102 protein-coding genes and 1 pseudogene (2 of these 103 only partly in view) are annotated in these 111,063 nt (G+C 70.7%); 55 read left to right on the forward strand and 48 right to left on the reverse strand.

The annotated features are described in order from the left end of the window. Positions 1-598 carry the beginning of a M16 family metallopeptidase gene (locus tag LPC04_RS01825; protein ID WP_275680473.1) on the reverse strand. The gene continues 2,141 nt to the left of window position 1, outside the view, so 598 of the gene's 2,739 nt are visible here — the first part of the coding sequence; the start codon lies at positions 596-598; its stop codon lies beyond the left edge, outside the window. 142 nt (positions 599-740) lie between these two features. On the opposite strand from LPC04_RS01825, the gene LPC04_RS01830 reads away from it, so the two are divergent. Then, the gene (locus tag LPC04_RS01830) at positions 741-1,997 is read left to right on the forward strand and encodes a D-amino acid dehydrogenase (RefSeq protein ID WP_275680474.1); all 1,257 of its coding nucleotides are present in this window, start codon (positions 741-743) and stop codon (positions 1,995-1,997) included. A 17-nt stretch (positions 1,998-2,014) separates the two neighbouring features. Here the strand turns inward: LPC04_RS01830 and LPC04_RS01835 are convergent, their stop codons facing one another. Further along, positions 2,015-3,988 (reverse strand): WD40/YVTN/BNR-like repeat-containing protein, encoded by a 1,974-nt coding sequence (locus LPC04_RS01835; RefSeq protein ID WP_275680475.1) that lies wholly within the window; start codon positions 3,986-3,988, stop codon positions 2,015-2,017. 338 nt (positions 3,989-4,326) lie between these two features. Between LPC04_RS01835 and LPC04_RS01840 the strand changes: the two genes are divergently transcribed. The 9 genes from LPC04_RS01840 to LPC04_RS01880 all read left to right on the forward strand — a co-directional run bounded on the left by LPC04_RS01840 (position 4,327) and on the right by LPC04_RS01880 (position 14,468). Next, entirely contained in the window at positions 4,327-4,563 is a 237-nt protein-coding gene (locus LPC04_RS01840) for a hypothetical protein (RefSeq protein WP_275680476.1), read from the forward strand. Positions 4,564-4,792: 229 nt separating this feature from the next. Next, positions 4,793-5,827, forward strand: coding sequence for an SPFH domain-containing protein (locus tag LPC04_RS01845; RefSeq protein WP_275680477.1), 1,035 nt, complete (start codon positions 4,793-4,795; stop codon positions 5,825-5,827). 46 nt (positions 5,828-5,873) lie between these two features. Further along, complete coding sequence (locus LPC04_RS01850; protein ID WP_275680478.1) at positions 5,874-7,487, forward strand: DUF4178 domain-containing protein; 1,614 nt, start codon at positions 5,874-5,876, stop codon at positions 7,485-7,487. A 43-nt stretch (positions 7,488-7,530) separates the two neighbouring features. After that, positions 7,531-7,755 (forward strand): DUF350 domain-containing protein, encoded by a 225-nt coding sequence (locus LPC04_RS01855; protein ID WP_275680479.1) that lies wholly within the window; start codon positions 7,531-7,533, stop codon positions 7,753-7,755. After that, the gene (locus tag LPC04_RS01860; protein ID WP_275680480.1) at positions 7,755-9,332 is read left to right on the forward strand and encodes a polyamine aminopropyltransferase; all 1,578 of its coding nucleotides are present in this window, start codon (positions 7,755-7,757) and stop codon (positions 9,330-9,332) included. The genes LPC04_RS01855 and LPC04_RS01860 overlap by 1 nt, the downstream gene beginning before the upstream one ends. Further along, complete coding sequence (locus LPC04_RS01865) at positions 9,325-10,926, forward strand: FAD-dependent oxidoreductase (RefSeq protein WP_275680481.1); 1,602 nt, start codon at positions 9,325-9,327, stop codon at positions 10,924-10,926. Before LPC04_RS01860 ends, LPC04_RS01865 begins: the two co-directional genes overlap by 8 nt. Positions 10,927-11,322: 396 nt before the next feature. Beyond that, positions 11,323-12,390, forward strand: coding sequence for an OmpA family protein (locus LPC04_RS01870; RefSeq protein WP_275680482.1), 1,068 nt, complete (start codon positions 11,323-11,325; stop codon positions 12,388-12,390). Positions 12,391-12,529: 139 nt separating this feature from the next. Continuing rightward, the gene (locus tag LPC04_RS01875; RefSeq protein WP_275680483.1) at positions 12,530-13,840 is read left to right on the forward strand and encodes an MFS transporter; all 1,311 of its coding nucleotides are present in this window, start codon (positions 12,530-12,532) and stop codon (positions 13,838-13,840) included. Positions 13,841-13,934: 94 nt separating this feature from the next. After that, complete coding sequence (locus tag LPC04_RS01880) at positions 13,935-14,468, forward strand: GrpB family protein (protein ID WP_275680484.1); 534 nt, start codon at positions 13,935-13,937, stop codon at positions 14,466-14,468. Here LPC04_RS01880 and speD read toward each other — a convergent pair whose 3' ends face one another. Beyond that, positions 14,469-14,834 (reverse strand): adenosylmethionine decarboxylase, encoded by a 366-nt coding sequence (speD, locus tag LPC04_RS01885; RefSeq protein WP_275680485.1) that lies wholly within the window; start codon positions 14,832-14,834, stop codon positions 14,469-14,471. Between the two features lie 101 nt (positions 14,835-14,935). Here speD and LPC04_RS01890 point away from each other — a divergent pair, with 101 nt between their 5' ends. From LPC04_RS01890 to LPC04_RS01900, 3 genes are read left to right on the forward strand one after another with little or no spacing between them, the layout of a single operon-like run. Continuing rightward, complete coding sequence (locus LPC04_RS01890) at positions 14,936-15,817, forward strand: 3',5'-nucleoside bisphosphate phosphatase (protein ID WP_420854694.1); 882 nt, start codon at positions 14,936-14,938, stop codon at positions 15,815-15,817. After that, a complete protein-coding gene (locus LPC04_RS01895) occupies positions 15,814-16,779 on the forward strand; it encodes a DMT family transporter (RefSeq protein WP_275680486.1) in 966 nt (321 codons plus the stop codon). Before LPC04_RS01890 ends, LPC04_RS01895 begins: the two co-directional genes overlap by 4 nt. 44 nt (positions 16,780-16,823) lie before the next feature. After that, positions 16,824-17,459 carry an L-threonylcarbamoyladenylate synthase gene (locus tag LPC04_RS01900; RefSeq protein WP_275680487.1) on the forward strand — a complete coding sequence of 212 codons (636 nt, stop codon included), beginning with the start codon at positions 16,824-16,826 and terminating at the stop codon, positions 17,457-17,459. On the opposite strand, the gene LPC04_RS01905 is transcribed toward LPC04_RS01900, so the two are convergent. Genes LPC04_RS01905 through LPC04_RS01915 form a run of 3 tightly spaced genes read right to left on the reverse strand, consistent with a single transcriptional unit; the run spans position 17,456 to position 20,810 of the window. Then, complete coding sequence (locus tag LPC04_RS01905) at positions 17,456-17,806, reverse strand: RidA family protein (RefSeq protein ID WP_275680488.1); 351 nt, start codon at positions 17,804-17,806, stop codon at positions 17,456-17,458. The genes LPC04_RS01900 and LPC04_RS01905 overlap by 4 nt on opposite strands. Positions 17,807-17,827: 21 nt before the next feature. Next, on the reverse strand, positions 17,828-18,433 hold the full coding sequence (plsY, locus tag LPC04_RS01910) for a glycerol-3-phosphate 1-O-acyltransferase PlsY (protein ID WP_275681905.1): 606 nt from the start codon (positions 18,431-18,433) through the stop codon (positions 17,828-17,830). Positions 18,434-18,491: 58 nt separating this feature from the next. Continuing rightward, entirely contained in the window at positions 18,492-20,810 is a 2,319-nt protein-coding gene (locus tag LPC04_RS01915) for a putative bifunctional diguanylate cyclase/phosphodiesterase (RefSeq protein WP_275680489.1), read from the reverse strand. Positions 20,811-21,189: 379 nt separating this feature from the next. Between LPC04_RS01915 and LPC04_RS01920 the strand changes: the two genes are divergently transcribed. Further along, a complete protein-coding gene (locus LPC04_RS01920) occupies positions 21,190-21,756 on the forward strand; it encodes a DUF427 domain-containing protein (RefSeq protein ID WP_275680490.1) in 567 nt (188 codons plus the stop codon). A gap of 51 nt (positions 21,757-21,807) precedes the next feature. Here LPC04_RS01920 and LPC04_RS01925 read toward each other — a convergent pair whose 3' ends face one another. Further along, positions 21,808-22,719 (reverse strand): tetratricopeptide repeat protein, encoded by a 912-nt coding sequence (locus LPC04_RS01925; RefSeq protein WP_275680491.1) that lies wholly within the window; start codon positions 22,717-22,719, stop codon positions 21,808-21,810. A 274-nt stretch (positions 22,720-22,993) separates the two neighbouring features. Between LPC04_RS01925 and LPC04_RS01930 the strand changes: the two genes are divergently transcribed. Beyond that, entirely contained in the window at positions 22,994-24,577 is a 1,584-nt protein-coding gene (locus LPC04_RS01930; RefSeq protein ID WP_275680492.1) for a S53 family peptidase, read from the forward strand. Between the two features lie 104 nt (positions 24,578-24,681). Here LPC04_RS01930 and LPC04_RS01935 read toward each other — a convergent pair whose 3' ends face one another. Both LPC04_RS01935 and LPC04_RS01940 read right to left on the reverse strand, forming a co-directional pair. Further along, positions 24,682-27,525, reverse strand: coding sequence for a TonB-dependent receptor domain-containing protein (locus tag LPC04_RS01935; protein WP_275680493.1), 2,844 nt, complete (start codon positions 27,523-27,525; stop codon positions 24,682-24,684). Between the two features lie 228 nt (positions 27,526-27,753). Continuing rightward, positions 27,754-28,239 carry an aminoacyl-tRNA deacylase gene (locus LPC04_RS01940; protein WP_275680494.1) on the reverse strand — a complete coding sequence of 162 codons (486 nt, stop codon included), beginning with the start codon at positions 28,237-28,239 and terminating at the stop codon, positions 27,754-27,756. Between the two features lie 231 nt (positions 28,240-28,470). On the opposite strand from LPC04_RS01940, the gene LPC04_RS01945 reads away from it, so the two are divergent. Genes LPC04_RS01945 through LPC04_RS01960 form a run of 4 tightly spaced genes read left to right on the forward strand, consistent with a single transcriptional unit; the run spans position 28,471 to position 30,850 of the window. Beyond that, positions 28,471-29,034, forward strand: coding sequence for a DUF2975 domain-containing protein (locus tag LPC04_RS01945; protein ID WP_275680495.1), 564 nt, complete (start codon positions 28,471-28,473; stop codon positions 29,032-29,034). Beyond that, on the forward strand, positions 29,034-29,261 hold the full coding sequence (locus LPC04_RS01950; RefSeq protein ID WP_275680496.1) for a helix-turn-helix domain-containing protein: 228 nt from the start codon (positions 29,034-29,036) through the stop codon (positions 29,259-29,261). Before LPC04_RS01945 ends, LPC04_RS01950 begins: the two co-directional genes overlap by 1 nt. Continuing rightward, positions 29,254-29,850 (forward strand): hypothetical protein, encoded by a 597-nt coding sequence (locus tag LPC04_RS01955; RefSeq protein ID WP_275680497.1) that lies wholly within the window; start codon positions 29,254-29,256, stop codon positions 29,848-29,850. The genes LPC04_RS01950 and LPC04_RS01955 overlap by 8 nt, the downstream gene beginning before the upstream one ends. A 16-nt stretch (positions 29,851-29,866) precedes the next feature. Next, entirely contained in the window at positions 29,867-30,850 is a 984-nt protein-coding gene (locus LPC04_RS01960) for an alpha/beta fold hydrolase (RefSeq protein ID WP_275680498.1), read from the forward strand. Here LPC04_RS01960 and LPC04_RS01965 read toward each other — a convergent pair. The 3 genes and pseudogenes from LPC04_RS01965 to LPC04_RS01975 all read right to left on the reverse strand — a co-directional run. Beyond that, entirely contained in the window at positions 30,840-32,546 is a 1,707-nt protein-coding gene (locus LPC04_RS01965) for an acetate--CoA ligase (protein ID WP_275680499.1), read from the reverse strand. The genes LPC04_RS01960 and LPC04_RS01965 overlap by 11 nt on opposite strands. Before the next feature lie 9 nt (positions 32,547-32,555). After that, positions 32,556-33,065 carry a GNAT family N-acetyltransferase gene (locus LPC04_RS01970; RefSeq protein WP_420854705.1) on the reverse strand — a complete coding sequence of 170 codons (510 nt, stop codon included), beginning with the start codon at positions 33,063-33,065 and terminating at the stop codon, positions 32,556-32,558. Between the two features lie 60 nt (positions 33,066-33,125). Then, positions 33,126-33,539 (reverse strand): annotated as a pseudogene (locus LPC04_RS01975) (N-acetyltransferase family protein); the annotation flags it as partial. A gap of 57 nt (positions 33,540-33,596) precedes the next feature. Between LPC04_RS01975 and LPC04_RS01980 the strand changes: the two are divergent. Together LPC04_RS01980 and LPC04_RS01985 are read left to right on the forward strand one after the other, a co-directional pair. After that, on the forward strand, positions 33,597-34,520 hold the full coding sequence (locus LPC04_RS01980; RefSeq protein ID WP_275680500.1) for an alpha/beta fold hydrolase: 924 nt from the start codon (positions 33,597-33,599) through the stop codon (positions 34,518-34,520). A gap of 74 nt (positions 34,521-34,594) precedes the next feature. Further along, the gene (locus tag LPC04_RS01985; protein ID WP_275680501.1) at positions 34,595-35,116 is read left to right on the forward strand and encodes a hypothetical protein; all 522 of its coding nucleotides are present in this window, start codon (positions 34,595-34,597) and stop codon (positions 35,114-35,116) included. A gap of 51 nt (positions 35,117-35,167) precedes the next feature. Here the strand turns inward: LPC04_RS01985 and LPC04_RS01990 are convergent, their stop codons facing one another. Beyond that, positions 35,168-37,279 carry a sodium:solute symporter family protein gene (locus tag LPC04_RS01990; protein ID WP_275680502.1) on the reverse strand — a complete coding sequence of 704 codons (2,112 nt, stop codon included), beginning with the start codon at positions 37,277-37,279 and terminating at the stop codon, positions 35,168-35,170. Then, the gene (locus LPC04_RS01995; protein WP_275680503.1) at positions 37,279-37,596 is read right to left on the reverse strand and encodes a DUF4212 domain-containing protein; all 318 of its coding nucleotides are present in this window, start codon (positions 37,594-37,596) and stop codon (positions 37,279-37,281) included. Before LPC04_RS01995 ends, LPC04_RS01990 begins: the two co-directional genes overlap by 1 nt. 83 nt (positions 37,597-37,679) lie before the next feature. Here LPC04_RS01995 and LPC04_RS02000 point away from each other — a divergent pair, with 83 nt between their 5' ends. The 5 genes from LPC04_RS02000 to LPC04_RS02020 all read left to right on the forward strand — a co-directional run bounded on the left by LPC04_RS02000 (position 37,680) and on the right by LPC04_RS02020 (position 44,384). After that, positions 37,680-38,504, forward strand: a complete 825-nt coding sequence (locus LPC04_RS02000) for a rhomboid family intramembrane serine protease (RefSeq protein ID WP_275680504.1) — start codon at positions 37,680-37,682, stop codon at positions 38,502-38,504. A gap of 121 nt (positions 38,505-38,625) precedes the next feature. Beyond that, positions 38,626-39,730 (forward strand): peptide chain release factor 2 gene (prfB, locus tag LPC04_RS02005; RefSeq protein WP_275680505.1). Its coding sequence is split into 2 segments (ribosomal slippage): positions 38,626-38,706 and positions 38,708-39,730, totalling 1,104 coding nucleotides; the frame shifts between segments, so codons are not numbered across the junction. Between the two features lie 73 nt (positions 39,731-39,803). Then, positions 39,804-42,482, forward strand: coding sequence for an aminopeptidase N (gene pepN, locus LPC04_RS02010; protein WP_275680506.1), 2,679 nt, complete (start codon positions 39,804-39,806; stop codon positions 42,480-42,482). 115 nt (positions 42,483-42,597) lie between these two features. Next, positions 42,598-43,611: a class 1 fructose-bisphosphatase gene (locus LPC04_RS02015; protein WP_275680507.1), complete on the forward strand. Its 1,014-nt coding sequence runs from the start codon at positions 42,598-42,600 to the stop codon at positions 43,609-43,611. Next, the gene (locus LPC04_RS02020; RefSeq protein WP_275680508.1) at positions 43,611-44,384 is read left to right on the forward strand and encodes a hypothetical protein; all 774 of its coding nucleotides are present in this window, start codon (positions 43,611-43,613) and stop codon (positions 44,382-44,384) included. The genes LPC04_RS02015 and LPC04_RS02020 overlap by 1 nt, the downstream gene beginning before the upstream one ends. A 26-nt stretch (positions 44,385-44,410) precedes the next feature. On the opposite strand, the gene LPC04_RS02025 is transcribed toward LPC04_RS02020, so the two are convergent. Further along, a complete protein-coding gene (locus tag LPC04_RS02025) occupies positions 44,411-45,289 on the reverse strand; it encodes a dihydrodipicolinate synthase family protein (RefSeq protein WP_275680509.1) in 879 nt (292 codons plus the stop codon). A gap of 245 nt (positions 45,290-45,534) precedes the next feature. Then, positions 45,535-46,560, reverse strand: a complete 1,026-nt coding sequence (locus LPC04_RS02030) for an aldo/keto reductase (protein ID WP_275680510.1) — start codon at positions 46,558-46,560, stop codon at positions 45,535-45,537. A 140-nt stretch (positions 46,561-46,700) separates the two neighbouring features. Between LPC04_RS02030 and LPC04_RS02035 the strand changes: the two genes are divergently transcribed. The 6 genes from LPC04_RS02035 to LPC04_RS02060 all read left to right on the forward strand — a co-directional run bounded on the left by LPC04_RS02035 (position 46,701) and on the right by LPC04_RS02060 (position 53,362). Then, positions 46,701-47,591 (forward strand): DMT family transporter, encoded by an 891-nt coding sequence (locus tag LPC04_RS02035; RefSeq protein ID WP_275680511.1) that lies wholly within the window; start codon positions 46,701-46,703, stop codon positions 47,589-47,591. A 75-nt stretch (positions 47,592-47,666) separates the two neighbouring features. Continuing rightward, complete coding sequence (locus tag LPC04_RS02040) at positions 47,667-48,548, forward strand: alpha/beta hydrolase family protein (protein WP_275680512.1); 882 nt, start codon at positions 47,667-47,669, stop codon at positions 48,546-48,548. Next, positions 48,545-48,901: a VOC family protein gene (locus LPC04_RS02045; protein ID WP_275680513.1), complete on the forward strand. Its 357-nt coding sequence runs from the start codon at positions 48,545-48,547 to the stop codon at positions 48,899-48,901. Before LPC04_RS02040 ends, LPC04_RS02045 begins: the two co-directional genes overlap by 4 nt. After that, on the forward strand, positions 48,898-49,683 hold the full coding sequence (locus tag LPC04_RS02050) for a crotonase/enoyl-CoA hydratase family protein (RefSeq protein WP_275680514.1): 786 nt from the start codon (positions 48,898-48,900) through the stop codon (positions 49,681-49,683). The genes LPC04_RS02045 and LPC04_RS02050 overlap by 4 nt, the downstream gene beginning before the upstream one ends. A 99-nt stretch (positions 49,684-49,782) precedes the next feature. Continuing rightward, a complete protein-coding gene (locus LPC04_RS02055; protein WP_275680515.1) occupies positions 49,783-51,921 on the forward strand; it encodes a hypothetical protein in 2,139 nt (712 codons plus the stop codon). 97 nt (positions 51,922-52,018) lie between these two features. Continuing rightward, entirely contained in the window at positions 52,019-53,362 is a 1,344-nt protein-coding gene (locus tag LPC04_RS02060; protein WP_275680516.1) for a toll/interleukin-1 receptor domain-containing protein, read from the forward strand. Between the two features lie 9 nt (positions 53,363-53,371). Here LPC04_RS02060 and LPC04_RS02065 read toward each other — a convergent pair whose 3' ends face one another. Genes LPC04_RS02065 through LPC04_RS02080 form a run of 4 tightly spaced genes read right to left on the reverse strand, consistent with a single transcriptional unit; the run spans position 53,372 to position 56,713 of the window. After that, the gene (locus tag LPC04_RS02065) at positions 53,372-53,938 is read right to left on the reverse strand and encodes a hypothetical protein (RefSeq protein ID WP_275680517.1); all 567 of its coding nucleotides are present in this window, start codon (positions 53,936-53,938) and stop codon (positions 53,372-53,374) included. A gap of 14 nt (positions 53,939-53,952) precedes the next feature. After that, positions 53,953-54,729, reverse strand: a complete 777-nt coding sequence (locus tag LPC04_RS02070; protein WP_275680518.1) for a DUF899 domain-containing protein — start codon at positions 54,727-54,729, stop codon at positions 53,953-53,955. 53 nt (positions 54,730-54,782) lie between these two features. Beyond that, complete coding sequence (locus LPC04_RS02075; protein WP_275680519.1) at positions 54,783-55,448, reverse strand: NHL repeat-containing protein; 666 nt, start codon at positions 55,446-55,448, stop codon at positions 54,783-54,785. 44 nt (positions 55,449-55,492) lie between these two features. Continuing rightward, a complete protein-coding gene (locus LPC04_RS02080; protein WP_275680520.1) occupies positions 55,493-56,713 on the reverse strand; it encodes a helix-turn-helix domain-containing protein in 1,221 nt (406 codons plus the stop codon). A gap of 199 nt (positions 56,714-56,912) precedes the next feature. Here LPC04_RS02080 and LPC04_RS02085 point away from each other — a divergent pair, with 199 nt between their 5' ends. Next, positions 56,913-57,329, forward strand: a complete 417-nt coding sequence (locus LPC04_RS02085) for a hypothetical protein (protein WP_275680521.1) — start codon at positions 56,913-56,915, stop codon at positions 57,327-57,329. Between the two features lie 59 nt (positions 57,330-57,388). On the opposite strand, the gene otsB is transcribed toward LPC04_RS02085, so the two are convergent. Beyond that, entirely contained in the window at positions 57,389-58,168 is a 780-nt protein-coding gene (otsB, locus tag LPC04_RS02090) for a trehalose-phosphatase (RefSeq protein ID WP_275680522.1), read from the reverse strand. Beyond that, the gene (locus tag LPC04_RS02095; RefSeq protein WP_275680523.1) at positions 58,168-60,576 is read right to left on the reverse strand and encodes an alpha,alpha-trehalose-phosphate synthase (UDP-forming); all 2,409 of its coding nucleotides are present in this window, start codon (positions 60,574-60,576) and stop codon (positions 58,168-58,170) included. The genes otsB and LPC04_RS02095 overlap by 1 nt, the downstream gene beginning before the upstream one ends. A gap of 116 nt (positions 60,577-60,692) precedes the next feature. Here LPC04_RS02095 and LPC04_RS02100 point away from each other — a divergent pair, with 116 nt between their 5' ends. Beyond that, positions 60,693-62,516: a glycoside hydrolase family 15 protein gene (locus LPC04_RS02100; protein WP_275680524.1), complete on the forward strand. Its 1,824-nt coding sequence runs from the start codon at positions 60,693-60,695 to the stop codon at positions 62,514-62,516. A 6-nt stretch (positions 62,517-62,522) separates the two neighbouring features. On the opposite strand, the gene LPC04_RS02105 is transcribed toward LPC04_RS02100, so the two are convergent. Then, positions 62,523-63,008 carry a Rid family hydrolase gene (locus LPC04_RS02105; RefSeq protein ID WP_275680525.1) on the reverse strand — a complete coding sequence of 162 codons (486 nt, stop codon included), beginning with the start codon at positions 63,006-63,008 and terminating at the stop codon, positions 62,523-62,525. A 219-nt stretch (positions 63,009-63,227) separates the two neighbouring features. Here LPC04_RS02105 and LPC04_RS02110 point away from each other — a divergent pair, with 219 nt between their 5' ends. From LPC04_RS02110 to mgrA, 3 genes are all read left to right on the forward strand, one after another. Next, the gene (locus LPC04_RS02110; protein WP_275680526.1) at positions 63,228-64,370 is read left to right on the forward strand and encodes a hypothetical protein; all 1,143 of its coding nucleotides are present in this window, start codon (positions 63,228-63,230) and stop codon (positions 64,368-64,370) included. A gap of 127 nt (positions 64,371-64,497) precedes the next feature. Beyond that, a complete protein-coding gene (locus LPC04_RS02115) occupies positions 64,498-65,088 on the forward strand; it encodes a BPSL1445 family SYLF domain-containing lipoprotein (protein ID WP_275680527.1) in 591 nt (196 codons plus the stop codon). Between the two features lie 99 nt (positions 65,089-65,187). After that, positions 65,188-66,237: an L-glyceraldehyde 3-phosphate reductase gene (gene mgrA, locus LPC04_RS02120; protein ID WP_275680528.1), complete on the forward strand. Its 1,050-nt coding sequence runs from the start codon at positions 65,188-65,190 to the stop codon at positions 66,235-66,237. On the opposite strand, the gene LPC04_RS02125 is transcribed toward mgrA, so the two are convergent. Continuing rightward, on the reverse strand, positions 66,234-66,953 hold the full coding sequence (locus LPC04_RS02125) for a TetR/AcrR family transcriptional regulator (protein WP_275680529.1): 720 nt from the start codon (positions 66,951-66,953) through the stop codon (positions 66,234-66,236). The two genes, mgrA and LPC04_RS02125, sit on opposite strands and share 4 nt — an antisense overlap. A gap of 121 nt (positions 66,954-67,074) precedes the next feature. Between LPC04_RS02125 and LPC04_RS02130 the strand changes: the two genes are divergently transcribed. From LPC04_RS02130 to LPC04_RS02145, 4 genes are all read left to right on the forward strand, one after another. Beyond that, a complete protein-coding gene (locus tag LPC04_RS02130; RefSeq protein ID WP_275680530.1) occupies positions 67,075-68,613 on the forward strand; it encodes a methyl-accepting chemotaxis protein in 1,539 nt (512 codons plus the stop codon). Further along, positions 68,613-69,140, forward strand: a complete 528-nt coding sequence (locus LPC04_RS02135) for a hypothetical protein (RefSeq protein WP_275680531.1) — start codon at positions 68,613-68,615, stop codon at positions 69,138-69,140. Before LPC04_RS02130 ends, LPC04_RS02135 begins: the two co-directional genes overlap by 1 nt. 103 nt (positions 69,141-69,243) lie before the next feature. Beyond that, on the forward strand, positions 69,244-69,999 hold the full coding sequence (locus LPC04_RS02140) for a class II aldolase/adducin family protein (RefSeq protein ID WP_275680532.1): 756 nt from the start codon (positions 69,244-69,246) through the stop codon (positions 69,997-69,999). A gap of 173 nt (positions 70,000-70,172) precedes the next feature. Further along, positions 70,173-71,246 (forward strand): pilin, encoded by a 1,074-nt coding sequence (locus tag LPC04_RS02145; RefSeq protein ID WP_275680533.1) that lies wholly within the window; start codon positions 70,173-70,175, stop codon positions 71,244-71,246. Between the two features lie 18 nt (positions 71,247-71,264). On the opposite strand, the gene LPC04_RS02150 is transcribed toward LPC04_RS02145, so the two are convergent. Beyond that, the gene (locus LPC04_RS02150; protein WP_275680534.1) at positions 71,265-73,931 is read right to left on the reverse strand and encodes an ATP-binding protein; all 2,667 of its coding nucleotides are present in this window, start codon (positions 73,929-73,931) and stop codon (positions 71,265-71,267) included. Positions 73,932-74,060: 129 nt separating this feature from the next. Here LPC04_RS02150 and LPC04_RS02155 point away from each other — a divergent pair, with 129 nt between their 5' ends. Continuing rightward, positions 74,061-74,453, forward strand: coding sequence for a hypothetical protein (locus LPC04_RS02155; RefSeq protein WP_275680535.1), 393 nt, complete (start codon positions 74,061-74,063; stop codon positions 74,451-74,453). Between the two features lie 31 nt (positions 74,454-74,484). On the opposite strand, the gene LPC04_RS02160 is transcribed toward LPC04_RS02155, so the two are convergent. Continuing rightward, the gene (locus LPC04_RS02160; protein ID WP_275680536.1) at positions 74,485-75,039 is read right to left on the reverse strand and encodes a hypothetical protein; all 555 of its coding nucleotides are present in this window, start codon (positions 75,037-75,039) and stop codon (positions 74,485-74,487) included. 210 nt (positions 75,040-75,249) lie between these two features. Here LPC04_RS02160 and LPC04_RS02165 point away from each other — a divergent pair, with 210 nt between their 5' ends. Further along, positions 75,250-79,143: a PAS domain S-box protein gene (locus tag LPC04_RS02165; protein WP_275680537.1), complete on the forward strand. Its 3,894-nt coding sequence runs from the start codon at positions 75,250-75,252 to the stop codon at positions 79,141-79,143. Positions 79,144-79,162: 19 nt separating this feature from the next. On the opposite strand, the gene LPC04_RS02170 is transcribed toward LPC04_RS02165, so the two are convergent. Next, a complete protein-coding gene (locus tag LPC04_RS02170) occupies positions 79,163-79,540 on the reverse strand; it encodes a hypothetical protein (RefSeq protein ID WP_275680538.1) in 378 nt (125 codons plus the stop codon). A gap of 143 nt (positions 79,541-79,683) precedes the next feature. Between LPC04_RS02170 and LPC04_RS02175 the strand changes: the two genes are divergently transcribed. Both LPC04_RS02175 and LPC04_RS02180 read left to right on the forward strand, forming a co-directional pair. After that, positions 79,684-82,278 (forward strand): ATP-binding protein, encoded by a 2,595-nt coding sequence (locus LPC04_RS02175; RefSeq protein WP_275680539.1) that lies wholly within the window; start codon positions 79,684-79,686, stop codon positions 82,276-82,278. Between the two features lie 123 nt (positions 82,279-82,401). Beyond that, on the forward strand, positions 82,402-83,016 hold the full coding sequence (locus tag LPC04_RS02180) for a putative quinol monooxygenase (RefSeq protein ID WP_275680540.1): 615 nt from the start codon (positions 82,402-82,404) through the stop codon (positions 83,014-83,016). A gap of 38 nt (positions 83,017-83,054) precedes the next feature. Here the strand turns inward: LPC04_RS02180 and LPC04_RS02185 are convergent, their stop codons facing one another. Further along, positions 83,055-83,357 (reverse strand): 4a-hydroxytetrahydrobiopterin dehydratase, encoded by a 303-nt coding sequence (locus LPC04_RS02185; protein ID WP_275680541.1) that lies wholly within the window; start codon positions 83,355-83,357, stop codon positions 83,055-83,057. A gap of 115 nt (positions 83,358-83,472) precedes the next feature. After that, positions 83,473-84,423 carry a LysR family transcriptional regulator gene (locus tag LPC04_RS02190; RefSeq protein WP_275680542.1) on the reverse strand — a complete coding sequence of 317 codons (951 nt, stop codon included), beginning with the start codon at positions 84,421-84,423 and terminating at the stop codon, positions 83,473-83,475. A 79-nt stretch (positions 84,424-84,502) separates the two neighbouring features. Here LPC04_RS02190 and lysA point away from each other — a divergent pair, with 79 nt between their 5' ends. The 3 genes from lysA to LPC04_RS02205 all read left to right on the forward strand — a co-directional run bounded on the left by lysA (position 84,503) and on the right by LPC04_RS02205 (position 88,861). After that, positions 84,503-85,798, forward strand: a complete 1,296-nt coding sequence (lysA, locus tag LPC04_RS02195; protein WP_275680543.1) for a diaminopimelate decarboxylase — start codon at positions 84,503-84,505, stop codon at positions 85,796-85,798. A 538-nt stretch (positions 85,799-86,336) separates the two neighbouring features. Next, positions 86,337-88,037 carry a S53 family peptidase gene (locus tag LPC04_RS02200; RefSeq protein ID WP_275680544.1) on the forward strand — a complete coding sequence of 567 codons (1,701 nt, stop codon included), beginning with the start codon at positions 86,337-86,339 and terminating at the stop codon, positions 88,035-88,037. A gap of 236 nt (positions 88,038-88,273) precedes the next feature. Then, a complete protein-coding gene (locus LPC04_RS02205) occupies positions 88,274-88,861 on the forward strand; it encodes an ATP-dependent Clp protease proteolytic subunit (protein WP_275680545.1) in 588 nt (195 codons plus the stop codon). On the opposite strand, the gene LPC04_RS02210 is transcribed toward LPC04_RS02205, so the two are convergent. Then, entirely contained in the window at positions 88,858-89,547 is a 690-nt protein-coding gene (locus LPC04_RS02210; RefSeq protein WP_275680546.1) for a hypothetical protein, read from the reverse strand. The genes LPC04_RS02205 and LPC04_RS02210 overlap by 4 nt on opposite strands. Positions 89,548-89,649: 102 nt before the next feature. Here LPC04_RS02210 and LPC04_RS02215 point away from each other — a divergent pair, with 102 nt between their 5' ends. The 3 genes from LPC04_RS02215 (at position 89,650) to LPC04_RS02225 (ending at position 90,937) form a co-directional block, all read left to right on the forward strand. Continuing rightward, positions 89,650-90,072, forward strand: coding sequence for a hypothetical protein (locus LPC04_RS02215; protein WP_275680547.1), 423 nt, complete (start codon positions 89,650-89,652; stop codon positions 90,070-90,072). Positions 90,073-90,149: 77 nt separating this feature from the next. Further along, the gene (locus tag LPC04_RS02220; protein WP_275680548.1) at positions 90,150-90,341 is read left to right on the forward strand and encodes a hypothetical protein; all 192 of its coding nucleotides are present in this window, start codon (positions 90,150-90,152) and stop codon (positions 90,339-90,341) included. Further along, on the forward strand, positions 90,338-90,937 hold the full coding sequence (locus LPC04_RS02225) for a class I SAM-dependent methyltransferase (protein WP_275680549.1): 600 nt from the start codon (positions 90,338-90,340) through the stop codon (positions 90,935-90,937). Before LPC04_RS02220 ends, LPC04_RS02225 begins: the two co-directional genes overlap by 4 nt. On the opposite strand, the gene LPC04_RS02230 is transcribed toward LPC04_RS02225, so the two are convergent. The 15 genes from LPC04_RS02230 to LPC04_RS02300 all read right to left on the reverse strand — a co-directional run bounded on the left by LPC04_RS02230 (position 90,934) and on the right by LPC04_RS02300 (position 104,162). Further along, a complete protein-coding gene (locus LPC04_RS02230; protein ID WP_275680550.1) occupies positions 90,934-92,097 on the reverse strand; it encodes an MFS transporter in 1,164 nt (387 codons plus the stop codon). The two genes, LPC04_RS02225 and LPC04_RS02230, sit on opposite strands and share 4 nt — an antisense overlap. A 12-nt stretch (positions 92,098-92,109) precedes the next feature. Continuing rightward, entirely contained in the window at positions 92,110-92,415 is a 306-nt protein-coding gene (locus LPC04_RS02235) for a ferredoxin family protein (RefSeq protein WP_275680551.1), read from the reverse strand. Further along, positions 92,402-93,097, reverse strand: coding sequence for a DUF4303 domain-containing protein (locus LPC04_RS02240; RefSeq protein ID WP_275680552.1), 696 nt, complete (start codon positions 93,095-93,097; stop codon positions 92,402-92,404). The genes LPC04_RS02235 and LPC04_RS02240 overlap by 14 nt, the downstream gene beginning before the upstream one ends. A 189-nt stretch (positions 93,098-93,286) precedes the next feature. Continuing rightward, positions 93,287-93,517 (reverse strand): hypothetical protein, encoded by a 231-nt coding sequence (locus LPC04_RS02245; protein WP_275680553.1) that lies wholly within the window; start codon positions 93,515-93,517, stop codon positions 93,287-93,289. Positions 93,518-93,706: 189 nt separating this feature from the next. Next, entirely contained in the window at positions 93,707-95,776 is a 2,070-nt protein-coding gene (gene paaZ, locus LPC04_RS02250) for a phenylacetic acid degradation bifunctional protein PaaZ (RefSeq protein WP_275680554.1), read from the reverse strand. A 4-nt stretch (positions 95,777-95,780) separates the two neighbouring features. Continuing rightward, positions 95,781-96,905 (reverse strand): ABC transporter substrate-binding protein, encoded by a 1,125-nt coding sequence (locus LPC04_RS02255; RefSeq protein WP_275681907.1) that lies wholly within the window; start codon positions 96,903-96,905, stop codon positions 95,781-95,783. A gap of 61 nt (positions 96,906-96,966) precedes the next feature. After that, on the reverse strand, positions 96,967-97,617 hold the full coding sequence (locus LPC04_RS02260) for a TetR/AcrR family transcriptional regulator (RefSeq protein WP_275680555.1): 651 nt from the start codon (positions 97,615-97,617) through the stop codon (positions 96,967-96,969). After that, a complete protein-coding gene (gene paaE, locus LPC04_RS02265; protein ID WP_275680556.1) occupies positions 97,617-98,717 on the reverse strand; it encodes a 1,2-phenylacetyl-CoA epoxidase subunit PaaE in 1,101 nt (366 codons plus the stop codon). The genes LPC04_RS02260 and paaE overlap by 1 nt, the downstream gene beginning before the upstream one ends. Positions 98,718-98,731: 14 nt before the next feature. Beyond that, positions 98,732-99,256: a 1,2-phenylacetyl-CoA epoxidase subunit PaaD gene (gene paaD, locus LPC04_RS02270; protein WP_275680557.1), complete on the reverse strand. Its 525-nt coding sequence runs from the start codon at positions 99,254-99,256 to the stop codon at positions 98,732-98,734. A 5-nt stretch (positions 99,257-99,261) separates the two neighbouring features. Continuing rightward, a complete protein-coding gene (gene paaC / locus LPC04_RS02275; protein ID WP_275680558.1) occupies positions 99,262-100,107 on the reverse strand; it encodes a 1,2-phenylacetyl-CoA epoxidase subunit PaaC in 846 nt (281 codons plus the stop codon). A 10-nt stretch (positions 100,108-100,117) separates the two neighbouring features. Beyond that, complete coding sequence (gene paaB, locus LPC04_RS02280; protein ID WP_275680559.1) at positions 100,118-100,441, reverse strand: 1,2-phenylacetyl-CoA epoxidase subunit PaaB; 324 nt, start codon at positions 100,439-100,441, stop codon at positions 100,118-100,120. 21 nt (positions 100,442-100,462) lie between these two features. Continuing rightward, the gene (paaA, locus tag LPC04_RS02285; protein ID WP_275680560.1) at positions 100,463-101,470 is read right to left on the reverse strand and encodes a 1,2-phenylacetyl-CoA epoxidase subunit PaaA; all 1,008 of its coding nucleotides are present in this window, start codon (positions 101,468-101,470) and stop codon (positions 100,463-100,465) included. A 115-nt stretch (positions 101,471-101,585) separates the two neighbouring features. Further along, positions 101,586-102,896 carry a phenylacetate--CoA ligase PaaK gene (paaK, locus tag LPC04_RS02290; protein ID WP_275680561.1) on the reverse strand — a complete coding sequence of 437 codons (1,311 nt, stop codon included), beginning with the start codon at positions 102,894-102,896 and terminating at the stop codon, positions 101,586-101,588. A gap of 1 nt (position 102,897) precedes the next feature. Continuing rightward, positions 102,898-103,335, reverse strand: coding sequence for a hydroxyphenylacetyl-CoA thioesterase PaaI (gene paaI, locus LPC04_RS02295; RefSeq protein WP_275680562.1), 438 nt, complete (start codon positions 103,333-103,335; stop codon positions 102,898-102,900). Continuing rightward, positions 103,335-104,162 (reverse strand): enoyl-CoA hydratase-related protein, encoded by an 828-nt coding sequence (locus tag LPC04_RS02300; RefSeq protein ID WP_275680563.1) that lies wholly within the window; start codon positions 104,160-104,162, stop codon positions 103,335-103,337. The genes paaI and LPC04_RS02300 overlap by 1 nt, the downstream gene beginning before the upstream one ends. A gap of 178 nt (positions 104,163-104,340) precedes the next feature. On the opposite strand from LPC04_RS02300, the gene LPC04_RS02305 reads away from it, so the two are divergent. Then, positions 104,341-104,949 carry a phenylacetic acid degradation protein PaaY gene (locus tag LPC04_RS02305; RefSeq protein ID WP_275680564.1) on the forward strand — a complete coding sequence of 203 codons (609 nt, stop codon included), beginning with the start codon at positions 104,341-104,343 and terminating at the stop codon, positions 104,947-104,949. 1 nt (position 104,950) lies between these two features. Here LPC04_RS02305 and LPC04_RS02310 read toward each other — a convergent pair whose 3' ends face one another. Next, positions 104,951-107,152 (reverse strand): hypothetical protein, encoded by a 2,202-nt coding sequence (locus LPC04_RS02310; RefSeq protein WP_275680565.1) that lies wholly within the window; start codon positions 107,150-107,152, stop codon positions 104,951-104,953. A gap of 138 nt (positions 107,153-107,290) precedes the next feature. Between LPC04_RS02310 and LPC04_RS02315 the strand changes: the two genes are divergently transcribed. From LPC04_RS02315 to LPC04_RS02325, 3 genes are read left to right on the forward strand one after another with little or no spacing between them, the layout of a single operon-like run. Beyond that, positions 107,291-107,662 (forward strand): hypothetical protein, encoded by a 372-nt coding sequence (locus LPC04_RS02315; protein ID WP_275680566.1) that lies wholly within the window; start codon positions 107,291-107,293, stop codon positions 107,660-107,662. 19 nt (positions 107,663-107,681) lie between these two features. Further along, on the forward strand, positions 107,682-108,194 hold the full coding sequence (locus LPC04_RS02320; RefSeq protein WP_275680567.1) for an endonuclease V: 513 nt from the start codon (positions 107,682-107,684) through the stop codon (positions 108,192-108,194). 12 nt (positions 108,195-108,206) lie between these two features. Further along, positions 108,207-108,797 carry a class I SAM-dependent methyltransferase gene (locus tag LPC04_RS02325; protein ID WP_275680568.1) on the forward strand — a complete coding sequence of 197 codons (591 nt, stop codon included), beginning with the start codon at positions 108,207-108,209 and terminating at the stop codon, positions 108,795-108,797. 3 nt (positions 108,798-108,800) lie between these two features. On the opposite strand, the gene LPC04_RS02330 is transcribed toward LPC04_RS02325, so the two are convergent. Together LPC04_RS02330 and LPC04_RS02335 are read right to left on the reverse strand one after the other, a co-directional pair. After that, positions 108,801-109,733 carry an alpha/beta hydrolase gene (locus LPC04_RS02330; RefSeq protein WP_275680569.1) on the reverse strand — a complete coding sequence of 311 codons (933 nt, stop codon included), beginning with the start codon at positions 109,731-109,733 and terminating at the stop codon, positions 108,801-108,803. A 132-nt stretch (positions 109,734-109,865) separates the two neighbouring features. After that, on the reverse strand, positions 109,866-111,063 hold the 3' end of the coding sequence (locus LPC04_RS02335; RefSeq protein WP_275680570.1) for a M1 family metallopeptidase. 1,406 nt of this gene lie beyond the right edge of the window; the window shows 1,198 of its 2,604 coding nt (coding positions 1,407-2,604); the start codon falls outside the window, past its right edge; its stop codon occupies positions 109,866-109,868.

Genomic DNA, 111,063 nt, shown 5'->3' on the forward strand with positions numbered 1-111,063 from the left:
AGCGCGCGCCGATGGTGTCCTTGCCATACGCGTGCCACTGGAAGGCGGCCGCGTTCGTCTTCTCCATCAGGATGCGGAACGGGTTGTTCTCGCCCGACTCCATCTCGTTGCGCACGACGGTCATCTCGGAGTCGAGATCCTTCCTGATGACGTTGGCGTGCACCATGCGCTCGGCCTCGGTCTTCAACGCCCACGACAGTTGCGCCGGGTCGGACGGGAAGGTCTCGAAGTAGTTGGTGCGGTCGGCGGTGGTGCTGCCGTTGAAGTTCATGCCGCGCTTCGAGAGCTCCGTCGACACCTGCGCGATGTTCCTCGTGCTCTTGAACATCAGGTGCTCGAGCAGGTGGGCCATGCCCGTCTCGCCGTAGCCCTCCATGCGGCTGCCGACGCGGTAGGTCACGTTGACGGTGACCGTCGGCTTGGACTCGTCGGGGATCAGCAGCACCTGCAGCCCGTTGGGCAGCCGGTACTCGTGCACGCCTTCGACCTCGCGCACCTGCGCGGGCAGCCCCGCGGCCTGCGCGGGAATGGCAACCGCGGCGGCGGCGGCGAGGGCGGCGCTCAGCGCCAGCAAGCGGAAGGAGGGGTTCTTTTGCATGGGGCGCATCTTGGCATGGCTGTCGGGCGGAACGCATCTGAGCTTGCGCGAGGCTGGATGGTTCCGTCGGACTCGACGGTTCGTGCGGTCCCGCGTCGGCCATGCGATAGTTGGCTCACTCCTTCGAAGCGAGCGTCCGACCATGACCATCCTCGTCCTCGGCAGCGGCGTGATCGGCACCACGATCGCCTACTACCTGGCCAAGGCGGGCCACGACGTCACCGTCGTCGACCGCCAGGGCGCGCCCGCGCTGGAAACGAGCTTCGCCAACGCGGGCGAGGTCTCGCCGGGCTACGCGTCGCCGTGGGCCGGGCCGGGCGTGCCGGTCAAGGCGATCAAGTGGATCCTGATGAACCACAGCCCGCTGATCATCAAGCCGATGATGGAGGCCTCGATGTGGCGCTGGGGCTTCGCGATGCTGCGCAACTGCACCGAGGCGCGCTACCGGGTCAACAAGGCGCGCATGGTGCGCGTGGCCGAATACAGCCGCGATTGCCTGAAGGCGCTGCGCGCCGAGACGGGCATCGCCTACGACGACCGCGCGCAGGGCACGCTGCAGCTGTTCCGCACGCACAAGCAGCTCGATGGCGTGCACAAGGACACCGAGATCCTCGACCAGTACGGCGTGCCCTACCAGGTGCTCGACACCGCCGGCTACCTGCAATACGAGCCGGCCCTGGCCGGCGTCAAGGACAAGTTCGTCGGCGCGCTGCGCCTGCCCGGCGACGAGACGGGCGACTGCTTCCTGTTCACGCAGCGTCTCGCGAAGATGGCCGAGGCCCTCGGCGCGAAGTTCCGCTTCGGCGTCGAGATCACCGGCATCGCCAGCGACGGCAAGCGCGTCACGGGCGTCGACACGAACAGCGGTCGCCTCACGGCCGATCACGTCGTGCTCGCGCTGGGCAGCTACTCGCCCAAGTGGCTCAAGCCGCTCGGGATCGACATCCCGGTCTATCCGGTCAAGGGCTTCTCGATCACGGTGCCGATCAAGGACGCGGGCGCCGCGCCCGAGTCGACCATCATGGACGAGACGCACAAGGTGGCCGTCACGCGCCTGGGCGACCGCATCCGCGTCGGCGGCATGGCGCAGCTCTCGGGCTACGACCTGCAGCTGAACGACGCCCGCCGCAAGACGCTCGAGTTCGTGCTGACCGACCTGTTCCCCGACGCCGGCGACCTCGCCCGCACGACCTTCTGGACCGGCCTGCGCCCGATGACGCCCGACGGCACGCCCGTGATGGGCGCGACCCGGCTCGAGAACCTCACGCTGGCCACCGGCCACGGCACGCTGGGCTGGACGATGGCCGCGGGCACGGGGCGCGCGATCGCGGACTTGTTGTCCGGCAAGAAGCCGGAGATCGACTTCGACGGGCTGACGGCCGCGCGCTACGGCACCTGAGCGCGCCGCGAGTCGACTCAGTTCACGACAAGCGCGCCGACGTAGCTCAGCACCGAGAACGCGCTGGCGCCGTCGTACTGCAATTCGATCGCCTCGGCCTGCGCGCCGCTGATGGACCCCGCGCTGCCCGGCGACGTGCTGGCCGACGAGCGGTAAAGCGTATTGTTCTGCGGCGACGCGAACAGCTTCGTGCCGTCGCTCGAGGCGGCCAGCGAGCCCCAGAAGCCGAAGGGGCCGTGCGCGATCCAGGTCAGTCCGTCGTCCGTCGACACGTAGATGTGGTCGCCCGACGCGATCGCCACGAGCCGCCGGCCGTCGGCCGACGACGTGACGACCTGCCAGAACAGTGTCGGGCCGCGCGGCCGCCACGTCGCGCCGGAATCCTGCGAGACATACAGCTGGCCGTTGTTCTCCGCGGCGACGAGGCGCGTGCCGTCGGCGGACGAGGCGACCGCGGTCCAGCGGCGTGACGCGTCGCGCGGCGTCCAGGTCGCGCCGGCATCGGACGACGTGTAGATGTTGCCGCCGAACTCCACCGCGACCAGCCGCGTGCCGTCCGTCGAGGACGCCACGCTGTACCAGTTGCGGTTGGATTCCTGCGGCGTCCATGTGACGCCGCTGTCGACGGACGTGTAGATCTGGCCGCCTTCGACGACCGCCACGAGCTCGACGCCGTCGTCCGAGGACGCGACGGATTTCCAGGCGCGTGCGGCATCCTGCGGCGTCCACGTGACGCCCGAGTCCGTGGACGTGTAGACGTGCTCGCCGAACCCGACCGCGACCAGGTGCGTGCCATCGCTGGACGACGCGACCGCCGACCAGCCGCGATTCGCATCGCGGGCCGTCCAGGTCGCGCCGGAATCGGTCGACGTGTACAGCTGGCCGCCGCCGGACGCCGCGAGGAGCTTCCGGCCGTCGGACGACGACGCCAATGCATCCCAGGAATGCGTGTCCGTGGCCGATGTCCAGGCCGCGCCGATCGTCGTCGTCGCGATGCCCGCGGTGGCGATCGTCTGGCCGGCCTGTTGCGCCACCTTCCAGCCACCACCGCCGATGCCCGAGACCCGGACGACATCGCCCACGGCGAGCGTGGTCGGCAAGGTCACGGTGACCAGGCTCGCGCTGTCGGCGAGGTAGCCCGTGTTGGCCTGCGCCGTCACCGCCGAGGCGCCGACGTCGACCCAGGCCACGCCCGGGCCCGCGGGCCCGGGCGCGCCCGTTGCACCCGTGGCCCCTGTCGCGCCCGTTGCGCCAGTGGCACCCGCGGCGCCGCTCGCTCCCGGCGCGCCGTTGCACAGGAACGTGGTGGTGGTGATCTCGCCGGCGTCCAGCACGCCGCTGCGGTTGCTGTCGACGCCGGAGGCGACCTTGGAGCCGCCGTACGTGCAGTTGGCGCCCGCGGGCTCCGCCGTCACCGAGATGAGGCTGTCCAGGCCCGTGGCACCCGTGGCGCCGGCGGCACCCGTCGAGCCTGCGGCTCCGGTCGCACCGGTCGCGCCCGTGGCGCCGTTGCAGACATAGCTGGTCGACGTCACCTCGGGCGGCTGCAGCACGCCGTCGGCGTTCACGTCCTTGCCGGCGTCCAGGCGCTTGCCGCCGTTCGCGCAGTTCGCGCCGGCCGGCTCGTCGCTCATCGCGACCAGCGTCGACAGGCCATCGCTGCCCGTCGCCCCGGTCGCGCCCGCGGCGCCGACCAGCCCTGGCGCGGCGTTGCAGACGTATTGCGTGCTGGTGATCTCGTTGGACTCCAGCGCGCCGTCGTTGTCGACATCGAGGCCGGCGACGATCTTGCTGCCGCCGGCCGTGCAGTTGGATCCCGGCGCTTCAGCCAGGACCTGCACGCGGGCGTCCAGCCCCTCCAGCCCGCTCGTGCCCGCAGGCCCCGTCGCACCCGCCGGCCCGGTGGCGCCGCCACAGGCCGCGAGAAACGCCGCGAGGCCCAGCACGCCGCTGATTGAGAAGGCCCTGGCGGCCTGCCGGAAGATCGTCATGGGGCTACCGCGCTATCGACAAGTTGGTGAGGCCCTCACGCTACCGTCGAGAGGACGCACCTCATCGGCGGAGTAGCGTTGGTTTCTCGGCCATCTCGCCGGCGCGGGGCGGCGTATCGGCAGCGCGTCCGGCGTCTTGAGTGCGGCCATGTCGCTGAAACATCTTGTAACCGTGACCTATTCGACATCGCGCGGGCTTGCGACGCGTCGCGAACTGATCCGCTGAGGGGACAGCCGCCCTACGATGAAGTCGCGCTGATCAAGGGCTTCCGCCGGAGGCACGGCGCAACGAACGCCGCGGCCTCGCACCGTCGGCACCATTGTTCTGGAGGGAATTCATGTCCAAGAATCACGTTGCCGCCCCGATCATGCAGATCTCCTCGCGCGTCGTCGCGCTGGGCCTGTTCCTCGTCGTGGCCCTCGAGATGGGCGGCGTGTATGCGCTGTCGCAAGGGCCGGCCGCATCGGCCGTCGTCGCGACCGAGGACGGCGCCGCCGCCGGTGCACCCGCGAAGCCGCGCGTCGCGCGCGTCGAGATCAGCATCGTCGCCCAGGCCGACACGCCCGCCCATTGATTCAGATTCAGAGAGCGCGCGTGCCGGCCTGACGGCGCGCGCTTGCAGGGGCCGACCCGCGACGCGGGCCGGCCCTTTTTTCCTTGTGAACCGCAATCCCCGGTTGTCGGGCCGTCGAAATCGTCGCTTCGTCGCCCGGACGGCGCCAGCCGCCGGAACGCGCCTTCCCGCGCCGCCCATGCGTCTATGATCCGCCCTGAAAGCAACTCGCAGCCAAGTGGAGGCAGCCATGTCATTGATGGGATTCATCAAGAAGCAGTTCATCGACGTCATCGAGTGGCAGGAGCCCGGCGACGGCATCCTGGCATGGCGCTATCCGATGCAGGACAACGAGATCCAGAACGGCGCGCGCCTGACGGTGCGCGAGTCGCAGGCCGCGTTGTTCGTCAACGAAGGCCGCGCGGCCGACGCGTTCGGGCCCGGCCTGTACACGCTCAACACGCACACGCTGCCGCTGCTGACCAACCTGATGAACTGGGACAAGCTGTTCGCGTCCCCGTTCAAGAGCGACGTCTACTTCTTCAGCACGCGCCTGCAGGTCGACCAGCGCTGGGGCACCCCGCAGCCCGTCACGCTGCGCGACAAGGACTTCGGCGCGATCCGCATCCGCGCGTTCGGCAACTACTCGTGGCGCGTCGCCGATCCGAAGCTGTTCCAGCAGCAGGTCTCGGGCACGCGCGGCACCTACACCGTCGAGGAGATCGACGGCCAGCTGCGCGGGTTGATGCTGCAGCACCTGTCGGACGCGGTGGCCCAGAGCGGCATTCCCTTCCTCGACCTCGCCGCCAACCAGGTCGAGTTCGCCACGCAGATCAAGACCGCCGTCGCGCCCGCGTTCGCCGCGCTGGGCCTGGCGCTGGACATGGTGACGGTGCAGAACGTCTCGCTGCCCGACGAGCTGCAGAAGATCCTCGACCAGAAGATCGGCATGGGCATGGTCGGCCAGAACATGGGCGCGTTCATGCAGTACCAGACCGCGCAGTCGATCCCGAAGCTGGCCGAGGCCGCGGGCCAGGGCGGCGGCGGCATCGCCGGCGGCGCGATGGGCCTGGGCGCGGGCGTGGCCCTCGGCCAGGTGCTCGCGGGCAACATCGCCGGCGGCCTGGGCACAGGCATCGGCACGGCCGCGGCCGCCAGCGGCGAGCCGCCGCCGGTGCAGGACATCATGGCGCTGCTCGAGAAGCTGGGCGACCTGAAGGCCAAGGGCATCCTCTCCGAGGAAGAGTTCGCGGCCAAGAAGACCGAGCTGCTGAAGAAGCTGTGATCGCGCACGCCCGCGAGCGCAAGCGCGACGCCGGGGCGGCCGCCTGATGGCCACCTCGCCGCAGCGCGCCTGGCGCGCGCCCTGCCCCAACTGCGGCGCGCCGGTCGAATTCAAGTCGGCGGCGTCGGCCAGCGCGGTCTGCGGCTTCTGCCGCAGCACGCTGGTGCGCGACGGCGCCGACCTGCGCAAGATCGGCACCAGCGCCGAGGTCTTCGACGACTTCACGCCGCTGACGATCGGCGCCAGCGGCAGCTGGCAGGGCGCGAGCTTCATGCTCGTCGGCCGGCTGCAGTTCGGCACCGACGAAGGCCCGTGGAACGAGTGGCACGCGCTGTTCGACAACGGCCGCAGCGGCTGGCTGTCGGAGGACAACGGCCGCTACGTCTTCGCGTTCGACATCCCCGTGCCCGCCGGCGCGCCGCTGCCGGAGCAGCTGCAGGCCGGCGCGCCGATCACCGTCGACGGGCGGCCCTGGCGCGTCGCCTCCATCGTCCACGCGAAGCTGCTGGCCGCGCAGGGCGAGCTGATCTCGCCGCCGCCGGCGGACCGCGCGATCGTCGTCTCCGACCTGCGCAACACGGCCGACGAGGTCGGCACGCTCGAGTCCGTCGACGGCGCGCTGACGACGTGGTCGGTCGGCAAGTCGGTGCGGCTGGCCGATCTCAAGATGTCGGGGCTGCGCGAGGACGGCATCGGCGGCGCGGGCGAGAAGACGCTCAAGGTGCAGTCGCCGCCCTGCCCCAACTGCGGCGCGCCGCTGAGGATCACGCTGGCGACGTCGCAGTCGGTCGTGTGCGACAGCTGCAAGTCGGTGGTCGACCTGTCGAAGGGCATCGGCCCCGACATGGCGCACTACGCGCAGCTCAATCGCATGGAGCCGGGCATCCCGCTCGGGCGCACCGGCACGCTGCCGATCCCTAGCGGCGCGCCGGCGCTGCCGTGGCAGGTCGTCGGCTACATGGAGCGCATGGAGCTGATGTCCGGCGCGTCCGACGAGGCCGAGGCCTGGCGCGAATACCTGCTCTACAACCGCACCGAGGGCTTCGCCTTCCTCGTCGACACCAACGAGGGCTGGAGCGTCGTGCGCGTGCTCACCGGCGTGCCCGAGGTGCGCGGCGACCAGGCGACGTGGTACGGCACCCGGTATCAGCGGCGCTGGACGTACACGTCAGAGAACACCTACGTGCTGGGCGAGTTCTACTGGAAGGTGGAAGCCAGCCAGCGCACGCAGCACGAGGACTACGAGGGCTCCGCCAGCGGCCATCGCGCCTTCCTGAGCAAGGAGAGCACGCCCAGCGAGACCACGTGGTCGGCCGGCGAGTCGATCCCCGCCGCGATGGTGGCCAGCGTCTTCGGCCTCGCGCCGGCCGAGGCGGCGCAGCTGCAGCGCAGCGGACCGACCGGGCCGCCGTCGCTGGGCTCGCTGGTCGGGCCCGGGCGCATGATCTCGTGGCCGATGCTGATCGTGCTGCTGGTCGTCGTGCTGCTGCTGCTCGCCTGGTGCAGCCGCGACCCCTGCCGCAACGAACGCCGCGCGTTCGGCGCCTACAGCCAGGAATACCAGCAGTGCAAGGCGCGCGACGCCGCGGGCACGGGCGCGTACTACGGCACCGGCGGCGCCTGGGGCGGTTACTCGTCCGGCGGCGGCGGGCACAAGTAGCCGCTTCAGGCACGATGACAACATTCATTCGAAGGAGCAAGCGATGACGACACCCGAATGGCTCAGGCCCGACCTGATCGGCGGCACCATCCTCTACGCCGTGATCGGCGTGGTGGTGCTCTGGATCGCGTTCATCGTTATCGACAAGCTCACGCCGTACCACCTGTGGCACCAGCTCGTCGAGGAGAAGAACGTGGCGCTCGCGATCGTCGTGGGCGCGATGTTCATCGCGCTGGGCATGATCATCGCCGCCGCGATCCACGGTTGATGGGCCTGCGTTCCGGAGAGGCCGACGCGGCCATCGCGCCGCGCGTCGGCCCCGGCGAGCTCGCGCTGCTCGCCTCGGTGTTCGTGGTCGCTGCCTGCGGCCTGGTCTACGAGCTGTGCGCGGGCGCGCTCGCCAGCTACCTGCTCGGCGACTCGGTGCTGCAGTTCTCCACCGTGATCGGCACCTACCTGTTCGCGATGGGCCTGGGCTCGTGGGCCTCGCGCCACGTGCGCGAACAGCTGGCGACGATGTTCGTGCGCGTCGAGCTGATCGTCGGCGTCATCGGCGGCCTGATGCCGGCCGCGCTGTTCGCCGCGCACGCCACGCTGCCCGCGGCCAGCCTGATCTCGTTCAAGGTGCTGCTGTACGGGCTCGTCACGCTCGTGGGCGTCGGCGTCGGCCTCGAGATCCCCATCGTGCTGCGCCTGCTGGACAAGCACCTGAAGGGCCGCGACAGCCTGTCGACGCTGGTCTCGCAGGTGCTCACGTTCGACTACCTCGGCTCGCTGGTCGTCTCCGTCGCGTTCCCGCTGCTGCTGGTACCGCACCTGGGTATCGTGCGGTCGGGCGTGTTCTTCGGCCTGCTCAACACGCTGGTCGCGATCTGGTCGCTGTGGCTGTTCCGCGGCGACATCCCGCGCTGGCGCTGGCTCGCCGCGCAGTGCGGCGCGATCTTCGCCCTGCTGGTCGCGGCCATGGCGATGGGCGACCTGCTCACCACCTGGTCGGAGGACAGGTTCTACGGCCCCGGCGTCGTGCTGCACGAGTCGACGCCCTACCAGCGCATCGTCGTCACCGAGCAGTCCGGCACGCTGCGGCTGTTCCTCAACGGCAACCTTCAGTTCAATTCCAAGGACGAGTATCGCTACCACGAGGCGCTCGTGCATCCGGCGATGGCGGGCTACGGCGCGCCGCGGCGCGTGCTGGTGCTGGGCGGCGGCGACGGGCTGGCGATCCGCGAGATCCTGAAATACCCGTCGGTGGAACAGGTCACGCAGGTCGAGCTCGACCCGGAGATGACGCGGCTGTTCACCGACGACCCCGTGCTCGCGGCGCTCAACGAGCACTCGCTGAAGTCGCCCAGGGTGCACATCGTCAACGCCGACGCGTTCGCGTGGCTGGAGCAGCACGACGACTCGTACGACGTCATCGTGGTCGACTTCCCCGACCCGAGCAACTACGCGCTCGGCAAGCTGTACTCGACGAGCTTCTACGAGCTGGTCGACCAGCACCTGGCCGCGAGCGGATACGCCGTCGTGCAGACGACCTCGCCGCTGGTCGCGCGGCGCAGCTTCTGGACGGTGGCCACCACGCTGGAGACGGTCGGCCTGCACGTCGTGCCGTACCACGTGCACGTGCCGAGCTTCGGCGAATGGGGCTTCATCATCGCGAGCCACCGGCCGTGGGTGCTGCCGCGCGCGCTGCCCGCGGGGATGCGCTTCCTCACGCTGCCGGGGATGCAGGCGCTGCTCGACTTCCCGCCCGACATGTCGCGCGTGCCCGCGGAGCCGAATCGGCTGTCGAACCAGACGCTGGTGCGGACATTCGAAGAGGAATGGGGCAAGGTGCATGACTAGCCCTTCGCGGCGCGGGTTCCTCGGCGCCGCGCTCGCGGCCCCGGCGATCCTCGGCGGCTGCGCGAAGCCCGACGACTGGCGCACGCGGGTCGACGGCCGCTGGATCGGCGACAACGCGGTGCTGGGCCATCGCGTTCGGGACGCGGCCGCGCACCCGCCCGCGGGCGCGCGCGCGCGCCGCTGCGACGTGCTCGTGGTGGGCAGCGGCATCGCGGGGCTGTCCGCGGCGCGCGCGCTGCAGCGTGCGGGCATCGGCGACTTCGCGGTGCTCGAGCTCGAGGACGCCCCCGGCGGCAACAGCCGCGGCCATGCGATGCACGGGCTGCGCTGCCCGCTGGGCGCGCACTACCTGCCGCTGCCCGGGCCCGCGGCGTCCGACATCCAGGCCTGGCTGGTCGAGATCGGACTCGCCAAGCCGACGGCCGGCGGCCTGAAGTGGGACGAGCGCCAGCTGTGCCACAGCCCGCAGGAGCGCCTCTACTTCAACGGCCGCTGGCAGGACGGCCTGCTGCCCAACGTGCCGCGCGACTCGACGACGCAGGTGCAATACCGCCTGCTCGCGAAGGCGATCGCCGACGCCGGCCGCATCGGATTCGCGCTGCCCACCGCGCGCGCGCCGTGGACGCCCGCGCACGCCGCGCTGGATGCCCTCACCGCCGCGCAATGGCTGCACGACCAGGGCATCACCGATCCGCTGGTGCTGGCCTACCTCGACTACTGCTGCCGCGACGACTACGGCGCCGGCATCGCCACCGTGTCCGCCTGGGCGCTGGTGCACTACTTCGCGAGCCGCCACGGCTTCAGCGCGCCCGGCGACGACAGCAACGACCGCGACCCCGTGCTGACCTGGCCCGACGGCAATGCCCCGCTGATGCAGGCCCTGCGCCGCCCCTTCGCCGATCGCGTGCTGACCGGCCGCGCCGTCTTCCGCATCGACGAGGGCCTGCAGGACATCACGGCCTGGGCGTTCGCCGGCGACGAGGTCGAGCGCTGGAGCGCGCGGCACGTGATCGTCGCGACGCCGCTGTTCATCGCGACGCACGTGCTCAGTGCGCCGCCAGCGGCGCTCGTCGCGGCCGCGAAGCTGCAGCGCCGCGCGCCGTGGATGGTGGCCAACCTGCGGCTGGACGAGTTGCCGCTGGACCGCGTCGGCGCGCCGCTGTCATGGGACAACGTGATCCACGGCAGCCCGTCTCTCGGCTATGTCGACGCGCAGCACCAGAGCCTCGCGCGCGTCGTCGGCGAGCGGCTCCTGACGGCTTACTGGGCCTTCTCGGACACCGATCGCGCGCGGCTGCTCGCGATGTCGTGGCAGGACGCGACGCAGCTGATCCTCGACGACCTGCGCGTCGTGCATCCCGACCTGGCCCAGCGCCTGGTGCAGGTCGACATCGTGCGCCACGGCCACGCGATGGCCATCCCGACGCCGGGCGTGCGCTCGAGCGCGGCGCTCGCCGCCGTGCCGGACAGCGCGACGCGCCTCAGCTTCGCGCACGCCGACCTGTCGGCCTATTCGGTCTTCGAAGAGGCATTCACGCGCGGCGACACCGCGGGCCGGCGCGCCGCGCGCGCGCTGGGGCTTGCGGCTGCCTGAACACGGCCCTGGGTGTTTACGCATCGGCAACACAAGCCGACGCGATTACGGGAATCGGAACGGCATTGCGCGGAATGACGAGCTAACGAGCCGTTACATCACATGGGGAAGAAACGCGGCGTGGCCGTCGTTCTCCAGCGGTGAGACACGACACAAACGGTCACTCGGCGTGGCGACAGGCAACGGGAACGCTGATTGCCAAAAGCCACACCATGTCCGGTCAAGCGTTGTTGCGTTGCCCCACGCCGAGGAACTCCTCCGCGCGGGACGGCAAACGGTCGACGACGCCGATACCGGACGACGTATGGTCGCGTCTCCTAACGAGAGCGCCCAGCGCACGGGGCCTCGTTGGACACCCGTGACACCCCTTCCAAAAACTTCATCAGGAGTGAGTCAATGACTCGACAGAAATCGCTCGCGATCAACGTGCTGGCAGCAGCCGCCGCGCTCGCCTGCATCGGCACCGCCTCTGCACAAGAGAACACCTACAACCCCAACGCCTACATCCTGCTCAATGGCAGCGTGATGAAGCCGGATTCGAAGTTCCCCGAGGACAAGGTCGGCTACGGCGGTGGCGTCAAGATCGGCGTGCCGCTCAACCCGAGCTGGGACATCCAGGTCGGCGGCAACTACGCCGAGTCCAAGGATCACGGCCTCAAGATGCACGAGTACCTCGGCGGCGTCGACGCGCTGTACCTGTTCACGCCGGCCGGCTTCCGTCCGTTCGTGCTGGTCGGCCTGGGCGCCTCGCGCGACAGCGGCACTACCATCGACCGCCACACGTCGCCCTATGTCAACGCCGGCGTGGGCTTCCAGTACAAGTTCACCCCGACGCTGGGCATGCAGGCCGACATCCGCGAGACCGACTCCTTCTATCGCCATCGCGACCCGTTCGACGGCATGAAGAACTCGGCCAACACCTACGTCAACGTGGGCCTGACCTGGGCCTTCGGCGCGCCGCCGGTCGCCGCGCCGGTGCCGGTCGCCACGACGACGCGCACGGAGGAGACGACCACCGTCACGACGCCGCCGCCCGCACCGGTCTACACGCCGCCGCCGCCGCCCCCGCCGGCCCCGGTGATGAAGAAGTACACGCTGTCGGCCAGCGAACTCTTCGCGTTCAACAGCGCCAAGCTGGGCCCGAACCAGCCCAAGCTCGATGAAGTCGCCACGACGATGCAGGCCAACTCGGACATCGCCAGCGTGACCATCGTCGGCTACACCGACCGCATCGGCAGCAAGGCCTACAACCAGAAGCTGTCCGAGGAGCGCGCCAACTCGGTCAAGTCCTACCTCGAGGGCAAGGGCGTCGCCGCCAATCGCCTGACCGCGGTCGGCAAGGGCGAGGCCGATCCGGTGGTCGAGTGCAAGGACGAGAAGAAGCGCCCCGCGCTGATCAAGTGCCTGGAGCCGAACCGCCGCGTCGAGATCGAGCCGGTCACGTTCACGAAGCAAGTGAACTGATCAGGCTCAAGCCCTGATCGACAGGCCCGCAGCCTCGGCTCGCGGGCCTTTTTCGTTGCGGGGATGAGTGTTTCCCCCGCTGCCGAGATCGCCCGGCGGTCGCAGGATGCGGCAAACACGACAAGACTGGAGACGAACGATGACCACCCTGGCTGCCGAACCGCTGGGCCCGCCCGCGCTCCCGGACAGCGCCGCCGACGCCGTCTATCGCAAGGTCGCGGTGCGGCTGATCCCGCTGCTGTTCCTGTGCTACATCGCGGCCTATCTCGACCGCGTCAACGTCAGCTTCGCCAAGCTGCAGATGCAGCAGCAACTGGGGCTGAGCGAATCGGTCTACGGCCTGGGCTCGGGCATCTTCTTCATCGGCTACTTCATCTTCGAGATCCCCAGCAACGTGATGCTGCACAAGGTCGGCGCCGGGCGCTGGATCGCGCGCATCATGGTCACGTGGGCGATCCTGTCGGCGGCGATGATGTTCGTCAGCTCGGCGACGAGCTTCTACATCGTGCGCTTCCTGCTGGGCGTGGCCGAGGCCGGCTTCTTCCCCGGCATCATCCTGTACCTCACGTACTGGTTCCCCGCCGCGCGGCGCGGGCGCGCGACCTCGCTGTTCCTCGCCGCGATCGCGGTGGCCGGGCTGATCGGCAATCCGATCTCGGGCTGGATCATGCATTCGCTGAGCGGGGCCGCCGGGCTGCAGGGCTGGCAATGGCTGTTCATCCTCGAGGCGCTGCCCTCGCTGGTGCTGGGCGTGCTGGCCTGGTTCTGGCTCGAGGATCGCGTCAAGAACGCGCAGTGGCTCACGCCGCAGGAGCGCGACCTGATCGCGCGCGACATCGCCGCCGAGGAGTCGCACAAGGCCGACGGCAGCCTCGGCCGGGTGCTGTCGGACGGCAAGATCTGGCTGTGCGCATTCATCTACTTCGCGATCGTCTCGGGCCTGTATGGCGTGACGTTCTGGTTGCCCACCATCATCAAGGAACTGGGCATCCCCGACCCGCTGCAGGTGGGCCTGATCGGCGCCGTGCCGTGGGCCTTCGGCATCGCCGCGATGTACCTGATGGCGCGCAGCGCCGACCGGCGCCACGAGTACCGCTGGCACACGGCGGTGTCGTGCGTGGCCAGCGCGGTGGGGCTGGTGATCAGCGTCGCCTTCCACGCCGATGCCTTGCTCGCCATGACGGGCCTGACGATCGCGGCGATGGGCATCATGTCGGCGCTGCCGATCTTCTGGAGCAACCCGACCGCGCTGCTGGGCGGTACGGCCGCGGCCATGGGCATCGCCTTCATCAACTCGGTGGGCAACCTCGCGGGCTTCGCGATCCCGCTGATCATCGGCGTCATCAAGGACAGGACGCACTCCACCGACGCCGGCCTGCACATGCTGGCCGTGCTGATGATCCTGGGCGCGATCGCGGTGCTGATCCTGCGCAAGCCCGCGGCGCGCTGACCACGCGGCTCGGGGTCGGCCCGATGTTGCCCGGCGGGATGCACGGCACAATGCCGCATCCCGACCCCCGCGCGCGAGCGCCGAAACACCGACCATGAGCCTGGCCTTCCCCGACGTGCAGGGCACGCGCCCTGAAGCCGACGCCCGCGACGCCGTCACGGTGCTCGCCCCACGCCACTACCAGGAAGTTGCCGTCGCGGCCTACGAGGATGCCGAGCTGCTGCTGTCCGCGATCCTGCCGGACGCGCGCATCGAGCATGTCGGCGCGTCGGCCGTTCCGGGCGCGTACTCGCGCGGCGGCGTCGACATCTGCGTGGCCGCGCCGCGCGACACGTTCGACGAAGCGCTGGGCGTGCTGTGCGAGGCCGGCTACCTCCAACGCTCGCAGGACGACGGCGAGCATCGCCACGCCGCGTTCGCCGCCGGCCACGGCGACGTGCCGCTGACGCTGCGGCTGATCGAGTCGGGCTCGGCGCACGAGTCGCTGATGCGCCTGCGCGACGCGCTGCGTGCCGATCCGACGCTGCTGTCACGCTGCAACGCGATCAAGATCGAGGCCGGCCCGCTGGGCGCCGCGGCCTACGCGGACGCCAAGGCCGCGTTCTTCGCCGAGATCCTCGGCCGCTGATCAGCCGCGCAGCACGCGCTGGATCTTCGGCTCCGACGGCGCGAAGGCCGCCACCAGCCGATCCATCACGGCCTCGGCGCGCGCCGAGTTGTCCGCGCCCAGGTTGCACACGTAGACATCCGCCGTGACGCCGCGCAGCTCCGGCCAGGTGTGCACCGCGAGGTGCGATTCCACCAGCAGCACGACACCGGTGACGCCCTGCGGCTGGCCGTCGTCGCCGACGAACGGATGGAACAGGCTGCCGACCGCGCGCAGGCCCGCGCGCGCGATCGCGTCCAGGCACAGCGCGCGCAGCGCGTCGGCGTCGTCGAGAGGGGTGTCGCCGCGGCAGTCCTGCAGGTCGGCGATCAGGTGGAGTCCGTGCATCGTGGCAATGGTAGGGCAGTCCGCGCCCGCTGCCGAAATGGCCGGCCATCGCTTCCCACTTGCCGCGGCACGGGCACGACGCCACCGCTAAAATCGAGGCAGTGCACGACCTCAACGCCGACCTCCACAGCCATTCGACCGCCTCCGACGGAACGCTCGGCGCAGCCGCGCTCGCTGCGCGTGCCAAGGCCAACGGCGTCGAGCTGTGGGCGCTGACCGACCATGACGAACTCGGCGGCCTGCCCGCCGCGCGTGCCGCGGCCGAGGCCGCCGGGCTGCGGTTCGTCGACGGCATCGAGATCTCGGTCACCTTCGCCGGCACCACGGTGCACATCGTGGGCCTCGGCATCGATCCCGGCAACGACGAGCTGGTCGCGGGCATCGACGAGGTGCGCGCAGGCCGCGAGCTGCGCGCCAAGCAGATGGGCGACGGCCTCGCCAAGATCGGCATCAAGGGCGCGTACGAAGGCGCGATCAAGCTGGCGCCGAATCCGAACCTCGTGTCGCGCACGCACTTCGGCCGCTTCCTCATCGCCAGCGGCGTCGCGCCCGACATGCACGCCGTCTTCCGCCGCTACCTGACCGAGGGCAAGCCGGGCTACGTCGAGCATCGCTGGGCGAAGCTGGGCGACGCCGTGCGCTGGATCCGCGGGGCTGGCGGCGTCGCGGTGATCGCGCACCCGGGTCGCTACAAGTTCACGCCGACCGAGGAGTACGCGCTGTTCACCGAGTTCCAGGCGCACGGCGGCGAGGGTGTCGAGGTCGTGACGGGCAGCCATCACGCCGGCGACATCGTCAAGTACACCGAGACGGCGCTCGAGTTCGGCCTGCTCGCCTCGCGCGGCAGCGACTTCCACGACCCCGGCGAAAGCAGGCTGGACCTCGGCCTTCTGCCCGGGCAGCTGCAGCTGTCGCCGCGCCTGACGCCGGTGTGGTCGCGCTGGACGGCCGCCGAGCTGCGCGCGCAACCCGTGCTGTCGTGAGCCCGCGCGGCGCGGTCCACGCGCACCCGCTGCAGGGCGTGCTGCTGATCCTGCTCGCGGCGGCCTGCTTCGCCTCGCTGGATTCGACCGCGCGCGGACTGAGCCAGCCGGACGGCCGCTGGGGCGTGCCGGTGCTGCTGATCATGACGCTGCGCTACACGGTGCAGGCCGTGGTGATGGCCGTCGCGCTCGCGCCGCGCGGGCGCGCGGGCTTCGCGTCGGCGCACCCGAAGTTCCAGTGGCTGCGCGGCATCCTGCTGCTGGCCACCAGCTTCTGCTCGTTCTTCGCGGTGCGCTTCATGCCGGTGCCCGAGTACACGGCCATCAACATGCTGACGCCGCTGCTGGTCACCGTGCTCGCGGCGACCGTGTTGCGCGAGTCGGTGTCGCGACTGCGCTGGGCGCTGGTGTTCGGCGGCTTCGCCGGCGCGCTGGTCGTCATCCGGCCGGGCTCGGGCACCTTCGGCTGGGTGGTCGCGCTGCCGCTGCTGGGCGCGGTCGCGTACGCGAGCTTCCAGGTGCTGACGAGCCGGCTCGCCGGTGCCGAGAGCCCGTACACGACGCACTTCTGGACCGGCTTCGTCGGCTCGGTGGTGCTGTGGCCGGTGCTGGCGGTCGCGGCCTCGACGCAGGGCATCGGCGCCAGCCTCGCGCTGGTGCGGCACCTGCCCGCCAGCGCGTGGCCGCTGATGGCCTTCTGCGGCCTGCTGGGCACCACCGGCCACCTGTTCCTCATCCTGGCGCTCGGCAAGGCGCGCACCGCCACGCTGATGCCCTTCGTCTACGTGCAGATCGGCTTCGCGGCCTTGATCGCGTGGGTCGCCTTCGACCACGTGCCCGACCACTGGGCCTGGATCGGCATGGCCGTGATCGCGGCCTGCGGCGCGAGCTCGGCGGCGCTCAACATGCGCCGGCCCGGCGCGTCGACGCCTGCGGCCGCGGTGGACGTGTTGCCCGAATAGGCGTTGTCACGGCGCGGACGCGGCGTCGCTGAGACAATGGCGCCATGGCCCAGTTCTTCGAAGTCCATCCCGACAACCCGCAGATCCGCCTGCTGCGCCAGGCGGCGCAGATCCTGCACGACGGCGGGCTCGCGGCGGTGCCCACCGACTCGAGCTACGCGTTCGTGTGCCACCTCGACGACAAGGACGCCGTCGAGAAACTGCGCCGCGTGCGCGGCGTCGACGACAAGCACCACCTCACGCTGCTGTGCCGCGACCTGTCGGAACTCGCCAACTACGCGCGCGTCGACAACCGCCAGTACCGCATGCTCAAGGCAGCGACGCCGGGGCCGTTCACGTTCATCCTCGACGCCACCAAGGAAGTGCCGCGCCGCGTGTCGCATCCGTCGCGCCGCACGATCGGCCTGCGCGTGCCCGATCACAAGGTGCTGCAGGCACTGCTCGAGGAGCTCGGCCAGCCGCTGCTCGCGACGACGCTGATCCCGCCCGGCGAGACGCAGCCGATGAACGACACCGAGGAGATCCGCAAGCGCTTCGAGAAGAGCATCCAGGCCATCGTCTGCGCGGGCGCATGCCCGATGGAGCCGACGACCGTGGTCGACCTGAGCGGCGACGAGCCGGTGCTGGTGCGCGAGGGGCGCGGCGATCCGGCGCTGCTCGGGCTCGAGACAACCGCCTAGACGGCAGCCTTCACGACGATCTCGACCTTCCACTCCGGCTTGGCGAGCTTCGCCTCGACCGTCGCGCGCGGCGGCGCGTGGCCGCCGGCGACCCAGGCGTCCCAGGCTGCGTTCATCGCGGCGAAGTCGGCGATGTCGGCCAGGAAGATCTGCGCCATCAGGATGCGCGACTTGTCCGAGCCCGCGCGTGCCAGCAGCGCGTCGACCTGGGCGAGCACGTCGGCCGTCTGGCCTCGCGCGTCGAGGCTGGCGTCGGAGGCGACCTGGCCGGCCAGGTAGGCCACGCCGTTGTGCACGGCCATGTCGGACATGCGGGGGCCGACGTCGAATCGTTGGATGTCGCTCATGAGTTCTCTCGAAAAATTGGGTTACTTGGCCTTGCTGCCCAGCTTCGACTCGGTGCCGGCGCGCAGCTTGGCGATGTTGGAGCGGTGCCGCCAGACCAGCAGCACGCTCATGACGGCCACCAGTGCGACGACTTGCGGGTCGCCGATCAGCAACCATGTGTAGAGGGGCGCGAGCACGGCCGTGACCAGCGCGGCGAGCGACGAGTAGCGCGTCGCGAACGCGACGACGAGCCAGGTGCCCAGGCTCGCGAGGCCGACCCAGCCGTTCAGCGCCAGCAGCACGCCCGCCGCGGTGGCCACGCCCTTGCCACCCTGGAAGCGGAAGAACACCGGGTACAGATGGCCCAGGAACGCGGCCACGCCGGCCAGCGCGATGGTGGTCTCGGCGAAGCCGAAGCGCGGCGCCAGCGCGCGCGCCAGCAGCACCGCGACGACGCCCTTGAGCGCGTCCAGCAGCAGCGTCAGGATCGCGGCGACCTTGTTGCCGCTGCGCAGCACGTTGGTGGCGCCCGGGTTGCCCGAGCCGTACGAACGCGGATCGTCCAGGCGCATCGCCTTCGAGACGATCACGGCGAAGCTCAGCGACCCGAGCAGGTACGCCAGCACCGCCACGCCCACCACCACCATCGAGGAACTCGCCACCACCGCCGCCCACCGTGAATTCGAAGTCGGCAAGTGTAGTGGGTCAGGCCGTCCCGAGCGCCCTCACCTGTTCGACCAGCGCGAGCGGCCGCTGCAACCAGCCCTTCCAGAACACGAGGAACTCGTCGAGCGGACAGGCCGGCGAGACGAGCCAGCCCTGGACCTCGTCGCAGCCCACCGACGAGACCGCCGCCAGCTGCGCTGCCGACTCGACGCCTTCGGCCACGGTGCGCATGTTGAGCGTCACCGCGAGCTGCGAGATCATCTGCACGATGGCGCGGGTGTCGATCGAGTTCATCAGCTCGTTGACGAACGCGCGGTCGATCTTGAGCGTGTCGAACGGGAAGCGGCGCAGGTAGGCGAGCGACGAGTAGCCGGTGCCGAAGTCGTCGAGCGCCACGCGCACGCCCAGTGCGCGCAGCGCGTGCAGGCGCTGCAGCGCGCCGTCGACGTCGTCGATGAACACCGACTCGGTGATCTCGAGCTCGAGGCGGAACGGGTCGAGCCGGCTCGCCGCCAGCGCCTCGCGCACGCAGGCGATGAAGGCGTCGTCGTGCAGTTGCGTCGGCGACACGTTGACCGAGATCCCGAGCCCCGGCATCGACGCCACCGCCACGCGGCAGGCCTCGCGCAGCACCCAGGCGCCGATCTCGCGGATCACGCCGGACTTCTCCGCGATCGGGATGAACTCGATCGGCGCGACGTGGCCCAGCTGCGGATGCTCCCAGCGCAGCAGCACCTCGACGCCCACCACGCGCGAGGACTCGATGTCCACCTTGGGCTGCCAGTGCAGCTCGAGCTGGCCGCGCTGGATCGCCTGGCGCAGCTCCTGCTCGATCATCACGCTGCGGCGGTTGCGGTCGCCGAGGTCCGACGAATAGGCCGCGTAGCGCGCGCGCCCGGCCTTCTTGGCGGCGTAGAGCGCGATGTCCGCGTGCACCAGCAGGTCGTCGGCGCTGATGTCGCCCTCGGCCCGGCGCGCGACGCCGATGCTGGCCGAGGCACGCAGCGAACGGCCGCCGAGCTCGACCGGCTCCTCGAGCACGTCGATGAGCCGTTGCGACAGCGCGTCGACGTCGACATCGACGCCCGCGTCTTCCAGCACCAGCAACGCGAACTCGTCGCCGCCCAGGCGCGCGACGAGGTCGGGCGCGCGCCGGCAGGCGAGCAGGCGCGCCGCGACCGTCTGCAGCAACTGGTCGCCGGCGGCGTGGCCCAGCGTGTCGTTGACCAGCTTGAAGTGATCGAGGTCCAGCACGAGCAGCGCGACCAGCCGCTCCTGCACGATGGCCGCGCGCAGCGCGCCGTGCAGCGTGAAACGGTTGGCCAGGCCGGTCAGCGAATCGGTGTGCGCGAGGTGCTGCAGGCGCTCCTGGGCCATCACCTGCTCGGTGACGTCGGCGACCACGCCGCGCCAGCCCGCGGTGCGGCCGTCGTCGTCGACCAGCCGCTTGCCGTTGATGGACCAATGGCGCGGGCCGTGGTGCGACGACGCGGCGGACAGGCGCAGTTCCTTGAACGGCCGCTCGGCGTCCATCGCGGCGCGAAGCCGCGCGACGTCGGCGCCGGCCTGCGCCAGCAGTTCGACGAAGGGCCGTTCGCGCAGCAGCGCCTCGTCCAGCCCGAGCAGCGTGGCCAGGCGCGGCGAATGGTGCGCGACGCAGCCGTCCAGGCCGGTCTCCCACAGCGCCTCGGCGGCGTTCTGCTCGAAGTCGTGCAGCAGCACCGCCATCATGCGTTCCTGGCGCTTGGCCTCGGCCTGCGACTGCAGCAGCGCGGTGGCCTTGCGCGAGGTCGCGAGCGTGCCCGCGATGACGACCAGCGCGTAGATCGTCTGCAGCACCGCCACGGCGGCGAAGATGCGGTCGCCGGTCAGCACGCAGGCGATCACGCCCGACGACGCGAAGATCACGACGAACCAGACCGCCGCCACCGGCAACGGGCTGAGCACGAAGGCGCCGGCCGCGAGCATGCCGGTGACCATCGCCACGACGAGCAGTTGCTGCTGCGGCGCCGCGTGCGCGAACCACAGGATCGGCAAGGCCGCCCACACGAGCGCGAGCAGGTTCGCATGCACGTTGGCGTGGCGGATCGCCGCGGGCGAGGCCATCGCGTGCACCCGATGGCGCCCGCGCCACCAGCCCAGCAGCGCGAAGACGCACAGCGCGTAGAGCAGCGCGAGCCACACGAGCATGCCCATGGGCACGTCGTCGCGGTAGGCCCAGACCACCAGCGCGCCGTTGCCGATGTTGGCCGTCATCGTGAACGGCGTCAGCCGCACCACCGAATGCAGGTGCGCCGCCCGGATCTGCGCGGAATCGCGATCGCCGGCGCTGTACACGGCCAGCATCTCCGATCGCATGAAACGATCGGAAAGACGGCGTGCAAGTGCGGCGAGCGGGTGCTCTGGCGTCATGTCCCTGGGCGGAGAGGCGAACTGTGTGGATGCCGGCGCACGAACCGGCGGTCGGGCGGACCCGTGATGCTGCATCGACACGCCGGCATCGACTGTTGAGCGATTTTGTGCCTTTGCGGCGAACTTGAGTCGCGATTCCCGCCGACAGGGTCAATTCCGCACATCCGGCACGCCGCCGGAGGTGCGCCTCCGTGCAGGGGAGATCCTGGCTGGGCGACGCGTCGGCGTACGCATGGTGGTGATCGACGACACGGTCCGATCTCTGCTGCAATGCAGCACACCCCCACGCAACACGCCGGAGACGTCTCCGTTGTACGCTGCGCGGATGAGTTCCCTTCCGACATTCGACGACGACGCCCTGGACGGCGCCCGCAGCCATTGGCACTGGCGTGGCCAGGCCCGCCCCGCCTTCGCCGTCGCCCCGAAAGCCGGGCAGGAATCGGTGTGGGACTATCCGCGCCCGCCCCGGCTGGAGATCGACCCGCGCGAGGTCGTCGTCCGCTGGGGGGACCTCGAGGTCGCGCGCAGCACGCGTGCGATCCGCGCGCTCGAGACGGCGCATCCGCCCAGCTTCTACATCCCGCTGGCCGACGTCGCGCCGGGCCTGCTGGAACTCGCCGAAGGCACGTCGCTGTGCGAGTGGAAGGGGCCGGCGCGCTACTGGTCGCTGGTGGACGGCTCGCGCCGTCTGGCCAAGGTCGCCTGGAGCTATCCGCAGCCGCTGCCCGGCTCGGAGATGCTGCGCGACGCGGTCGCCTTCTATTGCCACGAACTGGAATGCCGCGTGGGCGGCGCGCGCGTCGCGCCGCAGCCGGGCGGCTTCTACGGCGGCTGGATCACGCCGGAGCTGGTCGGGCCGTTCAAGGGCGAGCCGGGCAGCGAGGGCTGGTGATGCGGCGATGAAAAACGGGGCCCGCGGGCCCCGTTGCCGTTCGCGCGTGGCTTACCAGCCGCCGCCGTCGTCGCTGCCGCCCCCGCCGCCGCCCGAGAAGTCCGAGCCGCCACCACCGGGGTCGCCGCCCCAGTCGTTGCCGCCGGTGCCGAAGTCGATCGGGCGGTTCTCGAGATCGCTCTGCGCCTGGCTCGCGCCGTTGTCGAGGTAGCCGCTGCCGCCCTGGTAGCCGCCGTTGTTGCCATAGTTCTCGTCGTGGCGGCCTTCGAGCATCTTCTCGAGCAGCATGCCGCCGGCCACGCCCGCGCCCGCGGCCAGGCCGGTGCGCAGCAGGCCGCTGCCGGGCGACGCGCCGCCGTAGCCAGGGCCGTAGCCCGGGCCGTAACCCGGCTGCGGCATGCCAGGCTGCATGCCGCCGTAGCCGCCCTGGGGCGCGTAGCCGCCACCGGCCATGTTGTTGGCGATGGCGCGGCGCGACACCGCGCGGAAGATCAGGAACGCGACGAGCGCCAGGCCGCCGACCCAGACCCAGCCGGGAATGCCGCCGGACGACGCCTGCGGCGGGACGGCCGGCGCCATGTTCACGCGCGTCGGCGCCGCCTGCGGCACCACTTGCGTGCCGGCCGCCGGGGCGGCCTGCGCGCGCTGCAGTTCCTGCTCGAAGCTGCGGAACTTGGCCGGATCGTTGGTGAACGACAAGGCCGGATCGAGCTCGCGCGCCTTGCGGGCCTGCGCGGCGGCATCGCCGAACTTGGCGTCGTGCGCCAGGATCTCGGCGTAGAGGTAATGCGCCTTCGCGCTCTGCGGCTTGTCGGCGACGACCTCCTGCATCATCGATTCGGCCTTCGGATAGTCGCCGGTCTTGATGGCGGACTGCACGTCGTTGACCGACGGCAACGCCATCGCGGCGACCGACCACAGGGCGGCGGCACATGCGGCCGCCAACATCATCTTGCGTTTCATCGTCATGTCCTTTCAGACGGGAGAGCCACCGACATCATGCTCTCTCGGAGTCGGCGCTGTCTCGCCGCCTACATGGGGCCTGCCCGAGCAGGGATCAAGGGCGCAGGCCCGGCTTTTTGCGGCGGATCCACCGACCTCGGCAAATCGCGAGCCCGGGGTCGTTCCCCCGCGTTCCGACAACCATTTTTACTTCGTTGGGGGTGGACGCCGGCCGGCGACAGGCAGACGATCCTCGGACGCCGCTTCGGCGGGCCAACGTCGCAAAGGAAGCATCATGGCCAGCAGACATACCATCCCGGGTAGCGAACGCCACGCGCTGGAAGGCGCCCAGGCGATCGGGCCCGCACGCGCCGACGAGCGCATCGAAGTGACGCTGCGCCTGCGCGCGAAGACGCCGGTGGCGCACGCGATGGCCACCAACGGCGCCGCCGACGACACCCATCCCGGCCAGCGCAAGTACCTCACGCGCGAGCAGTTCGCCGCCGCGCACGGCGCCGATGCGCACGACCTGGCCAGCATCGCCGCGTTCGCCAAGGCGCAGAACCTCGTGGTGGTGGAGTCCGATGCGGCGCGCCGCAGCGTCGTGCTGTCCGGCACCACGCAGGCCATGAACGACGCGTTCGGGGTGCAGTTGCAGCAGTACGAGCACGCCTCGGGCAGCTACCGCGGCCGCACCGGCACGATCAGCGTGCCGGGCGATCTCGCGGGCGTGGTCGAAGGCGTCTTCGGACTCGACGACCGCCCCGCCGCCGATCCGCACTTCCAGCGCTACGAGCCGGTGCTGGGCATGCGCTCGGTCGCGGCCAAGTCGTTCACGCCGCCGGCGCTCGCCAAGCTGTACGACTTCCCCACCGACGCCGACGGCAGCGGCCAGTGCATCGGCATCATCGAGCTGGGCGGCGGCTACAAGCCGGCCGACCTCAGCACCTATTTCGCGGGCCTGGGCATCGCCAACCCGAAGGTCAAGGCCGTGCTGGTCGACCACGCGAAGAACCATCCGACCAACGCCAACAGCGCCGACGGCGAGGTGATGCTGGACATCGAGGTGGCCGGCGCGCTCGCGCCCAAGGCGAACATCGTCGTCTACTTCACGCCCAACACCACGGCCGGCTTCCTCGACGCCATCACCACGGCCGTCCACGACAACGTCAACAAGCCTTCGGTGATCTCGATCAGCTGGGGCTCGGCCGAGGCGAACTGGACGACGCAGGCGATGACGCAGTACGACCAGGCGTTCCAGGCCGCCGCGGCGATGGGCGTGACGATCTGCGTGGCCGCGGGCGACAACGGCTCGTCGGACGGCGTGGCCGACGGCAAGGTGCACGTCGACTTCCCGGCCTCCAGTCCCAACGTGCTGGCCTGCGGCGGCACCAAGCTGCTGGCCAGCAGCGCGACGAAGATCTCGTCGGAAGTCGTGTGGAACGAAGGCGCCACCACCAGCGCCACCGGCGGCGGCGTCAGCGGCTTCTTCGCGCTGCCGTCGTACCAGGCCAAGGCCGGCGTGCCGGTCAGCGCCGGCGCGGGCGGCAAGGCCGGCCGCGGCGTGCCCGACGTCGCCGGCGACGCCGATCCGGCCACCGGCTACAACGTGCGCGTCGACGGCGAGAACCTGGTCTTCGGCGGAACCAGCGCCGTCGCCCCGCTGTGGGCCGGACTCGTCGCGCTGTTGAACCAGAAGCTGGGCCACCCGGTCGGCCTGCTCAACCCGATCCTGTACGGCTCGCTGGTGGGCAAGGGCACGACGCACGACATCACCAGCGGCAACAACGGTAGCTACAGCGCCAAGGCGGGCTGGGATCCGTGCACCGGCTGGGGCTCGCCGGACGGCGCGAAACTGCTGAAGGCGCTGGGCACCTGAGCCCTGCGCCCGGACGCGTCACGCGCGGGAGCGCGCGCGCATGAAAAACGCCCCGGTCGCTCGCGCGGCCGGGGCGTCGTCATTGCAGGCTCAGGCCTGGACGATCAGAAGCGGTAGGTGGCGCCCACCGCAACGGCGCATCCCGTCGGGTCGGCGTAACGGCCGTCATACCCGACCTGGTTGCCACCGACGATCTTGAGCGAGAGCGGCGGCTTCGCATCGAAGATGTTGTTGATGCCGAACGTGAGGCGAAGTTGCTTGGTCACTTCCCAACGCGTCTGCCAGTCGGCGGTCGTGTATGCCGACACGCGGCCGTTGTAGGCCACGCCGTCGCCCAGCGAGCCGTCCGGACCGACTGCCAGCACATTGCCCGAATCCGCGGTGAACGCCTGGTCCTTGTAGCCGGACTTGTAGTTCACGCTCAACGTGTTCGTGAAGTCGCCGGTCTGCATCCCCAGCGTCAGGCGGAAGATGTCGCGGAAGACGACGTTGTTGTCGCCGCCGAAGCGCCCGAGGTCGGTCTGCCTGCCGCCAGGCAGGTTGTAGTCGGCCTTGAGCATGTGCGTGCCGCTCAGGTCGGCCGAGAGCCTGCCGATCGGGGTGACCTCGCTCACGTTGAATTCCCAGTCGAGGCCGCGGTAGTCGGCGCTGCCGGCGTTGAACGGCTTCTGGATGAGGCCGATCGTCTGCGGGCCGGACGGATCCCGGTAGGGGTTCACGAACAGGCTGCCCAGCGACGCGGCGTTCGCGAAGGCGTAGCCCTCGGGGATGCCCGCCAGGATCTGGTTCTTCAGCTTCACGCCCCAGTAGTCGAGGCCGAACGACAGGCCCTTGGCCGGCTCGAGGCGGCCGCCCAGGGTCCACTGGTGCGAGGTCTCCGCCTTCAGGCCGCCGCTGCCGCTGGCCGGATTGCCTGACGAGATCAGGTCCCATTGCTCGGGATCCGTGCCGTTGGCCACGCAGACCGGGGTGCCCGGGAACGGGCAGGCATAGGAGCCCGACGTGTTGGTGCTGAAGGCCAGCGGCGCGGCGATCTGGTTGACCGACGGCGCCTTGAAGCCGGTGCCGAAGGAGCCGCGCAGCAGCAGCATGTCCACCGGCTGCGAGCGGAAGCTGAGCTTGAAGGTCGGGTGGCTGAAGCTGTTGCCTTCCTCCTGCGAGGGCAGCGGCGTCAGGTTGTTGGGGACCTGCGTGAAGGGCTCGTCGTTCTTGACGCGGTCGTAGCGGTCGAAGCGGACGGAACCCGTGAGCTCCGTCTTCTTCGCGATCGGCATCAGCAGTTCGGCGAACGCGCCGTAGTTGCGGCGGCTGGCCGACATCGGAACGTAGCCATAGAAGCCGCCGACGGCGTAATCGGTCGCGCTGGCCTCGCCCGCGGTGCCGTTGCCGAACTCCGCCATGGCGCTCGTGTCCTGGGTCAGCTTCTGGCGCGTGACGTCGACACCCAGGGCCAGCGACGAGGTGCCGCCCGGCAGCGTGAACAGGTCGCGCGAGGCGTGCAGGCTGAACACGTCCTGCGAGATCTTGGTCTTCAGGAAGGTGCCGTGCAGTTCCGCCGAAGCGAGGCTCTGTCCCGCGATCGGCACGATGGGATCGTAGGCGCCGCTCGAGATCAGGTTCACGAACTTGGTGAAGTCGAGGTAGCCGTTGACCAGCTTGTCCTGATCCTGGTTCGACGACAGCGTGACGCTGGCCGTGTAGTCCCAGTTCATCGCGGTGCCTTCGGCGCCCAGCACGTAGTGATGGGAGATCGTCTCCCATTCGTCCGTGCGGTCACCGCCATCGAACGAGCGGTAGTGCAACGAGGCGCCCGTGCTGGTGTCGCCGGAAGCGGTCTGGTAGGGAACGACGTACTTCTGCCACAGGTTGTTGAGCGGCTGCCCCGGCAGGTCTTCCGTGCCCAGGCCCATGGGCTGGGCCGACGGTGCGAATCCGGCCGTCATGTCGAACTTGGACCACAGCGCCTCGGCGAACAGCGTGGTGTTCTCGTTGACCTTGAAATGATCGGTGATGAAGACGCTGTCGCGCTTGGAGCCCGGGATGTCCTGCACCGTCGCCGCGTAGTTGGTGAAGCATCGGGTGCCGGAGGCGAACACGACGGGATTCGGGCCGCAGTTGCCGTTCGCGGCGAGGTACGGATTGAGCTTCGTGCCGCTGTCGAGATAGATGTTGGCCGGCAGCGAATTGCTGGACGGCTGGTAGAGCTCCGCGGACTGCCCGTCGATCGTCACCGGAATCAGGCCGCCGCGGCGAGACACTTCGCGCTGGCTGGCCATCAGCTTGTTCTGCACGTCGTGGCTGTAGGACAGCAGCAGGTTGTTGCGGTCCTTGTCGAAGTCGCCGAAGCCCTTGCTGATGCCCGCGCTCCACTTGCTGCCGCCGGCCTTCGTCGGGCGGGTGCCGTTGAAGGACACCTCGGCGTCGGTCTGGTTCTTCTTGGTGATGAAGTTCACCACGCCGGCGATGGCGTCGGAGCCGTACAGCGCCGAGGCGCCGTCGGTCAGCACTTCGACGCGCTCGATCGCGTCGAGCGGCAGGCTCTCGAGGTTGACGGAACCGTCGCCGCCGGACGAGCCGAAGCCGCCGAAGGGCGCGACGCGCCGGCCGTTGAGCAGCACGAGCGTGTACTTCTGGTCCAGGCCGTGGATGGCCGCGGTGGTGGTGCCGTTGCCGTTGCCGTTGACCGAGCTCGAGGATTGCTGGAAGTTGCCGCCGGTCATCGCCGGCAGCTTCTGGATCAGCTCGGTGATCGACAGCGCGCCGGTCTTGTCGATGGCGTCGCGCGAGATGACGGTGACGGGCAGTGCGCCTTCGGATTCGACGCGGCGAATCGCGGAGCCGGTGATCTCGACGCGCTGCGTGGAGGTGTCGGTGGGAGCGTTCTGGGCCCACGCGTTGGCCGCCATGGCGGCGAGCAATGCGGTGCAGATCCTGGTTCGGCTGAACATGTGAGGTCCTTCCTCGTGGAGTGGTGTACTTTCTTTTCCACGCACCCGGTCAGCCATGTTCGTTTGTTAACAAATCATGACAGCCGGGCGCGCGTTGGCCCGATTGTGTTCACCGCGACACTGAACTTTGTTCGCGAAAACCCTGCTGTCTGTTTTTCGCAGCGCGAATTGACTAGACAAGCCTGGGCAAGCCGGCGGATCCGCACCGGATGCGGTCGCCGCGCACCCTCAGTTGGCGCACTGCACCGGCTTGGCGCGCAGCTTTTCTGTCAGCACGGACGGCGGTATCCCGACGAGGTAGCCACGGCGCCCGCCGTTGATCAGGATGCGGGGCAGCGCAAGGACGGTCTCCTGGACGTAGACGGGCACCTCCTTGCGGAACCCGAACGGCGAGGTGCCACCCACCAGGTAGCCGCTGTGGCGTTGCGCAACATCGGGTTTGCACGGTTCGACCGATTTCGCGCCGATGGCGCGCGCCAGGTTCTTCGTCGACACCGTGCGGTCGCCGTGCATCAGCACGACCAGCGGGCGCGCCGCCTCGTCCTGCATCACCAGCGTCTTGACGACCTCGTGCTCGGGCACGCCCAGCCGGGCCGACGATTCCGCCGTGCCGCCGTGGTCGACGTAGTCGTAGACATGCTCGGTGAAGTCGACGCCCTGCGCGCGCAGCCATTGCGTGGCGGGGGTCTCGCTGACGTGGTTCCTGCGGGCCATGGCGGCGATTGTCGCGCGAGCCGGGTTCAGCTTGCCGAAGGCAGAACGCCACGGGCGCAGCAATCGCCGGTCGAAGGGATTGCCGCTCGTTCGGATGCGGTGTAGCGCATCGCGGGCAAATGCGCGGACGATGGCGTCGCGGCGAAGCCTGGTGGTTGCGCCGTCGTGTTTTATCGTTTTACAATAAATTCTTGCTGATCGACAGCCAACAACGACACCGCCAACGACCCCATGACCGATCCCGTCCTCGCACCGCCCAGGCTGTCGCCGCAGGCGCGCTTCCGCCGCATCGCGCGCATCGCCCGGGCGCTCGTGCTCGCCGGCGGCGCGCTGTTCGTGCTCAATGCGCTGGCCATGTGGCTGTCCCCCGACTACGCCGCCCGCATCATCGCGAGCCAGACCCACGCCGGCATCATCGGGCCGCTCACCCCGACGACGCGCGTGATGGTCATGCTGTGGGATCTGCCGTCGCTCGTCGTGATCCTGATGGCGCTGCTGCGGCTGTGGCAGCTGTTCGGCGAATACCTGCAGGCACGCATCTTCGGCGCCCGCGCGCTCGCCAGCCTGCGCAGCTTCGCGCGCTGGCTGCTGGCGGCGGCCTTGCTGGCGCCGGTCTACCGCGCGGTGCTGTCGGTGCTGGCCACCTTGCAGAACGGGCCGGGCAAGCGCGAGCTCACGCTCGACCTGTCCTCGAACGACTACCTGATGCTGCTGATGGGCGTGGTGCTGCTGGCGATCTCGAGCGTGATGGCGGAGGCCGCGCGCATCGCCGAGGACAACGAAGGCTTCGTCTGATGACCATCGTCGTCAACCTCGACGTGATGCTGGCGCGGCGCAAGATGCGCTCGCGCGAGCTCGCGGAACGCGTGGGCATCACCGAGCAGAACATCTCGCTGCTGAAGTCGGGCAAGGTGCGCGGCGTGCGCTTCGACACGCTCGCCGCCATCTGCGAGGTGCTGCAATGCCAGCCCGGCGACATCCTCGAATACCGGCCAGACGGCGCGGAGCCGGGCGATGCGTGACTGGGCGACGACGCGGCGCCGTCGCTGGAGCGCCTCGCGCATCGCCGCGGCGATCGCGCTGCACGCACTGGTGCTGGCGGCGCTGAGGCTCGCGATCGATCGCGTCGAGATGCCGCGCGCCGTCGATCGCGCGACGACCTTGCTCACCGTCGTCCTGCATGAGGTGCCGCCGCCGCTGCACGCGCTGCCCCTGCCCGTGCCCGCGCGCCTCCAGCCGCCCGCGCGCGCGTCACGCGCGCCCCGGGCGCGTCCGCGCGAGACCGAGCCCCCCGCCATCGCGCTGCCCGCGCCGGCCGAGCCGACGGCCACCGCCGTCGCGCCGCCGGCATCGGCGCCGCAGCCCGATCTCCGGTTTCTCGACGGCGCCGCCACGCGCCAGGCCATCCGCGATGCCGCGCATGGGCAGACGCTCGCGAGCCTGGGCAACGCCATCACGAGCACTGGGCAGACGTCGAGCGAGCGTCTCGCCAAGGACGTCGAGGCCGCGCACAAGGCCGACTGCATGAAGGACGCCGGCGGCATGGGACTGCTGGCCCTGCCCGTCATCCTCGCCGCCGAGGCGATGGGCAAGTGTGCCCACAAGCTCTGACCAGCAAGGCGACGACATGAAGACGTTTCTCCTGCTCGCGCTGGCGCTGTCATGCTCGCTCGCGCTCGCCGACGCGCCCGGTGCCGAGTTCGCCGCGCCGCACCGGATCGTCGACATCGGCGGCCGCCGGCTCAACCTGTTCTGCAGCGGCACCGGCTCGCCGACCGTGGTCTTCGAATCGCCCTCCGGCGGCGCCGCGTGGGACTGGTGGGCCGTGCAGCCCAAGGTCGCGGCGAAGACGCGGGCCTGCGTGTACGACCGCGCCGGCTACGGCTTCAGCGATGCGTCGCCGCGCGCGGCCGATGCGGAAGGCGCCGTCGGCGACCTGCACGCGCTGCTGCAGGCCGCGGGCGTCTCGCCGCCGTACGTGCTGGTGGGCAACTCGTTCGGCGGCGCCGTGGCGCAGCTGTTCGCGTGGACGCATCCGGACGAGGTCGCCGGCCTCGTGCTGGTCGAGCCGATGCACGAGGACGAGAACGTGCGCGCCGACGCGATCACGCACGGCAAGCTGTCGGAGGCCGAGGGTCGGACCTTCGAATTCGGCAACGGCTGCGCGGCGCAGGCCGCCAAGGGCTGGGACGCGAAGTCCGAGGCCTACGGCGACTGCGTCGGCGGCGCCGACCCTTCGCTGCCGGCGGCCGTCGGCGAGATCGATCTGGAGCGGCGACTCGCGCCCGCCTGGTGGCGCGTGCGCCAGGCCGAGCGCATTGCGCTGGCGGCCGACCGCGACCAACTGCGCGCCGCGCGCAGGCCTTTCGGCGACCTGCCCGTCATCGTGCTGGCGCGCGGCGTCAGTCCGTACCTGTTTCCGGGCAAGCCGCTGAGCGACACGGGCAAGGCCATCGAGGCCGCCAACCGGGCGCTGCTGGCGGACGTGGCGCACTCGTCGGCGAACGGCGAGGTGCGCGTCGTCGCCGGCGCCGGCCACGTGATCCAGGAGACGCATCCCCAGGCCGTCGTCGCCGCGGTCGACGACGTGCTCGCGAAGATCAAGCGTTGATCTTGCCGGCCGCCCGATCGATCTCGAGCTGCCGCAGCACGTTGCGCTGCAGCTTGCCGGTCGCCGTCATCGGCAGCGCGTCGACGAACTCGATGTCCTTGGGCGTCTCGTACGGTGCGAGCCGGCTGCGCACGAGCTGCTGCAGTTCATCGACGAGCGCCGCATCGGGCACGACGCCGACGGCCGCGATGACGAAGGCCTTGACGACGGCCCCGCGCTCGGCATCGGGCTTGGGCACGACCGCCACTTGCGCGACCGCCGGATGGCGGGCGAGGCAGTCCTCGATCTCGGTGGGCCCGACGCGGTAGCCCGAGGTCTTGAACTGGTCGTCGCTGCGGCCCTGGTACCAGAGGTAGCCGTCGTCGTCCATCACCGCGCGGTCGCCGGTGCGGCACCACGACTCGAACGGCGCGCCGGCGAACTTCGCGTGCGTCGCGCGCTCGTTGTTCCAGTAGCCGAGGAAGAAGATCGGATCGCGATCGCCGTGCACGTCGCGCGCATGCACGGCGATGTCGCCGGCCGTGCCGCGCGGGCACTCGTTGCCGTCGTCGTCGATCACGGCGATGCGATGGCCCGGATACGGCCGGCCCATGCTGCCCGCGCGCGGCGGCCAGCCGGGCACGCGCCTGCCGGACGTCGAGCGGAACTGGCCGCAGTTGCCGACGACGTAGTTCATCTCGGTCTGGCCGAACATCTCGTTGACCACGATGCCCAGCTTGTCGCGGCAGTACGCGAACACGCCCTCGCCCACGGCCTCGCCGGCGCTCATGATGCATCTCAGCGCGAGCTTCGGATGGCTCGTCCGCGGCTCCGGCGCGACGCGCATCATGGCCTTCAGCGCGGTCGGGAAGAGGAACGTGTGCGTGACCCGGTGGCGCTCCATCAGCTTCAACGCGAGGTCGGCGTCGAAGCGTGCGCGCGACGCGACGATGGTGCGGCCGAAGTACAGCGTGGGCAGCAGCGCGTCCCACAGGCCGCCGGTCCAGGCCCAGTCGGCGGGGCTCCAGAACGGCCCGTCGCCGTCGAACCAGTTCTGGCTCGCGACGAAGCCGCTGAGGTTGCCGATCAGCGCGCGATGCGGGATCACCGCGCCCTTGGCGGCGCCCGTCGTGCCGCTCGTGTAGATCAGCAGCGCGGGGTCGTCGGCGCGGGTGTCGGTGGGCTCGAACTCGTCGCGCGCCGCGGCCAGCGAGCCGCTCCACGAGATGTCGCCCGCGCTGTCGGCGGCGCCGGCGCCCATCACCTTGAGCAGCGCGGGGCACGCCTCGCGCAAGGCCTCGATCGCGTCGGCCGAGGCCTCGTCGACGATCGCGACCTTCGCGCCGCTGTCCACCAGCCGCGACTGCAAGGCCTCGGCGCCGAACAGCACCGACAGCGGCACCGCGATCGCGCCCATCTGGAACACGGCCATCAGCGCGACGGCGGTCTGCGGGCGCTGCGGCATGACGATCGCGACGCGGTCGCCGCGCGTCACGCCCAGCGAGCCGAGCGCGTTCGACAGCCGGTGTGCGTCGCGCTGCAGGGAGGCATAGGTGAACGGCACGGCGGGTTCGTTGCCGCCGTCCTGCAGGATCGCCACGGCCGCGGGCGTGTCGCGCGCCCAGCGATGCAGGCACATCTCGGCGATGTTGAACTTCTCGGGAACCGACCAGCGGAAATCGGCGTGCAGGGTCGCGTGGTGGTCTGGTTTGCTCATCGGCGAAGCTTAATCGCTCGCGGCTCCCAGCGCTTGCAGGGCCTCGCCCGTCACGCGGCAGATGCGCAGGTCGGGCAGCATCGTCGCGCCCATGCGCCGGTAGAAGGCCTGCGCGTCGACGTTCCAGTCCAGCACCGACCATTCGAAGCGGCCGCAATCGCGCGCCACCGCAACCTGCGCCAGGCGCTGCAGCAGCAGCTTGCCCATGCCGGTGCCGCGCGCGGTCGGCCGCACGAACAGGTCTTCCAGGTACAGGCCCTTGCGGCACAGGTAGGTCGAGAAGTTGTGGAAGTAGAGCGCGAAGCCGATCGGCTCGCCGTCGCGTTCGCCGATCAGGCATTCGCAGGTCGGCCTGTCGCCGAACAGCTCGGCCTCGAGGCGCGCGGGCGTCGCGGTGGCCAGGTGCTCCAGCTTCTCGTAGACCGCCAGCTCGCGGATCAGCTCGACGATCACGGCGGCGTCCGCGCGCGTGGCCGCGCGCACGTTGGGGTTCGCCTCGCCCGCGCCCAGCGCCTGCAGCTCGTCGCCGGCGACGCGGCAGACGCGCCAGTCCGGCAGGATCGTCGCGCCCATGCGCCGGTAGAACGCCTGCGCATCGACGTTCCATTCCAGCACGCCCCACTCGAAGCGGCCGCATTCGCGTTCGACGGCCAGGCGCGCGAGCCGCTGCAGCAGCCGCCGCCCCATGCCGGTGCCGCGCGCCGCGGGCAGCACGAACAGGTCCTCGAGATACAGGCCCTTGCGGCACAGGAAGGTCGAGAAGTTGTGGAAGAAGATCGCGAAGGCGACCGGCCGGCCGTCGTGCTCGCCGATCAGGCATTCGCAGGCGGACCTGTCGTCGAACAGCTCCTGGGCCAGGCGTTCCGGCGTGGCGGTGGCCAGGTGCGCATGGCCCTCGTGGTCGGCGGCCTCGCGGATCAGCGAGACGATGACGGGAACGTCCTCGCGCGTGGCGAAGCGGACGGTGGCGCGGGGATGGGTCGTCGTGGTCATGCGGCCATTGTCGCGCGCGGGTCAGCGCGCTGCAGCGATCTCCTCTACAGTCCGCCGATGACCTTCCCGCCCTACGTCGAACAGCGCCCCGGCCGCACGCGCCTCGTCCCCGTGCGCAACGTGCAGTACCAGCTGCGCGAATGGGGCGACGCCTCGCTCGTCACGCCGGAGCGCCCGCTGCTGGTGCTCACGCACGGCTGGATGGACGTGGGGGCCTCGTTCCAGTTCATCGTCGACGAACTCGCCCGCCTGGAGGGCCCGGTGCGCCGCATCGTCGCGCTCGACTGGCGCGGCTTCGGCGGCAGCAGCACCGGCGGCGCCGACACGTTCTGGTTCCACGACTACCTCGGCGACCTCGAGACCGTGCTGGACCGGCTCGCGCCCGGCGCGGCCGTCGACCTGGCCGGCCACAGCATGGGCGGCAACGTCGTGATGAGCTATGCCGGCATCCGGCCGACGCGCATCCGGCGGCTGGTCAACCTCGAAGGCTTCGGACTGCCCGAGACCCGCGCCGAGCAGGCGCCCGCGCGCCTGGCGAAATGGCTGGACGAGCTGAAGGAGCACGCATCGCTGCGCTCGTACGACTCGGTCGACGATGTCGCCGCGCGGCTGCGCAAGAACAACGCGCGCCTGTCCGCCGACAAGGCGGCGTGGCTCGCGCCGCACTGGTCGGAACGGCGCGCCGATGGCCGCTGGCACATCCTCGGCGATCCGGCCCACAAGCTCGTCAACCCGGTGCTCTATCGCGTGGAGGAGATCCTCGCCGGCTGGCGCCGCATCGCCGCCCCGGTGCTGTGGGTCGAGGGCGCGAACACCGACGTGACGAAGTTCTGGGGCGACCGCTATCCGCGCGCCGACTTCGAGGCGCGCCTCGCGCAGGTGCCGCACGTCGAGCGCCTGCTGCTGGAGGACTGCGGCCACATGCTGCACCACGACCAGCCTGCCGCCGTCGCGGCGCGCCTGCAGACGTTCCTGAGCTGACGGACTCGCGCGACGGGAACACGGGTTGCCGCGTCTCGCCCGATGCGGCCCCTCCGGCCGCGCAGGAGTTCGTCATGACCAAGATCATTCCGCTCGACCCCGTTCCGGCGCCGCCGCGCGAGGCCGACACCGGCGCCAACCGCGACCCGCTGTCCGGCGAGGTGGGCATGCACCCGATCGGCGTGGGCGTGGGCGCCGCCGCCGGCGGCATGGCCTTCGGCGCGGCCGTCGGCACCGTTGCCGGCCCGCTGGGCATGGCGGTCGGCGCGCTGGTCGGCGCCGTCGCCGGCGGCCTGGCCGGCAAGGGCGTGGCCGAGGCCATCGATCCGACCGCCGAGGACGCCTACTGGCGCGCCAACTACGCGTCCCGCGCGTATGCGACGCCGCGCGATTCGTACGACGACTGGGGCCCGGCCTACGCGTACGGCGTGGCGCACTACAACCGCAACGTCGGCCGCAGCTTCGACGACGTCGAGAGCGAGCTCGAGCGCGGCTGGGACGAGGCGCGCGGTTCGTCGAGCATGGAGTGGACGCGCGCGCGGCTGGCGGCGTTCGACGCGTGGGAGCGCGTGCGAACCGAGGACGCCAAGCTCTGAGACCTCAGGGGGCCGCGGCTCGGCGAGTCGCGGCCGAGCGCTGCCGGCGAACTAGGGCAAGCGCACGTCGTCGACCATCTCCAGCGCGGCCCGGCTCGGCGCCGGCGTCAGCAGGCTCACGACGACCAGCACGGCGAAGCCCACCGGCACGCCGAACAGGCCGGCGGCGATCGGCTGGATGCCCCACCACAGCTGGATCGGGCTCCCGATGCCGAAGGTCTCGCGCACGCCGGGCTGGTTCACCAGCACGTAGTAGAGCGTCAGGCCCAGGCCCGCGACCATGCCGGCGGCCGCGCCCCACTTGTTGGCGCGCTTCCAGAACACGCCCAGCACCAGCGCGGGGAAGAACGCCGACGCCGCGATCGAGAACGCGGCCGACACCAGCAGCAGGATGTCGCCCGGCTTCTGCGCGGTGACGTAGGCGGCGCCGAGCGCCACCATCAGCAGCAGCACCTTCGAGACCGTCACGCGGCGCGTGGCCGGCGCGGCGGGGTCGACGATGCGGAACCACAGGTCGTGCGACAACGCGTTGGCGATCGTCAGCAGCAGGCCGTCGGCGGTCGACAGTGCCGCCGCCAGCCCGCCCGCGGCGACGAGTCCCGAGATGACGTACGGCAGCCCCGCGATCTCGGGCGTGGCGAGCACGACGATGTCGCCGCCGATCTTGATCTCGCCGAGTTGCAGGATGCCGTCGTGGTTGACGTCGGCCACCTGCAGCAACGAGCTGTCGACGTGGGCCCAGTTGTTGATCCACGCGGGCAGCTGGTCGAAACGCGTGCCCACCAGCGTGTCGAACACCTCCACCTTGATCAGCACGGCCAGCGCCGGCGCGGTGAGGTACAGCAGCAGGATGAAGAACAGCGACCACGCGACCGACACGCGCGCCTGGGCCACCGACGGCGTCGTGTAGAAGCGCGTGAGCACGTGCGGCAGCGACGCGGTGCCCACCATCAGGCAGAACACGAGCGCGATGAAGTTGTGGCGCGAGTCGTCGAACAGCTTGCGCGCCGCGGCGTCGCCTTGCGGATCGCCGGCGAACTGCTGCGCGTGCGGCGGCATGCCGCCCAGCGGACGCGCGCGCTCGAGGTTGGCGTCGCGTTCGCGCGTCCACGCGTCGCGCGCGGCGTCCGCGTCGCGCGGGACGCGCGCGAGCAGGCGCTCGGCGGCCTGGATATCGCCCTGCGGCGCGTTGACGGCCTTGAGCTCGGCGATGCGGCGCGCCGCGGCGCTGCGTTCGGCGGCGAGCGCGGACGGGATGTCGGCCAGGCGCGCATCGTCGCCGGCGGCGCGCGCCTTGAAGATCGCGATGACCTGCTGCTCGGCCGGGTCGGCCTGCAGCCGCTTCTCCGACGCGATCACCTTCTGCAGCTGGTAGCCGTAGGTCGCCTGCGGCACCGGCGTCGCATGCTGCTTGATCGACAGCCACGCCACCGGCACCAGGTAGGCCACCAGCAGCACGATGTACTGGGCCACCTGCGTCCACGTGACGGCGCGCATGCCGCCGAGGAACGAGCACACGAGGATGCCGCCCAGGCCCAGGAACACGCCCACCTCGAACGCGACGCCGGTGATGCGGCTGGTGATCAGGCCGACGCCGTAGATCTGGGCGACGACGTAGAGGAACGAGCACGCGATGGCCGCGACCACGCCGATCACGCGCGTCAGGTTGCCGTCGTAGCGCGCGGCGAGGAAGTCGGGGATCGTGTACTGGCCGAACTTGCGCAGGTACGGCGCGATCAGCAGCGCCACCAGCACGAAGCCGCCCGTCCAGCCGAGGATGTAGGCGAGCCCGCCGTAGCCGCCGAGGTACAGCGTGCCGGCCATGCCGATGAACGACGCCGCCGACATCCAGTCCGCCCCCGTGGCCATGCCGTTGTAGAGCGCCGGCACGCGGCGTCCGGCGACGTAGTACTCGGCCGGATCGGTGGTGCGGCTGAGGATGCCGATGCCCGCGTAGAACACGATCGGCCCGACCAGGAACAGGAAGCCGATCCAGCGCCGCGACAGCCCCAGGTGCTCCAGCAGCGCCATCACCGACACGAACGCCAGGAACGCGATGCCGAAGGCCAGGTAGATCCAGTGCAGGCGGCGGCTGAAGGCCGCGCCGTGCAAGGGCGTGAAGCGGCTGCGCGCCGGCGCGAACGTGCGGGTGCGGATCGCCATCAGGGCCTCGTGTCGACGGCGCCGCCGGCCGCGTCGCTCTCGCGCGCGAGCCGGCGGTCGTTGCGCGCCATGCGCCGCGCATAGACCACGAGCAGCAGCACGAAGACCACGACGCCGCCCTGCGCCGCCACCCAGAAGCTGAACGGCCAGCCGAAGAACGGGAAGTCGAGCTCGCGCGCGAACCAGGTGACGACGAAGCCCACGCCGAACCAGGCCAGCAGCAGCGCGGCGGTGAGGCGTTGCGTGCGGCGCCAGTGGCGCGCGCGGGCGGCGCCGGGCTCGGACTCGGGGACGGCGGCGGGATCGGACTCGGGCATCGCCGCGCATCATGCCTGCGCGCCCGTGCGGGCCCAAGCGGGCGAACCCGACGCGACAGCCCGCGGCGTGGAAGAATCGCCCGATGACCAGCGATCCCGCCACGATGCCCCCGCCGCCGCAGCAACCGTTGCCGCGCCATCGCCTGCCCGTGGCCACCGGCGTGCTGATCGCGATCAACGTCGCGGTCTGGCTGCTGCAGGTGGCCAACGGCGTGTCGCCCACCGACGCCAGGTCGCCGGCCCTGATCGCCTGGGGCGGCAACATGCCGCTGTTCACGCTGACCGGCGACACCTGGCGGCTGCTGACGGCCATGTTCCTGCACGGCGGCATCGTCCACCTGGGCCTCAACATGTACGTGCTGGCCTTCACCGCGCCCGTCGTCGAATACGAATTCGGCACGGCCCGCATGCTGGCGATCTACCTCGCCGGCGGGCTGCTGGCCAGTTGCGCCAGCGTCTGGTGGGCCGAGCTGCGCTGGTCGCCGGCCAACGCCGTCGTCCTTGAGACCGTCAGCGTCGGCGCCTCGGGCGCCGTGATGGCGCTGTTCGGCTCGCTGCTGGTCGGCCTGGTCACGCCCACGCCGCGCTTCGCCCACTTGCCCAAGCATCGGCAGCCCGGGCTCAACAAGGGGCTGCTCCAGGCCGTGGCGATCAACGTCGGCATGGGCTTCCTGATCCAGGGCGTGGACAACTCCGCGCACATCGGCGGCCTCGTCGGCGGCATCTTGGTGGGGCTGCTGATGGCCGTCGCGCCCGCGGCCACGGGCGGGCGTGCCGCGCTGGCGCGCTACGCCGCGACGGCGGGGCTGGTCGCCGTCTGCGTCGGCGCGCTGCTGCACACCGTCGACCCGCGCGCGCTGATGCCGTGGCGGGCGGGCGTGGAAGCGCAGCTCAAGCACAGTCGCTAGCGCAACGCCCGCGGGCCAGCGCGTCCATGCGAAAATCGCCATTCCGCGCGCCCCCCGCGCGCTGAACCCGCCACCCTGCGCCGCCCGTCTGACGGGCCGCGCCACGACCAAGATCCGGATCATGGACATCGAACGCATCAACGCCATCGGCAACCAGATTGCCGACCTCAGCGAGCGCACCACCGCGCTCAGGGGGTATCTTTGACTACGACCGCAAGTCGCATCGACTGACGGAAGTCAACGCCACGATGGAGAACCCCGCCATCTGGAACGATCCCAAGCGGGCCCAGGAACTCGGCCGCGAGAAGCGGTCCCTTGAGGAGGTCGTCAACACGATCGACCACCTGACGAGCAACCTCTCCGACAACGGCGAGCTGTTCGAGATGACCAAGGAAGAAGGCGACATGGCCGGCCTGGCCGCCATCGAGGCCGACGCCGCCAAGCTGGCGGGAATCGTCGAGGGCCTCGAGTTCCGCCGCATGTTCTCCAATCCGGCCGACCCGCTCAACTGCTTCCTCGACATCCAGGCCGGCGCCGGCGGCACCGAGGCCTGCGACTGGGCGTCGATGCTGCTGCGCCAGTACCTGAAGTACTGCGAGCGCAAGGGCTTCAAGCCCGAGGTGATGGAAGAGTCCGAGGGCGACGTTGCCGGCATCAAGAGCGCCACGATCAAGATCGAGGGCGAGTACGCGTTCGGCCACCTGCGCACCGAGACCGGGGTGCACCGCCTCGTGCGCAAGAGCCCGTTCGACTCGTCGGGCGGGCGCCACACGTCGTTCGCGTCGGTGTTCGTCTATCCGGAAGTCGACGATTCGATCGAGATCGAGATCAACCCGGCCGACGTGCGCGTCGACACGTACCGCGCGTCCGGCGCGGGCGGCCAGCACATCAACAAGACCGACTCGGCCGTGCGCCTGACGCACATCCCGACCGGCATCGTCGTGCAGTGCCAGAACGACCGCTCGCAGCACCGCAACCGCGACGAGGCCTGGCAGATGCTGCGCTCGCGCATGTACGAGCACGAGATGCGCAAGCGCATGGAACAGCAGCAGGCCCTCGAGGCCACGAAGACGGACGTCGGCTGGGGCCACCAGATCCGTTCGTACGTGCTGGACCAGAGCCGCATCAAGGATCTGCGCACCAACGTCGAGACCTCGGCCACCCAGAAGGTGCTCGACGGCGACCTCGACCAGTTCATCGCGGCCAGCCTCAAGCAGGGCCTGTGATCTTTCGCGGCGCGCGGCCACGAGCCGCGCGCCGTCCTCGAATTCGTCTCAATCCAAACAGAAGGAAGAAGCCATGCGCGAAGGCTCTCCCGCACTCGTCCGCCGTGAAGACTACACGGCGCCCGCCTGGTGGGTGCGGTCCGTCGACCTCACGTTCGACCTCGATCCCGCCAAGACCATCGTCGCCAGCAAGCTGGCCATCGAGCGCAACACCGAGCGCCCGGCCGAGCCGCTGCGGCTCGACGGCGAGGGCCTGAACCTGCTGCGCGTGCTGGTCGACGGCCAGAGCGTCTCGTTCCGCCACGAGGACGGCCAGCTGGTGATCGACGCGCCCGCGGCCGACGCGTTCGTGCTGGAGATCCGCAACACGGTCTGCCCGGAGAAGAACACCGAGCTGTCGGGGCTGTACACGTCCGGCGGCGGCTTCTTCACGCAGTGCGAGGCGCAGGGCTTCCGCCGCATCACCTACTTCTTCGATCGCCCCGACGTGATGGCGATCTACACCGTCACGCTGCGCGCCGACAAGGCGAAGTACCCGGTGCTGCTGTCCAACGGCAACCTCGCGGAGCAGGGCAGCCTGGACAACGGCCGCCACTTCGCGCGCTGGAACGACCCGTTCCCGAAGCCCTGCTACCTGTTCGCGCTGGTCGCGGCCGACCTCGTCGCGCGCGAGCAGCGCGTCACCAGCCGCGCCGGCAAGGATCACCTGCTGCAGGTGTTCGTGCGCCGTGGCGACCTCGACAAGACCGAGCACGCGATGAACTCGCTGGTCGCGTCGCTGGTGTGGGACGAGGCGCGCTTCAAGCTGCCGCTGGATCTCGAACGCTTCATGATCGTGGCGGTCGAGGACTTCAACATGGGCGCGATGGAGAACAAGGGCCTGAACCTGTTCAACACCAAGTACGTGCTCGCCAGCCCGGCCACCGCGACCGACACGGACTACTCGCTGATCGAGAGCGTCGTCGGCCACGAGTACTTCCACAACTGGACCGGCAACCGCATCACCTGCCGCGACTGGTTCCAGCTGTCGCTCAAGGAAGGCCTGACCGTCTTCCGCGACCAGGAGTTCTCGCAGGACATGGCTGGCTCCCCGTCCGCGCGGGGCGTCAAGCGCATCGACGACGTGCGCACGCTGCGCCAGATCCAGTTCCCCGAGGACGCGGGCCCGATGTCGCACCCGGTGCGCCCGGACAGCTACGTCGCCATCGACAACTTCTACACCGCCACCGTCTACGAGAAGGGCTCGGAGGTCGTGCGCATGATGCAGACGCTGGTGGGCCGCGGCGGCTTCGAGCGCGGCATCACCGAGTACTTCCGGCGCCACGACGGCCAGGCGGTGACCTGCGACGCGTTCGCGCAGTCCATCGCCGACGTCAACCCGGCGAGCCCGCTCAACGCGCAGCTCGAGGCGTTCAAGCGCTGGTATTCGCAGTCGGGCACGCCCAAGGTGACGGCACGCGGCACCGCGGCCGACGGCACCTGGACGCTGACGCTGGCGCAGGACTTCGGCGCGCCGCAGGGCGTGACGTCGCCGGTCGAGCGCCAGCCGTTCGTGATCCCGGTGCGCGTCGCGCTGTTCACGCGCGACGGCCGTCCCGTGCCGCTCAAGCTCGAAGGCGACGCCGAGGCCGCGCCCTCCGAACGCGTGCTGGTGCTCTCGCAGGCCGAGGCGACGTACCGCTTCCTGGACGTGCCGGCCGATGTCGTGCCGTCGGTGCTGCGCGATTTCTCCGCGCCCGTCCTCCTCGACGACGGCCTGACCGACGCCGACCGCCTGGTGCTGCTCGCGCACGACACCGACCCCGTCAACCGCTGGGAGGCCGGCCAGCGCCTGGCGCTGTCGCAGCTGGTCGCCGCGATCACCGGCGACGGCACGCTGGCGCTCAACGACGCCTACGTCGATGCGATGCGCGCCGTGCTGCGCGACCCATCGCTCGATCCGGCGTTCAAGGAGCTGGTGCTGACGCCGCCGTCGGAGGCCTATGTCTCCGAGCAGCTGACCGTGCCGGTCGACCCGCAGCGCGTGCACGCGGTCTGCCAGCAGATGCAGGATCAACTGGCCGCGCGGCTGCACGACGACTGGCTCGCCGCGTGGGACGCCAACCAGATCAGCGAAGGCTACAGCCCCGACGGCGCGCAGAGCGCCCGCCGCGCGCTGGCCAACCTGGCGCTGGCGATGCTGGTGCGCGACGCGGCGCGCAGCGGCGACAGCGTCTGGCCCGGCAAGGCCTACCAGCGCTTCAAGGACGCCGGCAACATGACCGACCGCCTCGGCGCGCTCGGCGCGCTGGTGGGCGCGCATTCGGAGCTGGCCACGCCGGCGCTGGCGCGCTTCCACGAGCTGTTCCAGAACGAGGCGCTGGTCGTCGACAAGTGGTTCGGCCTGCAGGCGCGCGCCTCCGAGAAGGACGGCCGCGTGTTCGCCAAGGTCAAGGCGCTGCTGCAGCATCCCGACTTCTCGATGCACAACCCGAACCGCGTGCGCAGCCTGCTGCTCGCGCTGTGCAACGGCAACCCGGCCGCGTTCCATCGCCCCGACGCGAAGGGCTACGTGTTCTGGGCCGAGAAGGTCGTCGAGCTCGACGCGATCAACCCGCAGGTCGCCTCGCGCCTCGCGCGCGCACTCGACCGCTGGCGCAACCTGGCCGAGCCGTACCGCGGCGCGGCGCGCGAGGCGATCGCGCGCGTGGCCGCGAAGACGGATCTGAGCCCCGACGTGCGCGAGGTCGTCGACCGCGCGCTGAAGGACTGACACTTGCCAACCGGGTCGCACGCGCGACCCGGTTTCGCATCGGACGACCGTTGCGCATGCGCGCGTCACGCGCGCGCATGCGCAACGACCGAATCCATCACATCCAGGAATCGACATGCCCAAGAAGATCAGCCTCACCCAGTACCTCGTCGAGCAGCAGCGCGAGCACGGGCGCATCCCGTCGCAGCTTCGCCTGCTGATCGAGGTGGTCGCGCGCGCCTGCAAGCACATCGCGATCGCCGTCAACAAGGGCGCGCTCGGCGACGTCATGGGCTCGGCCGGCTCGGAGAACGTGCAGGGCGAGGTGCAGAAGAAGCTGGACATCATCTCCAACGAGGTGCTGATCGAGGCCAACGAATGGGGCGGGCACCTGGCCGCGATGGCGTCGGAGGAGATGGACACCATCCACGTCGTGCCCAACCGCTATCCGCAGGGCGAGTACCTGCTGCTGTTCGACCCGCTGGACGGCTCCTCCAACATCGACGTCAACGTGTCGATCGGCACCATCTTCTCGGTGTTGAAGAAGGTCGGCCACCACCACGGCGTGGACGAGTCGGACTTCCTGCAGGCCGGCAAGAACCAGGTCGCCGCGGGCTACTGCATCTACGGCTCGCAGACGATGCTGGTGCTGACGGTGGGCGACGGCGTGGCGATGTTCACGCTCGACCGCGAGATGGGCTCGTGGGTGCTGACGTCCGAGAACGTGCAGATCCCGGCCGACACGAAGGAGTTCGCGATCAACATGTCCAACCAGCGCCACTGGGCGCCGCCGGTCACGCGCTACATCGACGAGTGCCTGCAGGGCAAGGACGGCCCGCGCGGCAAGGACTTCAACATGCGCTGGGTCGCCTCGATGGTGGCCGACGTGCACCGCATCCTGAGCCGCGGCGGCGTCTTCATGTACCCGTGGGACAAGCGCGAGCCCGAGAAGGCGGGCAAGCTGCGCCTGCTGTACGAGGCCAACCCGATGAGCTTCCTGGTCGAACAGGCCGGCGGCATGGCCACCAACGGCAGGCAGCGCATCATGGACCTGCAGCCGACCAGGCTGCACGAGCGCGTGGCGGTGTTCCTGGGCTCGAAGAACGAGGTGGAGCGGGCGACGGCATACCACGCCGAGTCCGACGCCTGATGCGCGGCCCGCGGAGTCGCGCCGCCGGGCTGGCGCTCGCGCTGGCGGTCGCGCTGCCTGTCTTCGCGCAGGATCCGGGCGGTCGGCCCTGGCCGCCGGCCACGGTGCGCATCTTCCCCATCGCCGGCACCGACACGGTCGGCTCGATGACGCTCGTCGAGCGCGAACATCGCCTCGCCGTCGATCTCAAGCTGACGCAGTTGCCCGCGAACCAGCCGTTCACGCTGCACTTCGCCGACGAAGGTCGCTGCTACGCGGGCCCGGACGCCGCGCCGGCTGCACACGCCTTCGTGATCGCGCTGCCCGAGCTGCGGGCCGATGCGAGCGGCGCGGCCACGGTGCACGTCGTGCTCGAAAGCCTGACGCTGGAGCCCGGCACGGGCTCGATCGCGCGCTACCCGGTGGGCATCTACACCGACGCCTCGCACGGCGGCACGGCGCTGGCCTGCGGCAACGTCAGCCTCAACCGGACGATCACGACCAACGTGATGCCCGGCCCGGCGGCCTCGCTGGACGACGCGCGCGCCTGCATGGATTCGGACGATCGCATCGTGACGCTCGACCGTCGCCGCGACGCCGACGACGTCGCCGTCGACGCGTCCCGCACGGCCGACGAGCGGCTCGCGGCGCGGCAGGTCCAGGCCACGCATGAGGCGCAGCTCCAGGCCTATCTGAAAACGCACGACCAGGTTTGCGGCAAGCTGCGCATCGGCGCGCGCGAACGCGCCGCGGTGCTCGCGGAACGCGCGGCGGCCGCGAGCGCGGCACGGTAAGAAGCGACGCGCCGACGATCCGCTCGTCAGCCGTTCGCGGGCAGGCATGCAACGAGCGTCAGCAATCGCTCCGTCAACGCCGTCGACGCCGTCGTCATCGGCGCGCGCAGCTCGTTCGCGCACTCGCCGCGTGCCGCCAGCAAGGCCTTGACCGGCCCCGGGCTCGGCTCCTCGAACAGGCCCGCGGTCAACGGCTTGAGCTGGCGCCACAAGGTGCGGCCCGTCGCGAGATCGCCGCGCGCGAGCGCCGCGTCGAAGGCGACGAACAGATCGGTGCGCACGTGCGCGCTCGCGGCGATCGCGCCGGCGCCGCCGAGGCAGCGCGTCGAGAACCACTCGTTGTCGTTGCCGCACAGCACCTGCAGCCGGCCGTCGGCGATCAGGGCTTCGGTCTGCTCGACGCGGCCGCCGCAATCCTTCAGAGCGACGACGTTGGTGTGCGCCGCCAGCGCGAGCAACGTGGCCAGCTCGATGCGCACGCCGGTGCGGGCCGGGATGTCGTAGACGACCAGCGGGGCGGGCGCGGCGTCGGCGATCGTCGTGAAGAACGCCCGCAGCGCATCCTGCGACGGCCGCAGGTACGGCGGCGCGGTCACCATGAACGCCGCGGGCGCGTGGCGCGCCGCGGCGTCGATGCGGCGCAGCACCTCGTCGGCCGTCGTGCCCGACGCGCCCATGACCAGCGGCAGCGACGTGTTCGCTTTGACGGTGCCGAGCACGGCGACGCGCTCGTCGTCGGCCAGCAGCGGCGCCTCGCCGGTCGTCGCGCAGACGACGAAGCCGGCGACGCCGTCGGCCGCCAGGCGCCTGACGAGCGCGGCGAGCGCCTCGTGGTCGACGCGACGGTCGCGGAACGGGGTGACGATGGGGATCCAGACCCCGGAGAAATCGATGGTGCGGCTCACGCAGGTTTCCTTTCTTCAACGACCGGACAGGATCGTCGTCGAAATGAGCGCGCAACGCAGGCGAAGTTCGTGAGTCTTTCTTCCGGGAGCCCTGGGTCGCCGTCGCTCATCTGAACGACGGCACCGCGGCCCCGGTCAGACGAGCAACGGCTTTTTCGCTTTGACCGAACCAGCGCACGCGCGCGTCACGCGCGAGGGCGCGTGCGATGCGGTGGCGAGGCTTCGGGTCATGGCCGGATGTTAGCTCACACCGGCGCGGGGTTGCGCTCGCCGAAGCCGCGCTGGTGCCAGTACGGATAGGGCAGCGTCACGGCGCTGGCGTCGTCGAGCTTCCTGACCTGCGCCGGCGTCAGGTTCCAGCCGACCGCGCCCAGGTTCTCGCGCAGCTGCGTCTCGTCGCGCGCGCCGACGATCACGTTGGCCACCGTCGGCCGCTGCAGCAGCCAGTTCAACGCGACCTGCGGCACCGACTTGCCGGCCTCCTCGCCGACCTCGGCCAGCGCATCGACCACCTTGAACAGATGCTCGTCGTCCACCGGCGGCCCCATGTCGGCCGTCGAATGCAGCCGGCTCTGCGCGGGGAGGCCGCTGCCGCGCCGGATCTTGCCGGTGAGCCGGCCCCAGCCGAGCGGGCTCCAGACCACCGCCGACACGCCCTGGTCGAGCGCCAGCGGCATCAGCTCCCACTCGTAGTCGCGGCCCACGAGCGAGTAGTAGGCCTGGTGCGCCACGTAGCGCTGCAGCGAATGCTTCTCGGACAGCGCGAGCGACTTCATCAGATGCCAGCCCGAGAAGTTGGACACGCCGAGGTAGCGGATCTTGCCCTCGCGCACCAGCTCGTCGAGCGTGTGCAGCGTCTCCTCGATCGGCGTCATCGCGTCGAAGGCGTGCAGCTGGAACAGGTCGATGTAGTCGGTGCCCAGGCGCTTGAGCGAGCCCTCGACCGACGCGCGCAGGTGGAAGCGCGACGAGCCGACGTCGTTCGGACCGTCGGCCATGCGGAACGTCGCCTTGGTCGACACGATCACCTTGTCGCGGCGGCCCGCGATCGCCTTGCCCAGCACCTGTTCGGCCAGTCCGCGCGAGTAGACGTCGGCCGTGTCGAACATGTTGAGGCCGGACTCGAGGCAGATGTCGACCAGGTTGCGCGCGCCGTCGCCGTCGGTCGAGCCCCAGGCCTTGAAGAATTCGTTGCCGCCGCCGAAGGTGCCGGTGCCCAGGCTGAGCGCGGGCACCATGAAGCCGGAGGCGCCGAGTCGTCGTTGTTCCATGTCCATCTCCTTGGGAAGACGGCGAGGATAGGTCGGTTCGCTAAACCCTTGTCGGCGGGGAGGTGGCGGCAGTCCAGGCTTTCGATTTCGAGGTCCGGAAATGGCCAGTCCCCGTCGTCGAGCCTCGCCACAATGCACGCATGACCCTCGCCAGCCTCGTCCGCCTGCTCGCGCTGTCCGCCATCTGGGGCGCGTCGTTCCTGTTCATGCGCATGGGCGCACCGGTGCTGGGGCCGGTGCTTCTGATCGGCCTGCGCGTGCTGCTCGCGGCGCTGTTCCTCGCCGCCGTCGGCGCCGTGCTGCGCAAGCCGCTGGACGCGCGGCGCAACGCCGGGCACTACCTCGTGCTGGGCCTGTTCAACTCCGCCCTGCCCTTCCTGCTGTTCGCGTTCGCGGCGCGCACGCTGTCGGCCTCGCTGCTGTCCATCCTCAACGCGACGGCGCCGATCTGGGGCGCGGTCATCGGCGCGGTGTGGACGCGCACGGCCCTGTCGGCGAAGTCGCTGCTGGGCCTGGCGCTCGGCGTGGCGGGCGTCGCGCTGCTGGTCGGCTTCGATCCGGGCACGCTGCGCGAGGGCGCGCCGCTCGCGATCGCGCTGGGCCTGGCGGCCACGTTCTCGTACGGCGTCGCCACCAACTACGCGAAGTCGGCGAAGAAGGTCGAGCCCTTCGCCAACGCGCACGGCAGCATGTGGGGCGCGACGCTGCTGATCGCGCCGGCCGTGCCCTTCGCGCCGCCGGCGGCGATGCCGACGCTGACGATCGCGCTCGCGGTGCTCGCGCTCGGCGTGCTGTGCAGCGGCATCGCCTACCTGCTGTACTTCCGCCTGATCGCCGACATCGGCGCCGCCTCCGCGCTGACCGTCACGTTCCTGGTGCCCGTGTTCGGCGTGCTGTGGGGACACCTGTTCCTCGGCGAACCGCTCGGCTGGAACACGCTCGCGGGCGCGGCCATCGTGATCGCCGGGACGGCCCTGGTGACGGGCTTCAGCGCGGCGTCGCTGTTCAGGCGCGCGGGCGTCGCGGCCTGACAGCCGGCGCCCCGAGGCGCACAATCCCCGCCCACGGACGGCCTTTTCGGGCCGCGTTCGACAGGACGAGCCGCCATGCCATCCACCCGTCCCGCGATCTCCCGACGCCACGTGTGCGCGAGCCTCCTGTTCGCGTCGACCTTGGCGCCTGCCGCCGCCGCGCCGCCGCCCGCGAGCTATCTCGACCGGCTGCGCCGGTTCAGGTCGAACCTGGTCCTGCACGGGCCGGCGCCGCAGGACTTCAAGCCGTCGACCCCGCCGGCCGGCGTGCGCGAGATCGTGTATCCATCCGGGTCGCTGTCGCTCAAGGCATGGGTCGCCCTGCCGCCGGGGGCGTCGCCCTCCAGCAAGGTGCCCGGCGTGGTGTTCTTCCACGGCGGCTTCGCGTTCGCGGCCGGCGATTTCGACGCCGCGCGCCCGTTCCTCGACGCCGGCTTCGCGCTGCTGTGCCCGATGCTGCGCGCGGAGAACGGCAACCCCGGCAGCTTCGAGCTGCTGCTCGGCGAGATCGACGATGCGAAGGCCGCCGTCGCCTGGCTCGCGCAGCAGCCCGAGGTCGACGCGTCGCGCCTCTACACGTTCGGCCACAGCATCGGCGGAGTGGTGTCGGCGTTGCTGTCGCTGCATCCGGTGGGCATCCGCCACGGCGGCAGCTCCGGCGGCCTGTTCGGCACGCGCATGTTCGACGCCGACTGGATGAAGCCGCGCATTCCCTTCGCCGGCAGCAACCCCGACGAACGCGAGCTGCGCGTGCTGGTCGGCAACGTGCCCTGGATGCAGCACCCGCACCACGCCTGGGTCGGCGAAGGCGATGCGCTGCAGGACGGCGACCTGGCCGCGCGCGAGCCCCAGTCCGAGCCCCGCTTGAGCGTCACGCGGATGGCGGGCGACCACTTCACGTCGTTCGGGCCGTCGCTGGCGGCCTACGTCGACATCGTCAAGGCGGACCGGTCATGATCTTCGGCGCCCACGTCATCGTCTACAGCCAGGACGCGGAAGCCGACCGCGCCTTCCTGCGCGACGTCCTCGGCTTCCAGGGCGTGGACGCCGGCCACGGCTGGTTGATCTTCGCGCTGCCGCCCGCGGAACTCGCGGTGCATCCCGCCGACGCGAACGACCGCCACGAGCTGTACCTGATGTGCGACGACCTTGCCCGCGAGATGCAGTCGCTGGCCGCCAAGGGCGTGGCGTGTTCGCCGGTGCAGGAGGCGCGCTGGGGCTCGATCACGACGCTGCGGCTGCCCGGCGGCGGCGAGGTCGGCCTCTACCAGCCGCGCCATCCGATGGCGATCGCCGGGCCGGCGGCATGACGGTCCGCCTCGACATCGACGGCCCGGTCGCCACGGTCACTCTCCATCGGCCGGACTGCCGCAACGCGGTCGACGGCCCGACCGCCGCCCGCCTGCGCGAGGCCTTCGAAGCCTTCGAGGCCGACGACGCGCTCGCGGTGCTGGTGCTGACCGGCGGCGGCGGCCAGTTCTGCGCCGGCGCCGACCTCAAGGCGATGGCCGATCCGGCGCGGCGCAACGTCGTCGAGCCCACCGGCACGGCGCCGGGGCCGATGGGGCCGACGCGCATGGCCTTCACCAAGCCCGTCATCGCCGCGATCGAGGGACACGCGGTGGCCGGCGGGCTCGAACTCGCGCTGATGTGCGACCTGCGTGTCGCGGCCCGCGGCGCGGTGTTCGGCGTGTTCTGCCGCCGCTGGGGCGTGCCGCTGATCGACGGCGGCACCGTGCGCCTGCCGCGCATCGTCGGCGAAGGCCGGGCGCTCGACATGATCCTGACCGGCCGCGCGGTGGACGCGCACGAGGCGCTGTCGTTCGGCCTCGTCAACCGCGTCGTCGAGGACGGCCTCGCGCTCGCGGCGGCGCAGGCGCTGGCCGCGGAGATCGCGGCGTTCCCCCAGGCCTGCCTGCGCGCGGATCGCGCGTCGGCGCTGTCGCAATGGGACCGCACGCTGGCCGACGCGCTGCGGGCCGAGGGCGCGCGCGGCTTCGACGTCGTGGCCTCGGAAGGACTCGCCGGCGTGCAGCGCTTCACCGAGGGCGCGGGCCGGCATGGCGAGGCGGCGGCGCGACGACGGGATTGACCTGTAAAGTCGCGCGAGCCTTCACTTCGCCATCCACGCTCGCCGATGAAGATCCTCTCGCACCCTCGCCGTCTCGTTGGCTGCATCGCCCTGGCCGCCATGGCCTCCTCCGTCTCGGCCGCCAACTGGCAGGGTTACGCGGATCGTCCGAACGCGAAGTTCGAAGTGGACGCCGACAGCGTGGAGGTCAGGAACGGCCAGGTCTTCTTCGCCTACCGGGAGCAACACTTCGGCCCCGCGTATCCCAAGCCCATCGTGTCGACGATGTACGCGATCGCCGATTGCGCCGCCCGCAAACGGGCCGACGTCAGCGGCAGCGGCAAGGGCTATGAATTGCGCGATGTCTTCGACGGCACGGACCAGGCCGCCCAGCTCGCCCTCGTCTGCCGCCTGGCCCACCTGGCCGGCGGCGAGGCGCGCGATCCCGCGCTGCGCGTCGCGCAGCAGAGGCCGGCGCCGTCCAGCGCCGAGGACTGGCGCACCTACGACCGCGGCGCCACCACCGTGCGCCAGCTCGATGCCGGGTCGGTGAAGGCGCACGACGGGCTGGTCTGGTTCAACTACCGCGAGCTGCAGTCCTACGATGCGCCCGAGGCGTTCCGCCGGCCGCTGAGCGGCGTCGTCGATTGCGGCGCGCGCCGCGGCGCGGATGTCGATCGCGGCCGCTACACCTTGCGCGACGTCCTCGAGGGCACGCAGCAGGCGTCGCAGCTCGATCTCGCCTGCCAGCTGGCCAAGGCCGCGGCGTCGCCGGAGGCTGCGGCTGCCGCGCCGGCGCCGCAGATCTCGCGCGCCGACGCCGAGATGCTCTGGGAAGAGGCCGTCTACACGTTCGACGGCCTGTCCTACGACTACACGACCTACCGCTTCATCTCGCAGGACGAAGCCACTCACTGCCTCGCCAACTGGCAGTGCCCGCTCGATGCGCATCGGCTCGACCAGCGCACCGGCGAACGCAGCAACGAGATCGCACCATGGCTGCGCGACGCGGTCGTCACCACGCTCGGCGACGAGCGCTCGAGGCCCGTGCACGACCCGAAGACCGACGCCTGGGTCGTCGTGCGCGTGACCGCCCGGCGGCCGGACAAGTTCGACCCGAAGACCCTGCAGCCGATGGCTTGGCTGACCGCGCACGCCGCCACCGCGCTGCCGTCGCCCGACGCGCTGCGCAGCGATCCGGCGCTGCGCAAGCGAAGCGCGATGAACCGCGTGTTCACCGCCGAACGGCTGCAGTCGTCGCTGGCCGCTGGCGAGTTCGGCCCCGGCGATCTCGACCGGCCGCTGTCCGGCGGCATGACCCTGCTGACGCGCGCGCTGGCCCGCCACGACGAAGCCTTCGCGGCGGCCCTCGTCGCGGCAGGCGCCTCGATCGACGCCTGCGGCACGTCGTATTGCCCGATCGAGTTCGTCATCTCGGCCCAGGACCACGCCGGACTGCGCTGGGTGCTCGCGCACGGCGCCCGCGTCGAACGCTCGCAGGCCCGCCCCGGCGCGCTGCCGCCGCTCGTTCTCGCCGCCATGGCCGGCGACAAGGAGAGCGCGCAGCTGCTGCTCGACGCCAGGGCCGACCCGCTGGTCGGCGTCGACGACAGCGTGTTCGGCCAGACGCTCCAGCGCTCGCTCGCGTACTACGTCTCCGGTGAACAGGCCGACTTCCTCGACTGGATCTACGCCCAGATGGCGCGCGCCGACGAGCGCGGCGGACACTACGCGTGGAAGGCCTGGATCGAGCAGGGCGGCCGGCGCCAGCCCATCGTCGACGGCGTGACGATCACGCTGCAGGCGCAGCCCTTCCGCATCGTGATGAAGGTGCCCGACCAGACATCCTTCCGCATCGTGTCGTCGGAAGACGCGGGCTTCCTCGCCGAGACGCGCTCCGCAGTGACGCGGCGCGAGCTGCTGTCCCCGGCGCTGGTGGGCGCCGCCGGCCCGGACAGCCGTTTCCTGGGCGTCGGCAGCTTCGTCACCCGCAAGGGCGTGCGCGAGTTCGACGGCTCCAGCCTCGAACTGTCCTGGCAGTCCGACCCGAAATTCGGCAACGGCACGAAGCGCGTGAACGACAGGCGCGGCGAGCACGAGGACGTCCACGAGATCGCGGAGTTCATCGCGCCGTCGGGCACGATCGCCGCCAAGGACTACGCGCACCACACGATCCACGTGCTCACCGGGCCGATGCCGTGGCACGGCACCGCGAGCGACCTGTACAAGCCGGCGCGGTTCGACATCGTGATCCGGTAGCTTGGGGGGCCGCGGCGCAGGCGGCTGCCGCGGCTGCGCCCCAGCTGGCATCATCGAGGATGGAACCATCCGACGCCGGCCGCTGGAGCATCCCGTCATGCGCGCAGTCTTCCTGAGCTATGCACGAACCGATCGAGCGCGAATCGACACGCTCTCGGACGACCTGCAAATGCTCGGACACCAGGTCTGGTTCGACCGTGAACTGACCGGCGGCGTGCACTGGTGGGCAGGCATCCTCAAGGCCATTGCCAGCGCCGATGTCTTCATCTTCGTCGCCTCGCGCGACGCGGCCGAATCGGTGGCCTGCCGGCGCGAGCTCGAATACGCCCTGGCCCTCGGCCTGCCTATCCTGCCGGTGGCGATGGAAGGCCTGGACGCGATCGGCGCGCTGCCGCCGTTCATCGAGAGCCTGCAGATCGTCGACTACAGCCACGCCACGAAGGCCGACGCGATCAACCTGGCGCGCGCGCTGGCCGCGCTGCCGCCGCGCGGCGCGTTGCCCGATCCGCTGCCTGAACCGCCGCCCTGGCCGGCCTCGCCCATCTCCGCGCTGCATCACGAGGCGCGCTCCGATGCGCCGATGAGCTTCGAGGCGCAGTCGGCATGGCTGCTGCGCCTGCGCGACGCGGTCGGCGCGGCGGAACCGAGCGACGGTGCGCGCGACGCGCTGGCGCAATTTCTGCGACGGCGCGATCAGTTCCGGGCAACGGGCCAGGAGGCAGATCGGCTCGCTGCGGAGTGGCAGAAACAGCCGGAGCAGCAGTCGCCCGCGGAGTCCGCGGCCAGCCGCAAGCCGCCAAGCAAGGCGAGGCCTGCGGCGAAGCCCGCGGCCGCACCGCCAGCGGCCAGACCGCCTGCGAGACCGGCCAGCAAGGCACCGACGTCGGGAGCCACGCCTGCGGCTGCGGCGAGCCCGGCGCCCGAAAGAACCGAACTCACCTCCTTGCTCGAAAGGCAGCGCGAACTGCTGCAATCGACCGGGTCCGCCCAAGCGGCGAGCGCCCCCCGGGCCGGCGTCGCGTCGGTCCGACACCACAGGTCGCGCCCCTGGTCGAAGTGGCCGGAATATTTCGCCGTCACCCTCTTGCCAGTGCTCGCCTTCGTGGCCATCGCCGAGCTCGGCGTGCACCGCGGGTTCTGGATGACCGACTGGATCGTCACGACCTGGAGGAACTCCGGCCTCGCCGGCTCCGTCTCGAACGCCGTGCTGCTGATCGCGGGGGCCATCGCCATCGTCGTCGCGACGTGGCTCATCGCCGACATCCAGATCTGCGTCAGTGCCGAGGATCGCTGGATGACCTCGCTGTTCGGCCTGCCACTGACGCTTTTCATCGGCTACACCGTCGCGGGCCTGCTGGTCGATGGCTCCGGCGTCCATGTGGCAAGCCTGGCGCTGCTCGTGCACCTGTCGACGCAGTTGTACCTGGTCGTCATGGACTAGGCTGTCTCGTCAAGCGCCCTGCCGCCTTCGCCAGACACCCCACCCGTCCCACCCCCGGCATGCCACCGCCGCCATCGCCGCGGTCACCGCCAGCATCGCCGCCATGTGCACCGCGACCGCCGCGAGCGCCAGCGCCATCGAGCCCGACGCCGTGATCTCGCGCGCCGGCGAGCCGGACAGGCACAGCGGGATCAGCGCCGGCACCAGCATCATGCCGGCGCCGTGGACGAGTCCCATCGCGGCCGACCACAGCGTCAGCCCGGCCTGGCCGGCCGCTGCGTGCAGGCATTGCGGCAGGTGCCCCGACACGTGGACGGCCGCGACGAAGACGGCCAGGCCGCCCGCGACCCACGGCAGCACGCCGCGCTGCGCGACCAGGCCCAGCGCCGCCAGCGCGGCGATCAGCGCGACCGAGGCGGCGTGGCCGATCGCGATCGGCGCCAGCGCCTGCCACGCGCGCGCATGCGCGCCCTCGCGCACGCCGCGCGCGGCCACGAAGGCCCAGCCGGTGGCGGGGTTGAGGCCGTGCAGCGCGCCGACGCCGGCGACGGCGAGCCAGGGCCAGACGCCGGTCATGCCGCGACTCCGGCTCAGGCGCGCGAGGCGCAGCAGGACGACGTCGCCACGGCCGGCGCCGACTCGTAGCGGTCGTGGTGCCGCACCCACTGCATGCCGTAGTCGTCGCCGTCTTCCCCGCGGCCCTGCGGCGCCATGTCCAGCATGTCGTAGGTCATCATCATCGCCTCCACGCCGCGGCCGAAGGTGGAGTAGGTGTGGAACACCTCGCCCGCGTCGTCCTTGTAGAAGAAGCTGATGCCCGGCGCCTCTTCCTGCGGGAAGCCGGTCATGCGGTAGTTGTAGTAGACCTCGCCGCCGATGCGGGTCTCGGGCGGGAAGCTGACGGCGAAGTCGGTGTTGAAGTCGTTGCCGCTGGCCGAGGCCCACTTGAACTGCCAGCCCATGCGTTGGCGGAAGCGCTCGATCTCGGCCAGCGGCGCGCGCGAGACGAGCAGCACGGTGAGGTCGCGCTGCTCCAGGTGCACCTGCGCGCCGACCAGGTGGTCGGCCATGAACGAGCAGCTCTTGCAGCCCTGCTCCCAGCCCGGCGCGAGCATGAAGTGCTGCACCATCAGCTGGCGGCGGCCGTCGAACAGCTCGGCCAGCGTGCGTCGGCCGGCGGGCGTGTCGAAGACGTAGGACTTGTCGATGCGCACCCACGGCAGCGCGCGGCGCTCGCGCGCGATCTGGTCGCGCTGGTGCGTCAGCGCCTTCTCGCGCTCGAGCAGCGCGCGCCGCTGGACGAGCCAGTCGTAGCGCGAGACGACGGGATGATGGGCGCCGTTGCCGGGCATCGTGATCGTGTTCATGGTCAGCTCCTTGGGTCGGTTGAAGAAACGGGGTTGTCCGCCTGAATGACGAGTCAGGCCGGCACCTTGGCGGGACGACGCACCGCGCGCACCTTGCCGCTGCGCCCGCCGCCGCAATAGAAGAGGTCGCCGCCGTCCGACTCCAGCCCGCTGACGCCCGTGCCCGCGGGCATCTCGAGGCGCTCGAGCACCGTGCCGTCGGCGGGGTCGATGTGGCGCAGCTCGCTCTCGTCGCCTTCCCAGGTGCCGTGCCACAGCTCGCCGTCGACCCAGGTCACGCCGGTGACGAAGCGGTCGGACTCGATCGTGCGCAGGATGTCGCCATTGGACGGATCGACCTGGTGGATCCGGCGATCGCGATGCTGGCCTACCCACAGGCTGCCCTCGGCCCAGGTCAGGCCCGAGTCGCCGCCCTTGCCCGGCGCCGGGATCGAGGCCAGCACTCGGCCCGTGGCCGGCTCGATCTTGTCGATACGCTGCTCGGCGATCTGCCAGAGGTGCTTGCCGTCGAATGCGGTGCCGGCGTCGGCGCTGCGCTCGATCCGGCGCGTGGGCTCGCCGCTGGCCGGGTCGATGGCGACCAGCGCGGGGCCGGTGGCCGCCCAGATGCGCTGGCCGTCGAAGCTGACGCCGCCGACGTTGTGCGCCTCGTCGAACGGGCCGTACTCGCGCAAGATCTCGGCCGGCCGCTTCGCTGCCTGGGATTTCGGGGAGGTCATCGTCGAGTCCTTCGCTGCGCCGACGTGGCGCGATGGAAGTGACTCTACTCAGACGGCAGCGCAGCGGGGAGTAGCAAGATCGTCGTGAATCCGGTCAGCGGCGGCGCGAGCCAGCGCTGCGCCCGCGCCCGGCCGAGCGCACGCACGCCGCCGTCGGCCTCCAGCTCGGCCAGTGCGCGCTGCACCGTCCGCTGGCTCGCGCCGAGCGCCAGGGCGAGCGCCGACGTCGACCACGGCGCACCGTCCGACAGCAGCGCCAGCAGCGACGCCTGCTCGCCCTCGATCGGCGGCGCGAGCACGGCGACCGCCCGCGCGGCGAGCGGCCGCAGCGCGAAGCCGCGCGCCGTCGCCTCGATGGTGGCCATGTCCCGGACCAGCGCGCGCAGCCGGCCGATCTCGACGCGCAGCCGCGCGCGGTGCGTCTCGTCCGGCTCGCGAAAGCCGAACGCGCCCGCGATCAGCGTCTCGCGGTCGACGTCGCCCGGCCAGGCCTGCGCGAGCGCGCGGGCCAGCGCGAACAGCACCGGCCGGCGCGCGAGCGGGCACCACGCTGAGCCGACGCCGACGCCGCGCCGGCACGCATCGACGACCAGCGTCGCCGACGCCAGCAGCGCCGCGACGTCGTCCAGGCGCAGCGACAGCTCGCCATCGGCATCGAGGCGGCGCGCCGCCGGCCGGTCGAACGCCTCGCGGGCGCGCGCCACCTCGGCGAGCAGCGCCGGCACCCGCGCGCGTGACGCGGCCTCGTGCGCGCGCGCGAGCGCCGCCTGCGCCTGCGCGACACGCAGCGAGCGCAGCGCCAGCTCGGCCGCGCTCAGCTCGGCCACGGCGGACAGCGCCGGCGTCAGGGCGCGCGCGTCGAGCGAATCCAGCGTGGCGGCGGCTTCGCCCAGTCGTCCCAGCAGCAGCAGGCGGCGCGCGGCGATCAGGCGCGCCTGCATCGCGTTGCCGCGGTCGGCGTGGGCCTCGAGCGTGGCCGTCGCCGCCGCCAGCGCGCGCGGCGAGCCCGCAAAGTCGCGCATCGCCAGCGCGACCTCGGCCTCCGCGACGACGCAGCGCGCCCGCGCGAGCTCCTCGTGCGAGCCGAAGGCGCGCGCCGCTCGGCGCAGCAGCTCGCGCGAGCGCGCGTAGTCGCCCAGCTGCGCCATCGCGATGCCGCGCAGCGCCAGCGCCGGCGGATCGTCGCGCAGCGCGACGCGCTTGAGCGCGCCGAGCGCGTCGCCCGCAGCGAGCGCGCGGGCGGAGGCGGCGATCAGGGAATCCATGGATGCAAGGCTAACCGGTCGCGCCGATAGCGCCGGAATGCGTGATCCCGCGTGTCGGGCGTGTCGGCGCGGAACAGCTGTGACGAGACGTCAACGGGCGCCAAACTTTACGCAGGTCCGGCCTCCAGCCCGGAGGCGCGGCGCCGATGAACGACGGCATGGAGGGAACGCATCGTTCCCGTCGTGGAAGGACAACGACATGCGCCCATTCGCCGCCCCGCTCTGCCTCGCCGCAGCGCTTCTCGCCTCCGCCGCAGGGGCCCGTGCCGAGACCCTCGAGAAGGTGCGGCACGACTTCGCCCAGCTGGTCTACGAGGACGCCGGCCCCGACATCAACCGCGACCGGCCGCAGCCGCTGCTGCGCGCGGTCGTCGTGCTGCGCGTCAAGCTCAACGAGCTCGGGCACTGGACGGCCGACGTGATCCGCGACAACGACGAGCAGCCCGAGATGACGCGCAAGGCGCTCGCGAGCGTCGCGCATCTCGCGCGCACGCTGGAGGTGTCGGCCGAGGCCTCCGAGAAGCTGCGCCGCGAGGGCTTCCTCGAGGTCTGGCTGTTCCAGAACGACGGCCGCTTCGCGCTGAAGACGCTGGCGTTGCCGCAGCGCGGGCTCTGAAGCCGGCGACAGGCAGGCGGCGGCGGCCGCACGGCCGCGCCTGATCGGCCCGGGGGCGTTCAGCCGACGAGCGCGAGGATGCGATCGAGCACGCCCGCCATCTCGTGCGGGCCGTCGATGCAGAAGCGCGCGGCCGAGGCGCGGCGCCCGCAGCCGATGCGCACCGTCACCCAGCCGTGCTGAGCGGCGGCGAACACGGGCTCGTCGTTGACGTCGTCGCCGGCGAAGAACGCGGACTGGACGCCGGCGCGCTCGATGAGGCGGCGCACGGCCACGGCCTTGTCGGGCGCGTCGGCGGCGACCGCGTTGTAGACCAGCTTGCCGCCGAACACGTGCAGCGTGGCCGTGAAGCCGGCCAGCACGTCCTCGATCATCGCGCTGGCGGCGTCGCGGTCGGGCGCGGTGCGGAAGTGCAGCGCGAGGGACTGGCCCTTGTCCTCGATGGCCACGCCGGCGCGGGCCAGGCCGTCCGCGCGCTCGCGCAGGCGCGCGCGCAGCGCGTCGAGCGCGTGATGCGCGCGCGCGGCGGCCTCGGGGTCGCCGTCGTCCTCGGCGCCGTGGTTGCCGACGATCCACGCCGGCACGAAGCCGAGGCGCTCGCGCACGTCGGCGATGCGGCGGCCGGTGACGATGGCCACGGGGCGAAGGCGCGCCAGCTTCTCCAGGCGCAGCGCGATCGTCGCGGAGACCTGGACGTCGTCGGGCCGCGCCCGGATCGGCGCCAGCGTGCCGTCGAAGTCGAACGCGAACAGCGCGGGCGAGCGCACCAGGCCGGTCAGCGCGGCCAGGCCTTGCGGCCCCAGCAGCGGCCGCAGCATCGCGGGATTCGGGCCCGCCATCACAGGCCTCGCTGGTCGGGATCGCCGGCGTGGCGATAGCGCGCCACGCGCGCGTCGACACGGGCCTTGAGCCGCCAGCGTCCGGCGTCGGTCAGCATGCGGCCGGCCCAGCGGAACACGTTGAACTCGCGCACCGTCGCGCGCAGGCTGGCCATGCGCGCGCGCTGCTCGGCCGCCGGCATCGTGGCCGCGCGGTGCAAGGCGTCGGCCGTCTCTTCCACGTGGTACGGGTTGACGATCAGCGCCTCGGTCATCTCGCGCGCCGCGCCGGCGAAGCGGCTGAGGATCAGCACGCCCTGCTCGTCGTCGCGCGCGGCGACGAACTCCTTGCTGACCAGGTTCATGCCGTCGTGCAGGCTGGTGACGATGCACATGTCCGCTGCACGCAGCAGTTCGTTGACGGCGTGGCTGTCGTGGTGCTGCGCGAGCAGGTGCACCGGCTGGTAGCCGGGACGGCCGAAGCGCTCGTTGATGCGCAGCGTCAGGCGCTCGACGCGTTCCTGGAAGTTCTTGTACTCCTCGAGCGAGCTGCGCGTTGGCGCGGCCACCTGCACGAAGACGAAGCGGCCGATCCACTCGGCGTGCTTCTCCAGCAGGCGCTCCACCGCGTTGAGGCGCTCGAGGATGCCCTTGGTGTAGTCGAAGCGGTCGATGCCGACGGCCAGCGTCGTGTCGGGTTGCAGGCCCAGGCGCTCGCGCACGATGCGGCGCGCCTCGGGTACCGAGGGCCAGCTCGCGATCGTCGCGTCGGCGGGCCACTCGATCGAGATCGGGTAGGCCTCGACCAGCGTCTCGTCCTCGCGGAACGAGATCGTCGAATGCTCGTGCTCGATGCGCGCCTCGAGGAAGCGGTCGACCGTCTCGATGAAGTTCTTGCAGTGGAAGCGCGTGTGGAAGCCGAGGATCGTCGAGCCCAGCATGCCCTGCAGGATCTCGCGCCGCCACGGGCAGATGCCGAACGACTCGGGGTTGGGCCAGGGGATGTGCCAGAACGTGAGGATGGTCGCGTTGGGCAGCTTCTCGCGCACCATCGCTGGCAGCAGCGCGAAGTGGTAGTCCTGCACCAGCACGATCGGATCCTCGCTGCGCGCCTCGGCCACGACGGCGTCGGCGAAGCGCTGGTTGACGGCCTTGTAGGCCTCCCAGTCCGACTCGCGGAACACCGGGCGCACGTGCGCCACGTGGCACAGCGGCCACAGGCCCTCGTTGGCGAAGCCGAAGTAGTAGCCCTGCTCCTCTTCGGCCGTCAGCCACAGGCGGCGCAGCTGGTAGTCGTCCTGGCCCGGCGGCACCGCGACGCGGTCGTTGGCGTCGACGACCTCGCGGTCGGCGTCGCCGCTGCCGTGCGCGATCCACGTGCCCGAGCAGGCGCGCATCACGGGCTCGACGGCGGTCACGAGTCCGCTGGCGGGGCGCTTGACGACGATCCTGCCGTCCTTGCCATGCTCGTGGATGTAGGGCTCGCGGTTGGACACGACGATCACCTGGTCGCCGCGCAGCTGCGTCATCAGCAGCGCCTGCAGCCGCTCGGCGCTCCAGTCGGCCTCGGGGCCCTGCATGCGGCGGTACTCGTCCTCGAGGTCGCGCAGGCGCTCGCGCAGGTCGGCCGCGAAGGGCTGCAGCTCCACCGAGGTGGCGGACGACGAGCCGGTCATCGGGCTGATGATGCCCTCGCCGCGCAGCAGCGCGCGCACGCCCAGCACCCAGCCGCGCCAGCTCAGCTGCGCCACCACCATCGTGATCAGCGCCATCACCAGGCCCAGCGCGGCGATCAGGCCGACGAGGTAGCGTCGCGTGTCCTGGCTGCGCTTCTCGATGAAGCTCAGGTCGTGCAGCAGCACGAGGCGGCCGACGGTCACCGGCGCGGTCTGCGCCGTGGCCTCCGACGCCGCCGCGGCCGCCGCGACGGCCACACCATTGTCTGCAGCGGACGCCCCGGCCGCCGGCGGCGCGCTCGCGACATCGCTCGCCGCGTCGGCGACGGCCACCGGATGCGGCTGGTCGATGACGTCGTGCATCGCCACGTGCACCGGGCCGCCATTGAGCATCAGCCGCGGGTCGCGCCGGGAGCTGATCTGCAGCGCGTCGAAGCAGTTCAGTTCCGTCGGGAACGCGGGCGTGCGCACGAGCATCTGGCCATCCGGGCTGCAGAGCCCGATGGCAAACAGGCGTTCGTCCTGCAGCGCGCGCTCGAACAGCTTCTCGAGCTGCTTCGGCCGGTTCGCGCGGATCGCCTCGACGACGGAGTCGGACAACGCGTTGGCGACGACGGCGCCGCGGCTGTCAAGGTCGCGCGCGAACCAGCGCAGCGTGACGCCGTCGACCAGCGGCAGTACAAGATAGGCCGTGGCGATCACCACCGCGATCAGCGGCAGCAGGAAACGAAGTTGCAGCCGGATCGTCTGCACGATCGGCCAACGGAGGAAGGCAGGCCCGGCGCTTGCCGGCGGAACCAAAGTTCCAGCGTTTCTATCTTTGTTCAATGGACGATCCAATATCTGCAACGGAAGGCGCCCGGTAGAACATGAGCAATCCCTCCGTCGTTTCGAATGCGCCGGCCGCATCGCTGGATCTGGCGATGATCGGCAACTGCGCCATCAGTGCATTGGTCGATGCCACGGCCCACGTGGTGTGGTGTTGCATGCCGCGCTTCGACAGCACGCCCGTGTTCGACGCGTTGCTGCAATCAGCAAACGGTGTACCCGAGTCCGGCGCAATGACAATAGAGATCGAGGGCATGGCGCGCCACGAGCAGTCCTACGACCACGGCACCGCCATCCTGCGTACCAGGATGTGGGATGCACAGGGACAGTGCGTGGAGGTGGTCGACTTCGCGCCGCGCTTCGTCACGCGCGACCGCGTCTTCCGGCCGGCGCAGCTCGTCCGACGCATCCGCCCGTTATCCGGCCGCCCGCGCGTGCGCGTGACGGTGCGCCCGCACGGCGGCTGGGGCGCCGAGCCGCCGCAGGTCACGCGCGGCAGCCACCACGTGCGCTTCGTGATGCCCGAGATCACGCTGCGCCTGAACACGAGCGTGCCCATCACCTACCTGATGGACGGCACGTGGTTCGCGCTCGATCGCGAGATGAGCCTGTTCCTCGGCGCCGACGAGACCATGGCCGGCGCGATCGACGACACCGCGCGCGAGTTCGAGGACCAGACCTCGCTGATGTGGCGCCACTGGACGCACCGCCTGGCCGTGCCGCTCGAATACCAGGACGCCGTCATCCGCGCGGCCATCACGCTGAAGCTGTGCCAGTACGAGGAGACCGGCGCGATCGTCGCGGCGATGACCACGAGCCTGCCGGAAGCGCCGAACAGCGGCCGCAACTGGGACTACCGTTTCTGCTGGCTGCGCGACGCCTTCTTCGTCGTGCGCGCCCTCAACGGCCTGGCCGAGGTCGGCACGATGGAGAAGTACCTCGGCTGGCTCACCAACGTGCTGCACAAGGAGGCCGGCTCCGGCCATGTGCAGCCGCTTTACGGCATCGGGCTGGAGCGCGAGCTCACCGAGTCCTTCGTCACGCAGGCGCAGGGCTATCGCGGCATGGGGCCGGTGCGCATCGGCAACCAGGCGCACGAGCACTTCCAGCACGACACCTACGGCAACATCATCCTCGCGTCGGCGCAGTCCTTCCACGACCATCGCCTGTTCCGGCGCGGCGACGCGTCCGACTTCGCGGCGCTGGAGACGATGGGCGAACAGGCCTGGCGCCTGCACGACCAGCCCGACGCCGGCATCTGGGAACTGCGCACGCGCGCACGCATCCACACGTCGTCATCGCTGATGTGCTGGGCCGCGTGCGACCGCCTCGCCCACATCGCGGCCAGTCTCGCACTCGGCGAGCGAGCCGCGTTCTGGCGCGACCGCGCCGACGTGATCCGCAGCAAGATCCTGCAGTACGCGTGGAGCGAGAAGCGCAACGCCTACGCCGAGAGCTTCGGCGGCAGCGAGCTCGACGCCAGCGTGCTGCTGATGGGCGAGGTCGGCTTCGTGCCGCCGAGCGATCCGCGCTTCATAGCCACCGTCGAGGCGATGGAGCGGACGCTTTGCGACGGCCACTTCATGCGCCGCTACGAGGCGGCCGACGACTTCGGCAAGCCGGAGACGACCTTCAACATCTGCTCGTTCTGGCGCGTCGACGCGCTTGCCCGCATCGGCCGCCGCGACGAGGCGCGCGAGGCCTTCGAGGCGCTGCTCGCGCGCCGCAACCCGCTGGGCATCCTCAGCGAGGACATGAACCCGGACACCGGCGAGCTGTGGGGCAACTTCCCGCAGACATATTCGATGGTGGGCATCATCCACGGCGCGCTGCGGCTGTCGGCACCGTGGGATTCGGTGGTCTGAGACGGCTCAGTGCGCCGCGGCCTCGCGCGGCTTGCGCGCGACGATCTTGATCTCCGTGATGCCGTTGTCCGGGATCAGCCGCGACACCTGGATTGCCGTCCACGTCGGATACGGCGGCTTGATGTACTGGCTCTTGACGGCCACGATCGCCGGCATCTGCGTCGTGAGGTCGGTGTGGAAGCTGGTGATGTCGATGACATCGTCCCACGACACGCCGGCGTCTCGCAGGATGCCGCCGAGGCGCTCGAAGGCGCGCACGTAACCGGCGCGCAGGTCGGTCTCGCCGGCGCGCACGCCCGCGACGACCCCCGACAGCGTCACCATGTCGCCGCTCACCACGGCGCTGGCGTAGCCCCACTCCTGCTGGTAGCGCAGCTCCGCCGGATCCGTCGCCATGACGACGCGGGCCTCCTGGCGCGCGCCGGCATGGGCCGAATGCGCCAACGTCAACAGCAGGGGCAACAGGCCGGCGGCCAAGGAACGAACTCTCATCGGGGCCTCCAAACGTGGTGGTGGTCGCGATGCTAGCGACGCGCGCCGTCCACGGCTCGCCGAGATCCGCGCAGGAGGTGCGAGCGGCGGTTCTGCGGCGTCGAGCGGCGGGTTCGCGCGCACGCCCCCCGCGTTCGAACGACCCGCTAGGGATACTTTCGGCCGGCATGGCGGCAAACACTGGGGCCGCCCAGAACGTCGCCTGCAAGGAGTCCCGCCATGGCCGACAACCATCCGCCCTTCGATCCCACCACGGGCACCACGCCCATCACCCTGCCGACGCAGGATCCGTGCTGCCAGAGCCCGTGCGATCCCGCGTGGCGCACGAAATCCACGTGCATCGTCTTCAACGAGACGCGCAGCGTGACGCTGCCGATCGGCGCCGACGCCGCCGGCGCGTTCGCGCCCGGCCGCATCGTCGTCACCGTCACCTACGCGCACTCGCTGTGCCTGATCGGCAAGCAGCACGGCGGCCTGGCCTACACGCTGACGCTGCTGCCCGGCGAGAAGATGAACCTGTTCCAGAGCGACCGCTATCGCCGCACCACGTCGGAGACCGAGCGCTTCTCGGTGCAGACCACCTTCTCGCAGTTCGTCTCCGCGGTGCACCAGCAGCAGAACAGCAAGGATTCGAGCGCGCTGCAGCAGGTGCTCAAGAGCCAGACCAACAGCAGCGACGTCGGCGGCGGCGGCGGCATCAACCTCGGCATCTTCAGCCTCGGCGGCAGTGGCGGCTCGAGCTCGTCGTCGAGCTCGAGCTCGCTCGACAGCCTCGCCACGCAGTCCGCCTCGAGCGATTTCGTGTCGACGGCGCAGCAGGCCTCGCAATACACGGACCTGCAGCGCTCGATCACGATCAGCAGCTACGAGGACTCGGAGACCGTCTCCACCACGCAGCGCACGCTGGTCAACAACAACCGCTGCTTCGCGGTGACCTACTTCGTGCGCAAGGTCGTCGACGTCTACCAGAGCGGCACGCGGGTGGTGGCGGTCACGTTCCAGGTGTTCGAGGGCAACTTCGTGTCGCCCGTGCTGACGCCGGCGCAGGTCGGCCAGCTTCCCCCCGCGCTGCAGCAGCAGGTGGAGGCCGCGCTCAAGGGCCTGCCGCCGGTCGGCGAGACGACGCCGCATCCGACGCTGGTCACCGTGCCGACCGACGGCGTGGTCTACGACCCGGAGCTCGCGCACTGCTGCGCGCAGGATCCCGAGCTGGAGCTCGCCGACCGCATCCGCCTCGAGCGCGAGCAGGCCGAGGCCCAGCACATCGGACTCGAGGTGCAGCTGATGGCGCTCGAGGTGCAGCGCCGGCAGGCCTTGCTGGCGGCCGGCACGCTGGATCCGTTCGAGGCGGCGCCGGCCTGAGCCCGCGGCCGAGCGTGGCCCGGGCGGCCCCGGCACCGCGATTGCCCAGGGGGTTCGTCACCTGACCATTCCGGCGGCGACCCGGCAACTCCTGCCCGGGCGCCGTTGCCCCAACAAGGACACGCTCATGCAAACCGCCCGTCTCATCTCCCTCATCGCGCTCGCCGCGTCCGCCGCGCTCGCCGGCTGCTCGACCACCGCCAGCGTCACCAAGCCGGCCGAAGGCGGCGGCCCCAGCACGGCCGAATCGCGCCACGCGGTCGACGCCAGCTACCAGGAGACGCTGGACCGCCTCTACGCCGGCACGCCCGGCAGCCGCGAGCTGGTGGCCAAGGCGCGCGGCGTGCTCGTCTTCCCGCGCGTGATCTCGGCCGGCCTCGTCGTCGGCGGCGCCTACGGCGAAGGCCAGTTGCGCGAGCACGGCCACGTCGAAGGCTACTACCGCACGACGACCGGCTCGGTGGGCTGGCAGATCGGCGCGCAGTCGCGCGCGCTGGTGTTCCTGTTCATGAGCGAGGACGCGCTGCAGCGCTTCAAGGCCGGCCACGGCTGGTCGGGCGGCGTCGACGCCTCCGTCGCGGTGCTGACCGTCGGCGCCAACGGCGCGCTTGATGCAAGTGCCTCGCAGGCGCCCACCGTGGCCTTCGTGCTGACCAACGCCGGCCTGATGGCGGGCGCGACGCTGGAAGGCACCAAGGTCACGCGCATCGACGAATAAGGCATGCCCTTTCCGGCATGGCGGGCGTTCGATTTCCGATCCCTGCCATGTCGTTCGTTGCGACAGAATCGCCGCTGCCTTCACCACAGCCAGCGCGCGATGACCTATTCCGCCGAACCCGAACGTTATGACGGCCGCATGCCTTACCGCTCCTGCGGCCGCAGCGGCCTCAAGCTGCCCGCGCTCTCGCTGGGCCTGTGGCACAACTTCGGCGACACGACGCCGATGGCGACGCAGCGCGAGATGCTGCGCGCCGCCTTCGACCTCGGCATCACGCATTTCGACCTCGCCAACAACTACGGCCCGCCCTACGGCAGCGCCGAGACCAACTTCGGCGAGCACCTGCGGCGCGACTTCCGCCCCTACCGCGACGAGCTGCTGATCTCCAGCAAGGCCGGCTGGGACATGTGGCCCGGCCCCTACGGCCAGGGCGGCGGCTCGCGCAAGTACGTGCTGGCCAGCCTCGACCAGAGCCTGAAGCGCATGGGCCTGGACTACGTCGACATCTTCTATTCGCACCGCTTCGACCCCGACACGCCGCTCGAGGAGACGATGGGCGCGCTCGCGAGCGCCGTGCAGCAGGGCAAGGCGCTGTACGTGGGCATCAGCAGCTATTCGGCCGGCAAGACGCGCGAGGCCGCGGCGATCCTCAAGACGATGGGCGTGCCGCTGCTGATCCACCAGCCTTCGTACAGCCTGCTCAATCGCTGGGTGGAGGAAGACCTGTTGAATGCCCTCGGCGACACCGGCGCCGGCGGCATCGCCTTCAGCCCGCTCGCTCAGGGCCTGCTGACCGACAAGTACCTGGACGGCGTGCCCGCCGACGCCCGCATCAACCGGCCCGGCGGCGGCTCGCTCAAGTCCGAGCATCTGAGTGCGCAGAACCTGGCGCACGTGCGCGCGCTGAACGATCTCGCGCGCTCGCGCGGCCAGTCGCTGGCGCAGATGGCCGTCGCCTGGGTGCTGCGCGACGCGCGCGTCACGTCGGCGCTGATCGGCGCGAGCCGTCCGGCGCAGATCGCCGAGCTCGCCGGCGCGGTCAAGCGGCTGGACTTCTCGCCTGAGGAACTCGCGGCCATCGACCAGCACGCCGTCGACGGCGGCATCAACCTCTGGCAGAAGCCGTCGACGGACCAGCGCCCCGGCTAGGACTTCGCCTTCGCGCGCCGGCGCGCCGCGGCCGGCGGCGTCCGCGGGCCGTCGCGCAGGCAGCTGGCCATCGCGTCCAGCATCAACTCGATGAAGGCCGGACGCAGCACGTCGGCCGACGTCCACGGGTAGCGCCGGTTGACCAGCCGCGCGTGCAGGTAGCCGCTGACCATCATGAAGCGGATGTCGCTCGCCAGCTTGGCATGCGCGGGGTCGCCGCCGGTCTGCGCGGCCAGGGCGCGGCTGGCGTCGAGCGAGGCGTCGAGCACGTCGGTGTAGATCGGCAGCGACGCCAGCGTGCGCTGCTCGTCGCCCTGCGTCGTCTGCTCGGTCATGTAGACCAGGCGGTAGTGCTGCGGATTGGCCTCCCAGTAGTCGATGAAGGCGTCGACCTGGGCGCGGATGCGCTCGCGGGCGTCGGTCACGCCGCGCGACGCCGCGAGCATCTGCTGCCAGGCGGCGCTCAGCACGTGCTGCCAGATCCCGCGCAGCAGGTGGCCCTTGTCCTCGAAATAGCGGTACGGCGTCATCGCCGAGATGCCCACCTGCGTGGCGACGGCACGCATCGTCACGGCCTCGAGGCCGCCCTCGATGAACAGCGACAACGCCGCGGAAAGGAGCTCGTCGCGCAGGCGGTCGGCGTCGGCTTCGCTGCCGCGGCGCACGCGGGGGCGCGCGGCGGCGGCGCGGGTCGGGGAAGGCTTCCTGGTTGGCATGCTGCCATCTTAACCTTGTTGTGTACGTGTAAATAGACGTGTATATTTACGCGTAAATTCAGCTTTGGGAATGGCCGGGCTGGACGATAAACACCACATCGCTCCAAACGAAAGCCTCGCCATGCCGGTCCTTGATTCGCTCACCGTCCGCGGCAAGCTCGCGCTCGCCTTCGGCAGCGTGCTGCTGCTGATGTTCGCGCTCGGCGGCCTCGCCGTAGCCAAGCTCTCGCAGTTGCATGGCGTCACCGAGCAGATCCTGGCGTACCGCGTCTCGGGCATCCGCGACAGCTCGCACATGGTCGAGGCCGCGACCCGCATCCGCGTGCGCGACTACCGCATGGGCGTCACGCCGACCGACGCCATCGAGCCGGTGCTGGCGAGCCGCCTGCAGGCGATCGCCGAATTCGAGGCGGCCCGCAAGAGCTACGCCGACTTCCTGTTCGACGCGGAGGAGCGATCGCTGTACGACCAGGCGATGCGCGACTGGCACGACTACATCGTTCTGAGCGACCAGGCCGCCGCGCTGGCGCGCACGAGCCCGCCGGAGCAGGTGCTCGCCGCGGTGATGGGCGCGGTCAAGCCCTTCGACGCCGCCGTCGCCTCGATGCGCAGGCTCACCGCCTTCAACGACGCCGGCGCGAACGCCGATGCCGCGTCCGCGCTCACCGCGTATGGCCAGAGCCGCTGGCAGATCCTGGCGATGCTGGCCGCGGCCAGCGCGCTCGCCGCAGCGCTGGGCCTGCTGATCGCCCGCGCGATCACCGTGCCGCTGCGCGAGGCCGTGGCCGTCGCGCAGGCCGTGGCCGGCGGCGACCTGACGCACGACATCGGCTCCGACAAGATCGACGAGACGGCGCAGCTCAAGCGCGCGCTCGGCGCGATGGTGCGCAACCTGCGCGCGATCGTCTCCGACGTGCGCAGCGGCGTCGAGTCGGTGGGGACGGCGTCTGCCCAGATCGCCACCGGCAACATCGACCTCAGCCAGCGCACCGAGGAACAGGCGGCCAACCTGCAGCAGACGGCCGCGTCGATGGAGCAGATCACGTCGACCGTGCGCCAGAATGCCGACAACGCGAGCGCGGCGTCGCAACTCGCGGCCGCGGCGCGCGAGGTCGCGCTGCGCGGCGGCGGCGTCGTCGGCCACGTGGTCGACACGATGGCCGGCATCACGACCAGCTCGCGGCGCATCGCCGACATCGTCGGCGTGATCGACGGCATCGCGTTCCAGACCAACCTGCTCGCGCTCAACGCCGCCGTCGAGGCGGCGCGCGCCGGCGAGCAGGGCCGCGGCTTCGCGGTGGTGGCCGGCGAGGTGCGCGCGCTGGCGCAGCGCAGCGCGCACGCCGCGCGCGAGATCAAGTCGCTGATCGCGCAGAGCGTCGGCCAGGTCGACGACGGCGCGCGCCAGGTGGCCGAGGCCGGCGAGACCATGCAGCGCATCGTCACGCAGGTGCAGCGCGTCACCGACCTGGTCAGCGAGATCAGCGCCGCCAGCCGCGAACAGACGCGCGGCATCGAGCAGGTGGGCCTGGCGGTGTCGCAGCTCGACCAGGTGACGCAGCAGAACGCCGCGCTGGTCGAGGAGTCGGCCGCCGCCGCCGACAGCATGCGCGTGCAGGCCGCGCACCTCGCGCAGTCGGTCGCGACGTTCAAGGTGTGATGAAGGACGTCGACGCCCTGCTCGCCCGCATCGACGACGGGCTCGCGCGCGGCCTGATCGACCAGCGGGCCGCGGCGCACTACCTCGGCGCGCACCTGAGCCGGCGCCTCTACTGCTCGCGCGTCGCGCTGTGGACGTTGCGCGAGTCGCCGGGCCGCGCCGACATCACCCGCGTCGGCGGCCACGACGCGCTGACGGATCGGCCGCTGGCGGACGTCGTCACCTTGCGGATCGATGCCCCCTCGGCCTGGCTGGGCGAGCTGCTGGGCGGTGGCATCTACGCCAGCAGCAACGCGGCCGGCGATCGCCGCCTCGTGATGCAGCGCGACGCCTACCTCGCGCCGCAACGCGTCGGCGCGCTGCTGCAGGCGGTGATCGGCAGCGGCGGCCGCCTCTGCGGCTTCATCAGCTGCGAGCAGGTCGCCACGGTGCGCGACTGGACATCCGCCGAAGCCGCGCTGCTGCGACGCGTCGCCGACGCCGTCTCGCAACGGCGCACCCGCCGGTTGGCACTCGCGCTGGCCTGAAGGGACTGTCTCCCCGGCGTCAGCGCGCCCGCGCACGACGGACTATGCTGCGTGCCGCAGGCCCTCATTGCCGAAGCGGCCGCCAGACACGAAGGAGACCGTCATGCACATCCCGTCCCTCAAGGAAGTGGTCAGCGCCGAGGAATGGCAGCTGCGCTGCGACCTCGCCGCCTGCTACCGCCTCGTCGCCGCCTATGGCTGGAGCGACCTCGTCTTCACGCACATCAGCGCGCGCGTGCCGGGCGACGACCACAGCTTCCTGATCAACCCGTACGGCCTGATGTTCGACGAGATCACCGCGTCGTCGCTGGTGCTGATCGACCAGGAAGGCAACAAGAAGGGCGACTCGCCGTTCCCGGTCAACCGCGCCGGCTTCGTGATCCACAGCTCGATCCACGCGGTGCGCGACGACGCGCACTGCGTGCTGCACACGCATACCCGGGCGGGTGTGGCCGTCAGCGCCCAGGCCGGCGGCGTGCTGCCGATCTCGCAGCAGTCCACCTTCGTGCTGGCCTCGCTGGCCTATCACGACTACGAAGGCGTCGCGCTGCGCGACGACGAGAAGCCGCGCCTGCAGGCCGACCTCGGCGACAAGACCTACCTGATGCTGCGCAACCACGGCCTGCTGACGGTCGGACCGTCGATCGCCGACGCGTTCCTGGCGATGTACATGTTCGAGACCACCTGCCAGATCCAGCTCGCGGCGCAGGCCGGCGGCCCGCTGACGATGGTCGACCCGCGCATCATCGACGGCGTCGGCGAATCGATGCGCAAGCAGACCGGCAGCCAGGGCGGCGCCTTCGTCTGGCCGGCGCTGCTGCGCAAGCTCGATCGCATGGACCCGAGCTATCGCACCTGACGCCTCGGTCCCGCCACCCAATCGTTCGGAGGCCGTGCGCCACGCACCGTGTGTGGCATTCGTCTCACGAATCGCGACGACAGCGCAGTCTTAGAGCCGACTCCCCCTTTTGCGTGACGCCACTGCCGTGTTTCGCGGCTATCCTGCGCGCCATCCTGAGGAGGAGTAAAAAAGTGAAATGCCAGCCCTGCGGGCAGGACAACGCGGCCACCGCCTTGTTCTGCACCGCCTGCCGCCGTCCCCTGGTGGCCCCGTCGAAGTTGCCCACCCGCATCGAACCGCTCGCGCAGCCCGCCATGGCGGCCGCCGCGCCCGCGATCGCCGCCCCGCAGGGCGCCGCCTCCGACTTCGCGCCGTCGCGCAACCGCTTCGCCCCGCCGGACGCGGGTCGCACGAGCCGCATGGGCGCCCACTCCGAGCTCCTCACCGAGGAGGAAGCCTGGGACGCCGTCGTCGGACACGCCGGCGCCCCGTACTACGGGCGTCACTTCGAACGCCTCGCGCACGGCGGCAGCGGCGGCTGGCACTGGCCGGCCCTGTTCGTCACCTGGTTCTGGATGCTCTATCGCAAGATGTGGGTGCCCGCGCTGCTCTATGTCGTGGCCTACGTCGCCGTCAGCATCTTCGTCTCCGCGCTCGTGCCCGCTTCGCCGATGTTCGCGGGCGTGGTGTCGCTGGCCTGGACGGCGTTCTGGCTGATCGGCCCGCCGCTGCTGGCCAACCGCTGGTACTACAGGCACTGCCTCGAGAAGATCCGCGTCGTGCGCGCGCGCGGCGGCTCGAAGGAGCAGACGCTCGCGCGCCTGGAGGCGGTCGGCGGCACCAGCAACATCGCGGTCATCATCATCGCGGTCGTCGTGATCGGCTTCTTCGGCATGGGCATCCTGGCCGCGATCGCGTTGCCGCAGTACCAGAGCTACGTGATGAAGGCCAGGGTGGCCGAGGCCCTGCCCCTGGCCAACGAGGTGACGGCCGCCGTCGGCCGCCAGTACGAGCAGACCGGCACGCTGCCCAGCCAGGGCGATGTCGACGCGATCGTCGCGCACTCGGCGGCGTTCCAGGCCCACGCCGTCACGGGCGTGGAGCTCGACGACGTGCACGCCACGGTGACGCTGAGGATCCCGATCGGCGCGCGCGCCAGCGGGTCGCTCCTGTACACGCTCACGGCCGACAACAACCGCCATCCGACCTGGACCTGCTCGACCGAGGACCTGAAGCGCTACGTGCCGGCGAGCTGCCAGCCCTGAGGGCCACCGCGGCCTGCCTCAGGCCCCGCGGTCGATGCACAGGGCCGCAACTTCGGCCGGGCCCAGCCGTCGGCCTTCCTCGCGCCAGCGCTCCAATGCCGCGGGCCCGATGCCGGCGTCGCCCAGCACCTGCAGCAGACGCGATCGGGCAATCGCTCTCACGGGCGACAGCGTCAGGCCGCTGCGTTCGACGTCGGCCAGGCCCGCGCCGTCGAGGCGCGCGGCGTCGGCATGACGTCCAGTCGCCGCGAGATACATCGCGAACTCGAAACAGCCAAACATCAGGAAGCCGTCGCGCTGCCAGCACGGCATCGCGCGCTGCAGGGTCTGGCATGAATCGTCCAGCCGCCCGAGCATCGTCTGCGCATGCAGCAGTTGCAGTTCCGTGTAGCCGAAGCTTGCAAGCGCCGCGGCGCTCGAGGCGTGCTTCATGGCACCCGCCAGCGCGATGACCTCGTCGTGTCGCCCCAGGCAGTTCAGCGCCGCGCACAGGTTGTCGGCCGTGCGCCGCAACAGCAGGGGCTCGCCGGCGACGTTCTTCAGCATCTCGCGTTGTTCGATGAATCTGTCGACCGCGATGTCGAAGCGGCCTTGGTGAATGCAGACGACGCCGCGCAGGTTCATCACGTCCGCGCGCAGCCAGATCGGCGCGGGCCCAGCCAGCATCTGCTCCATCTCGACCGCAGTGGCCTCCGCGTCGTCGTATCGGCCGGCGCACATCTGCGTCCAGCCGACGTGATAGAGGGCGCGGGCGGCGCGGCGCGGTTGTCCGGCGGCACGAAACATGTCCGCGGCCGTCCTGCCGGTCCGGAGCAATTCCGCAGACGTCATTCGACAAAGGTCGCCCAGCAGCCCGAGCGCCGTCAGGAAGCGCGCCCAGGCAAGATCGTCGACCGCCGCTTCCCGCCGCGCGACGAACCGGGACGCACGTTCGAAGGCCTCGCCGGTCTCGCCCAGGGCATGGAACAGGCTCACGCTGTTCGCGACCAGGTCGATGGCGAGGGCGTGTTCGTCCTGGCGCGCGAGCGCCCAGTCATGGGCGGCGCAAACGTTGTGGTACTCGGGCCGCAGGCGGCGCAGCATCGCTTCGAACGTGAGCTTGTCGGCGTCGGCGTAGCGCTCGTCGTCGGTTCGCACGAGCAGGTTCCGCACCGCCAGGGCATGCCGGCGTTCGAGCGCTGCGCGTTCGCCGGCCGCCTCCAGGCGTTCGAGCGCGTAGGCACGCGTGGATTCCAGCAACCGATAGCGCTGCACGTCGCCCGGATCGCTGACCACGAGCGATTTGTCGACCAGGGCGCCCAGCGTGTCGATGACGCCCCAGTCGGACAAGTCCTCGTCGCTCACCACCGCCTGTGCGAGTTCCAGCGTGAAGCCGCCCAGGAAGACGCCGAGGCGGCGCAAGGTGCGCCGCTCATCCTCGTCCAGCAAGTCGTGGCTCCAGGCAATCGTGGCCGCCAGCGTCTGGTGGCGCGGGACGGCGGTGTGCGTGCCGCCGGTGAGGATCCTGAAGCGGTCGTCCAGCCGTTCGAGCAGCCCGCGAACACCTAGCAGGTGCACGCGGGCCGCGGCCAGCTCGATGGCCAGGGGCAGGCCGTCGAGACGCCGGCAGATCTCGGAGACGGCGGCCGAATTGGTCGGCGTCAAGGCGAAGTCGCGCTGGTGCCGGCTGGCCCGCTCCACGAACAGGCGCACGGCGCTGAAAGACTCGGGATCCGACGCATCGCCCGCTTCGGGTGCGCGCAACGGCGCGAGCCTGAACAGCGTTTCGGCGTGGGCATGCAGCATCTCCTGGCTCGTCGCCAGCACCCGCACGCCGGCGGCTCGTTCGCAGAGGGCCTGCACCAGCAATGCCGCTTCCTGGCAGACGCGTTCGCAGTTGTCGAGCACCAGCAGCAGTTGTTGCGACGCCAGGGCCTCGGCCAGTTGCTCCTGCGCGGAAGAGGCGCCGCTCACCGGGATGCGCAGCGCGCGCGCGACCGTCTGCGCCAGAACCGAGGTGTCGAGCTCGCCCGCGAGCTCCACGATCCAGACGCCATCCCGGAACTCACCGCGCAGCGCGTTCGCCGCGGCCAGCGCCAACGAGGTCTTGCCGATCCCGCCGGCGCCGACGACGGTCACGATCGGCCGATGCAGGATCAGCGCGCGCAAGGCCTGCAGATCCTCCTCGCGCCCGATCAGCGGCGTCGGCAGCACGAGCGGCGTGCCGATCGCCGATGTCCCGCGCGAGGCGTCGTCCAAATGCGCGTGTGGCGGTGGCCAGGGCGCCTCCGTCAACGTCGCGGCGAACTGGTAGCCGCGTCCCGGATTGGTGACCACGGCGTCCGCCCCGAGAAGCTTGCGCAACGCGCTGACCTGGACCTGGAGGTTGTTCTCCTCCACCACCAGCCCGGGCCAGACGATGTCCATCAACTCGCCCTTGCTGACCATGCGGTCGCGGCGCTCGACGAGGGCGGTCAGCAAGTCCAGTGCACGCGCGCCGATGGGCAGCACGCGGCCGCCCGAAAGAAGCTGGCGCTGCACGGGCCGCAGCTCGAATTCGCCGAAGGCGTAGCAGACCGGATCGGGCGCGGATGTCGACATGCTGGGTTCCTGCTCGCCTGCGCGATCGGATGCCACACGGCGCGTCGAGGGATCGGACCTGTCCCTGGCGCCGAGGAGACAGCCGCGAGCGTAGCGCTCGTCCACATGAACCGGAATCCTGCGGGCAACCGGTTTCAGAACGCTTAAGGCCGGCGCTCAGCCGGCTTAAGGACATCTCAGCGCCGCGTTTCCACACTGGAGTCCTGTTCCAACCCCAACGACCAGGAGAGCCAGATGACTTCCCGCATTCGTGTTTCATTCTCGACCCGCACTCTGAAGCTCGCAACCGCCGGCGCTTTGGTCAACGTAGGGGTGCTCGCGCTGCTCTGCGCGGCGAGCGCCTCGTCGAGCGCGGCGCCCGTGTCGGCGCCCTGCGCACCGCTGAGCGACGCGCAGCACGCGACGCTGGAAGCGGCGGCCAACGGCGTCGATGCGCTGCGCGAACACCTGTGGACGAGGCGCGGCGTCCGCGGCTACGACATGGCCGGAACGGCGAAGTGGATCGACGCCTACCGCCTGCAGGCCGCGGCCTGCAGCGCGAGCGTGGCGCAGGCGGCTCCGGCCGCTCCCGACGCGCCGGCGCCGCCGGCGGCCGACGGGACGCAGGTCGCGCAGGCGACGCGCTGAGCCGCCGCCGCGCGGGCCGGGTGCCGACGCCTCAGACCGTCGGCACCCGCACCGCCCGCAGGAATTTTCCCGCCACCCGCATCACCGCCGTCGCCGCGGCCTCGCTGGCGTAGACGTCGGGCACGCACACGGCCATGCCGCCGGCCGTCAACGTGCCCGGATGGCGGATGCGGAAGAACGGCATCGGCGCGTCGAAGGACTTCGGGAACGCGCGGATCAGCGCGATGTCGGTACCCGGCCCCGTGTCGGCCACGCTGCCGGCGGGCAGCTCGCAGCTCGTGAGCACGTGCATCGCGTAGAACTGGCCGTAGCCGGCGACCTCGACCGGCAGGAACTCGAGCTCGGGGAACTGCGACAGCTCGTCACGCACGCCTTGCGAGACGACGTGGGCGGTCGGGTGGAACAGCACCGCCGTGGCGATCTTTTCCGAGCGGTAGAGCTCCAGCGCGGGCGCCTCCCAGCGCTCGGCCAGCGGCGCCGTCGTGCGCAACAGCGGCTCGTTCCAGGCAGAGTGTTCGTTGTCGACCCACTCGGCGGCGGCGTCGGTGCCGTCGATGAAGACGGGCTTGATCTCGAAGACGGGCATTTCCCAGTGTATGGCCTGCGGCGACGCGCCGTTGTCCTGGACAAACGATCGCGGCTTCGCAACGGACGAAGCGGGCAGTTGTTGGCACACCGGGTCAACCATGGGATCACCCGCACGCCAACCGCCGCCGGCCGCCGTAGACTGGCCCCAGGGGGTGCGCGCCCGCCCACCGGCGAAGACCGGGCCAGGCGCTTCCGGGCTACAGCGAGCATGAATCGATCGTCCGTGCGTCTCAGGCGCGCGTTTGCACTCGTCGTCGCCATCGGTGTCGCGGTCCTGGGCGGGGTGGCGTGGACGATCCATGTGCAGTCCGTCCGCCTCGACGAGACGGCCGGTTGGGCCAATCGCACGCGCATGAGCGTGGCGGCCGTGCAGGCCGTCGCGCTGGCCGCGCTCGACGCCGAGTCGGCGCAGCGCAGCATCCTGCTGGGGTCGCCGATCGGGCTGGCGCGCTACCGGGAGGCGGTCGCCAGCGCGAAGCGCAACCTCGACATCCTCACCCGCGAGATCGGCGACGACCCCGAGCAGGTGCAGCTGCTGCAGGGCCTGCGCATGGCGATGGAATCGCACTTCGCGCGGCTCGACAGGTCCATCGCGCTGATGCCCGGCCAGCCCGAGCAGGCGCGCGCCGTCGTGTTCGACGGCAGCGGGCGCCAGGTCCGGCGCGACATCCAGAGCTTCGCCCAGGCGATGATCGCCACCGAAGGGCACCGCTACGACGAGCGCATCGTGGCCGCGCGCGACGTGCGCCACGCCATCGAGACCTTGGCCACGGTGCTGCTGATGCTGCTGGTGACGGTGATGAGCGGCGGCGCCGTCTACATCCTGCGCGAGCTGCGCACGCGCGCCGCGATGACGGCCGCGCTGGTCGAGAGCCGCACGCGGCTCGAGCTCGGCGAGCGGCGCCTGCGCGCGATCGCCGACAACATGCCGGCCTACATCGCCTACGTCGACAAGACCGAGACCTACCGCTTCACCAACGCCGCGTTCAAGACGCTGTTCGGCGTGCCGCACGAAGCCTTCATCGGCCGCAGCGTCACCGAGATGATGGGCGAGGCGCGGCGCGACGAGCTGGCGCCCTACATCGCCGAGGCGCTGCGCGGCCACGCGGTTCACTTCGAGCGCCGCGGCATGGGCGAGCAGCCCGACGCGACGTTCATGGTCAGCTACGTGCCCGACTTCAACGCCGCCGGCGGCGTCGACGGCTACTACGTGATGTCGCTCGACATCAGCGCGCGCAAGCAGGCCGAGCTGGCCCTGGCCAACAGCGAGCGCCGGCTGCGCACGATCACCGACAACCTGCCGGCCACGATCGTGCGCATGGACACGAACCTGGTCTGCAGCTACGCCAACGAGCACATGCGGCGCCTCTACGGCATCGACCCGGCGCTGCTGGTGGGCATGTCGCACCGCGCCTTCCGCGGCGAAGAGGAATGGGCGCTGATCGGGCCCAACGTCGAGGCGGCGCTGCGCGGCGAGGTGCGTCGCTTCGAGGTGCCGGCGCTGATCAACGGGCGCCAGCAATGGGTGCAGCAGAACCTGATCCCGGAGACCGACACCGACGGCCGCATCGTCGGCTACCTCTCGGTGACCTTCGACATCAGCGAGCGCAAGCAGCAGGAAGAGGAACTGCGCAAGAGCGAGCTGTTCCTCGACCGCACCGGCAAGATGGCCGGCGTCGGCGGCTGGGAGGTCGATCTCGTCACCGGCCTGGTCGTCTGGTCGCGCGAGACGCGGCGCATCCATGGCGTCGGCGACGACTACGTGCCCGACCTGCAGGCGGCCCTCCAGTTCTATGCGCCCGAGGCGCGCGAGACGCTGCAGGACGCGATCCGCAGCGCGATGACCGACGGCACGCCATGGGACATGGAGTTGCCGTTCGTGCGCATCGACGGCCGCCGCCTCTGGGTGCGCGCGGTCGGCTCCGCGGAGTTCGCGAGCGGCGTGCCGGTGCGGCTGGTCGGCGCGTTCCAGGACATCAGCGACAAGGTCGCGCAGCGGCTCGAGATCAAGGAGATCAACGACCGCGTCGCGCTGGCCACCGAGAGCGGCGGCATCGGCATCTGGGAGCTGGACATCGCCACCGGCGAGCTGATCTGGGACGCGCGCATGTACCAGCTGTTCGGCGACAACAGCGGCGGCCGCGCGTCGCCCGTGCTGCTGTGGAACGAGCGCGTGCATCCGGACGACCTGCCCGGCCTGCAGGAGGCGATGCGCCAGGCCACGCTCGGCGACCGCATGCTCGACCGCGACTACCGCGTCGTGCTGGAGGACGGGCGGATCCGCCACCTGCGCGGCACCGCGCGCGCCCGGCGCGACGCCGACGGCAAGCCGCGCTGCCTGATCGGCGCGGCCTGGGACATCACCGAGCTGCGCGAGCTCGCGGCCAGCCTGGCCGAGGATCGCTCGCTGCTGAGCGTGACGCTGGAGTCCATCGGCGACGCCGTCATCACGACCAACGCGCGCGGCCAGATCACCTGGCTCAACCCGGTGGCCGAACGCCTGACCGGCTGGACCTCGCTGGAGGCCATCGGCCGCGTGCTGACGCAGGTGTTCCACATCGTCGACGAGGCCACGCGCGAGCCCGCGCCCGATCCGGTCAAGGCCTGCCTCGAGCAGGGCCGGCGCGTCGCGCAGTCCACCAACACGCTGCTGCTGTCGCGCAACGGCGACGAGTTCGGCATCCAGGATTCCATCGCGCCGATCCGCCGCGACGACGGCACGGTGCTGGGCACGGTGCTGGTGTTCCACGACGTCAGCGAGCAGCGGCGCCTGACCGGCGAGATGAGCTGGCGCGCGACGCACGATGCGCTGACAGGGCTCGTCAACCGCACGGAATTCGAGGCGCGCGTCGGCCGGCTGCTGCAGTCGGCGCAGGACAGCGGCGGCGAGCACGCGCTGCTCTACATCGACCTCGACCAGTTCAAGCTGGTCAACGACGCCTGCGGCCACACGGTCGGCGACCAGTTGCTGCAGCAGATGGCGCGCATGCTCGTCGACAGCGTGCGCACGCGCGACACCGTCGCGCGGCTGGGCGGCGACGAGTTCGCGATCCTGATGGAGCGCTGCACCGTCGACCAGGCGCAGCGCGTCGCGCAGAAGCTGTGCGACCGCATGGACGACTTCCGCTTCGTGCACGAGGAGCGGCGCTTCCGCATCGGCATGAGCATCGGCCTGGTGCCGGTCGACCGCCGCTGGCAGACGACGGCGGCGATCCAGCAGGCGGCCGACACCGCCTGCTACGCGGCCAAGGAGGCCGGCCGCAACCGCGTCCACACCTGGTTCGATACCGATGTCGCGATGCGCGAGCGCCAGTACGAGATGCAGTGGGTCACGCGCATCGAGCATGCGCTGGACGAGGACGGCTTCGTGCTCTACGCGCAGCGCCTGACGCCGCTCAGGGGCGCGCCGTCGGCCACGCCAGGCGTGCACGCCGAGGTGCTGCTGCGCATGCGCCAGGGCGACGGCCCGCTGGTGGCGCCGGGCGCCTTCCTGCCGGCCGCCGAGCGCTTCCACCTCGCCTCGCGCATCGACCGCTGGGTGCTGCGCCGCGTCGTCGACTGGATGGCGGCGCTGGAGGATCCGTCGCGCATCGAGCTGCTGAGCGTGAACCTGTCGGGCCAGTCGGTGGGCGACAAGACCTTCCATCGCTGGGCGCTGGAGGTGCTCGCCCGGGCCGGGCCGCGGATCTGCGGCGCGCTGTGCCTGGAGATCACCGAGACCGCCGCCGTCACCAACATCGCCGACGCCGCCGCCTTCATCGACCAGGTGCGCGAGCACGGCGTCAAGGTGGCGCTCGACGACTTCGGCGCCGGCGCGGCCTCGTTCGGCTACCTGAAGACGCTGCGCGTGGACACGCTCAAGATCGACGGCCAGTTCGTGCGCGACCTGGTCGACGATCCGCTCGACGAGGTGGCCGTGCGCTGCTTCGCCGACGTCGCCAAGGTGATGGGCCTGACGACGGTGGCCGAGTTCGTCGACAAGCCCGCCGTGCTCGAGCGCCTGCACGCGATGGGCGTCGATTTCGCGCAGGGCTTCCTGATGCACGAGCCTGCGCCGATCGACGAATTGATCGAGCCGGTGCCGGAACTCGCGCAGCGCTGAGCCGACGGCGCATGCGCTCTCAGCGCCGCCCGTCCGCCGGCGGCTGCGGCGGCTCGGCCTGGGCGAGCTGCCCGGCCGACAACGCGCAGCCGGCCGCGCGCGCCCGGTAGTCGTCGATCCACTTGACCGTGTCGACGAGACCGTCGTTGCGGATGCCGCGCCGGATCCACAGGTGGTTGCGCAGCGCGCCCACGCCGTCCGCGGCCGCGTCGAGGACGTGCTGCTGCGCGGCGGTCAGCGGCGCGCAGGCGGCGGACGCGGGCGCCTCGCCGTCGGCGGCGGCCGCCGGCATGCTCCCTCCGAGCAGCAGCATCGGCCCCCCTATGTTGATCGACGACATCGCGATTGCGAGCGCCAGTGCGCGGATCGAGAATGAAGAACGAATGCCGGAAGTCATCGTGCTCTCCTGCTCCTGGAGTTGAATGGGAGACTCCAGTGTGGGCAGCCGGCACCGAGATGTCCTTGAGCCGCCTGAGCCGTCCTTAAACGTCCTGAAGACGACCGGCGGAGGTGCCGCTTGCTGGCCAGACGGGAGTCCAGATGTCCACAGAGGCCGCCGACCCGGCCGGTCACCGCTTCGGGGACTTCGAGTTCCATCCGTCGCGACGGCAGCTGTTCGTGCGCGGGCAGCCGGCGACCCTCGGCGCCCGCGCGCTCGACGTGCTGACCGTGCTCGTGGAGCGGCGCGACAGGATGGTCAGCAAGGGCGAGCTGATGGACCTCGTCTGGCCGGGCCTGGTCGTGGAGGAGAACAACCTGCAGGTGCAGATCAGTGCCCTGCGCAAAGTCCTGGGTGCGGACGCCATCGCCACGAACCCCGGACGCGGCTATCGGTTCACCGCCATCCTCGAGCCCGCGGCCGGCGCTGCGAAGAGCGCCGCCCCGCAGCCGCACGAGCGGCCGCGACGGCGAGCGAGCGACGCCGCAAGCTCACTTCGGGTCTCCGGCAACCCGCACAACCTGCCGCTGCCCGACAACGAGCTGATCGGCCGCGCGAGCGACTGCGAGCTGCTGGCGGCCGAACTGGCCGGCGCGAGGCTCGTCACCGTCGTCGGACCCGCCGGCATCGGCAAGACCCGCGTCGCCCTGGCGGTCGCCCACGCCATGATCGAGCGCTACACCGACGGCGTCTGGTGGACCGACCTGGCCGCCCTGGCCTCCGCCGATCCGCTGGCCGACGCCATCGCCACCGCGACCGGCCAGCCGCTGGCGCCCGGCGATGCGGCGTCCAGCCTGGCGCGCACGCTGCGACCCTGCCGCATGCTGATCGTCCTCGACAACTGCGAGCACCTGGCCGCCGAGCTCGCGCCGCTGCTGCGCCGCGTGCTCGAGGCGGCGCCGGGCGTGCAGGTCCTGGCGACGTCGCAGGTACCGCTGCACCTGGGAAGCGAACGTTGCTACCGGATCGAACCGCTGCAGATGCCCGCGGAGGGTGCGCCGGACGACGTCGTGCGAAGCGCGCCGGCACTGGCGCTGCTGCTCGAGCGCGCGCGCACGGTCGATCGCCGCTTCGTCCTGGCCGATGCGCAGCTGCCGCTTGCCATCTCGCTGTGCCGCGATCTCGACGGCCTTCCGCTGGCGATCGAACTTGCCGCCGCGCGCCTGCCGACGCTGGGATTGGAGGCGCTGCATGGCATGCTGAGCCAGCGTTTCGACCTGCTCAATTCGGCGCGCGCCGACGTCCCCCGGCGCCAACAGGCGCTGCAGGCGGCGCTGGACTGGAGCTGCCGCCTGCTGTCGCCCGACGAACTCGACGCGCTGCAGCGCCTGTCGACCTTCACCGCATCGTTCCGGCTTGCGAACGCGCTCGACATGGTGGCCACCGACAGCACGCCGGCCGCCGCGGGCATCCTGTCTTCGCTGGTGGCCAAGTCGCTGGTGCAGCACGATCCGGGCGAGCCCGGCTGCTTTCGCCTGCTCGAGAGCACTCGCATGCATGCCGCCGGAGGATTGCTGCGCTCGGGACGCGCCGACGCGGCCCGCGCGAGCTGGCGCGCGACGATGGCGCGGCTCGCGCGAGCGTCCGAGGCCGAGTTCTGGGAGTCGGGCGACGAGGCCTGGCTCGGCGCTTTCGCCAACGTGCAGCCCGACGTCGTGGCGGCCCTGGAGGACTCCGTGGCTGCGGGCGACCTGGAACTCGCTGGCGACCTGGCGCAGACCGCGCAGTTGTGGGACTACCTCCAGAACATCGGCGGTGCCGTGCTGCGTCGCAAGACGATGGCGAGGACGCTGCTGCAGCCTCTCGCACCGCACGAGGCGAGCCATGCGCGCTGCGCGGGTCTCTGGAACGTATCGACCTTCTTCATGGAACTGCAGCCATCGCGGCCGTGGCCATCGCGCTTCGGGCTCGAAAGCCGGCTCGCCGCCTGGCGCGAACGCGGCGATGCGCGCCAGGTCTACCGCGCGCTCGGCGCGCTGGCGATGCGGCACAGCGCCGAAGGCGATGCCGCGACCACGCGACAGCTTCTCGCGGAAGCCGCGCGCCTGGCCTCGGCCTCGTGGCCGCCGCGGCTGCTGGCGTCGCACGCGTACGCCAGCGCCTTCGCGAACATGCTGCAGCGCGAGGCGCGGGCCTATCACGACGCGGCGGCGCAGATGCTCACGCTGTGCCGCCGCGCCGGCGCGACGCAGGACGAACTGCGCGCCGGCATATTCCTGGCCGACGCCATGGTGCTGTCCGGCCAGGAGGCCAAGGCCACGCCGATGCTGGAAGCGCTGTGCGAGGAATCGGCGGCCACCGGCCAGGCCTTCGGGCAGGTCGGCGCGTTGGCCTTGCTGAGCTTCGTGCATCTTCTCGCCCACGACACGGAAGGCGCCCGCGCCATCGCAGCGCGCGCGCTGCCGGTCGCCCGGGAGCAATTCTTCGCCGACACGCAGCTGGCCGGCGCGGCGCTGATAGGCGCGCGCCGCGGTCGCCTCGAAGACGCCGCGCGCCTGCTGGGAAGCTGCATCCAGCAACGGTTCCGTGGAAACGTGGGCTGGGCCAACGAGGCCCGTGTCTGCGAGCAGACCAAGGCCATGCTCGCCGCTGCATTGCAGCCGGCGCATCTCGCCGCGCTGCTCGTCGAGGGTGCGGCGCTGAGTCGCGATCAGCGCATCGGACTCATGCAGCGATCCTTCGATCCATCCTCGTGAGGAAGGGCTCGCCCTGGTGCCCAGGGACAACACCCTGAGCGGCCGTCATCGTTCCTGGGTAGGATATGTCTCAAGGATGGGCTCCGCCGGGGGCGGCGCCCGGAGACACCCGAAAGGAAATCGATGATCACCAAAGCCCTGCTGTTCCGCTTCGAATCGCAGACCGACGAAGACACGATGGACACCTTCCTCGAGGACCTGGCCACCGAGGTCTCCTGGGAAAAGACCACGCGGGCGTGGTTCGGCATCCGCTACATGCGCGGCGAGTTCGGCGTGCTCTCCAGCTTCGAGGACGAGGCCGGCCGCGAGGCCCATCTCGCCGGCACGGCGATGGCCACGCTGGTCGGCGCCGAGCACAGGCTGATGACCGCCGCTCCGCGCATCACGAAGGTCGAGATCCTGGGCAGCAAGATGCCCCAGGTGCTCGAGGGCGTCGCCAAGGGCCTGGTGCTGCGCTTCAAGGCCAAGCCCGGCAAGGAGGCCGAGGTCGCCAAGATGATGCGCGACTGCCTGCCGCTGGTCGAGAAGGAGGCGGGCACGCTCGCGTGGTTCGCCAACCAGTACGACGAGTCCCACTTCGGCACCTTCGCCGTGTTCGCCGACAACGCCAGCCGCTTCGCCCACCTCACCGGCCAGATCCCGCGCGCGCTGGGCATGACCGGCCTGTCGCTGCTGGGCGGCGCGCCCGAGGTGCACATGGTCGACATCCTGACGGGCACGTCCCGCCAACGCGACTGACCCGTCCCGCGCGGGCGCGCGTCACGCGCGCCCGCGGCTCACTTGCCTTCGACCGCGCGGTCGATGAAGCGCGCCAGCTCGATGTCCTTCATCGTCAGGCCGTGCGCGTCGTGCGTGGTCAGCGTCACGTCGACGACGTTGTACGAGTTCGACCAGTCGGGATGATGGTCGCGCCGCTCGGCGACGAGCGCGACGCGCGCCATGAAGCCGAAGGCCTCGTTGAAGTCCGCGAACTCCAGGTGGCGCGAGATCGCGGCGGCGTCGGAGTCGAGCGACCAGCCCGGGAGCTGGGACAAAAGCCCCGGCAGCAGCGCGGGGTCGAGCTTGGACGTGGCGGTCATGCGGGGCCTTTCGGACACTGCCCACGGCAGCGATGGCCCACTCTAGGGCTTGCCGCCAGCCATGGCTCCGTCGCGGGTTCTCGGCTCGCCAAGGCGTGCTTCGCTGCCGGCGAATTCAGCGCCTGCGCGCGCGGCCCCACGCGCGCGCGACCGCCTCGCCGAGCGCGCCGCACTCGGCCCGCAGCGCGGCCTCGAAGCGCGCCACCAGCGGATTGCCGGGCCGGTGCGACGGCCGCACCGAGAACACCCGGAAGGGTATCGAGAACGCGAGCGGCCGCGCCTCGATGCCCGAGCCCGGGCCGGACAGCGCGAGCGCCGTCAGCGGGTTGACGATGGCCAGCCCGAGCCCGTGCCGCACCATCGCGCAGACGGCCACCGCGCTGTCGGTCTCGACCGCGAGCTGGCGGTCGATGCCGGCCTCGGCGAACACCTTGTCGGCCGACTGCCGGTAGCGGTCGCGCGGATGGAAGCTGACGAAGGCCTGGCCGGCGAAGTCGCGCGCGGCGAGCCGCTTCTTCGCGAGCAGCGGATGGCCCGCCGGCAGCACGGCGACCTCGTCGAACTCCATCAGCAGCGTGACCTGCGCGCCGGACGGCGCGCTGTCGTGCTCGGTCAGGCCCAGGTCGTGCGCCTGCGCGGCCAGGCGCTCCTCCAGCAGCGGCGATTCGTAGGGGTTGACCGACACGCTGACCCCCGGATGGGCCGCCTGGAAGCGCGCGCACGCGCCCGGCAGCAGCGCGTGCGAGAACGCCGGCAGGCACGCGAGCGACAGCTGGCCCTCGGTGAACTGGCGCAGGCGGAGCGCGGTGTCGGCCACGCGCTCCAGGCCTGCGTACGAGCGCTGCACCTCGTCGAACAGTGCATAGGCCTGCGCGGTGGGCCGCAGCCGGCCGCGCACGCGGTCGAACAGCGACAGGCGCAGCAGCGACTCCATGCGCGACAGCTCGCGGCTGATCGTCGGCTGCGACGTGAACAGCGCCTCGGCCGCGCCGGTGACGCTGCCGGCGGTCATCACGGCGCGGAACACGTCGACGTGGCGGTGGGTCAGCAGGCTGGCTTCGGGCATCCGCCAACCATATCAAATGTGGAACGACCAGCCAAGCCAAAGCATTGGACTGATATGAGATCGCCGGGCACCATGGGGCATGACGACGCTCCAGCACCCTGCCCCCGCCACCTTCACCGACGAACGCCTGCAGTCGCTGGCCGCCGCGCACGCGACGCCGCTGTGGGTCTACGACGCCGACACCATCCGCGCCCGCGTCGAGCGCCTGCGCCAGTTCGACACCGTGCGCTTCGCGCAGAAGGCCTGCTCCAACACGCACGTGCTGCGCTTGCTGCGCTCGCTCGGCGTGCAGGTCGACGCCGTCTCGGCGGGCGAGATCCAGCGCGCGCTGCACGCGGGCTACGACGCGCGCGGCGAACACAGCGGCATCGTCTTCACCGCCGACGAGATCGACCGGGCGACGCTGGAACTCGTCGCGCAGCACGGCATTCCCGTCAACGCCGGCTCGGTGGCGATGATCGAGCAACTCGGCGAGCATCTCGGCGAACGCGCGAGCGGCCATCGCCTCTGGCTGCGCATCAACCCGGGTTTCGGTCATGGCCACAGCCGCAAGACCAACACCGGCGGCGAGCACAGCAAGCACGGCATCTGGCCGACCGACCTGCCTGCCGCGCTCGAAGCCATCGCGCGCCACGGCCTGCGGCTCGTCGGCCTGCACATGCACATCGGCTCGGGGGTCGACTACGCGCACCTGGAGCGCGTGTGCGACGCGATGGTGCAGCACGTCAGCGACGTCGTCGCGCTCGGCCACGACGTCACGGCGATCTCGGCCGGCGGCGGGCTGTCGATCCCGTACCGCGAAGGCGACGCCAGCGTCGACACCGCGCACTACTTCAGCCTCTGGGACGCCGCGCGCCGGCGCCTGGCCGCGGAACTGGGCCACGCGGTGCATCTGGAGATCGAGCCGGGCCGCTTCCTCGTCGCCGAGTCCGGCGCGCTGCTCGCCGAGGTGCGCGCGGTCAAGGAGATGGGCGGCAACCACTTCGTGCTGTGCGACGCGGGCTTCAACGACCTCGTCCGTCCGGCCATGTACGGCGGCCACCACGCGATCAGCGTCATCGCCTGCACCAACGCGGACGTCCGCGCGGAACTGGCACGCGGCGCGGAGCGCGTGCCCACGGTGGTCGCGGGCCCGCTGTGCGAATCGGGCGACGTGTTCACGCAGGACGCCGGCGGCGTCGTCGAGGCCCGCGAGATCGCCCCGGCCGAGACGGGCGACCTGCTGGTCTTCCACGACGCCGGCGCGTACGGCGCGTCCATGAGCTCCAACTACAACACGCGGCCGCTGGCGGCCGAGGTGCTGGTCGACGGTGCCACCTCGCGCGTGATCCGGCGCCGGCAGACGGTGGCGGAGCTGATCGCGCTGGAGGATTGAGGGTCGACCGACTGGTTGAGGTTTAAACTATTTCCCACTGCGCCGGAAATTGATTTCATCGCACCCCCTAACTTCGAAATCGACAATAGTTTGAAAGCCTAACGACAGGTTGGCGGGCAGTACCGGGAATCGGGTATTGCAGGTGGCACGAACATCCACATCGGCCGCCTTTTCATTTGAATAGTTCGCAATTGGCATTCGAGCTACCCGGTTTGCGGTATTCAATTGCAGCGACGCCGTTTCGTTTCTGTCGCGAGGCCGGCCGCATCGCCGAGCGCGGCCTGCCGCGCCACCCCTGCCTCGTTCGCGAGACCTGCGAACGCGGCGCCGTGCAATCGCGCGATCCCAGTATCCGCCTATGCCGATCAGGGCTATCGCCGTCGCGACATGGTTTTCATGGTTCGCAAACAACGCGCCGAATACCCACGGGAAAACGAGATGATGGTTAGCGAGCGTTCAACTCGCCGAGAAGCCGCATTTATATTTCGCGGCCCGGGGATCACCTTATCCCCATCACCTGTCCATCTCGGAGATTCAAATGTCCAAATTGGGGAATATCGGAACTCATATTGGTGCGCGCCGCAAGGTCAGCCTGGCGCTGATGGCCGCGCTCGGCACGCTGTCGCTGGGCGCGCAGGCCGAAGGCGCGCACACGAAGCACGTGCACGCCGAGATCCCGGGCGGCCAGGCCCAGATGGTCGGCACCCCCGCCGCGACCCAGGTGATGAACCTCGACATCGTGCTGCCCGTGCGTGACCGCGAAGGCCTGCAGGCGCTGGCGCGCGCGATCACCGATCCCGACAGCCCGATGTTCCGCCACTACATCACCCCGGCGCAATTCACCGAGCGCTTCGGCCCGACGCAAGCCGACTACGAGGCCGTGCGCAGCTACATGGAAGAGCGCGGCCTGAAGGTGACCGGCGGCACGCGCGACGGCATGGACCTGCAGGTGCAGGGCTCGATCGACAAGGTCGAGAAGGCCTTCCACGTGACGATGCGCAACTACAAGCATCCGACCGAGAACCGCACGTTCTTCTCGCCCGACCGAGAGCCGACGACCGACCTCGCCGTCAAGCTGTGGCACGTCTCGGGCATGGACAACTTCTCCATCCCCAAGCCCAAGTACGTCAAGCGCACCGACTACGCCGCCGCCCGCGGCATCTCCGAGGACGCGGTCGTCTCGCACGCCACCACCGGCTCGGGCCCGTCGGCCTCGTTCCTGGGCAGCGACATGCGCGCCGCCTACTATGGCAGCGGCTCGCTGACCGGCGCCGGCCAGCACGTCGCGCTGTTCGAGTACTACGGCACCGACCTGGCCGACCTGACCACGTACTACAAGAACATCGGCCAGACGAACAAGGTGCCGGTCACGCTGATCTCCACCGACGGCACCAGCACCTCGTGCACCGCCAAGAACAAGTGCGACGACGGCGAGCAGGAGCTCGACATCACCCAGGCGCTGGGCATGGCCCCGGGCCTGGCCGGCCTCGAGATGTATGTCGGCTCCACCGACACCGCCATCATCAGCGCAATGACCACGCACAGCCCGCTGGCCGGCGCGATCGGCTGCTCGTGGGGCTGGACGCCCGCCGACGCGAGCACGCTCGATCCGTACTTCGAGAAGATGGCCGTGCAGGGCCAGAGCTTCTTCGTCGCGTCGGGCGACAACTCGACGTGGACGAAGTCCGGCAACGCCGAATCCTGGCCGGCCGACGACGCGAACATCATCGCGGTCGGCGGCACGGATCTCGTCACGGCCTCGGCCGGCGGCGCCTGGAAGTCGGAGACCGCCTGGGTCGACTCGGGCGGCGGCATCTCGCCCAACAAGATCAAGATCCCGACCTGGCAGCAGACCGCGGGCGTGATCACGTCGACCAACAAGGGCTCGACGAGCTACCGCAACGGTCCGGACGTGGCGGCCAACGCCAACTTCACGTTCTACACCTGCGACAACCAGACGACCTGCCAGGCCAACGCCTACGGCGGCACGAGCTTCGCCGCCCCGATGTGGGCCGGCCTGGTCGCGCTGGCCAACCAGCAGGCCGCCTCGCAGGGCAAGGGCAACGTGGGCTTCTTCAACCCGAAGATCTACTCGCAGAACGTGACCTCGAGCTACTCGACGGGCTTCCACGACGTCACCAGCGGCAAGTCGGGCAGCTACTCCGCCGGCACCAACTTCGACCTGGTGACCGGCTGGGGCAGCCCGAAGCCGGCGATCATCACGCAGCTGCTGAAGTAAGCCGCGGCGCTTCGGCGTGATCGGGCGGGACGAGGGGCGACCCTTCGTCCCGCCTTTCATTTGCGGTCCCGCCTGCGCGCGTTCGTCGATTTCCGCGGCCGGCCGTTGAACTTGCGGCCATCGTCTCCACCTGCTCCGCATCGTCGAGCAACTCGACCGACCCGCGTGCCGCGTCGGGGCCGCGGAACGCGGTACGCTTGGCACCTGAGACAAATCCGGAGCTCACTCAAATGCACATGGAATCCCCCCCGCCCGCCGCCGCGCATGCCGACGCCCGCAGCTCCTTCCTCGAAGAAAAGGCCTTCAAGTCGCGCACGGTGCTGGTGTTCGGCGCGATCAACGACCAGTCCGCCGCCGACACGGTGCGCCGCCTGATCGCCCTCGACGCCGACTCGCCCAAGGAGCCGATCGACATGCTCGTGTCCTCGCCGGGCGGCCACCTGGAGTCGGGCGACACCGTGCACGACGTCATCCGCTTCATCTCGGCCCCGGTGCGCATGATCGGCACCGGCTGGGTCGGCAGCGCGGCGACGCACCTGTTCCTGTCCGTGCCCAAGGAACGCCGCTTCTGCCTGCCGCAGACGCGCTTCCTGATCCATCAGCCCAGCGGCGGCGCCGGCGGCCAGGCCACCGACATCGCGATCATGGCGCGCGAGATCATCAAGGCCCGCGAGCGCATCGCCAAGGTCATCGCGAAGGAAACGGGCCAGCCGCTCGAGAAGGTGCTGGTCGACATCGAGCGCGACAACTGGATGGGCCCCGAGGAAGCCATCGAGTACGGCCTCATCTCGCGCATCATCGAGAACCGCAAGGATCTCGACTAACGCACGTCCAGGTGGTATGTCGTCGACAACGGCGTGCTGTCATAGCGCGCGTTGACGACGATCGTGTGCGGTCCGGCCGACAGCGGCGCGAGCATCACGTACCAGCCGTCGGCGACCGCCGTCTTCGCACGCGACGGCGGGAACTGGCGCGCGCCGAGCGCGAAGCAGTCGCCGGTGGGGATGCGGTGGCTGGGCATGTTGTCGACCGCCACGCCGTCAATCGTCATCGTGAGCTGGCTCACGTGCGTGAGGCTGCCCGAGGCGAGGCGCGCCATCGACTCGCAGACCGGCTCCTTGTTGCCCGAGCGCTCCACCGTGGTGGCGAGCGGCACGAACAAGGTCTTGCCATTCGGAATGGTGCAGCTGCGCTCGACCGGCCCCGTGCCGTCCGACGTCGCGAGGAACCACACGTCGCCCTCCTGCTTCGCGGCGCACAGCGCACCGGTGGTGTCGGAGACCGGGCTGTTGCCGCGCGCGAACGTCGCGACCCATTGCAGGTAGGCCTCGGACCATTCGACCTGCGAGTGGTCATAGACGACGTCGTCGGTGACGATCCTTGCGGGCTGCGGCATGCCGTTGTCGGCGGCGGTCGCGGCGGTCGCAAGCAGGCCGATCGCGATGTGCACGGCGCAGACAAGCGTGCGGCGCACGGACGGATGGCGGGGGGAACTCGAAGGCAGGTGCATGTCCGCATTCTCGCGGCTCCAGGCAAAGCACGCGCGCACCGGCCGCGATGCCCTTGTCGGCCGCGGTAAGCTTCGCGTCACAACAACCGCTGAGGAGGCCTCTTGAACACGACATCGACCGGCCAGGACTGGAGTCCGAAACAAGTCCCCGCACGCCATGCCGATACGACGGCCGACATTCACCGCACGATCGCCTGGATCTACGGCGTGCTGGGTCTGCTGATCGTGGCGGTCTTCGCCTTCGCGTCGATGGGCAGCGTCCGCGAGCACGAATGGGGCGCGGCCGCTGCCGTCGCATTGTTCTTCGGCGCCGTCGTTGCGCTCCACGCGGCGCTGGCGGTCGGTGCGCGCAACCGCAACGGCATCGCGAAGACGGGCTCGGTCATCGTCGGCGTGCTGATGCTGTTCGGCTTCCCGATCGGCACCATCGTCGGCGGCTTGCTGATCTACAACAGCACGCAGAACTGGCCGCCGAAGCGCCTGCAGCAAGTCGGCGGCGCCGGCCCCGACCTGCGCGATCTCTGACCGAAGCGTTCGCCGCTCGAACGATGCCGCAGCACGAACCAGCCACGCGACGGTCACGGCTCACGCGCCGGGAATGGATGCTGATCGCGCTCGGCCTGGGCGCGTGGGTGGCGCTCGCGCTCGGCGGCGTGTGGTTCGTGCACCAGATGACGCGCTCGAAGGCGTCGTGCGGCGGCCAGATCGAGGCGCGCACGGCGATGCCCAGGGGCCAGGCGACCGGCCCGCGCAACGCGCTGCAACTGCTCACCGGCACGGGCCGCTGCCAATGACCATCGCGCCCGGCACGACGGCGTTCTACGATCGCTGGGCCGTCGCCGGCGAGGAGGCCCCGCGCAGCGCGATGTCGCGCCACTTCGAGTCCGCGTTCGCGCCCGGCGCGCGCGTGCTGGACGTGGGCTGCGGCAAGGGCCGCGACATCGTCGCGCTGCTGGACATGGGCTTCGATGCCTTTGGCGTCGAGCCCAACGACGCGATGCGCGCGCAGGCGCTCGCGCGTGACGCGCGCCTGCGCGGACGCGTCGAGGCGGCCGCGCTGCCCGCGCTGGGCCAGCCCTTCGGCGGCGGCTTCGACGGCGTCGCCTGCAGCGCGGTGCTGATGCACGTGCCCGACGACGCGCTGCCCGCGTCGCTCGCGGCACTGAGCGCCGTGCTGCGGCCGCGGGCGCGCCTGCTGATGGCCGTGCCGGAGATGCTGCCCGAGTTGCTGGCCGACGGCCGCGACCCGGACGGGCGCGCGTTCACCAACCACGCAACGCCGCGTGTCGAGCAGTTGCTGGTCGACCTCGGCTTCGCGCTCCTGCGCCACGACGAGATCCCGACGCCGCAGACCGACACGCGCTGGCGCGTGATGCTCTTCGAGCGCTAGTCCCAGCGCACGCGCCGCGACAGCGCCGCCAGCGCGATCGCCGACGCGGCGACGACGGCCATGCCCCACGACAGGTTGGTGGCCTGCGCCACCGCGCCGATCACCAGCGGGCCGACGAGGAAGCCGAGAGAGCCCAGCGTCATCACCGCCGCCAGCGCGACGCCGCCCTCGCGCGCGCCGGCCGCGTACACGCACGGCGACACCGTCGCCACGCCGATACCGAACAGCCCGAAACCCACCAGCGCGGGCCAGACGCCACCGATCAGGAGCGCTGCGGCGAGGCTCAGGCCCGCCAGCAGCGAGCCGCCGAACAGCAGCCGGCGCGCGCCCCAGCGCACGCGCGCGCGATCGCCGAACCAGCGCGTCACCAGCATCGCGCCCTGCAGGCTCGCGATGCCCAGCGGCGCCACCTGCTGCGAGGCCGCGGCGCGTTCCTTCAGGTAAAGCGTCGACCAGTCGACCATCGAGCCCTCCACGATCATGCCGAGGAAGGCCATCGCGCCGATCAGCAGGGCCGCGCCGCGCGGCAGCGCGAACGAGCGCGTGCCGCCGTCGATGGCGTTCGCGTCGGCGACGAGCCCCGCGCGCGGCAGCAGCGTCGCGGCCAGCACGACCAGCGCGGCGACCGCGAAGTGCACGGGCACCGAGGTCGTGAAGCCCACGATGCTGGACGCGAGGAACGCGCCGGCCATCGTGCCGAGGCTGAAGACCGCGTGCAGCCGCGACATCACCGGCACCGCCGTCGCGCGCTCGACCTCCACACCTTGCGCGTTCATCGCGACATCCATCGTGCTGGCGATCACGCCGTACAAGCACATCACGATGCAGGCCAGCATCCAGCTCGGTGCCAGGCCCAGCGCGACGAGCCCGGCCGCGAGCAGGCATCCCGCCAGCACGCTCGCGCCGCGCGAACCGAGCTTGTGCAACGCCGCGGCCGTCACCGGAAACGACAGGACCGAGCCGATCGCCGCGGACAGCAGCACGACGCTGACCTGCGAGGTGCTCAGGCCGAGAGAAGCCTTGATCGCCGGCAGCCGCGACGTCCACGTGCCGTAGCCGAAGCCCAGCGCGCCGAAAAGCGAGGCGACGGCCAGTTGGCTGGCGCGCACGGAGGGGACGACGCGCGTGGCGTCGGAAGCTAAGGCGGAAGACTCGGACATGCCGCAAGGCTATCAGGACTTCGTGGAACCGGTACCAACCCGCTGCAAGGTGATCGCGCTCTCGGGGCAGGCGCTGACGCACAGCCCGCAACCGTGGCACTGGTCGGCGCGCAGCACCTCGGCCTGCTGGCCGCCGTGCACCCACCACTTGAGCGTGCCCAGCATCGTCAGCTGCGGCAACTCGCCGCGTTCGCGCCGGCACACGACGAAGACGTCGTACGGACACTCGGCGACGCAGGCCGACTTGCCTTCGCAGCGGTTGGCGTCGACGACGGGCGCGAAGACACCGGCGGGATGCCTGCAGTCACTCGAAGACATCGTCCTCCGGCAGCGCCTCGTCCGGCAGGTACAGCTTGTAGAACGCCTGGTTGCCGGCGTTCATCTCCTCGCCGAAGCGCCGGGCGACCGCCGGCGGGTTCAGCATCCTGGCGAAGTCGTAGCGCTCGAGGTTGGACTGGTCGGCCTTCCACACGCACAGCACCAGGCGCTCGCGCTCGGGCCCGCTGCCGAACAGGCCTTCCTCGTCCAGGTCCTGCAGCGCCTCGACGGCGATCTCGAAGACCTCGTCGACGAGGGTGTCGAGCGTCTCGCCCTCGTCGTCGACATCGTCGAACTCGGCGCCCTCCTCGAAATCGTCGGCGTCGAAGTCGTCGTCCTCGTCGGCCTCGGCATCGAGCTCCTGGACGAGCAGGTTGGCCTCCGGCAGCAGGTCGGCGCCCTCTTCGTGCAGCGGCGAGTCGACGAGGCTCCAGCGCAGGTTCTGTCGGACGAGCGCGGGATCGCGGCCCTTGCCGCGCTTGCTGACGAGCGCCGCCGCGACGGCTGCCTCCAGGCCCGCCTCGCTGAAGGCCGTGACCGACAGCGTGCTGGCCGAGTCGGTGGTGACGACGCCGAAGCCGTATAGGCCCTCGCCCGCATGCGCGGCGTGGACGGCCTTCCACGCGGCCCGCAGCTCGGCATGCAGCGTGGACTGGAGCAGGGACGAGTGGAGTTCGGGCATGGCACGCTTCCTGTCTGAACGGACCCCGCAGCTTAGCGGCGCCAGCGCATAGCGCCAGCGGCAACCAGCCTGATGGCGGGGCTGATCGACGTCAACGGCCCGGGCAGCGCCCAAAAACAAAACGCACGCCCGAGGGCGTGCGTCCGTGAAGCATCTTGCGGAGCCGGTCGGGCGCCCCGCAGTCATGCATCAAGCCGGCTGCGCGTCGGCCTCCTTGCAGCTGGGAGCGCAGACCGACTGGGCGCGGCCCAGGAGCTTGCGGGTCTTCAGCTGGGCACGGGGACGATGCTTGCCGCAGAGAAAGCACGACATCGTGGCAGCGCCAAAGGCGCCGGTGGCGGCGAAAGGGGATCCTGCGGCCTTGGAGCGATAGCGCAGGCCGTCGGCCCCAAGGGTGGTCTTGACTTCTTGCTTCGACATCGAGTGATGATCCTTCCGGGGTAGGAACAGGGCGGAGAACGTGAAGATGTTCCGCCCCGTGCAGGCGTAACTATACCACACTTACTGTATAAACTCTCAGCCACCGACTGGGGCATTCCCTGTCGAGCAAGCCCCGTGCCACAACGCGGCCGTGGGCTGCCCGACAACAGTCCGGATACCCCGCGGGGTTCAGGCGGCGGCCGCCGGCTCCGTCCGCTTGGCGACCAGCGTCAGGATGTCGTAGCTCGCCACGACCTCGCCGTCCTGGTTCGTCACCTCGACGTCCCAGGCCACCACGCCCTGCCCTCGCCCGTCGGCGCCGACCTTGTTGCGGTCGATCTTGCGCTTGCAGGTGAGGCGCGCGCGGATCGTGTCGCCGATGCCCACCGGCTTGACGAAGCGCAGCGTGTCGAGCCCGTAGTTCGCGAGCACCGGCCCCTCGGCCGGCGAGACGAACAGGCCCGCGGCGGCCGACAGCACGAAGTAGCCGTGCGCGATCCGCTTGCCGAAGGGAGACGCCTTTGCCGCAATCTCGTCGAAGTGCATGTAAAAGAAGTCGCCCGAGATGCCGCCGAAGGCGACGATGTCGGCGTCGGTGACGGTTCGGCGGTGCGTCAGCAGCGAGTCGCCGACGGTCAGGTCCTCGAACGCGTGGCGGAACGGATGGACGCCCGACTCGTGCACCGCCGCGCCCTTGACGTGCTCGCCGGTGACCGCGGCCAGCATCGTCGGCGAACCTTGCACTGCAGCGCGCTGCAGGTAGTGCTTGACCGCGCGGATGCCGCCCAGCTCCTCGCCGCCGCCGGCGCGGCCCGGGCCGCCGTGCTTGAGCGACGGCAACGGCGAGCCGTGGCCGGTGGACTCGCCGGCGGCGTCGCGATCGAGGACGAGGATGCGGCCATGCAGCGCCGCCAGACGTCCGACCGCATGCGCCGCGCGATGCGGGTCGCGCGTGACGAGCGTGCCCACGAGGCTGCCGCGTCCGCGCTCGGCCAGCGCCAGCGCCTCGTCGAACTCGTCGTAGGGCATCAGCGTCGACACCGGGCCGAAGGCCTCGACGTCGTGCGCGGCGGAGTTCATGTCCGGGCGCTCGCACAGCAGCAGCGTCGGCGCGAAGAACGCGCCCTGGTCGGTGCCGGTGCCGCGCGGCGCGAAGCCGGCGTCGGCGCCGAACAGCACCGTGTTGCCACGCGCCAGCTGCGCGACGCGCTCGGCGACGTCGCGCTGCTGGTCGCGCGACGCGAGCGCGCCCATCGTCACGCCTTCCAGCGACGGATCGCCGACGACGATCTTCGCGAGCCGCGCCTTCAGGCGCTCGGTGACGGCCGCGAGGTGCTTGCGCGGCACGATCGCGCGCCGGATCGCGGTGCACTTCTGGCCGGCCTTGGCCGTCATCTCGCGCGCCACTTCCTTGACGAACAGGTCGAACTCGACGTCGTCGGGCGTGACGTCGTCGGCCAGCACCGCGCAGTTCAGCGAGTCGGCCTCGGCGTTGAAGGGCACGCTGTTCGCGATCAGGTTGGGCCGCACGCGCAGCTTGGCGGCGGTATCGGCCGAGCCCGTGAAGGTGACGATGTCGCGGCCGTCGACGCGATCGAGCAGGTCGCCCGTCGAGCCCACCACCAGTTGCAGCGAGCCCTCGGGCAGCAGGCCCGATTCGACGACGAGGCGCACCATCGCCTCGGTCAGATAGCTCGTCGACGTGGCCGGCTTGACGATGCTGGGCATGCCCGCGAGGAAGGTCGGCGCGAACTTCTCGAGCGCGCCCCATATCGGGAAGTTGAACGCGTTGATGTGGACGGCCACGCCGCGTCGCGGCACCAGCACGTGCGTGCCGGCGAACTGGCCCTTCTTGCCCAGCGCCATCGCCGGGCCCTCGTGGATCAGGTTGCCGGACGGCAGCTCGTTCGAGCCCATGCTGGCGTACGCGAACAGCGTGCCGGCGCCGCCCTCGACGTCGATCCAGCTGTCGGCGCGCGTCGCGCCGGTGTGGTGCGAGATTGCGTAGAGCTGCTCCTTGCGCTCCATCAGGAACTTGGCCAGCGCCTTCAGCCGCGCGGCGCGCTGCTGGAAGTCGAGCGCCAGCAGCGCGGGCACGCCGACGCGGCGCGCGTGATCGACCGCTTCGCCGAAGTCGAGTTCGTCGGCGTGGGCAAAGGCCACGGTGCGGCCGTCGATCGCGCTCGCGAGCGCGGCGCCCGCGCGCGCGCCGACGAAGCGGCCGCCGACGTAGCTCTGGAGTTGCAAGGGCTGGCTCATCGATTTACTCCTGGACCTTCCACGCGCCCTTGTCGATCTTGACCATCACGCGGGCGCGCTGGTCGAGGCCGAGGTGGTCGGTGGGCGTCATGTTGAAGATGCCGTGCGCGCCGGCGACGTTCTTCGTGCTCTCCAGCGCGTCGCGCAGCGCGGCGCGGAACTCCGGCGTGCCGGGCTGCGCCTTCTTGAGGGCGACGGGGATCGCCGCGGCCATCAGCTTGCCGGCGTCCCACGCATGGCCGCCGAAGGTCGACACCGAGTCCTTGCCGTAGGCCTTCTCGTACGTGTCGACATACTCGATCGCCGAGACGCGCACGGGGTTGCCCACCGGCAGCTGGCGCGCCACGAGCACCGGGCCTGCGGGCAGGAACGTGCCCTCGACGTTCTTGCCGCCCACGCGCAGGAAGTCGGCGTTGGCCACGCCGTGCGTCTGGTAGATCAGGCCGGCGTAGCCGCGCTCCTTGAGCGTGATCTGCGGCAGCGCGGCCGGCGTGCCGGAGCCGGCGATCAGCACCGCGTCGGGCTTGGCGGCCTGGAGCTTGAGCACCTGCGCCGTCACCGACGAATCGTTGCGCGCGAAGCGCTCGTTGGCCACGATCGTGATGCCCTTGAGCGCCGCGGCCTTGCTGAACTCGCCGTACCAGCCCTCGCCGTAGGCGTCGGCGAAGCCGATGAAGCCCACCGTCTTCACGCCGTGGTCCTTCATGTGCGACGCGATGGCCAGCGACATCTGGATGTCGTTCTGCGGCGTCTTGAAGACCCACTTGCGCTTGTCGTCCATCGGCTCGACGATCTTGGCCGACGCGGCCATCGAGATCATCGGCACCTTGGCCTCGGAGACAACGTCGATCATCGCCAGCGAGTTGGGCGTCACCGTCGAGCCCAGGATGATGTCGACCTTGTCCTCGGTGATCAGCTTGCGCGTGTTGCTGACGGCCTTGGTGGTGTCGGAGCCGTCGTCCAGCACGATGTAGTGGATCTTCTGGCCGGCGATGGTCTGCGGCATCAGCGCGATCGTGTTCTTCTCCGGGATGCCCAGCGACGCGGCGGGCCCGGTGGCGGACACGGTGACGCCGACGTTGATGTCGGCCAGCGCGGTGCCGACCGCCAGCGTCAGCACGGCGGCCATCAAGGCATGGAACGAGGAACGGATCTTGTTGCTCATCGAGGTCTCTCCATCAATCAGTCGGTCAATCGGTCAGGGAAGGGATCGCGGCATTCTGGCGTGCCGCGGCGCGCGGCTTGCGCACCGCCTCGAGGCCGCCGAAGAACAGGTCGGCGACGATCGGCGCCATCTGCTCGTGCGTCAGGCCGCCGTCGGGGCGCAGCCACGTGAACATCCAGTTGATCATGCCGAACAGCAGCATCGCGAGCGGACGATCGAGCTCGTTGCGCGCGAGGTTGGGCCGCACCGCGGCGATGGCATCGGCGAACGCGGCCACGACGCGGCGCTGCGGCTCCTGCACCTGCACGCGCTCGGCGTCCTCGAGGAAGCGCACGTCCTCGGTCAGCACGCGGTGCTCGTTCTGAGCGTTGGCGTACTCGCGCACGAAGCGCAGGATCAGCGCGCGCAGCCGCGTGTCGGCATCGGCGTCCCGCGTCTCCTCCAGCACCTCGACGACGAACTGCTCCAGCCGCGCGACGTGGCCCACGGTGATCTGGAACAGCAGCTCGCGCTTGTCGCGGTAGTAGTGATACAGCCCGGCCTTCGAGACGCCGCAGGCCGCCGCGATGTCGTTCATCGACGTCGCCGTGTAGCCCTGGTCGGCGAACAGCTCCGCGGCCCGCGCGAGGATGGTGTCGCGCTGGTCGTCGTAGGTGGCGGAGCGGGTTCGGGCCATCAGCGGTGGTCGAACGAGATGCGGACTTCGGTGGTCGTCGGATGCGCCTGGCAGGTGAGGATGAAGCCGGCGTCGAGGTCGCGCTTCTCGAGCGCGTAGTTGCGCGTCATGCGCACCTCGCCCGAGTCCAGGTGCGCGCGGCAGGTGCCGCACACGCCGGACTTGCACGAATACGGCACGTCCAGACCCGCGTGGGCGCAGGCGTCGAGCAGGTTGTTGTCGGCCTCGTGGTACTCGATCTGGTGCGTGACGCCGTCGCGGACGACCGTCAGGTGGCAGTCGGCCGCATCGCCCGGCGCGGGCGACTGCACCGGCGCGGACTGCACACCCATGCCCGTATCGGCCGGGATGGGCACGCCGAAGCGCTCGACGTGGATGCGCTCGGCCGCGACGCCCGCGGCCAGCAGCGCGGCCTCGGCTTCGTCGTTCATCATGAACGGGCCGCAGATGAACGCGTGGTCGATGTGGTCGGCGACGATCAGGTGCTGCAGGAACTCGCCCAGCTTGGCGCGATCGAGCACGCCCTGGTTCAGCGGCGAGTCGACGCGCTCCTCCGAGAACACGTGGTGCAGCGATACCCGGGTGACGTACCTGTTCTTCAGGTCCTCGAGTTCTTCCTTGAACATCGTCGAGGCCGCGCGGCGATTGCCGTAGACCAGCGTGATGCGGCTGCCCGGCTCGCTGGCCAGCACCGTCTTCATGATGGAGATCATCGGCGTGATGCCGCTGCCGCCCGCCACGCACAGGTAGTTGCGCGCTGCCGCCGGCTCGATGGGCACGAAGAAGCGGCCTTGCGGCGGCATCACGTCGATGGTGTCGCCGACGCGCAAGTTGTCGGCCAGCCAGTTGGAGAAGCGGCCGCCGCGCACGCGCCGCACGCCCACGCGCAACTCGCCGTCGGCGATGCCCGCGCAGATCGAGTACGAGCGGCGCACCTCCTCGCCGGCGATGCGCTGCCGCAGCGTCAGGTACTGGCCCTGCGTGAAGCGGAAGCGGTCGCTCAAGCTCTCGGGGATGTCGAACGAGACGACCATGGCCTCGTCGGTCTCGGGACGCACGGAGCGCACCTTCAGCGGATGGAAATGGGTGTCGACGGCCATGTTGGCTTTCTTGCTCAGATCGGCTTGAAATGTTCGAAGGGTTCGCGGCACGCGACGCAGCGGTACAGCGACTTGCAGGCGGTCGAGCCGAAGGCGGACAGGCGTTCCGTCTGCGCACTGCCGCAGCGCGGGCAGTCGACGTTGCGCGCCATCAGCCTGATCGGCGAGACGTTCGCGCCCGTCGCCTCGCTCGCGCAGGATCCCGGCGGCGCGATGCCGTAAGCGCGCAGCCGCTCGCGGCCCTGCGGCGTGATCCAGTCGGTCGTCCACGCGGGCGCGCGCCGCTGCGTCACGCGCGCGGGCCCGAGCCCGGCGGCGTTCACGGCGTCGGTGATCGCCTGCTCGATGACCTCGGTCGCGGGGCAGCCGGAGTACGTCGGCGTGACGACGACCTCGAGCCCGTCGCCGTGCTCGACGACGTCGCGCACGATGCCGAGGTCGGTGACCGAGATCGCCGGCACCTCGGGGTCGAGCACGCCGTGCAGCACGTCCCACGCACGCGTGACGCGCGTGGAGGACGACGATACCGGCGCGGTCATCGCGTTCACCACGCGCCGCCCGGGAAGCTGCGCTGCAGCGTCTGCATCTCGGCCAGCAAGTAGCCCATGTGCTCGCTGTGCACGCCGCGCGAGCCGGTGGAGCGGAACGCGCCCGTCGCGGGGATCGCGAGGCCGGCTTCGGCGAACACCGGCGCGACGAGCGCGTCCCACTCGGGCTTCAGCGAGACACGCATCGGGCCCAGGCCGGACTCGGCGGCCGCGGTGTCGACGTCGTCGGTCTCGAACAGCTCCGCCGTGTAGGGCCACAGGCGGTCGACGGCCTGGCGCGTGCGTCGCGTCGACTCGTCGGTGCCGTCGCCCAGGCGCACCAGCCAGTCGGCCGCGTGCGCCACGTGGTAGCGCGATTCCTTGACGGCCTTGCCGGCGATGGCGGCGATCTCGGCGTCGCCCGACCCTTCGAGCCTGGCCCACAGCACGTTCATCCAGGCGGCGAGCAGGAAGTTGCGGACGATCGCGTTCGCGAAGTCCTGGCCGGCGCGACGGCCCGGCAGCTCGGCGATCGTGAAGTTGCGGAAGTCGCGTTCGTTGCGCAGGAACGCGAGCTGGTCCTCGTCGAAGCCGGCCTGCTGGCCGACGTGCGTCAGCAGCGCGCGCGCCTGGCCGACGAGATCGAGCGCGAGGTTGGTCAGCGCGATGTCCTCTTCGAGGATCGGCGCGTGGCCGCTCCACTCGGCGAGGCGCTGCGCGTGGATCAGGCAGGTGTCGCCGATGCGCACGAGATACGCCTGCAGCGGCGTGGGCGCGAAGGCGATGGACTCGGTGGTCGTCGAGGCGATCGACGACGAAGGACTCGCGGTCGTCGGCAAGGGGGCGAAGGTCGTGGTGGTCATGACCGCGTCCTCACATGTGCCCGACTTCGGGCGGCAGCTCGTAGAACGTCGGATGGCGGTAGACCTTGTCCTCCATCGGATCGAACAGCATCGCCTTGTCGGCCGGATCGGACGCGACGATCTGGTCGGAACGCACGATCCACACGCTGACGCCCTCCTGGCGCCGCGTGTAGACCTCGCGCGCCAGCTGCAGCGCCATCTTGGAATCGGCGGCGTGCAGGCTGCCGCAGTGCTTGTGGTCGAGGCCGGCCTTGGGGCGCACAAACACCTCCCACAGGGGCCATTCGTGGGCCTGTGCCTGAGCGTTGGCGATGTCGGTCTTGGATGCGGTCATGGGTATTCTTCCGATGTTCGTTCAGGCGGCGCGCTGCTCTTGCCGGGCCGCGGCCTTGCGTGCATGCGCGAGGGCCGCTTCGCGCACCCACTCGCCGTCGTTCCACGCGTCCACGCGCTCGGCCAGGCGCTCCTTGTTGCACGGGCCGTCGCCGTTGACGACCTGCCAGAACTCGCTCCAGTCGATCGCGCCGAAGTCGTAGTGCTCGCGCCCGGCGTTCCACTTCAGGTCGGCGTCCGGCAGCGTCACGCCGAGGATCTTGGCCTGTTCGACGGTGGCGTCGACGAACTTCTGGCGCAGGTCGTCGTTGCTGATGCGCTTGATGCCCCAGCGCATCGACTGCGCGGTGTTGGGCGACTGGTCGTCCGGCGGGCCGAACATCATCAGGCTGGGCCACCACCAGCGGTTGGTCGCGTCCTGCACCATGGCCTTCTGCGCGTCGGTGCCGTGCTGCATCATGTGCAGCAGCGAGTCGTAGCCCTGGCGCTGGTGGAACGACTCCTCGCGGCAGATGCGCACCATCGCGCGGGCGTACGGCGCGTACGAGCAGCGGCACAGCGGCAGCTGGTTCATGATGGCCGCGCCGTCCACCAGCCAGCCGATCACGCCGACGTCGGCCCAGGTCAGCGTCGGGTAGTTGAAGATCGACGAATACTTGGCCTTGCCGGTGTGCAGCGCGTCCAGCATCTGGTCGCGCGAGGTGCCCAGCGTCTCGCCGGCCGCGTAGAGGTAGAGGCCGTGGCCCGCCTCGTCCTGCACCTTGGCCAGCAGGATCGCCTTGCGCTTCAAGGTGGGCGCGCGCGTGATCCAGTTGCCCTCGGGCAGCATGCCGACGATCTCGGAGTGCGCGTGCTGGCTGATCTGGCGCACCAGCGTCTTGCGGTAGTGCTCGGGCATCCAGTCCTTGGCCTCGATGAACTCGTCGGCGTCGAGCGCGGCCTCGAAGCGCTGCTCGGCGACGACCTCGTCGGCGTTGCGGATGACAGCGCGCTCTTCCTTCGGCGCGGTGTCCATGGCTTGCGTATACATCGAAGTTCCTTTAAAGCGAAGCTCTGATCAAAGCTCGGGCGTGCGCTCGGCCGCTCCGGAGTAGCCCGAGCGCCCCCTCGGGAGGCTGCGAACGAAGCGAGCGGGGGTTGTCATGTCATGACTTCTTGCGTTGATCGACGACGCGACGCGCCTTGCCGACAAGGGTTCGTTCGATCGAATCGGGCATGCCGACGCGCACCGCGGTGCTCACGCCGGTCAGCGTCTTGATGCGTTCCTGCAGGTCGCGGCCGACCGCGCCCGGATCGCTGCCCGCGTGCGTGGGCAGCAGCTCGCACAGCACTTCGACCTTGTCCAGCAGGCCGTCGCGCGTGACCACGAGCTGATACTGCCCGCCGAGCGCGCCATGCGCCAGCACGATCTCCTCGATCTGCGTCGGGAACAGGTTGACGCCGCGGATGATCAGCATGTCGTCCGAGCGGCCGACGATCTTGCCCATGCGGCGCATGCTGCGCGCGGTGGGCGGCAGCAGGCGCGTGAGGTCGCGCGTGCGATAGCGGATCACCGGGAAGGCCTGCTTGGTCAGCGTGGTGAAGACGAGCTCGCCCTCCTCGCCGTCGGGCAGCACGGCGCCGGTCTCGGGGTCGATGATCTCGGGATAGAAATGGTCTTCCCAGATCACCGGGCCGTCCTGCGTCTCCACGCACTCGCTCGCCACGCCCGGGCCCATCACCTCGGACAGGCCGTAGATGTCGACGGCGTCGATGTCGGCGGCCTGCTGGATGTCGCGCCGCATCGCCTCGGTCCACGGCTCGGCGCCGAAGATGCCCACGCGCACGCTCATCTCGCGCGGATCGAGGCCCTGGCGGCGGAACTCCTCGCAGATCACCTGCATGTACGACGGTGTGACCATGATCGCGTCGGGCTTGAAGTCCTGGATCAGCTGCACCTGCTTCTCGGTCTGGCCGCCGGACATCGGCACCACCGTGCAGCCCAGGCGTTCCGCGCCGTAGTGCGCGCCCAGGCCGCCGGTGAACAGGCCGTAGCCGTAGGCCACGTGCACCATGTCGCCCTTGCGCACGCCCGCGGCGCGCAGCGATCGCGCGACAAGGTTGGCCCAGTGGTCGATGTCGGACCGCGTGTAGCCGACGACGGTCGGCTTGCCCGTCGTGCCCGACGACGCGTGCACGCGCACGACCTGCTCGCGCGGCACCGCGAACATGCCGAACGGGTAGTTCGCGCGCAGGTCGCCCTTGCCGGTGAACGGGAACTTCGCGAGGTCGGCCAGCGTCCTCAAGTCAGACGGATGCACGCCCTTCTCGTCGAACGCGCGCCTGTAGTGCGGCACGTTGGCGTAGACGTGCGCGAGCGTCTCGCGCAGGCGCGCGAGCTGCAGCGCGGCGATCTCGTCGCGGCTGGCGCGTTCGATGGGATCGAGTTCGGTGGGACGGAGCGCGTGGATCGGCATGTCAGCCCTCGATGGCAAGCACCGGCTTGCCCTTCATCGTGTAGGAACGACCGCGGAACGCGAGCACGCGCTCGTCGCGCTGGTTGCGCACGTCGACGTCGTAGACGCCCAGGCGGCCGGACTTGCTGATCTCGACCGCCGTGGCCACGAGCTCGTCGCCGAGCCGGGCCGGCGCGACGATCTGCACGTCGAAGCCCGCGGCCACCGTGATCTCGTTGTAGGCGTTGCACGCAAACGCGAAGCACGAATCGGCCAGCGTCGTCATCAGGCCGCCCTGGCAGGTGCCGTAGCCGTTGAGCATGTCCTCGCGCACGGTCATCGTCATCGTGCAGCTGCCCGGGCCGATGGCGGCGACTTCCATGCCCATGCCCTGCGAGGCGCGATCCGTCGCCCACATGTGATCGCGGACGCGTTCGGCGATGCGCTGCGGATCGGCCATCAGCGATCCTTGAAGACGGCGGGACGCTTCTGCTGGAACGCCGCGACGCCCTCGGCGAAGTCGTGCGCGCGGCCCAGCTCGCCCTGCACGCGGGCCTCCAGCGACAGCGCGTCGGCCAGCGACAGCGACTGCGACGCGTCGAGCGCCTGGCGCGTCGCGACCAGCGCCTTGCTGGGTTGCGCGGCAAGACGCATCGCCAATGCGAACGCCTGTGCCTGCAGGTCGGCGTCGTCCACCACCTGCCAGATCAGCCCGAAACGCTCCGCGTCGGCGGCCGACAGCTTGTCGCCCGTGAGCGTCAGCGCCAGCGCGCGGGCGCGTCCGGCCAGGCGCGGCAGCAGCCAGGTGCCGCCACAGTCGGGAATCAGGCCGATCCTGGAGAACGCCTGGATGAAGCTGGCCGAGCGCGCGGCCAGCACGATGTCGCAGCAGAACGCGAAGTTGGCGCCCGCGCCGGCGGCCACGCCGTTGACGGCGCAGACGACCGGCACCGGCATGGCCTGGATGCGCATCGCGAGCGGGCGGTAGTTCTTCTCGATGACCGCCGCGATATCCGGCTTGCCGTCGGCGCCGGCGGCCATGCCGGGGTCGTTCAGGTCCTGTCCGGCGCAGAAGCCGCGGCCGGCGCCGGTGATCAGCACGGCGCGCACGTCGGAGTCGCCGGCGGCCGCGTCGAGCGCGGCGCGCAGCTCGGCGTGCATGTCCTGCGTGAAGCTGTTGAGAGCGGTGGGACGGTTGAGCGTCAGCACCCGCACGTGACCCCGCTGCGCGATCTGGATCAGCGCGTCGGGCGAGGAAATCGGCGTCGAATCGAGCAGGTCGAACATGGTGAGCCTCGCGTCGGGATCGTGGATCCCTTCAGAATGGGTGGTGCCGGGGAGTCGATGACCGAGATCTGGCGGGTTCGCCAATTCTTTGACCGACCGGTCGGTTAATCTTAGACTGAGGTCACGGCGGACGCAAGCCCGCCCGACAAACGCGGCCTTTATCTCGAGGAAACCCCGAATGCCCTGCTACGAAATCGACGGCCTGCGCCCGGTCGTGCACCCGACGGCCTACGTCCACCCGACCGCCGTGCTCATCGGCGACGTGGTGATCGGCCCCGGCGCCTACATCGGCCCCTGCGCCAGCCTGCGCGGCGACTTCGGCCGCATCGTCCTTCAACGCGGCTGCAACGTGCAGGACACCTGCGTCATCCACGGCTTCCCGGCGTCCGACACGCTGCTGGAGGACAACGCGCACATCGGCCACGGCGCGGTGCTGCACGGCTGCGTGATCCGCGCCGACGCGCTCGTGGGCATGAACGCCGTCGTCATGGACGAGGCGGAGATCGGCGCCGGCGCCTTCGTCGCCGCCAGCGCCTTCGTGCGCGCCGGCCTGAAGGTGCCCGCGCGCTCGCTGGCCGCGGGCGTGCCCGCCAAGATCCTGCGCGAGCTGAGCGACCAGGAACTCGCGTGGAAGCGCGAAGGCACCGCGACCTACCAGCGGCTGACCGAGCGCTGCCTCGCGACGATGAAGGAATGCGCGCCGCTCGCCGCCGAGGAGCCGGATCGCCCGCGCCTGGACGGCGGCAGCGTGCAGCCGCTGGTGGCGACGAAGCGGGCCGGCGACTGAGTCACTTCAACGACCACGCCTGCAGCGTCGCGTGGTCGGGACAGGTGTTGTCGTCGCACGTCTCGACCAGCAGCAGCCGCGCGTCGGCCAGCACGCGCAGCCAGGTCGCGAGCTGCCCGGAGCCCAGGGCAACCTGGCCGAGCTCGCGCCGGCCGTCGATGTCGAACGCACGCACCGTGCGCTGGTCGACCGCCGCCGCGAGCGGGCCATCGACGCTGGTCAACCGGCGCTGGGGGTCGTCGCCCGCGCCCTCGAGCGGGCGCGGCGCGATGTCCAGGCCGAACCAGGCCGTCGTCACCGTCGCCTCGCCCGGCGCGCAGCGCGTCGCGCGCAGGCTGCCGAGGGCGTCGAAGCGCCAGTCGGTGCCCGTCGTCGCGCCCTGGTCGTCACGGCAGCGAGGCAGCCATTCGGTGGACCACGCCGTTTCGGACTCGTCCTCGATGTCGTAGCCGCCCGCGTCCTGCAGGAATTCGCGCAGCCGCCTGCCCGACGCCGCGTCGTAGAGCACCACCGCCAGGCTTCCCTGCACGCCGTCCTTCGTGCGCACCGGCGTGCCTTCGTTGGCGTGCCAGACGACGCGCACGCTGCGCGCGAGCGGCCGCACTTCGTCGACCGTCCAGCCGGGCCGCACGTCGACCAGGCGCTTGCCTGGAACGGCCTGCCGCGCCAGGTCGAACGGTCGCCAGCTGAGCGTGTCGCCCTGCATGTTGAAGAAGCCGTCGGATGCCGGCACGGGCATGCTGCGGATCTTGTCGCTGCGCGGCGTCGGCAGCGTGCGCACGGTCTTGCCGCTGGACAGGTCGAGCTGCGCGATGGTGCTGCCCTGGTCGAGCCACAGCGTGCCGTCGCGCATCACGAAGGGCGCGCCGGAGCCGTCGATGGGCGTGGCGTGCGTGCGCGCCTGCGGCCAGGCGGGCGCGAGCGCGCGCGTCACGCGCGCGGGCGCACGCGCGCCGGGCGCCTCGTCCTCGATGCGGCAGGGCGTCGCGTCCCAGGCCTGCGCGGTCGTCTTCGGTGTCGACAGCGCCGCCACGTCGACCTCGAACGAGCGCACCTCGTCCGACGCCGACTGCGCGAGGATCGTCGCGCCATCGGGCGTCGCGACCAGGCCGCGAAGCTGCTCGCGCAGCGCCACCGTCGAGACCGTGCGGCGGCTGTCGATGTCCGTCACGACCAGCCGCGCCACGTCGCCGCCCGGCTTCGTGTCGTCGATCGGCCGCAGTTCGGCGACCCAGCGACCCCAGGGATCGACCACGAGCTCGCCGTCCGGCCTGGACGGCAGCGGATAGCGCACGATCGCCGGCGCCCCGCAGCGGCCCGGCCGCTCCTGCACCAGGTCGTAGGGCGGCGGCGGCGACTTCTCGGGATTCCAGGCGCCCGAGTTCAGGACGTCGCGGTAGCGCCGCGTGTCGACCCACGTGAAGACGCCGGTCTGCGGCGAGAAGTCCGAGAACAGCGCGTGCATCGAATCGTTGTCCGCGTCGACGTGGCTCAGCAGGTTGAACAGCGCGTGCGTCGCGACGTCCCACACCGCCAGCCGCAGGTCGCTCGGACTGCCCAGGCCCTCGTCGACCTCGCCGAAGCGGCCGCTCAGCACCAGCAGCTTGGTGTCGCGGTCGGCGAAGCGCAGCTTCAGCACGACGGGGCTGAAGTAGGCGTCGTCGCTGAGCGGCAGCGTCGCGACGCGCTGGTGCGTCTCGGTGTCGATCACCTCGCGACGCGTCGCGAGCAGCCGCCCATTGGCCGACAACGCCACCGCGCGGTGCTGCCACGGCGCGACGCTCGCGCGGCATTCCGTCGGAAGGGCGTCCGTCCATGACGCGGGTGCGCTGCCATCGGGGCCGGGCGGCGGCTGCCAGGTCGTCCGCGTCGACGGCGCGGCGCCCGTGCCGAAGTCGACGAGGCCGACGCAGCCCGTCGTCGTGACGAACCCGACCTTCTGGCCGCTGCGCGACGCCGACAGCAGCCAGACCGGCAACGGCAGCGCCGCGGTGCGATGCTGCGCGGGGTCCGCCAGGTTGACACGATGCAGCACGGACTGCGCATCCACGTGCAGGCGCCACTGGCCATCTGCCGACAACGTCAGCGGCGCCAGCGACGCGTCGAACCGGGTGCGCGCCTCGTCCTGCGCGGTGTTGCCGCCGGCATGGGCGCCCGCGACGAGCAGCATCGACAGCACGGCGGCCAGGGAACGGGGGGTCATGCGGAATCGCGAAGCCGGGTGTCGCGATTCTGGCGCAAGCCACCGTCCGCCAGGGCGCGGGCGCGAGACTTGCCCGGCCGTGGGATTGGACGCGTGCCCCGCGCCGCGCAAGAATGAGGCCGGACTTCTGGAGCAGACATGGATCATCGCGAGTTCGAGGCCGTCGTCGACGAGTTCGGCGCCAGCACGAAGGACCTGGTCGAGCTCGTCGAGCAGGCCCGCTACGAGCAGCCGACCGCGCTCGAGATCTCGCGCCTGCTCGACGCGCGCGAGGACCTGCTGGCGCTCATCGGCAAGCTCCCCGCCCTGCGCGCGGTCGATCCGCCGGTCGACGTCCCCGTCTCGCTCGCCGACCTGCGCGGGCGCATCGCCCACGCGCGCGCCGCGCTGAAGGCCAGTCCCGACTCCAAGGAGATCCTGCAGCTGGTCACCGAGGTCGGCGAGACGTTCGCCGCCACCGTCGCGCCGCTGCAGGCGCAGGGGCGATGGCCGAAGGGACGCTCGCGCTGATCGCGGCGAGAATGCGTCCATGAAACTGGTCATGGACGTCCACATCGAGGCCGACACCGCCCGCGTCGCCGCCGTCGCCTTCGACGACTGGGCCGCGGTCGAAGGCACGAAGAACTACGCGCTGCGCATCGAGCACGTCGAGAAGCCCGCCAAGGGCGAGCTCGACCTGCGCGAGCTGCCCTGGCTGGTGCAACTGCTGGACGCCAATCGCCTGCAGCCCGAGGTCATCGTGTTCGACGGCTTCGTGCACCTCGACGCGCAGGAGACGCCCGGCCTCGGCCTGCGCCTGCACGACACCCTCGGCGGACGCACGGCCGTCATCGGCGTGTCGAAGAGCCTGTTCAAGGGCAGCGAGACACCCGACCAGCTCTGCATCTTCCGCGAGGACGAGACGCCGCCGCTGGTCGTCACCTGCGCCGGCATCGACCTCGGCGCCGCGAAGGCGCGCGTGCGCATGATGCACGGCAGGAAGCGCGTGCCGACGCTGATGAAGCTGGCGGCGCGCATCGCCAAGGGCAGCGTGGACGCCTGATCGCGCCGGGCCATGGACGCCGCCACCCTCGCCGCCTACGACGCCGACGCCGCCGCTTACGCCGCCGACTGGCTGGCGCAGGAGCCGCCCGAGGACATGTACGCGCTGCTGCGCGCGCACTTCGCGCCGGGCCCGACCGCCGACGTCGGCTGCGGCGCGGGGCGCGACACGGCCTGGCTCGCGGCCAACGGATTCGATGCGCGCGGCTTCGACGCGTCGACCGGGCTTCTCGACCAGGCCCGCGCCGCCCATCCGGCGCTGCGCTTCGACCAGGCCGCGCTGCCCGAACTGGCCGGCGTCGCGCGCGGCGCGTTCCGGAACGTGCTGTGCGAGACCGTGGTCATGCATCTCGATCCCGCGCTGGTCGGCGCGTCGGTGCGCAGCCTGCTGTCGCTGTTGCGCCCGGGCGGCACGCTGTACCTCAGCTGGCGCGTGACCGATGGCGAAGGCAAGCGCGACCCCGTGGGCCGTCTCTACGCCGCCTTCGACAAGCGAACCGTGACCGATGAACTCGCGCCCGGCGACACGATCCTGCACGACGAGGATCGCATCAGCGTCTCCTCGGGCAAGCGCGTGCAGCGTCTGGTCGTGCGGCGCGCGTGAGGTTCACGCGAGGACGCGGCGGTCGACCTCGTCGTCGTGGAACAGGTAGGCCGACTCGTGCGAGTCCGGCACCGCGAAGCGGCGCACGAACGCCAGCGCGGTGTCGGCGACCTCGCGCCAGCCGTGGTCGATGGTCAGCGAGTGGCCGCGGTTGGCGATCTCCACGATCTCGGTCAGGCCCGGGTTGGCCTGCTGCTGCCTGAACGACGCGTTGGCGATGGACCAGGGCACCGTGTTGTCCTTCTCGCCGGAGATGATCAGCAGCGGGCCGCGCTCGTGGTTGTCCGTGTCGACCTGCGCCTCCGTCCACGGGTTGACGTTGGCGATGGCCGCCTGGAACAGCGGCGCGCCCGGCGCGGGCACCGCGTAGTTCACGTACAGCTGCTGCGCCTCGTCGTCGCTGACCGCGTTGGCGAACGCGTAGCGGAACTGCTCGAACGTGAGCGGCACCGCGCGGTTGCGGTTGGACGGGTTGCCCAGCACGGGCCACGCCGCGCGCAGCGCCGACAGCGGCAGCGGCAGCACGCCGCGGAACGGCGCCGGGTCGATGGCGACGGTGACGGCCGACCGGCCGCGCCCCGCGATGATCTGCGCCAGCAGGCCGCCGAACGAGTGGCCGATGACGGCCGGCTTGCGTTCGAGCTGCGAGATGACGTGCGAGATGTGGTCGACGACCTGGCCCACCGTCTTGCCCGCCATCACGTCCGGATTCGCGTTGGCCTCGGCCACGCTGGCCGGGTCGTCGGGCCACTCGGGCATCAGCGCGATGTAGCCGGCCTCCTCGAAGGCCTCGGCCCAGCGCTGCCAGCTGCCCGGAAGCAGCCACAGGCCGTGCACGAAGACCACCGGATGCAGGCCGGAGACGTTGGCGCGCTGGATCTGCGCGCGTTCGGAGGCCGAGATCGCCCCGGTCGTTGACGAAGTCGAATCGCTCATACGCCTGCTCCCCAGCGCCGCAAACTGCGCCTCGACATGAGGCGTGTGTCGGCTTCGACTTATCGTATCCAGATGTAGCGGCGCGTCAACGGGCTAGTGTCGCGAACCCCTGTTCCGGGGAGGTCCGTTACATCATTGTGTGGCGATCCAGCGCCCGGCCTGCGGCAGGCGCTCGTCGCGCACGGTCGCGCGATAGCCGATCAGCGCGGCGTTCTTGACGATGCGCCCGCGCGTGGCGGCCGGCACGTGGGCGGCGACGAAGGCGTCCAGCTTGGGCAGCATCGCGCGGTCGGCGCCGGTGTCGAAGAAGCGCGCCGCGATGGTCGCGCCGGCGCCGTCGCCGAACAGCGGCTCGACCGCGGCCCAGTGTGCGCTCACGAAGTCCAGCGTCGCGGCGGGATGCGTGACGCCGATGCTGCGCAGCAGCCGGCCCGCGATGGTCTCCGGCGGTTCGCCCGAGACCGCGAGCGTCAGCGCGCGCTGCGCCAGGTCGGGGTCGTGCGCGTAGCCGAGCAGCTCGTAGTAGCGGGCCTTCTCGAGCTCCGTGGGCGCGGCCTTGGCGAGCGCGTGCAGCGTCTCCCAGGCTCGGGCGTCGGCGCGGATCGCGATGACCTTGAGCACCGCGTCGAGCGCGTCGCCCTGCAGGCTGGCGTGATCGGCCTGGAAGCGCTCGAAACGGCGCTGCGCCTCGGCCACGACGGCGGCGTCGTCGAAGGTGCCGAGCGCCAGGATCAGCTCGACGCGCAGCGTGGCGATGTCGCCGGCCTCGCCCTCCGCGGGCTGCCAGCCGACGCTGGCGAAGATCGGGGCGAGCAGGCCGCGAGCGAAGACGCGGAACGCAGGTCGCGACGGCAGGCCGGCATGCAGGTTGTCGAGGTCGGTCAGCTGGTCGATCAGCATGCGGATCACCAGCGGATCCTGCTGCGCGGGCACCTGGCGCATCAGCCCCAGCCACGCGCCCATCGGCAGCTGGCCCGCGAGCGCGAGCGCCTGCGTGTCGGCGAGCAGGCCCAGGCGGTCGTCGGCCGACAGCTGCGGGAAGCGCTGCGCGAGCGCCGCCAGGCCGGCGTCGGAATAGCGCACGCGCAGGTAGCTCGCCTGCCCCGCGTTGATCACCAGCGGCCCGCAGCCGTCGACGCTCACGCGCTGCGGCGCCGCACCGGCGATCACGGCCCGCGCGCTGCCGCCGCCCAGCACCTGCAGCGCGACCGGCGCATGCCACTGCGCCACGCGCGGCGCGCCGACGCTGAACTGCTGCTGCGACAGCGTCGCCACGGTGCGGCCGTCGACGCAGCGCGCGTCGCGCTCGACGATCAGCGGCACGCCGGGC

Origin of the sequence: Scleromatobacter humisilvae, assembly GCF_023231945.1 — a bacterium.
Classification (GTDB): Bacteria; Pseudomonadota; Gammaproteobacteria; order Burkholderiales; family Burkholderiaceae_C; genus Scleromatobacter; species Scleromatobacter humisilvae.

Excerpts from the sequence above, each read along its gene's own strand:
- LPC04_RS01865 (WP_275680481.1), top strand. The coding sequence starts at position 9,325 with ATGACTAGCCCTTCGCGGCGCGGGTTCCTCGGCGCCGCGCTCGCGGCC.
- plsY (WP_275681905.1), bottom strand. The coding sequence starts at position 18,433 with ATGGTGGTGGTGGGCGTGGCGGTGCTGGCGTACCTGCTCGGGTCGCTG.
- LPC04_RS02155 (WP_275680535.1), top strand. The coding sequence starts at position 74,061 with ATGACTTCCCGCATTCGTGTTTCATTCTCGACCCGCACTCTGAAGCTC.
- paaZ (WP_275680554.1), bottom strand. The coding sequence starts at position 95,776 with ATGAGCCAGCCCTTGCAACTCCAGAGCTACGTCGGCGGCCGCTTCGTC.
- LPC04_RS02190 (WP_275680542.1), bottom strand. The coding sequence starts at position 84,423 with ATGCCCGAAGCCAGCCTGCTGACCCACCGCCACGTCGACGTGTTCCGC.
- LPC04_RS02040 (WP_275680512.1), top strand. The coding sequence starts at position 47,667 with ATGCCATCCACCCGTCCCGCGATCTCCCGACGCCACGTGTGCGCGAGC.
- LPC04_RS02330 (WP_275680569.1), bottom strand. The coding sequence starts at position 109,733 with ATGAGCGATTCGACTTCGTCAACGACCGGGGCGATCTCGGCCTCCGAA.
- LPC04_RS02185 (WP_275680541.1), bottom strand. The coding sequence starts at position 83,357 with ATGACCGCCACGTCCAAGCTCGACCCCGCGCTGCTGCCGGGGCTTTTG.
- paaB (WP_275680559.1), bottom strand. The coding sequence starts at position 100,441 with ATGACCGCATCCAAGACCGACATCGCCAACGCTCAGGCACAGGCCCAC.
- LPC04_RS01920 (WP_275680490.1), top strand. The coding sequence starts at position 21,190 with ATGAGTTCCCTTCCGACATTCGACGACGACGCCCTGGACGGCGCCCGC.
- LPC04_RS02165 (WP_275680537.1), top strand. The coding sequence starts at position 75,250 with ATGAATCGATCGTCCGTGCGTCTCAGGCGCGCGTTTGCACTCGTCGTC.
- LPC04_RS02100 (WP_275680524.1), top strand. The coding sequence starts at position 60,693 with ATGAGCAATCCCTCCGTCGTTTCGAATGCGCCGGCCGCATCGCTGGAT.
- LPC04_RS02085 (WP_275680521.1), top strand. The coding sequence starts at position 56,913 with ATGCGCCCATTCGCCGCCCCGCTCTGCCTCGCCGCAGCGCTTCTCGCC.
- LPC04_RS02035 (WP_275680511.1), top strand. The coding sequence starts at position 46,701 with ATGACCCTCGCCAGCCTCGTCCGCCTGCTCGCGCTGTCCGCCATCTGG.
- LPC04_RS01930 (WP_275680492.1), top strand. The coding sequence starts at position 22,994 with ATGGCCAGCAGACATACCATCCCGGGTAGCGAACGCCACGCGCTGGAA.
- LPC04_RS02220 (WP_275680548.1), top strand. The coding sequence starts at position 90,150 with ATGCTGATCGCGCTCGGCCTGGGCGCGTGGGTGGCGCTCGCGCTCGGC.
- LPC04_RS01860 (WP_275680480.1), top strand. The coding sequence starts at position 7,755 with ATGGGCCTGCGTTCCGGAGAGGCCGACGCGGCCATCGCGCCGCGCGTC.
- LPC04_RS01945 (WP_275680495.1), top strand. The coding sequence starts at position 28,471 with ATGACCGATCCCGTCCTCGCACCGCCCAGGCTGTCGCCGCAGGCGCGC.
- LPC04_RS02075 (WP_275680519.1), bottom strand. The coding sequence starts at position 55,448 with ATGACCTCCCCGAAATCCCAGGCAGCGAAGCGGCCGGCCGAGATCTTG.
- LPC04_RS01955 (WP_275680497.1), top strand. The coding sequence starts at position 29,254 with ATGCGTGACTGGGCGACGACGCGGCGCCGTCGCTGGAGCGCCTCGCGC.
- LPC04_RS02320 (WP_275680567.1), top strand. The coding sequence starts at position 107,682 with ATGAAACTGGTCATGGACGTCCACATCGAGGCCGACACCGCCCGCGTC.
- LPC04_RS02065 (WP_275680517.1), bottom strand. The coding sequence starts at position 53,938 with ATGACCGGCGTCTGGCCCTGGCTCGCCGTCGCCGGCGTCGGCGCGCTG.
- paaI (WP_275680562.1), bottom strand. The coding sequence starts at position 103,335 with ATGGCCGATCCGCAGCGCATCGCCGAACGCGTCCGCGATCACATGTGG.
- LPC04_RS01925 (WP_275680491.1), bottom strand. The coding sequence starts at position 22,719 with ATGAAACGCAAGATGATGTTGGCGGCCGCATGTGCCGCCGCCCTGTGG.
- LPC04_RS01835 (WP_275680475.1), bottom strand. The coding sequence starts at position 3,988 with ATGACGATCTTCCGGCAGGCCGCCAGGGCCTTCTCAATCAGCGGCGTG.
- paaC (WP_275680558.1), bottom strand. The coding sequence starts at position 100,107 with ATGACCACCACGACCTTCGCCCCCTTGCCGACGACCGCGAGTCCTTCG.
- LPC04_RS01950 (WP_275680496.1), top strand. The coding sequence starts at position 29,034 with ATGACCATCGTCGTCAACCTCGACGTGATGCTGGCGCGGCGCAAGATG.
- LPC04_RS02235 (WP_275680551.1), bottom strand. The coding sequence starts at position 92,415 with ATGTCTTCGAGTGACTGCAGGCATCCCGCCGGTGTCTTCGCGCCCGTC.
- LPC04_RS01830 (WP_275680474.1), top strand. The coding sequence starts at position 741 with ATGACCATCCTCGTCCTCGGCAGCGGCGTGATCGGCACCACGATCGCC.
- paaD (WP_275680557.1), bottom strand. The coding sequence starts at position 99,256 with ATGACCGCGCCGGTATCGTCGTCCTCCACGCGCGTCACGCGTGCGTGG.
- LPC04_RS01880 (WP_275680484.1), top strand. The coding sequence starts at position 13,935 with ATGAGCCTGGCCTTCCCCGACGTGCAGGGCACGCGCCCTGAAGCCGAC.
- LPC04_RS02305 (WP_275680564.1), top strand. The coding sequence starts at position 104,341 with ATGCCCTGCTACGAAATCGACGGCCTGCGCCCGGTCGTGCACCCGACG.
- LPC04_RS01875 (WP_275680483.1), top strand. The coding sequence starts at position 12,530 with ATGACCACCCTGGCTGCCGAACCGCTGGGCCCGCCCGCGCTCCCGGAC.
- LPC04_RS01990 (WP_275680502.1), bottom strand. The coding sequence starts at position 37,279 with ATGGCGATCCGCACCCGCACGTTCGCGCCGGCGCGCAGCCGCTTCACG.
- LPC04_RS02105 (WP_275680525.1), bottom strand. The coding sequence starts at position 63,008 with ATGAGAGTTCGTTCCTTGGCCGCCGGCCTGTTGCCCCTGCTGTTGACG.
- LPC04_RS01960 (WP_275680498.1), top strand. The coding sequence starts at position 29,867 with ATGAAGACGTTTCTCCTGCTCGCGCTGGCGCTGTCATGCTCGCTCGCG.
- LPC04_RS01985 (WP_275680501.1), top strand. The coding sequence starts at position 34,595 with ATGACCAAGATCATTCCGCTCGACCCCGTTCCGGCGCCGCCGCGCGAG.
- LPC04_RS02230 (WP_275680550.1), bottom strand. The coding sequence starts at position 92,097 with ATGTCCGAGTCTTCCGCCTTAGCTTCCGACGCCACGCGCGTCGTCCCC.
- LPC04_RS02240 (WP_275680552.1), bottom strand. The coding sequence starts at position 93,097 with ATGCCCGAACTCCACTCGTCCCTGCTCCAGTCCACGCTGCATGCCGAG.
- paaA (WP_275680560.1), bottom strand. The coding sequence starts at position 101,470 with ATGTATACGCAAGCCATGGACACCGCGCCGAAGGAAGAGCGCGCTGTC.
- LPC04_RS02030 (WP_275680510.1), bottom strand. The coding sequence starts at position 46,560 with ATGGAACAACGACGACTCGGCGCCTCCGGCTTCATGGTGCCCGCGCTC.
- LPC04_RS02135 (WP_275680531.1), top strand. The coding sequence starts at position 68,613 with ATGAAGGACGTCGACGCCCTGCTCGCCCGCATCGACGACGGGCTCGCG.
- LPC04_RS02015 (WP_275680507.1), top strand. The coding sequence starts at position 42,598 with ATGCCCAAGAAGATCAGCCTCACCCAGTACCTCGTCGAGCAGCAGCGC.
- LPC04_RS02000 (WP_275680504.1), top strand. The coding sequence starts at position 37,680 with ATGACCAGCGATCCCGCCACGATGCCCCCGCCGCCGCAGCAACCGTTG.
- LPC04_RS01870 (WP_275680482.1), top strand. The coding sequence starts at position 11,323 with ATGACTCGACAGAAATCGCTCGCGATCAACGTGCTGGCAGCAGCCGCC.
- LPC04_RS02225 (WP_275680549.1), top strand. The coding sequence starts at position 90,338 with ATGACCATCGCGCCCGGCACGACGGCGTTCTACGATCGCTGGGCCGTC.
- LPC04_RS01850 (WP_275680478.1), top strand. The coding sequence starts at position 5,874 with ATGGCCACCTCGCCGCAGCGCGCCTGGCGCGCGCCCTGCCCCAACTGC.
- LPC04_RS02070 (WP_275680518.1), bottom strand. The coding sequence starts at position 54,729 with ATGAACACGATCACGATGCCCGGCAACGGCGCCCATCATCCCGTCGTC.
- LPC04_RS02060 (WP_275680516.1), top strand. The coding sequence starts at position 52,019 with ATGCGCGCAGTCTTCCTGAGCTATGCACGAACCGATCGAGCGCGAATC.
- LPC04_RS01935 (WP_275680493.1), bottom strand. The coding sequence starts at position 27,525 with ATGTTCAGCCGAACCAGGATCTGCACCGCATTGCTCGCCGCCATGGCG.
- LPC04_RS02300 (WP_275680563.1), bottom strand. The coding sequence starts at position 104,162 with ATGTTCGACCTGCTCGATTCGACGCCGATTTCCTCGCCCGACGCGCTG.
- LPC04_RS02205 (WP_275680545.1), top strand. The coding sequence starts at position 88,274 with ATGGAATCCCCCCCGCCCGCCGCCGCGCATGCCGACGCCCGCAGCTCC.
- LPC04_RS01840 (WP_275680476.1), top strand. The coding sequence starts at position 4,327 with ATGTCCAAGAATCACGTTGCCGCCCCGATCATGCAGATCTCCTCGCGC.
- LPC04_RS02310 (WP_275680565.1), bottom strand. The coding sequence starts at position 107,152 with ATGACCCCCCGTTCCCTGGCCGCCGTGCTGTCGATGCTGCTCGTCGCG.
- speD (WP_275680485.1), bottom strand. The coding sequence starts at position 14,834 with ATGCACGGACTCCACCTGATCGCCGACCTGCAGGACTGCCGCGGCGAC.
- LPC04_RS02140 (WP_275680532.1), top strand. The coding sequence starts at position 69,244 with ATGCACATCCCGTCCCTCAAGGAAGTGGTCAGCGCCGAGGAATGGCAG.
- LPC04_RS02080 (WP_275680520.1), bottom strand. The coding sequence starts at position 56,713 with ATGGATTCCCTGATCGCCGCCTCCGCCCGCGCGCTCGCTGCGGGCGAC.
- LPC04_RS02180 (WP_275680540.1), top strand. The coding sequence starts at position 82,402 with ATGATCACCAAAGCCCTGCTGTTCCGCTTCGAATCGCAGACCGACGAA.
- LPC04_RS01940 (WP_275680494.1), bottom strand. The coding sequence starts at position 28,239 with ATGGCCCGCAGGAACCACGTCAGCGAGACCCCCGCCACGCAATGGCTG.
- LPC04_RS01995 (WP_275680503.1), bottom strand. The coding sequence starts at position 37,596 with ATGCCCGAGTCCGATCCCGCCGCCGTCCCCGAGTCCGAGCCCGGCGCC.
- LPC04_RS01900 (WP_275680487.1), top strand. The coding sequence starts at position 16,824 with ATGGCCCAGTTCTTCGAAGTCCATCCCGACAACCCGCAGATCCGCCTG.
- paaE (WP_275680556.1), bottom strand. The coding sequence starts at position 98,717 with ATGGCCGTCGACACCCATTTCCATCCGCTGAAGGTGCGCTCCGTGCGT.
- LPC04_RS02115 (WP_275680527.1), top strand. The coding sequence starts at position 64,498 with ATGCAAACCGCCCGTCTCATCTCCCTCATCGCGCTCGCCGCGTCCGCC.
- LPC04_RS01855 (WP_275680479.1), top strand. The coding sequence starts at position 7,531 with ATGACGACACCCGAATGGCTCAGGCCCGACCTGATCGGCGGCACCATC.
- LPC04_RS01845 (WP_275680477.1), top strand. The coding sequence starts at position 4,793 with ATGTCATTGATGGGATTCATCAAGAAGCAGTTCATCGACGTCATCGAG.
- LPC04_RS02200 (WP_275680544.1), top strand. The coding sequence starts at position 86,337 with ATGTCCAAATTGGGGAATATCGGAACTCATATTGGTGCGCGCCGCAAG.
- LPC04_RS02255 (WP_275681907.1), bottom strand. The coding sequence starts at position 96,905 with ATGGCCGCCGTGCTGACGCTGGCGGTCGGCACCGCGCTGGCCGACATC.
- LPC04_RS02315 (WP_275680566.1), top strand. The coding sequence starts at position 107,291 with ATGGATCATCGCGAGTTCGAGGCCGTCGTCGACGAGTTCGGCGCCAGC.
- LPC04_RS02210 (WP_275680546.1), bottom strand. The coding sequence starts at position 89,547 with ATGCACCTGCCTTCGAGTTCCCCCCGCCATCCGTCCGTGCGCCGCACG.
- LPC04_RS02110 (WP_275680526.1), top strand. The coding sequence starts at position 63,228 with ATGGCCGACAACCATCCGCCCTTCGATCCCACCACGGGCACCACGCCC.
- LPC04_RS02160 (WP_275680536.1), bottom strand. The coding sequence starts at position 75,039 with ATGCCCGTCTTCGAGATCAAGCCCGTCTTCATCGACGGCACCGACGCC.
- paaK (WP_275680561.1), bottom strand. The coding sequence starts at position 102,896 with ATGCCGATCCACGCGCTCCGTCCCACCGAACTCGATCCCATCGAACGC.
- LPC04_RS01965 (WP_275680499.1), bottom strand. The coding sequence starts at position 32,546 with ATGAGCAAACCAGACCACCACGCGACCCTGCACGCCGATTTCCGCTGG.
- LPC04_RS01980 (WP_275680500.1), top strand. The coding sequence starts at position 33,597 with ATGACCTTCCCGCCCTACGTCGAACAGCGCCCCGGCCGCACGCGCCTC.
- LPC04_RS01905 (WP_275680488.1), bottom strand. The coding sequence starts at position 17,806 with ATGAGCGACATCCAACGATTCGACGTCGGCCCCCGCATGTCCGACATG.
- LPC04_RS02175 (WP_275680539.1), top strand. The coding sequence starts at position 79,684 with ATGTCCACAGAGGCCGCCGACCCGGCCGGTCACCGCTTCGGGGACTTC.
- lysA (WP_275680543.1), top strand. The coding sequence starts at position 84,503 with ATGACGACGCTCCAGCACCCTGCCCCCGCCACCTTCACCGACGAACGC.
- otsB (WP_275680522.1), bottom strand. The coding sequence starts at position 58,168 with ATGGCGGGCCCGAATCCCGCGATGCTGCGGCCGCTGCTGGGGCCGCAA.
- LPC04_RS02245 (WP_275680553.1), bottom strand. The coding sequence starts at position 93,517 with ATGTCGAAGCAAGAAGTCAAGACCACCCTTGGGGCCGACGGCCTGCGC.
- LPC04_RS02260 (WP_275680555.1), bottom strand. The coding sequence starts at position 97,617 with ATGGCCCGAACCCGCTCCGCCACCTACGACGACCAGCGCGACACCATC.
- LPC04_RS02130 (WP_275680530.1), top strand. The coding sequence starts at position 67,075 with ATGCCGGTCCTTGATTCGCTCACCGTCCGCGGCAAGCTCGCGCTCGCC.
- pepN (WP_275680506.1), top strand. The coding sequence starts at position 39,804 with ATGCGCGAAGGCTCTCCCGCACTCGTCCGCCGTGAAGACTACACGGCG.
- LPC04_RS01915 (WP_275680489.1), bottom strand. The coding sequence starts at position 20,810 with ATGCGATCGGAGATGCTGGCCGTGTACAGCGCCGGCGATCGCGATTCC.
- LPC04_RS02325 (WP_275680568.1), top strand. The coding sequence starts at position 108,207 with ATGGACGCCGCCACCCTCGCCGCCTACGACGCCGACGCCGCCGCTTAC.
- LPC04_RS02020 (WP_275680508.1), top strand. The coding sequence starts at position 43,611 with ATGCGCGGCCCGCGGAGTCGCGCCGCCGGGCTGGCGCTCGCGCTGGCG.
- mgrA (WP_275680528.1), top strand. The coding sequence starts at position 65,188 with ATGACCTATTCCGCCGAACCCGAACGTTATGACGGCCGCATGCCTTAC.
- LPC04_RS02125 (WP_275680529.1), bottom strand. The coding sequence starts at position 66,953 with ATGCCAACCAGGAAGCCTTCCCCGACCCGCGCCGCCGCCGCGCGCCCC.
- LPC04_RS02050 (WP_275680514.1), top strand. The coding sequence starts at position 48,898 with ATGACGGTCCGCCTCGACATCGACGGCCCGGTCGCCACGGTCACTCTC.
- LPC04_RS02045 (WP_275680513.1), top strand. The coding sequence starts at position 48,545 with ATGATCTTCGGCGCCCACGTCATCGTCTACAGCCAGGACGCGGAAGCC.
- LPC04_RS02055 (WP_275680515.1), top strand. The coding sequence starts at position 49,783 with ATGGCCTCCTCCGTCTCGGCCGCCAACTGGCAGGGTTACGCGGATCGT.
- LPC04_RS02170 (WP_275680538.1), bottom strand. The coding sequence starts at position 79,540 with ATGACTTCCGGCATTCGTTCTTCATTCTCGATCCGCGCACTGGCGCTC.